This is a genomic window from Geothrix edaphica (assembly GCF_030268045.1).
In the GTDB taxonomy this organism is placed as follows: Bacteria; Acidobacteriota; Holophagae; order Holophagales; family Holophagaceae; genus Geothrix; species Geothrix edaphica.
In genome coordinates, this window is sequence record NZ_BSDC01000001.1 from 792,178 (window position 1) to 901,579 (window position 109,402).

Annotated in this window: 106 protein-coding genes, 1 tRNA gene and 1 pseudogene (2 of these 108 running past the window's edge); 56 read left to right on the plus strand and 52 right to left on the minus strand. The window is 69.2% G+C overall.

Translation table 11 applies throughout. From position 1 onward, the window contains the following. The 4 genes from QSJ30_RS03475 to QSJ30_RS03490 form a co-directional block, all read left to right on the plus strand. Positions 1-1,711, plus strand: partial view of a C45 family autoproteolytic acyltransferase/hydrolase gene (locus QSJ30_RS03475; RefSeq protein WP_285606390.1) — the 3' portion only. The gene continues 1,409 nt to the left of window position 1, outside the view; the window shows 1,711 of its 3,120 coding nt (coding positions 1,410-3,120); the start codon falls outside the window, past its left edge; it ends in the stop codon at positions 1,709-1,711. Between the two features lie 242 nt (positions 1,712-1,953). Continuing rightward, complete coding sequence (locus QSJ30_RS03480; RefSeq protein WP_285606392.1) at positions 1,954-2,514, plus strand: hypothetical protein; 561 nt, start codon at positions 1,954-1,956, stop codon at positions 2,512-2,514. Next, positions 2,511-3,998, plus strand: coding sequence for an ATPase domain-containing protein (locus QSJ30_RS03485; RefSeq protein ID WP_285606394.1), 1,488 nt, complete (start codon positions 2,511-2,513; stop codon positions 3,996-3,998). The genes QSJ30_RS03480 and QSJ30_RS03485 overlap by 4 nt, the downstream gene beginning before the upstream one ends. Beyond that, on the plus strand, positions 3,995-5,467 hold the full coding sequence (locus QSJ30_RS03490) for a hybrid sensor histidine kinase/response regulator (RefSeq protein WP_285606396.1): 1,473 nt from the start codon (positions 3,995-3,997) through the stop codon (positions 5,465-5,467). Before QSJ30_RS03485 ends, QSJ30_RS03490 begins: the two co-directional genes overlap by 4 nt. A gap of 13 nt (positions 5,468-5,480) precedes the next feature. On the opposite strand, the gene QSJ30_RS03495 is transcribed toward QSJ30_RS03490, so the two are convergent. Beyond that, the gene (locus QSJ30_RS03495) at positions 5,481-5,912 is read right to left on the minus strand and encodes an RrF2 family transcriptional regulator (RefSeq protein ID WP_285606398.1); all 432 of its coding nucleotides are present in this window, start codon (positions 5,910-5,912) and stop codon (positions 5,481-5,483) included. Positions 5,913-6,034: 122 nt separating this feature from the next. Here QSJ30_RS03495 and cysK point away from each other — a divergent pair, with 122 nt between their 5' ends. From cysK to QSJ30_RS03530, 7 genes are all read left to right on the plus strand, one after another. Then, positions 6,035-7,000: a cysteine synthase A gene (gene cysK, locus QSJ30_RS03500; protein WP_285606400.1), complete on the plus strand. Its 966-nt coding sequence runs from the start codon at positions 6,035-6,037 to the stop codon at positions 6,998-7,000. A 1-nt stretch (position 7,001) separates the two neighbouring features. After that, positions 7,002-7,517: a DUF4395 domain-containing protein gene (locus QSJ30_RS03505; protein ID WP_285606402.1), complete on the plus strand. Its 516-nt coding sequence runs from the start codon at positions 7,002-7,004 to the stop codon at positions 7,515-7,517. Between the two features lie 52 nt (positions 7,518-7,569). Next, positions 7,570-8,196 (plus strand): CAP domain-containing protein, encoded by a 627-nt coding sequence (locus QSJ30_RS03510; protein WP_285606404.1) that lies wholly within the window; start codon positions 7,570-7,572, stop codon positions 8,194-8,196. A gap of 44 nt (positions 8,197-8,240) precedes the next feature. Next, entirely contained in the window at positions 8,241-9,026 is a 786-nt protein-coding gene (locus QSJ30_RS03515; protein ID WP_285606406.1) for an MlaE family ABC transporter permease, read from the plus strand. Then, positions 9,026-9,691, plus strand: coding sequence for an ATP-binding cassette domain-containing protein (locus tag QSJ30_RS03520; RefSeq protein WP_285606408.1), 666 nt, complete (start codon positions 9,026-9,028; stop codon positions 9,689-9,691). Before QSJ30_RS03515 ends, QSJ30_RS03520 begins: the two co-directional genes overlap by 1 nt. Beyond that, complete coding sequence (locus QSJ30_RS03525; RefSeq protein WP_285606410.1) at positions 9,688-10,653, plus strand: MlaD family protein; 966 nt, start codon at positions 9,688-9,690, stop codon at positions 10,651-10,653. The genes QSJ30_RS03520 and QSJ30_RS03525 overlap by 4 nt, the downstream gene beginning before the upstream one ends. A gap of 200 nt (positions 10,654-10,853) precedes the next feature. Beyond that, the gene (locus QSJ30_RS03530) at positions 10,854-11,408 is read left to right on the plus strand and encodes an OsmC family protein (protein WP_285606411.1); all 555 of its coding nucleotides are present in this window, start codon (positions 10,854-10,856) and stop codon (positions 11,406-11,408) included. Between the two features lie 65 nt (positions 11,409-11,473). On the opposite strand, the gene QSJ30_RS03535 is transcribed toward QSJ30_RS03530, so the two are convergent. Continuing rightward, entirely contained in the window at positions 11,474-11,767 is a 294-nt protein-coding gene (locus tag QSJ30_RS03535; RefSeq protein WP_285606413.1) for a YciI family protein, read from the minus strand. 23 nt (positions 11,768-11,790) lie between these two features. Then, a complete protein-coding gene (locus QSJ30_RS03540) occupies positions 11,791-12,738 on the minus strand; it encodes a carbamate kinase (protein ID WP_285606415.1) in 948 nt (315 codons plus the stop codon). A gap of 133 nt (positions 12,739-12,871) precedes the next feature. On the opposite strand from QSJ30_RS03540, the gene QSJ30_RS03545 reads away from it, so the two are divergent. Continuing rightward, positions 12,872-14,662 carry an SEL1-like repeat protein gene (locus tag QSJ30_RS03545; protein ID WP_285606417.1) on the plus strand — a complete coding sequence of 597 codons (1,791 nt, stop codon included), beginning with the start codon at positions 12,872-12,874 and terminating at the stop codon, positions 14,660-14,662. A 44-nt stretch (positions 14,663-14,706) separates the two neighbouring features. On the opposite strand, the gene QSJ30_RS03550 is transcribed toward QSJ30_RS03545, so the two are convergent. Further along, positions 14,707-15,240 carry a GNAT family N-acetyltransferase gene (locus tag QSJ30_RS03550; protein ID WP_285606419.1) on the minus strand — a complete coding sequence of 178 codons (534 nt, stop codon included), beginning with the start codon at positions 15,238-15,240 and terminating at the stop codon, positions 14,707-14,709. Positions 15,241-15,298: 58 nt separating this feature from the next. Between QSJ30_RS03550 and QSJ30_RS03555 the strand changes: the two genes are divergently transcribed. Continuing rightward, positions 15,299-16,213 (plus strand): glycine--tRNA ligase subunit alpha, encoded by a 915-nt coding sequence (locus QSJ30_RS03555; RefSeq protein ID WP_285606421.1) that lies wholly within the window; start codon positions 15,299-15,301, stop codon positions 16,211-16,213. Further along, positions 16,210-18,282 carry a glycine--tRNA ligase subunit beta gene (gene glyS, locus QSJ30_RS03560; protein ID WP_285606424.1) on the plus strand — a complete coding sequence of 691 codons (2,073 nt, stop codon included), beginning with the start codon at positions 16,210-16,212 and terminating at the stop codon, positions 18,280-18,282. Before QSJ30_RS03555 ends, glyS begins: the two co-directional genes overlap by 4 nt. A 57-nt stretch (positions 18,283-18,339) precedes the next feature. Here the strand turns inward: glyS and QSJ30_RS03565 are convergent, their stop codons facing one another. The 3 genes from QSJ30_RS03565 to QSJ30_RS03575 are packed head-to-tail and all read right to left on the minus strand — an operon-like array spanning position 18,340 to position 21,362. Next, positions 18,340-19,092, minus strand: a complete 753-nt coding sequence (locus QSJ30_RS03565) for a LytR/AlgR family response regulator transcription factor (protein WP_285606426.1) — start codon at positions 19,090-19,092, stop codon at positions 18,340-18,342. Further along, entirely contained in the window at positions 19,089-20,198 is a 1,110-nt protein-coding gene (locus tag QSJ30_RS03570) for a sensor histidine kinase (RefSeq protein WP_285606428.1), read from the minus strand. The genes QSJ30_RS03565 and QSJ30_RS03570 overlap by 4 nt, the downstream gene beginning before the upstream one ends. Before the next feature lie 18 nt (positions 20,199-20,216). Beyond that, positions 20,217-21,362 (minus strand): acyltransferase family protein, encoded by a 1,146-nt coding sequence (locus QSJ30_RS03575; protein WP_285606430.1) that lies wholly within the window; start codon positions 21,360-21,362, stop codon positions 20,217-20,219. 196 nt (positions 21,363-21,558) lie between these two features. Between QSJ30_RS03575 and guaA the strand changes: the two genes are divergently transcribed. From guaA to QSJ30_RS03590, 3 genes are all read left to right on the plus strand, one after another. Then, entirely contained in the window at positions 21,559-23,088 is a 1,530-nt protein-coding gene (gene guaA, locus QSJ30_RS03580; RefSeq protein ID WP_285606432.1) for a glutamine-hydrolyzing GMP synthase, read from the plus strand. After that, a complete protein-coding gene (locus tag QSJ30_RS03585; protein ID WP_285606434.1) occupies positions 23,088-23,534 on the plus strand; it encodes a hypothetical protein in 447 nt (148 codons plus the stop codon). The genes guaA and QSJ30_RS03585 overlap by 1 nt, the downstream gene beginning before the upstream one ends. 121 nt (positions 23,535-23,655) lie before the next feature. Next, positions 23,656-24,738 (plus strand): HD domain-containing phosphohydrolase, encoded by a 1,083-nt coding sequence (locus QSJ30_RS03590; RefSeq protein ID WP_285606436.1) that lies wholly within the window; start codon positions 23,656-23,658, stop codon positions 24,736-24,738. Here QSJ30_RS03590 and dsrP read toward each other — a convergent pair. The 4 genes from dsrP to QSJ30_RS03610 all read right to left on the minus strand — a co-directional run bounded on the left by dsrP (position 24,735) and on the right by QSJ30_RS03610 (position 29,365). Beyond that, a complete protein-coding gene (gene dsrP / locus QSJ30_RS03595; RefSeq protein WP_285606438.1) occupies positions 24,735-25,988 on the minus strand; it encodes a sulfate reduction electron transfer complex DsrMKJOP subunit DsrP in 1,254 nt (417 codons plus the stop codon). The genes QSJ30_RS03590 and dsrP overlap by 4 nt on opposite strands. Before the next feature lie 4 nt (positions 25,989-25,992). Then, positions 25,993-26,925 (minus strand): 4Fe-4S dicluster domain-containing protein, encoded by a 933-nt coding sequence (locus QSJ30_RS03600; RefSeq protein WP_285606440.1) that lies wholly within the window; start codon positions 26,923-26,925, stop codon positions 25,993-25,995. Then, on the minus strand, positions 26,922-27,494 hold the full coding sequence (locus QSJ30_RS03605) for a cytochrome c3 family protein (protein WP_285606442.1): 573 nt from the start codon (positions 27,492-27,494) through the stop codon (positions 26,922-26,924). Before QSJ30_RS03605 ends, QSJ30_RS03600 begins: the two co-directional genes overlap by 4 nt. A gap of 77 nt (positions 27,495-27,571) precedes the next feature. Further along, on the minus strand, positions 27,572-29,365 hold the full coding sequence (locus QSJ30_RS03610) for a hypothetical protein (protein WP_285606443.1): 1,794 nt from the start codon (positions 29,363-29,365) through the stop codon (positions 27,572-27,574). Positions 29,366-29,652: 287 nt separating this feature from the next. Between QSJ30_RS03610 and QSJ30_RS03615 the strand changes: the two genes are divergently transcribed. Then, entirely contained in the window at positions 29,653-30,183 is a 531-nt protein-coding gene (locus tag QSJ30_RS03615) for a histidine phosphatase family protein (RefSeq protein ID WP_285606445.1), read from the plus strand. On the opposite strand, the gene QSJ30_RS03620 is transcribed toward QSJ30_RS03615, so the two are convergent. From QSJ30_RS03620 to QSJ30_RS03645, 6 genes are read right to left on the minus strand one after another with little or no spacing between them, the layout of a single operon-like run. Then, a complete protein-coding gene (locus QSJ30_RS03620; RefSeq protein ID WP_285606447.1) occupies positions 30,154-31,761 on the minus strand; it encodes a flavin monoamine oxidase family protein in 1,608 nt (535 codons plus the stop codon). The two genes, QSJ30_RS03615 and QSJ30_RS03620, sit on opposite strands and share 30 nt — an antisense overlap. A 10-nt stretch (positions 31,762-31,771) precedes the next feature. Beyond that, entirely contained in the window at positions 31,772-33,307 is a 1,536-nt protein-coding gene (locus tag QSJ30_RS03625) for a polyamine aminopropyltransferase (RefSeq protein ID WP_285606449.1), read from the minus strand. Next, on the minus strand, positions 33,300-33,518 hold the full coding sequence (locus QSJ30_RS03630; RefSeq protein WP_285606451.1) for a DUF350 domain-containing protein: 219 nt from the start codon (positions 33,516-33,518) through the stop codon (positions 33,300-33,302). The genes QSJ30_RS03625 and QSJ30_RS03630 overlap by 8 nt, the downstream gene beginning before the upstream one ends. Further along, on the minus strand, positions 33,518-33,697 hold the full coding sequence (locus tag QSJ30_RS03635) for a hypothetical protein (protein WP_243300654.1): 180 nt from the start codon (positions 33,695-33,697) through the stop codon (positions 33,518-33,520). Before QSJ30_RS03635 ends, QSJ30_RS03630 begins: the two co-directional genes overlap by 1 nt. Continuing rightward, entirely contained in the window at positions 33,697-35,727 is a 2,031-nt protein-coding gene (locus tag QSJ30_RS03640) for a DUF4178 domain-containing protein (protein ID WP_285606455.1), read from the minus strand. The genes QSJ30_RS03635 and QSJ30_RS03640 overlap by 1 nt, the downstream gene beginning before the upstream one ends. 26 nt (positions 35,728-35,753) lie before the next feature. Next, positions 35,754-36,911, minus strand: a complete 1,158-nt coding sequence (locus QSJ30_RS03645; protein ID WP_285606457.1) for a pyridoxal phosphate-dependent aminotransferase — start codon at positions 36,909-36,911, stop codon at positions 35,754-35,756. 75 nt (positions 36,912-36,986) lie between these two features. Here QSJ30_RS03645 and elbB point away from each other — a divergent pair, with 75 nt between their 5' ends. Then, on the plus strand, positions 36,987-37,664 hold the full coding sequence (gene elbB / locus QSJ30_RS03650; protein ID WP_285606460.1) for an isoprenoid biosynthesis glyoxalase ElbB: 678 nt from the start codon (positions 36,987-36,989) through the stop codon (positions 37,662-37,664). On the opposite strand, the gene QSJ30_RS03655 is transcribed toward elbB, so the two are convergent. Then, positions 37,661-38,365: a hypothetical protein gene (locus QSJ30_RS03655; RefSeq protein WP_285606461.1), complete on the minus strand. Its 705-nt coding sequence runs from the start codon at positions 38,363-38,365 to the stop codon at positions 37,661-37,663. The two genes, elbB and QSJ30_RS03655, sit on opposite strands and share 4 nt — an antisense overlap. Positions 38,366-38,448: 83 nt before the next feature. Here QSJ30_RS03655 and QSJ30_RS03660 point away from each other — a divergent pair, with 83 nt between their 5' ends. The 6 genes from QSJ30_RS03660 to QSJ30_RS03685 are packed head-to-tail and all read left to right on the plus strand — an operon-like array spanning position 38,449 to position 43,817. Beyond that, positions 38,449-39,102, plus strand: coding sequence for a DUF2520 domain-containing protein (locus tag QSJ30_RS03660; protein ID WP_285606463.1), 654 nt, complete (start codon positions 38,449-38,451; stop codon positions 39,100-39,102). Between the two features lie 24 nt (positions 39,103-39,126). Then, positions 39,127-39,975: an EamA family transporter gene (locus QSJ30_RS03665; protein WP_285606465.1), complete on the plus strand. Its 849-nt coding sequence runs from the start codon at positions 39,127-39,129 to the stop codon at positions 39,973-39,975. After that, entirely contained in the window at positions 39,972-40,568 is a 597-nt protein-coding gene (gene miaE / locus QSJ30_RS03670) for a tRNA isopentenyl-2-thiomethyl-A-37 hydroxylase MiaE (RefSeq protein ID WP_285606468.1), read from the plus strand. Before QSJ30_RS03665 ends, miaE begins: the two co-directional genes overlap by 4 nt. Before the next feature lie 59 nt (positions 40,569-40,627). Next, entirely contained in the window at positions 40,628-41,329 is a 702-nt protein-coding gene (locus tag QSJ30_RS03675) for a TetR/AcrR family transcriptional regulator (RefSeq protein ID WP_285606469.1), read from the plus strand. A 20-nt stretch (positions 41,330-41,349) separates the two neighbouring features. Continuing rightward, positions 41,350-43,149, plus strand: coding sequence for a M61 family metallopeptidase (locus tag QSJ30_RS03680; protein WP_285606471.1), 1,800 nt, complete (start codon positions 41,350-41,352; stop codon positions 43,147-43,149). Beyond that, the gene (locus tag QSJ30_RS03685) at positions 43,146-43,817 is read left to right on the plus strand and encodes a glycosyltransferase family 2 protein (RefSeq protein WP_285606473.1); all 672 of its coding nucleotides are present in this window, start codon (positions 43,146-43,148) and stop codon (positions 43,815-43,817) included. The genes QSJ30_RS03680 and QSJ30_RS03685 overlap by 4 nt, the downstream gene beginning before the upstream one ends. A 110-nt stretch (positions 43,818-43,927) precedes the next feature. On the opposite strand, the gene QSJ30_RS03690 is transcribed toward QSJ30_RS03685, so the two are convergent. Then, entirely contained in the window at positions 43,928-45,970 is a 2,043-nt protein-coding gene (locus QSJ30_RS03690) for a S1 family peptidase (RefSeq protein WP_285606475.1), read from the minus strand. Between the two features lie 207 nt (positions 45,971-46,177). On the opposite strand from QSJ30_RS03690, the gene QSJ30_RS03695 reads away from it, so the two are divergent. The 6 genes from QSJ30_RS03695 to QSJ30_RS03720 all read left to right on the plus strand — a co-directional run bounded on the left by QSJ30_RS03695 (position 46,178) and on the right by QSJ30_RS03720 (position 51,250). After that, on the plus strand, positions 46,178-46,987 hold the full coding sequence (locus QSJ30_RS03695) for a ribonuclease HII (RefSeq protein WP_285606477.1): 810 nt from the start codon (positions 46,178-46,180) through the stop codon (positions 46,985-46,987). After that, positions 46,984-47,367: an NUDIX domain-containing protein gene (locus QSJ30_RS03700; RefSeq protein WP_285606479.1), complete on the plus strand. Its 384-nt coding sequence runs from the start codon at positions 46,984-46,986 to the stop codon at positions 47,365-47,367. The genes QSJ30_RS03695 and QSJ30_RS03700 overlap by 4 nt, the downstream gene beginning before the upstream one ends. Before the next feature lie 33 nt (positions 47,368-47,400). Continuing rightward, complete coding sequence (locus QSJ30_RS03705; RefSeq protein WP_285606481.1) at positions 47,401-48,681, plus strand: hypothetical protein; 1,281 nt, start codon at positions 47,401-47,403, stop codon at positions 48,679-48,681. A gap of 66 nt (positions 48,682-48,747) precedes the next feature. Next, positions 48,748-49,473 carry a peptidoglycan-associated lipoprotein Pal gene (pal, locus tag QSJ30_RS03710; RefSeq protein WP_285606483.1) on the plus strand — a complete coding sequence of 242 codons (726 nt, stop codon included), beginning with the start codon at positions 48,748-48,750 and terminating at the stop codon, positions 49,471-49,473. A gap of 75 nt (positions 49,474-49,548) precedes the next feature. Further along, the gene (locus QSJ30_RS03715) at positions 49,549-50,262 is read left to right on the plus strand and encodes a tetratricopeptide repeat protein (protein WP_285606485.1); all 714 of its coding nucleotides are present in this window, start codon (positions 49,549-49,551) and stop codon (positions 50,260-50,262) included. Between the two features lie 4 nt (positions 50,263-50,266). Further along, on the plus strand, positions 50,267-51,250 hold the full coding sequence (locus QSJ30_RS03720; protein WP_285606487.1) for a GHMP family kinase ATP-binding protein: 984 nt from the start codon (positions 50,267-50,269) through the stop codon (positions 51,248-51,250). Here QSJ30_RS03720 and QSJ30_RS03725 read toward each other — a convergent pair. Beyond that, positions 51,219-52,310 carry an A/G-specific adenine glycosylase gene (locus tag QSJ30_RS03725; protein ID WP_285606489.1) on the minus strand — a complete coding sequence of 364 codons (1,092 nt, stop codon included), beginning with the start codon at positions 52,308-52,310 and terminating at the stop codon, positions 51,219-51,221. The genes QSJ30_RS03720 and QSJ30_RS03725 overlap by 32 nt on opposite strands. Positions 52,311-52,443: 133 nt before the next feature. Between QSJ30_RS03725 and QSJ30_RS03730 the strand changes: the two genes are divergently transcribed. Continuing rightward, a complete protein-coding gene (locus tag QSJ30_RS03730; protein WP_285606491.1) occupies positions 52,444-53,841 on the plus strand; it encodes a Kelch repeat-containing protein in 1,398 nt (465 codons plus the stop codon). A gap of 57 nt (positions 53,842-53,898) precedes the next feature. Here the strand turns inward: QSJ30_RS03730 and QSJ30_RS03735 are convergent. The 3 genes from QSJ30_RS03735 to aroF all read right to left on the minus strand — a co-directional run bounded on the left by QSJ30_RS03735 (position 53,899) and on the right by aroF (position 55,465). Then, positions 53,899-53,984, minus strand: a tRNA-Leu gene (locus tag QSJ30_RS03735). A 66-nt stretch (positions 53,985-54,050) separates the two neighbouring features. Beyond that, positions 54,051-54,395: a preprotein translocase subunit SecG gene (gene secG / locus QSJ30_RS03740; protein ID WP_285606493.1), complete on the minus strand. Its 345-nt coding sequence runs from the start codon at positions 54,393-54,395 to the stop codon at positions 54,051-54,053. A 38-nt stretch (positions 54,396-54,433) separates the two neighbouring features. After that, positions 54,434-55,465, minus strand: coding sequence for a 3-deoxy-7-phosphoheptulonate synthase (gene aroF / locus QSJ30_RS03745; RefSeq protein ID WP_285606495.1), 1,032 nt, complete (start codon positions 55,463-55,465; stop codon positions 54,434-54,436). A 96-nt stretch (positions 55,466-55,561) separates the two neighbouring features. Between aroF and QSJ30_RS03750 the strand changes: the two genes are divergently transcribed. Next, a complete protein-coding gene (locus tag QSJ30_RS03750; RefSeq protein ID WP_285606530.1) occupies positions 55,562-56,308 on the plus strand; it encodes a hypothetical protein in 747 nt (248 codons plus the stop codon). Next, a complete protein-coding gene (locus tag QSJ30_RS03755) occupies positions 56,308-57,048 on the plus strand; it encodes a zf-TFIIB domain-containing protein (RefSeq protein ID WP_285606532.1) in 741 nt (246 codons plus the stop codon). The genes QSJ30_RS03750 and QSJ30_RS03755 overlap by 1 nt, the downstream gene beginning before the upstream one ends. On the opposite strand, the gene tpiA is transcribed toward QSJ30_RS03755, so the two are convergent. After that, positions 57,049-57,783: a triose-phosphate isomerase gene (tpiA, locus tag QSJ30_RS03760; RefSeq protein ID WP_285606534.1), complete on the minus strand. Its 735-nt coding sequence runs from the start codon at positions 57,781-57,783 to the stop codon at positions 57,049-57,051. It lies immediately after the preceding gene. Between the two features lie 262 nt (positions 57,784-58,045). Between tpiA and QSJ30_RS03765 the strand changes: the two genes are divergently transcribed. Beyond that, complete coding sequence (locus tag QSJ30_RS03765) at positions 58,046-58,564, plus strand: DUF3224 domain-containing protein (protein ID WP_285606536.1); 519 nt, start codon at positions 58,046-58,048, stop codon at positions 58,562-58,564. A 19-nt stretch (positions 58,565-58,583) separates the two neighbouring features. On the opposite strand, the gene QSJ30_RS03770 is transcribed toward QSJ30_RS03765, so the two are convergent. Then, a complete protein-coding gene (locus QSJ30_RS03770; protein ID WP_285606538.1) occupies positions 58,584-59,780 on the minus strand; it encodes a phosphoglycerate kinase in 1,197 nt (398 codons plus the stop codon). A gap of 56 nt (positions 59,781-59,836) precedes the next feature. Beyond that, a complete protein-coding gene (locus tag QSJ30_RS03775; protein WP_285606540.1) occupies positions 59,837-60,574 on the minus strand; it encodes a class I SAM-dependent methyltransferase in 738 nt (245 codons plus the stop codon). Between the two features lie 105 nt (positions 60,575-60,679). Here QSJ30_RS03775 and rbfA point away from each other — a divergent pair, with 105 nt between their 5' ends. Beyond that, entirely contained in the window at positions 60,680-61,072 is a 393-nt protein-coding gene (gene rbfA / locus QSJ30_RS03780) for a 30S ribosome-binding factor RbfA (RefSeq protein ID WP_285606542.1), read from the plus strand. After that, a complete protein-coding gene (gene truB, locus QSJ30_RS03785) occupies positions 61,073-61,966 on the plus strand; it encodes a tRNA pseudouridine(55) synthase TruB (RefSeq protein WP_285606544.1) in 894 nt (297 codons plus the stop codon). Between the two features lie 128 nt (positions 61,967-62,094). On the opposite strand, the gene QSJ30_RS03790 is transcribed toward truB, so the two are convergent. The 4 genes from QSJ30_RS03790 to QSJ30_RS03805 all read right to left on the minus strand — a co-directional run bounded on the left by QSJ30_RS03790 (position 62,095) and on the right by QSJ30_RS03805 (position 66,251). Beyond that, positions 62,095-62,358: a hypothetical protein gene (locus tag QSJ30_RS03790; protein WP_285606546.1), complete on the minus strand. Its 264-nt coding sequence runs from the start codon at positions 62,356-62,358 to the stop codon at positions 62,095-62,097. A 31-nt stretch (positions 62,359-62,389) separates the two neighbouring features. Beyond that, the gene (locus QSJ30_RS03795) at positions 62,390-63,820 is read right to left on the minus strand and encodes a 2-oxoacid:acceptor oxidoreductase family protein (protein WP_285606548.1); all 1,431 of its coding nucleotides are present in this window, start codon (positions 63,818-63,820) and stop codon (positions 62,390-62,392) included. Next, the gene (gene vorB / locus QSJ30_RS03800; RefSeq protein ID WP_285606550.1) at positions 63,817-65,217 is read right to left on the minus strand and encodes a 3-methyl-2-oxobutanoate dehydrogenase subunit VorB; all 1,401 of its coding nucleotides are present in this window, start codon (positions 65,215-65,217) and stop codon (positions 63,817-63,819) included. Before vorB ends, QSJ30_RS03795 begins: the two co-directional genes overlap by 4 nt. A gap of 155 nt (positions 65,218-65,372) precedes the next feature. Beyond that, a complete protein-coding gene (locus tag QSJ30_RS03805; protein WP_285606553.1) occupies positions 65,373-66,251 on the minus strand; it encodes an NAD(+)/NADH kinase in 879 nt (292 codons plus the stop codon). Between the two features lie 28 nt (positions 66,252-66,279). On the opposite strand from QSJ30_RS03805, the gene QSJ30_RS03810 reads away from it, so the two are divergent. After that, the gene (locus QSJ30_RS03810; RefSeq protein ID WP_285606555.1) at positions 66,280-68,763 is read left to right on the plus strand and encodes a penicillin-binding protein 1A; all 2,484 of its coding nucleotides are present in this window, start codon (positions 66,280-66,282) and stop codon (positions 68,761-68,763) included. A gap of 93 nt (positions 68,764-68,856) precedes the next feature. On the opposite strand, the gene QSJ30_RS03815 is transcribed toward QSJ30_RS03810, so the two are convergent. Next, positions 68,857-70,467, minus strand: a complete 1,611-nt coding sequence (locus QSJ30_RS03815) for a DEAD/DEAH box helicase (protein WP_285606557.1) — start codon at positions 70,465-70,467, stop codon at positions 68,857-68,859. A 148-nt stretch (positions 70,468-70,615) separates the two neighbouring features. On the opposite strand from QSJ30_RS03815, the gene QSJ30_RS03820 reads away from it, so the two are divergent. The 6 genes from QSJ30_RS03820 to dusB all read left to right on the plus strand — a co-directional run bounded on the left by QSJ30_RS03820 (position 70,616) and on the right by dusB (position 76,113). Further along, complete coding sequence (locus QSJ30_RS03820) at positions 70,616-71,674, plus strand: acyl-CoA thioesterase (protein ID WP_285606559.1); 1,059 nt, start codon at positions 70,616-70,618, stop codon at positions 71,672-71,674. 24 nt (positions 71,675-71,698) lie between these two features. After that, positions 71,699-72,175, plus strand: coding sequence for a SixA phosphatase family protein (locus tag QSJ30_RS03825; protein ID WP_285606561.1), 477 nt, complete (start codon positions 71,699-71,701; stop codon positions 72,173-72,175). Further along, entirely contained in the window at positions 72,172-73,008 is an 837-nt protein-coding gene (locus QSJ30_RS03830) for an alpha/beta fold hydrolase (RefSeq protein WP_285606563.1), read from the plus strand. Before QSJ30_RS03825 ends, QSJ30_RS03830 begins: the two co-directional genes overlap by 4 nt. A 96-nt stretch (positions 73,009-73,104) precedes the next feature. Next, complete coding sequence (gene rho / locus QSJ30_RS03835) at positions 73,105-74,367, plus strand: transcription termination factor Rho (RefSeq protein WP_285608041.1); 1,263 nt, start codon at positions 73,105-73,107, stop codon at positions 74,365-74,367. A 2-nt stretch (positions 74,368-74,369) separates the two neighbouring features. Next, complete coding sequence (locus QSJ30_RS03840) at positions 74,370-74,981, plus strand: class I SAM-dependent methyltransferase (protein ID WP_285606565.1); 612 nt, start codon at positions 74,370-74,372, stop codon at positions 74,979-74,981. A 151-nt stretch (positions 74,982-75,132) separates the two neighbouring features. Further along, a complete protein-coding gene (dusB, locus tag QSJ30_RS03845; protein WP_285606567.1) occupies positions 75,133-76,113 on the plus strand; it encodes a tRNA dihydrouridine synthase DusB in 981 nt (326 codons plus the stop codon). On the opposite strand, the gene QSJ30_RS03850 is transcribed toward dusB, so the two are convergent. The 5 genes from QSJ30_RS03850 to QSJ30_RS03870 form a co-directional block, all read right to left on the minus strand. Then, positions 76,110-77,582: a helicase HerA-like domain-containing protein gene (locus QSJ30_RS03850; RefSeq protein WP_285606569.1), complete on the minus strand. Its 1,473-nt coding sequence runs from the start codon at positions 77,580-77,582 to the stop codon at positions 76,110-76,112. The two genes, dusB and QSJ30_RS03850, sit on opposite strands and share 4 nt — an antisense overlap. 36 nt (positions 77,583-77,618) lie before the next feature. Continuing rightward, a complete protein-coding gene (locus tag QSJ30_RS03855; RefSeq protein WP_285606571.1) occupies positions 77,619-78,608 on the minus strand; it encodes a cation diffusion facilitator family transporter in 990 nt (329 codons plus the stop codon). Positions 78,609-78,651: 43 nt separating this feature from the next. Next, positions 78,652-79,839 carry a hypothetical protein gene (locus QSJ30_RS03860; protein ID WP_285606573.1) on the minus strand — a complete coding sequence of 396 codons (1,188 nt, stop codon included), beginning with the start codon at positions 79,837-79,839 and terminating at the stop codon, positions 78,652-78,654. Beyond that, positions 79,836-80,684, minus strand: a complete 849-nt coding sequence (locus QSJ30_RS03865) for a bifunctional hydroxymethylpyrimidine kinase/phosphomethylpyrimidine kinase (protein ID WP_285606575.1) — start codon at positions 80,682-80,684, stop codon at positions 79,836-79,838. Before QSJ30_RS03865 ends, QSJ30_RS03860 begins: the two co-directional genes overlap by 4 nt. Before the next feature lie 240 nt (positions 80,685-80,924). Then, positions 80,925-81,272: an HU family DNA-binding protein gene (locus tag QSJ30_RS03870; RefSeq protein ID WP_476620517.1), complete on the minus strand. Its 348-nt coding sequence runs from the start codon at positions 81,270-81,272 to the stop codon at positions 80,925-80,927. 313 nt (positions 81,273-81,585) lie between these two features. Between QSJ30_RS03870 and truA the strand changes: the two genes are divergently transcribed. After that, positions 81,586-82,377 (plus strand): tRNA pseudouridine(38-40) synthase TruA, encoded by a 792-nt coding sequence (truA, locus tag QSJ30_RS03875; protein ID WP_285606579.1) that lies wholly within the window; start codon positions 81,586-81,588, stop codon positions 82,375-82,377. A 14-nt stretch (positions 82,378-82,391) separates the two neighbouring features. Here truA and QSJ30_RS03880 read toward each other — a convergent pair whose 3' ends face one another. From QSJ30_RS03880 to QSJ30_RS03920, 9 genes and pseudogenes are all read right to left on the minus strand, one after another. Continuing rightward, positions 82,392-83,099, minus strand: coding sequence for a hypothetical protein (locus QSJ30_RS03880; RefSeq protein ID WP_285606582.1), 708 nt, complete (start codon positions 83,097-83,099; stop codon positions 82,392-82,394). Between the two features lie 23 nt (positions 83,100-83,122). After that, on the minus strand, positions 83,123-84,247 hold the full coding sequence (locus QSJ30_RS03885) for a DUF4388 domain-containing protein (protein WP_285606584.1): 1,125 nt from the start codon (positions 84,245-84,247) through the stop codon (positions 83,123-83,125). A gap of 134 nt (positions 84,248-84,381) precedes the next feature. After that, the gene (locus QSJ30_RS03890) at positions 84,382-85,371 is read right to left on the minus strand and encodes a gluconeogenesis factor YvcK family protein (protein WP_285606591.1); all 990 of its coding nucleotides are present in this window, start codon (positions 85,369-85,371) and stop codon (positions 84,382-84,384) included. 18 nt (positions 85,372-85,389) lie between these two features. Beyond that, positions 85,390-85,920, minus strand: coding sequence for a TPR end-of-group domain-containing protein (locus QSJ30_RS03895; RefSeq protein ID WP_285606593.1), 531 nt, complete (start codon positions 85,918-85,920; stop codon positions 85,390-85,392). A gap of 85 nt (positions 85,921-86,005) precedes the next feature. Continuing rightward, positions 86,006-87,196, minus strand: a complete 1,191-nt coding sequence (locus tag QSJ30_RS03900) for an ABC transporter permease (protein ID WP_285606594.1) — start codon at positions 87,194-87,196, stop codon at positions 86,006-86,008. Then, positions 87,196-87,867 (minus strand): annotated as a pseudogene (locus QSJ30_RS03905) (ABC transporter ATP-binding protein); the annotation flags it as partial. The pseudogene QSJ30_RS03905 and the gene QSJ30_RS03900, both read right to left, overlap by 1 nt. Before the next feature lie 195 nt (positions 87,868-88,062). Beyond that, positions 88,063-88,944 (minus strand): undecaprenyl-diphosphate phosphatase, encoded by an 882-nt coding sequence (locus tag QSJ30_RS03910; RefSeq protein ID WP_285606597.1) that lies wholly within the window; start codon positions 88,942-88,944, stop codon positions 88,063-88,065. Positions 88,945-88,981: 37 nt separating this feature from the next. After that, positions 88,982-89,725 (minus strand): hypothetical protein, encoded by a 744-nt coding sequence (locus QSJ30_RS03915; protein ID WP_285606600.1) that lies wholly within the window; start codon positions 89,723-89,725, stop codon positions 88,982-88,984. After that, complete coding sequence (locus QSJ30_RS03920; RefSeq protein ID WP_285606602.1) at positions 89,722-90,045, minus strand: transcriptional regulator; 324 nt, start codon at positions 90,043-90,045, stop codon at positions 89,722-89,724. Before QSJ30_RS03920 ends, QSJ30_RS03915 begins: the two co-directional genes overlap by 4 nt. 66 nt (positions 90,046-90,111) lie before the next feature. Between QSJ30_RS03920 and QSJ30_RS03925 the strand changes: the two genes are divergently transcribed. Beyond that, positions 90,112-91,140, plus strand: a complete 1,029-nt coding sequence (locus QSJ30_RS03925; RefSeq protein ID WP_285606603.1) for a GntG family PLP-dependent aldolase — start codon at positions 90,112-90,114, stop codon at positions 91,138-91,140. A gap of 2 nt (positions 91,141-91,142) precedes the next feature. After that, positions 91,143-92,009: a periplasmic substrate-binding domain-containing protein gene (locus tag QSJ30_RS03930; RefSeq protein WP_285606605.1), complete on the plus strand. Its 867-nt coding sequence runs from the start codon at positions 91,143-91,145 to the stop codon at positions 92,007-92,009. Positions 92,010-92,012: 3 nt separating this feature from the next. Here the strand turns inward: QSJ30_RS03930 and QSJ30_RS03935 are convergent, their stop codons facing one another. From QSJ30_RS03935 to QSJ30_RS03950, 4 genes are read right to left on the minus strand one after another with little or no spacing between them, the layout of a single operon-like run. Continuing rightward, positions 92,013-92,888, minus strand: a complete 876-nt coding sequence (locus tag QSJ30_RS03935; protein WP_285606607.1) for a YicC family protein — start codon at positions 92,886-92,888, stop codon at positions 92,013-92,015. A gap of 36 nt (positions 92,889-92,924) precedes the next feature. Next, entirely contained in the window at positions 92,925-93,527 is a 603-nt protein-coding gene (leuD, locus tag QSJ30_RS03940; protein ID WP_285606609.1) for a 3-isopropylmalate dehydratase small subunit, read from the minus strand. Beyond that, on the minus strand, positions 93,527-94,936 hold the full coding sequence (gene leuC / locus QSJ30_RS03945; RefSeq protein ID WP_285606611.1) for a 3-isopropylmalate dehydratase large subunit: 1,410 nt from the start codon (positions 94,934-94,936) through the stop codon (positions 93,527-93,529). The genes leuD and leuC overlap by 1 nt, the downstream gene beginning before the upstream one ends. Beyond that, on the minus strand, positions 94,933-95,853 hold the full coding sequence (locus tag QSJ30_RS03950; RefSeq protein ID WP_285606613.1) for a LysR family transcriptional regulator: 921 nt from the start codon (positions 95,851-95,853) through the stop codon (positions 94,933-94,935). Before QSJ30_RS03950 ends, leuC begins: the two co-directional genes overlap by 4 nt. A gap of 133 nt (positions 95,854-95,986) precedes the next feature. On the opposite strand from QSJ30_RS03950, the gene QSJ30_RS03955 reads away from it, so the two are divergent. The 8 genes from QSJ30_RS03955 to QSJ30_RS03990 all read left to right on the plus strand — a co-directional run bounded on the left by QSJ30_RS03955 (position 95,987) and on the right by QSJ30_RS03990 (position 106,235). After that, positions 95,987-97,546, plus strand: a complete 1,560-nt coding sequence (locus tag QSJ30_RS03955; protein WP_285606615.1) for a 2-isopropylmalate synthase — start codon at positions 95,987-95,989, stop codon at positions 97,544-97,546. A 138-nt stretch (positions 97,547-97,684) separates the two neighbouring features. Then, complete coding sequence (gene leuB, locus QSJ30_RS03960) at positions 97,685-98,821, plus strand: 3-isopropylmalate dehydrogenase (RefSeq protein ID WP_285606617.1); 1,137 nt, start codon at positions 97,685-97,687, stop codon at positions 98,819-98,821. 291 nt (positions 98,822-99,112) lie between these two features. Next, positions 99,113-99,238, plus strand: coding sequence for a hypothetical protein (locus QSJ30_RS03965; protein WP_285606619.1), 126 nt, complete (start codon positions 99,113-99,115; stop codon positions 99,236-99,238). A 106-nt stretch (positions 99,239-99,344) separates the two neighbouring features. Continuing rightward, the gene (gene ilvD, locus QSJ30_RS03970; protein WP_285606621.1) at positions 99,345-101,033 is read left to right on the plus strand and encodes a dihydroxy-acid dehydratase; all 1,689 of its coding nucleotides are present in this window, start codon (positions 99,345-99,347) and stop codon (positions 101,031-101,033) included. A gap of 10 nt (positions 101,034-101,043) precedes the next feature. Beyond that, positions 101,044-102,774, plus strand: a complete 1,731-nt coding sequence (ilvB, locus tag QSJ30_RS03975) for a biosynthetic-type acetolactate synthase large subunit (RefSeq protein WP_285606623.1) — start codon at positions 101,044-101,046, stop codon at positions 102,772-102,774. 10 nt (positions 102,775-102,784) lie between these two features. Next, positions 102,785-103,324, plus strand: a complete 540-nt coding sequence (gene ilvN, locus QSJ30_RS03980; RefSeq protein WP_285606629.1) for an acetolactate synthase small subunit — start codon at positions 102,785-102,787, stop codon at positions 103,322-103,324. 36 nt (positions 103,325-103,360) lie between these two features. Then, complete coding sequence (gene ilvC, locus QSJ30_RS03985) at positions 103,361-104,383, plus strand: ketol-acid reductoisomerase (protein ID WP_285606631.1); 1,023 nt, start codon at positions 103,361-103,363, stop codon at positions 104,381-104,383. A gap of 124 nt (positions 104,384-104,507) precedes the next feature. Next, positions 104,508-106,235, plus strand: a complete 1,728-nt coding sequence (locus tag QSJ30_RS03990) for an NAD(P)H-dependent flavin oxidoreductase (RefSeq protein ID WP_285606633.1) — start codon at positions 104,508-104,510, stop codon at positions 106,233-106,235. Between the two features lie 145 nt (positions 106,236-106,380). Here the strand turns inward: QSJ30_RS03990 and QSJ30_RS03995 are convergent, their stop codons facing one another. Next, positions 106,381-107,205: a class I SAM-dependent methyltransferase gene (locus QSJ30_RS03995; RefSeq protein WP_285606635.1), complete on the minus strand. Its 825-nt coding sequence runs from the start codon at positions 107,203-107,205 to the stop codon at positions 106,381-106,383. 194 nt (positions 107,206-107,399) lie between these two features. Here QSJ30_RS03995 and QSJ30_RS04000 point away from each other — a divergent pair, with 194 nt between their 5' ends. Then, entirely contained in the window at positions 107,400-108,113 is a 714-nt protein-coding gene (locus QSJ30_RS04000; protein WP_285606637.1) for a hypothetical protein, read from the plus strand. 14 nt (positions 108,114-108,127) lie between these two features. On the opposite strand, the gene QSJ30_RS04005 is transcribed toward QSJ30_RS04000, so the two are convergent. After that, positions 108,128-109,087: a hypothetical protein gene (locus QSJ30_RS04005; protein WP_285606639.1), complete on the minus strand. Its 960-nt coding sequence runs from the start codon at positions 109,085-109,087 to the stop codon at positions 108,128-108,130. A gap of 61 nt (positions 109,088-109,148) precedes the next feature. Continuing rightward, on the minus strand, positions 109,149-109,402 hold the 3' end of the coding sequence (locus QSJ30_RS04010; RefSeq protein ID WP_285606641.1) for an alpha/beta hydrolase. Its footprint extends 625 nt past the window's final position; only the last 254 of its 879 coding nucleotides appear in the window; its start codon lies off the right edge, out of view; it ends in the stop codon at positions 109,149-109,151.

Sequence of the window (109,402 nt, forward strand, 5' to 3'; positions counted from 1 at the left end):
CCACAAGGACTTCATCTGGGCCAACAACAACAACCGCGACCTGGAGGTCCGCGGCGAGTACGCCGGGAACCCCGAGAACGCCCCGGCGGACCTGGCCTTCAACACCTGGAATCGCGACATCGCCTTCCAGGAGGCCTTCAAGGCGCACGGCAAGACCGGCTTCGACATCGACACCGCCACCCGCCTGATGGCCAGCAGCCCCATCAACCGGCCCCATGCCTGCGATGGCAAGCTCACCACCGCCGAGATGGCCGAGAAGCTCGTCTTCATCGCGCACCAGGGCAAGACCACCCAGCGCGAAAAGCTGGTGGGAGGGCGCTGGATCGCCGACCTGCCGGGCGCGACCCCGCACCTGACCCATGGGTACACGACGTTCAGTCCCATCTGGGTATCCGCGAAGCTCCAGGCCGTGAAAGCGGCCCGGAAGGATGAGCAGCCGGCCAAGGCCGTGCCTGCGCCGGACGTCGCCGGGGTAAAGGAAGCCTTCTCCTACGAGGCGAAGGGGCTCTGGACAGGAACTGTCAAGCCGGCTTCGGACGCGGAGAACTGGTTCATCAGCGCCTCCGCCGCCTACTGGCAGCAGCTGAAACAGCTGCCTCCCGCACCGGCCAAGGCCTTCGAGATCCAGAGCGCGGCCCTGGCAGACCTCGCCACGCGTCACCTCTGGCTGGAGGCCAAGGAGGGCGCGAAGGCGCCCCTGGCCACCACGACGGCCTACGACCGCTACGGCGCCTACCAGATCCCGCGCATCCGGGGAGTGTTCGCCCTCCACCAGCTGCGGCTGCACCTGGGGAACGCCACCTTCGCCAAGGCCATGCAGTCTGTCCACGGGCGCTACCAGGGCAGGACCGCCGCCACCGCCGAGATCCTGAAGGCCCTGTCCGAGGCCGCCGGCCAGGATGTCGCCCCCATCCTGAAACCCTGGCTGGAACGCGCCGACCTTCCGGCCCCCAAGATCCAGGCCCGCGTCGAGAAGACGGGCGATGCCTACGAGGTGAAGCTTGATGTGGAGCAGGCGGGCTTCGCGTATCCCTTCGTGGCGTTCGCAAGCGTGGAAACGGAAGCGGGCGCGAAGCTGGAGCGCATCGAGGTGAAGTCCGCCAAGGCGGCCTTCAGCTTCCGCAGCGAAGTCCGGCCCACGCGTTTGGCCTTCAATGCGGGGAACGACATTCCCATGCCCCGCGCCAACTTCTGGGTGCCGGGCAACGTACTGGACGACTGGAGCGCCACGCTCCTGGTCTTCGGCACGGCCCGCGAAGTGGAGGCCCAGCGCACCCTTGCGCTGAGCTACCGCGAAGCCCTGGCGGACAACATGACCGAGGTGCTGCTGCCCCTGAAGCCCGATGCCGACGTGAGCGATGCCGACCTGGCCGCCAACGACCTGCTGATCTTCGGCGGCCCGGCCGAGAACGGCCTGGCGGCGCGTCTCCAGGCCGAAGGGAAGCTGCCCTTCAAGGCGGGTCCTGGCTGGTTCCAGTGGCAGGGTCGGACCTATGGCCGCCCCGATGACGGCCTCCTGGCGGCCTTCCCCAACCCCTGGAACCCGAAGCGCATGCTGGTGTTCGTCCTCGCCAACAGCCGCGTCCAGCAGTGGGCCATGACGAAGACCGTGCCCCGCGGCCTGCCGGGCTGGACCCTCTACCGGGGCGGCGAGGTGAAGGAGAAGGGGCAGGCGATGGCCGCGATGACGGTTGTGGATCTCAAACCCTGAGGGCAGATGCCCCGCGGTGATTGCAAGAGGAGGCGCCCGGCTGATTCCCCATCAGGCGGGCGCTTCCCATTGGACTCGGCCTCCCGGCGCGCCCTGGGCTCATCGATCCTCAGGGGATGGTTCCGGCGGTTCAGTGCGACTGGTCGATCCTTCAAATTGAAGGGGTGGGCAGGCCATCCTGATGGAATGGTCTGTATTGATCGGTCAATAATTGAACTTTAATTATTAATTATATGGAAGATATGTTGTGGCGCAAATTGTGCTTAAAAGATCTGGTCAGGGACTCTGACTGGTTCTGGGCCGACTGGTTGCGCAAGGAGATCCGTGCATCGTCTGCTCCCTTCTCGGGATTTCAGATGTCAACAAGGGTTAAGGGTCAGGAAATCATGTGTCGCGAGTCGATACGAAGGACCTTGGCGCTGTCGGCTGGTATCGCCCCGGATTCGCGCGGCGTGGCTGAGGCCACCCTCCGCACTTGGGGCCAGATGGCGGCGCGGCTGGCCCCCGTCATCGGCGCGCGTGGAGTCGATGCCCTCTTCGGCCGCTCGCTACAGGTGACAAGCGCTACCTTCCCCTGGCTTTCAAAGGCCGGGGGGTCGGATGACAGCGCCAACCCCCTGACAAACCTCAGAGCGAGCCTCGAGGCCATTGATCCGGTGGTGGGCACCGAAGGGAGCTTCGCCCTGCTGGTGGCCTTCACCGAGCTGCTGGCAGCTCTGATCGGAGAGTCCTTGACTGAGCGTCTGCTGGATCCGGTATGGACGCCTCCGAAGCCCACGACCGAACAGGAGACCCATCCATGAGAAGAAAAGTGACCATCAGCCTACTTGCCACAGGCGTCCCCGGACTGGACTCCATCCTGGGCGGCGGCCTCCCGGAGTTCTCCTTCAATCTGATTGCGGGCCCCCCGGGATCCGGAAAGACCACGCTGGCGCATCAGATCATGTTCGCCCTGGCGACGCCGGAGCGCCGGGCGCTGTTCTTCACCGTGCTGGGGGAATCGCCGCTGAAGATGCTCCGCTACCAGCAGCAGTTCTCCTTCTTTGATCCAGGGAAGGTCAACCAATCCATCAAGTTCGTGAACCTGAGCCACGAGGTCACGACCGGTCATTTCGACCAGGTCCTGGCCCGCATCATGGAGGAGGTCAAAGCCTTTTCCCCGGGGCTGGTGTTCGTCGATTCCTTCCGCTCCCTCATGTTGGAGGCCAGCCACCAGGCCAATTCGACGATGAGCCCGCTGCAGTTCATGCAGGAACTCGGGATCAAGCTGAGCGGATGGCAGGCCACGGCCTTCCTGATCGGGGAATACATTTCCGACAACGACGCCCAGCCGGTCTCCTCGGTGGCCGATGGCCTCCTGTCACTGAATCAGAGCGTTTACCGGAACTCGATGGTGCGCAAGATCCAGGTCCTGAAAATGCGTGGCCAGCAGACCAGCCCGGGGATTCATACCTTCCGGATCACCGGCGATGGCCTTGAAGTCTTCCCGGCGGCCACCATTCCCAGTGATAGCGGGGCCATGGGGCCCCCCTCCCGGCGTCCGCACTCCCAACGGCGGCTGACCATGGGCGTACCCGGTCTTGATGACATGCTGGGCGGCGGCCTGCCAGCCGGCTATTCGCTGCTGGTTGCAGGGCCGTCCGGGTCCGGGAAGACGATCCTCGCCACGGCCTTCCTGTCTGAAGGCGTCCGCCTGGGCGAACCGGGCGTGATCGTCGCCTTCGAGCAGACGCCGAGCCAGTCGTGGACCCGCACGATCGACGAGCTGGTCCGGGCCGGGAAGATCGGCCTGATCAACACCAGGCTGCTGGATCTGTCGATCGACGAGATTGTCCAGCACCTGATCGACCTCATCCAGAAGATGAAGGCGACCCGGGTGGTGATCGACTCGCTGTCCGGGTTCGAACTGGCCGTGGCGCCAACCTTCCGGGAGGATTTCCGCGAATCGCTGTTCCGCATGATCACCGTCCTGTCCGGCCTCGGCGTGACGGTGCTGATGACTTCGGAACTCGAAGACCGGTACACGGACCTGCGATTCAGCTCCTATGGGTCGGCGTTCCTCACCGACGCGATCATCGTCCAGCGCTACATCGAGATGAACAGCCGCTTGAAGCGCGTCATGGCGGTCGTCAAGGTGCGCGGGAGCAACCACAGCGACCAGCTCCGGCAGTATGAGGTCACGGATGAAGGCATCGTGATCGGTGAGCCGGTGGTCGACTACGAGCGGCTCCTCGGCGGGCAGCCGACGCCGACGATCGCCCAGCCTGGCGTGGGCGAGCCGCGATGAGCGACCGTGAGCGCGCCCGCCAGACGGGCCCGGCCGGACCTCCGCCTGGGGCGGGCAAAAGCGCGCCTGGCCCGGGCTCGGTGGCGGTGGAGAGCAGAGGAATCAGCGAAGAGGTGCTGCGGGAAGCGAATGAGGGCCTCGTCCTTGCGACCGTCAACGCCCAGGCCATGACGGATGCGGCGGAGCAGGCCGCCGCGCAGCTGCGGGAAGCGAACGAAAGCCTTGTCATCGCGACGGTCAATGCCCAGACCCTGGCCCAGGCTGCCGAGCAGGCCGCCGCCCAGATCTCCTATACCGCCCACCTCGAAGCCCAGCTTCTGGAGGCCCAGAAGCTGGAGACCCTCGGCGTGCTCGCCGGTGGCGTCGCCCACGACTTCAACAACCTCCTCACCGCCATGCTGGGCAATGCGAACCTGGGCACCATGGCCGCGGAAGAGGGGCGCAGCGTGGCGCCCTATTTCGCGGCCATCGAGAAGGCGGCCATGCGGGCGGCCAGTCTCACGCGCCAGCTGCTGGCCTACGCGGGGACCGGGAAACCGGTCATGGCCGAGGTCGACCTCGGGATTGTCGTCAAGGAGGTCATCCAGGTCTTCACCGCCTCCCTTCCCAGGAACGTGACCCTCAGCTGCGATCTGGCGGAGCGGCTCCCGCTGGTGCATGGCGACGCCACCCAGATCTTCCAGGTCCTCATGAACCTGGTCACCAATGCTGCTGAAGCTTGCCAGACAGACAGGGAGGGCCGGATCAACATCCGGACCCGCGAGGAGTACATGGACGAGGCGGCCCTCGGGGTCGGCCACTGGGTACTGCCCTTGACGCCGGGCCGCTACGCCACGCTGGATGTAAGGGATACGGGGGAGGGGATGGAGCCCGAGGTGGTGAAGCGGGCCTTCGAGCCCTTCTTCACGACGAAATTCACGGGCCGCGGGCTGGGCCTGGCCGCGGTGATGGGAATCATCCGCAGCCACGGGGGCGGGCTCTGGGTGGGAAGCGAGCCCGATTGCGGCTCCTCCTTCAAGATCTTCATGCCCGCCATGGCGGACTCGGCGTTGATGCCTCCCCCGGAAGCTTTGCCGCAGGCCTGGCGTGGGCAGGGTCGCATCCTCGTGGTCGATGATGAGCTGGCCGTCGGCCAGGTGGCCCGGAGCATGGCGGAGCACTTCGGCTTCTCCGTCCTTGACGCCAGGGATGGCCTGGAGGCCGTGGAGCTCTTCCGCCTGCACCACGGGGAGCTGGCCATGGTGCTCATGGACCTCATCATGCCGGGCATGGGCGGGCAGGAGGCCTTCCGGGAAATGCGGAAAATCGACAGCACCGTCCCGGTGGTGCTCAGCAGCGGCTACAACGTTTCGGACACGGACCTCTTCGTCGAGGGGCTGGCCGGGCTCCTCAAGAAGCCCTATCGGCTGGCAGAGTTCCAGGAAGCCCTTCAGCGGGCCCTGGCGATGCGGCTGCTTCCGCCAGGCTAGGCTCCAGCAGACATCAGATCGAGTACCCCTGGCTGTCCACCTCCAGCGCCTGGTGGCGGTCGGCCAGGTCGGCGAGGGTGGTGCCGCGGAGGACGGCGCGGGCGGCCTCGGTGCTGCGGGACCAGAGCTCGCGTACCGCGCGGGCGCCGTGGGTGGCATCGGCGGGCAGCCTGCCGGCGGCGAAGCGGCCTTCCAGGGCCTCCAGCACCTCCAGGGCCGTGATGTGGCTGGGGTGCCGCGTCAGCTCGCAGCCGCCGCTGGGGCCCCGCTGCACCTTGATGAGGCCGGCGGCCTTGAGGTTGCCCAGCAGCACGCGGAGGAACTTGACGGGGAGGGCCTGGCGCTCGGCGATGTCCGCCACCAGCACCGGCCCACGCCCCGCCTGGAGCGCCAGCTCCACCATGAGCAGCAACCCGTAGCGTCCCTTGGCCGACCCCTTCACCATGCGACCTCCCAGGCCAGCTTAACTTAATATGTAACTAAATCAATTGACAAACTTGACAATAAAAATTTCCTTTCCATACTTCAGGATCCGGGCCGCGCCCGAAGCCTGAAGGAGCCCCGACCATGAGCCAGCCGACCCGCCCCACCGACCGCCCCAATCGCGTCGAGCACGCCTACGAACTGGTGGGCTACACGCCCGTCGTGCGGCTAAACCGCTTGGTGCCGAAGGGCTCGGCCAAGGTCTACGTGAAGCTGGAGAGCGCCAACCCCGGCGGCAGCGTCAAGGATCGCATCGCCCTGAGCATGATCCAGGACGCCGAGGCCCGCGGCGCGCTGATGCCGGGCATGACGCTGCTGGAGGCCACCAGCGGCAACACGGGCATCGGCCTCGCCTTCGTGGCGGCCGCGAAGGGCTACAAGATCACGCTGGTGATGCCCGACACCATGACCCAGGAGCGCCGCTCCCTCTTGAAGGCCTACGGCGCGGAGCTGCTGCTGACGCCGGGCTCCGGGGGCATGAAGGCCGCCGTGGACAAGGCCCAGGAGCTCGCGGATGGCGATCCTTCCTACTTCCTGGTGCGCCAGTTCGAGAATCCCGCCAACCCCGCGGTCCACCGCCGGACCACGGCCCTGGAGATCCTCGAGCAGGTGCCGGAGCTGGATGCCTTCGTGGCCGGCGTGGGCACGGGCGGCACCGTGACCGGCGTGGGCGAGGTGCTGGCCGAGAAGAAGCCCGGCACCCTCGTGGTCGCCGTGGAGCCCGAGACTTCGCCCCTGCTGAGCGAGGGGAAGGCCGGCCCGCACAAGCTCCAGGGCCTGGGGCCGAACTTCGTGCCGGGCATCCTCAACAGGAAGGCCTTCCAGCGCGTCCGCCCCGTGGGCTATGACGATGCCATCGCCATCACGCGCCGCCTGGCCAGGGAGGAGGGCCTGCTCACGGGCATCAGCACCGGCGCCATCGTCTTCGCGGCCCTGGAAGTGGCCAAGGAACTGGGCGAGGGCAAGACCGTGGTGGCCGTGCTCTGCGATACCGGCGAGCGCTACCTCACGCATCCCCTCTTCGCCGAGATTGATGGACCGGCGCTCTAGGATGGCGGAGCGCGCGGAACCGAACCCGAAGGAGGCCCGCCCGGGCCCGAGCTGCCCCATCGCCCCGGATCTGGTGGATGAGACAGCCGGGCGGATCGCGGCCTGCCTGTCCCTGGCGCTACTGGTGCTGGCGGTCTGGCGGGGGTGGGGCTGGGCCGTCCTGGCCCTGGCGGCCGACTTCGCCCTCCGCGCCTCGGGCCGCGCGACCCTCAGCCCCGTGGCCCGCGCCGCGGGTTTCCTCCGCCGGGTGAGCGGCCTTCCCGAGCGGAGGATCAATGCGGGTCCCAAGCGCTTCGCGGCGTCCGTGGGGTTCCTGTTCTCGCTGGGGATCGGGCTGGCCCTGCTGGCCGGCCTCCGGCCCCTGGGCCTCGGGCTGGCGCTCGTCCTGGGGGCCTGCGCCGGGCTGGAGGCCTTCTTCGGGTTCTGCCTGGCCTGCCAGATCCACCCCTGGTTGCCGTGGGTTCGTGCCGGCGCCGGCCCGCCGGGCCCCTTCGAGGCGGACGAACCGGCCCGGTGAGGGAACCGGGCCCCTGGGTGCGCTTATCCTTGGGGTCCTGTCCGAGGTGCCCATGAGGATCCTCCCGCTGCTGCTCCTGACGCTGTCCCTCCCGGCCCAGACGATACCGGCGGTTCCGGAGAAGGCCACGGCCTTCGAGCGGGCGGTGGTCCAGGAGATGAGCGACGCACGGGTGCAGCCGAAGGCCTACGCGAAGCACCTGCGAGAGCTGCGGCCGTACTTCGAGGGCACGCTCTGGAACCGGCCTGGCCGCGTGCCGCTGCGCACGGAGGAGGGCGTGGCCGCCCTGGACGAGGCCATCGCCTTCCTGGAATCGGCCCGGCCGGTGGGGCCCTTGCGCTTCAACGAAGGCCTGGCCCGGGCGGCCCGGCTGCATGCCCTGGACATCGGGCCCCGGGGCTCGCTCGAACACGTGGGGTCCGACGGCAGCCGCCTCTCGGATCGCCTGAACCGGCGCGGTCGCTGGGAAGGACTCATCGCCGAGAACATCAGCACCGGCGAGGAGGAGGCCCGCCAGGTGGTGCTCCAGCTGCTGATCGACGATGGCGTGGCCAGCCGCGGGCACCGGAGGAACCTCTTCAACCCCGGGCTGCACCAGGCCGGAGCCGGTGCCGCGCCGCACCGGGACTACCGCATCGTGATGGTGATCGACTACGCAGACGGGTTCGTGGCGCGCTAAGGGTCCCGATTTTCTGCTAGCCTGGGCCATTCCCCGGGTGAATGATGGCTTTCCTTGCGCGGCTGGGTGCGCCGGTGCGCGGCTTCCTGGAGTTCCTGGGCGACCAGGCGCACTTGGTGCTTCGGACGCTGCGCTCGGGCTTGGCCCTCCGCGCCGGTCAGCTGGCGGCGGTGGGCGGGCAGACCGGACTCCAGATCCGCTTCACGGGCCTCGATGCGGGAGTGCTCGTGGCGGGCACGGCCCTGCTGCTGGGCGCGGTGACGCTCATCCAGGCCTTCAGTCAGCTGTCCGGCCTGGGCGCGGAGAACTACATCGGCACGCTCATGGTGCTCATCGTCCTGCGGGAGCTGGGCCCGCTGCTGACGGCCGTGCTGGTCATCGGCCGCAGCTCCACGGCCATCGCGGCGGAGCTGGGTGCCATGCAGCTCAACGGCGAGGTGGACGCGCTGGCGGCCCACGGTGTGGACCCCTACCAGTACCTGCTGCTGCCCCGCTGGCTGGGGGTGCTCGTGTCGGTCTTCGCCCTGGTGGTGTTCTTCGACGCCGCGGCCCTGGGCGGCGGCTTCCTGGTGGCCCGGCTGAAGTACGGCATCACCTGGGCCTTCTTCATGGCCTCCGTGCGACAGGCGCTGTCGAACCTCGATTTCGCGGCGACCCTGCTGAAGGTCTTCTTCTTCTCCGGCGCCATCACCTTCCACGCCTGCCACTTCGGGCTCCGCGTCCAGCGCAGCCAGACCGAGATCCCGCAGGCCGTCACCCGCACCGTGGTGTCCGCCCTGGTGGCGGTGTTCATCCTCGACGGCCTCATCGCCGCGCTCTTCTACTTCTGATGCTCCAGGGCCGCGGCATCTCCTGCGCTTCACCGGACGGGCGGGCCCTGCTGGAGGGGCTGGACCTGCAGGTGCCGAAGGGCGGGAACCTGCTGGTCACGGGGCCCAGCGGCTCCGGCAAGAGCCGCCTGCTGAAGGTGGTCGCGGGCATGGAGCGCCCGAGGGGCGGAGAAGTCCGGATCGCGGGTCTCGCGGTCTGGCCGGGTGATGGGGCCCTGGCCCTGGTGGGGCGCGTCCGGATGGGCTTCGCCTTCGCCTCGGGCGGACTGCTGTCAAACCTCAGCCTGGCGGACAACGTGGCCCTCCCCCTGCGGTTCCAGGGACTGCCGAAACCCGAGGTCCTGCGCCGGACCTGGGGCGCGCTGGAGCGGCTGGGCCTCGAGGCGGTGGCCCGGCTCCGGCCCCATGCGGTGAGCGGCGCCGCGCGGAAGCACGCGAACCTGGCCCGCGTACTGGCCCTCGAACCGGACCTGATCCTGCTGGACGCTCCGCTGGAGGGCCTGGACGCCGCGGATCGCGCCGTGGCCCTGGACCTGATCCGCGCCTGGGCCGCGGATCCTGCCTGCACGCTCGTGATGGCCTCGGAGGAGGCCCAGGATTTTCAGGGACTGGAGGCGGAGAGTCTCCCGCTGCCCCAGGAGCCCATGCTCATGGAGTCGACGTGAACTTCGAGAAGCAGGATGCCCGGCTCGGGCTCTTCGTCCTCCTGGCCCTGGTCCTGTTCATCGGGCTGCTGGCCTACAAGAACGCGGGTGCCGTCACTGAGAAGACCTACCCGCTGGTGGTGCGGCTCGAGCAGATGGAAGGGCTGGTGCCCGGCACCGACGTGCAGCTGAGGGGCTACCGGGTGGGCGCCGTGGAGCGGCTCGACATGCGGCAGGAGGGAACGGACTACCACTTCCTGGCCACCCTGGCCGTGCGAACGGACATCCGCCTCTGGCGGGGCACCCGGGCCGTGGTGGCGCCCAAGGGGGTGGGGAGCGTGATGCTCGACCTGCGCCTGCCCCCGCCCGGGGAACGCACCGTGGTCCTGGTCGCGGGCGACCAGATCCCGGGGGAGGAGGGGGTGTCCCTGGGGGGCGTGCTGGAACGCGCCGACCGTCTGCTGGCGAACCTGAACATATCCTTGGACGCGGTGCGGGAGCGGGTCCGGCAGAAGGGGCTGGGCGACCTGCTGGAGCATCCCTCCGTGGCCCAGGCGCTCCGCTCGCTGGATGCCACTCTGCGGGAGTTCCAGGCCCTGGCCCGGGAGGGTCGCGGCCTGGCCTCCCACGCGGATCGCAGCATGGGAGAGGCCGACCGGGCCCTCGTCGACCTGGAGAAGAGCCTGGCCGTGACCCGGGCCCTGCTGGAGAAGCGGGCGCCGGAGCTGGATCGGATACTGGTCAGCCTGGCCTCGGTCCTCCAGCAGTCGGACACCCTGCTGGCCCGCTTCCAGGCCGAGGATCAGCCCGAGCTGGAGGCCAGCCTCAAGGCGCTGCGGCGCTCCCTGGATTCCGTGGAGGAACTGCTGCAGCTGCTGAAGCAGAAGCCCAGCCGAGTCGTCTGGGGCACTCCCAGCGAGGCTGAACGGGAGAAGGCCAGACAGGCCCTGGAGGCCGCCAAGGCCCCGGCATCCCCGAAGTAGCTGGACCTGCCTCAGATAGCGGATGGGGTCGGCCTGGATCAAATTTTGCGACCTTGTTTCAGATTCAACCCGTCCCATGTTGGGGGTCTGTTTCCAGGGGGCCCTGCGCCACGCGGGACCCTTGTGGGTGTCCTACACGCGCTTCCCGCCCGGAGGCTGGGCCTTCGCCCGGGACGGCGCCTGATCCAGGAGGAGGATCCATGGGCAGCATCGCAACCATCCACAACGGCGTGAATGTGGAGGCCCTCAACACCACCGTCTCGATGGTGAAGGCCAACCCCGCCCTCGCCAAGTTCACCTTCCGGTCCAAGGCCAAGTGGATCAACGGGGCCCATTCCCAGAGCACCTTCGATTCGCTCTACGGGGCGGGAATGGAGCACAAGCGGAGCACCCCGATGTTCCTCGAAGCCGACGAGCCCGAGGCCCTCCTGGGCACCGACCTGGCGCCCAACGCCGGAGAGGCGGCGCTCCACGCCCTCAGCGCCTGCCTGAGCGTGACCTACGCCTACAACGCCACGGCCATGGGCCTGGACATCAGCAGCCTGAGCTTCGATATGGAGACGGATTCCGATCTCCAGGGGTTCCTGGAACTGGACAAGAAGGTCCGGCCGGGATTGTCCCAGATCCGCGTGAAGGTGAACCTCGCCTGCAGCGGCACCCCGGCCCAGATCCAGGAACTCCACGAGAAGGTGATCCGCACCTCACCCCTGTATGACACCTTCAAGAACCCCGTAGACATCCAGATGAGCCACTGAGACGGGCCTGCGGCCCCTCCCTCGGGTGTCCGATCCCCGTCCCGGTTTCCGGCCGGTGGCGGGGATCACATCTTGTCGAAGCCATCCTTCCCCGCCATCACGTGCCAGGGCAGGAGTTCGTAGTTGGCGAGCCCGGCCTTGTGGAAGGGGTCGCCATCGCGGAGGGTGTCCAGGTCCGCCAGGGGATTCTCGTCCTGCACCCGCACGAGCCAGGCGCCGCCGAAGCGGGGATCCAGGGGTCCCGAGGCCAGGAGGATGCCCTGCGCCTTCAGCGTCCCGAGGTAGGCCCGGTGGGCCTCGGTGACCGCCTCCACTTCGGGCAGGGGGCGACGGTAGCGGACGAGGATGAGGGCGTACATCGGAAGCTTCCTCCGGAGAACCCTCAGTCTCGCACGATGCGCGTGCCCACCGTCGCCGGGTCCTCGGTGGCCAGGGCCTCGGCGGTGGTGATGAGCACTTCGTGACCGCCGCCCTCCAGGTAGGCCAGGGCGCTCTCGATCTTGGGGCCCATGCTGCCGGGCGGGAACTGGCCCTCGGCGAGATGCCTCCGGGCCTCGCTGGCGGTGATGCGGTCCATCCAGCGCTGGGTGGGCTTGCCGAAGTCGAGCGCCACCTTGGCCACGCCCGTGAGGATGATGAAGAGGTCCGCATCCAGCTGGGCCGCCAGCAGGGCGCTGAGGCGGTCCTTGTCGATGACGGCCTCCACACCCACCAGGAAGCCGCTGGCATCGCGGATCACAGGGATGCCGCCACCACCGCCGGCGATGACCGAGCTGCCGGACTGGAGCAGGGTCTTGATGGCGTCGAGCTGGACGATCTCGATGGGCTGGGGCGAGGGCACCACCTTGCGCCAGCCGCGGCCCGAGTCCTCCTTCATCTTCCAGCGCTTGGACCGCATCAGCTCCAGGGCGCGGAACTCGGGATAGAAGGGACCCACGGGCTTGGTCGGGTCCTGGAAGCCCTTGTCCTCCTTGTCCACCACCACTTCCGTGAGGACGGAGGTCACCGGCGCGTCCAGGCCCATGAAGCGCAGGCGGTTGATGAGCATGCGCTCCAGCATGTAGCCCATGGAACCCTGGGTCATGGCGCCGCAGATGTCGAGGCTGTAGGGCGGGATCTGGCCCGATCCGGCCTCCTGCTGGATGAGCAGGTTGCCCACCTGGGGCCCGTTGCCATGCACCACGCAGAGCGCGTAGCCCTCGGCCACCACCCGCGCCAGCATCTCCGCCGTCTCCCGGGCGTTCTCCAGCTGCTCCTCCTGGAGCCCGCGCTCCTTCTCTTTCAGAAGCGCGTTTCCACCAATGGCCAGGAGTGCGATCTTTCGGGTCATGCAGATCCCCGGGAAACGAGGATTCTACAGGGCCCGGGAGGTGGATCAAAGGACGGGCGTCACAGAGCAGGGCTCCATCCAGAGTTTCCTTGCCAAGGCCACATCGGCTTTTGCACACTGTCAAATGACTCCCATGCGCTCCCTGACCCCCCGGCTCATCCTCCTTCCCTGGCTGGCCCTGTCCGCAGCGGTCTTGTCGGCCCAGGTGCAGGTTGGCCCTGGGCAGGAAGCGAGCTGGCTGCTACAGGGGCACGGCTTCTGGTCCGGTTCGGAGGATGCCCCCAGAGATCGGGCCAGGGCCGCGGCCTGCTACCGGAAGGCCGCTGAAGCCGGAGATGCGGAGGCCATGGCCCACCTGGGGCGGATGCACTTCCGCGGGGAAGGCATCCCGAAAGATCCGGCCGAGGCTCTGAAGTGGCTCAAGGCCAGCGCGGGGAAGGGCAATGCCCGGGGGCTCTACCACCTGGCGGAGCTGTACCAGAGCGGCTTCGGCGTGCCGGTGAACCACACGCAGTATGCCGCCTTGCTTCGCGCTGCTGCGCTGAAGGGATGCCCCGATGCCATGGCGGAGCTGGGGCAGTGCCATTCCTTTGGTCTGGGGGTGGCCTGGAACCCCTCGGAGGCGGCGGCCTGGTTTGCCAAGGCCGCCGAGCAGCCCGTGACCCTCTTCTATCCGATGACCCTTGCGTGGATGCATGAGCGGGGCCTGGGATTCCCGAAGGACGCCAATGCCGCGTTCAGATATGGACAGCGGGCGGCGGCGGCGGGGTACGTGGATGCTCCGAGGTACATGGGGCACCTCTACCTCAACGGCATCGGCGTGCCCAGAGATCCGCAAGCGGCCCTGGGCTGGCTGACCCGAGCGGACGCCCTGGATGACTCCCATGCGCTCGTGGAGCTGGCGGGCATGCTGATGGAAGGTGCGGGCGTACCCAAGGACCCCAGGCGCGCGGTGGCCCTCTACCGCCAGGCGGCGGGCATGGGCTCCGCCACGGCCATGTTGCTTCTGGGGGACTGTCGCCAGCTGGGGCTGGGCGGTCCGGTGGATCCAGCCGAGGCCGTCCTGTGGTACGGGAAGGCCGCCGAGCGCGAAGTTCAGTCCGCCTTCCCCCGCCTCGCCTGGCTCTACCACAAAGGCGAGGGGGTGACCCAGGACGACAAGCGGGCCGTGGCCTGGCTGAGGCAGGGCGTCGAGAAGGGCTCGACCTATGCCATCTACCTGCTCGGCTGGTTTTCGCAGAACGGATGGGGCCTGGAGAAGGATGTCCCCAGAGCCCTGAGCTATTACCATCAGGCCGGCGAGCGGGGGTGGCCCCAGGCTTGGCTGCAGCTGGGCTTCTGCTACAAATTGAACGACGGCATCGAGAGGGATCTCTCCAAGTCGCTGGAGTTCTTCCGCAAGGCCGCGGATATGGGGAACATCACGGCCCTGCATCAAGTCGGCTGGGCTTATCAAAATGGTGAAGGCGTGGCCGTGAACCTGACGGAGGCCATCCGGTGCTACCAGGCGGCCGCGGACCAGGGCAGTGATGCCTCCATGAACCAGCTCGGATGGTTCCATGCCCATGGGCTCGTCGTTCCCAAGAGCCCTGAACTTGCCCTCAGCTGGTATCTCAAGGCTGGAGCCAAGGGGAGCACCAGCGGCTGGTGGAACGCTGGGCTGATCTATGAATCGGGGGAAGAGACGGTCCTTCGGGACCCCGCCAAGGCGAAGCACGCCTTCGCTGAAGGCGCGGCGCTTGGACATGCGGAGTGCATGCACAAGCTCGGCGAGTATGCGGAACGCGGACTCGGGGGGCCCCGCGATATCGATCAGGCCCTCGCCTGGTACCGGAAGGCCATGGACAAGGGCAATGCCGAAGCCCGGGCGGCCTATCTGCGCCTGACGATGCCCCCGCCGCCCGAGCCCGACGACGAGGAGTGACCAGCTCCCGTGCCGGGCGGCGGTGCGGGCGGGACGATGCCCGGTTACCGATTGCGGGTCATGAGGGCATGCACCAGCAGCCGGTCGCGGTCCACCTGTTCACCGACGCGGAAGGTGGCCTCCCCGGCATCGGCGAAACCGGCCTTGGCGTAGAACCGGATGGCGCGGGGGTTCTGCTCCCAGACCTGGAGCCACACCCCGTCGTGGCCCGCGGCGGCGGCATGAGCCAGAACGGCCGCCATCAATTCCTGGGCGGCACCTTGTCCGTGCAGTGAGGCATCCACATAGAACCGGGCCACTTCGAGCGGCTTGACGAAGTGGAAAGGCGGGTTTTCATGTTCGGGGTGGCAGGCCCGGAGCAGGGCGTAGCCCAGGAGGGCGCCAGCGCGCTCGATCACCAGCATGCGGCAAGCCGGGTCGGCCAGCTCAGCGGCCTGCCGGCTCGGGCCGAAGGTCGCGGCCAGGTGCAGCTCCAGGTTCGATCCGGGGATGAGCCCAGTATAGGTCTCGCGCCAGAGGCGTTCGCCCAGCGCGGCAAGGGCCCCGGCGTCATCGGGAAGGGCAGGGCGGATACGCATCCTGCCAGCTTATCAAGAGCCCGAGAACCCGCTAGAATACTCGTTTTGGCGAGCCTCCATGCACATCCAGGAACTGATCCTCCGCCTGCAGCGGTTCTGGGCTGACCGGGGCTGCCTCATCGGCCAGCCCTACGATCTGGAAAAGGGTGCGGGCACCATGAACCCGCTGACCTTCTTCGGGGCCCTCGGGAGCAAACCCTGGAACGTGGCGTACGTGGAGCCCTCGCGGCGCCCGGCCGATGGCCGCTACGGCGAGAATCCCTTCCGTGTCTACAAGCACCTCCAGTTCCAGGTGATCCTCAAGCCCAGCCCCGCCAAGGTGCAGGACCTCTACATCGAGAGCCTGGAAGCCCTCGGCATCGACCTCACCAAGCACGACCTCCGCTTCGAGGAGGACAACTGGGAGTCCCCGTCCCTGGGCGCCTGGGGCGTGGGCTGGCAGGTGGTGCTGGACGGCATGGAGATCAGCCAGTTCACCTACTTCCAGCAGGTGGGCGGCCTGGACTGCCGGCCCGTGAGCGCCGAGCTGACCTACGGCATCGAGCGCATCTGCATGTTCCTGGGCGGCTACGACAACATCTTCGACCTGGTGCACGGCGAGGTGAAGACGGACGACGGCGTGTTCCCCGTCACCTACGGCCAGATGCGCCAGCGCGAGGAGTTCGAGCTCAGCGCCTACAGCTTCGAGCATGCGGACATCGACCTGCACCGCTCCCTATTCGACGCCTTCGAGAAGGAGGGCTGGCGCCTGCTCAAGGACCATGGTCACTTCCTCAGCGCCTACGAGCAGGCCCTCAAGATGAGCCACACCTTCAACGTGCTGGACGCCCGCGGCGCCGTGAGCACCACCGAGCGCCCCGGCATCATCAAGCGCGTGCGCGACCTGGCCTGCGCCTGCGCCCGGGCCTACCTGGAGCACCAGGAGGGCACCGTCGCACCTGCGGAAGCCCCCGGGAAGGGAGGTGCGAAGTGAGCACCGCCAAGACCTTCCTGCTGGAGCTGCACTGCGAGGAGATCCCGGCGCGGTTCCTCACGCCGCTGACGGAGGAATTCGCGACGGCCTTCGTCGCCTGGTCCCAAAACCAAGGCTTGGCCTCCGCCGCGCTGAAAACCTTCTACTCCCCGCGCAAGCTTGCCTGGCGCGGGCCCGGCCTGCCCGCCTCCCAGCCTGACCAGACCGAAACCCAGGTGGGCCCGCCCCAGCGCATGTGCGTGGGGGAGGACGGCAAGCCCACGATCCAGGGCCTGAAGTTCGCGGAGAAGTGGGGCGTGGACTTCAGCGCCGTGCGCTTCGAGCAGCCCGCCGGGAAGAAGGAACCTTGCGCGGTGGTGACGATCACGAAGCAGGGCCGCCCGACCGTGGACCTGCTGGCGGAAGCCCTGCCGGGGCTCATCGCGGGACTGCATGTGCCCAAGGCCATGCGCTGGGGCAACTCCGAGTTCGAGTTCGTGCGGCCCATCCGCAACATCCTGTGCCTCTTCGGCGATCAGGTCGTGCCCATCACGGTGGATGGTGTCGCGGCCACCAACACCACCTGGGGCCACCGGCTCTACCACCGCGATCATCCGGCTCCAGTGACGGTCGCCACGCCCGAGGCCTATGAGTCAGCGCTGGAGACCGCAGGCGTCGTGGTCAGCGTGGAGGCCCGCCGCACCCGCATCGCCCAGCAACTGGAGACACTCGCTGCCGAGGTGAAGGGCCGCGTGGTGGCTGACGCGGAGCTGCTGGACACCCTCGCCGAGATCGTGGAGTTCCCCAAGATCGTGCGCGGCGAGTTCCCCGCCGACTTCCTGGAGCTGCCCAAGGAGGTGCTGGTCACCAGCCTGCGCGAGCACCAGAAGAGCTTCTGCATCGAGGGGCCGGATGGCGCGCTGCTACCCTGCTTCCTCACCGCCGCCAACCGCACGGACGATCCCGCGGGCTTCGTGAAGGCCGGCAACGAGTGGGTGCTGAAGGCGCGGCTCTACGACGCGCGGTTCTTCTTTGCGGAGGACCGGAAGCATCCCCTGTCCGACCGGTTGGAAAAGCTCATGGCGCTTACGTTCCAGCGGGAGCTGGGGAGCTACCACGACAAGACCGGCCGGGTGGTGGCGCTGGTGAAGAACCTGGCCTCCCGGATGTCGGACGATACCGACCACATCGACCGGGCCTTGGAGGCGGCCCGCATGGCCAAGTGCGACCTGCGCACGCTGATGGTGGGCGAGTTCCCCGAGCTGCAGGGCGTCATGGGCGGCGAGTACCTCCGGCACGAGGGCGCCCACGAGGAAGTGTGGATGGCCGTGAAGGAGCACTACCGGCCCGTCGGCGCCGACGATGCCCTCCCCGGCACGCCCATGGGCTGCCTGCTGTCGCTCTGCGACAAGCTGGACACGGTGGCGGGCTGCTTCGCCGTGGGGCTCATCCCCACCGGTTCCAAGGACCCCCTCGCCCTCCGCCGCGCCGGCCAGGGCATCGTGCGCATCCTGTGGGAGCGCGGCTGGGCCTTCACCCCCGCCGACCTGATCGAGGTTGCCCTCCGCGTCGTCGGGGCGAAAGCCACCAAGCCCGCTGCCGAAACCACCGAGGCCCTCCTGGCCTTCTTCAAGGACCGCGTGGCCTACCAGCTGGAACTGGCCGGGTACGCGGGCTCCGTGCGCCGTTCGGCCCTGGCCGCCGGCTGGGAGGATCTGGCGGACCTCAAGGCCCGCTGCGAGGCCCTGTCCGCCTTCGCCGAGGATGCCCGCTTCGCCAGCCTCGCCCAGAGCGCCAAGCGCATCGGGAACATCCTGAAGGACGAAACCGCCAGCGGCGATTTCGACAGCGCCCTGCTGACGCAGGACGAAGAGAAGGTGCTGGCCGAGCACTTGGGCAGGCTGGAAGCCACCGGCGACCAGAAGGCCCTGCTCGCGGCCCTGGCGGATCTCGCCGCGCCCCTGGAGGCTTTCTTCAATGCCGTCATGGTGAAGTGCGAGGACCCGGCCCTCCGCGCCGCGCGGCTCAGCCTGCTCCATCGCCTCCGCCTGGCTTTCCTGCGCGTGGCGGACTTCAGCCTCTGGCAATGAGGGTGGCCCCGACCGGACGGCCATTCGCAGGCTGAGCGTCCTCACCCGCGGTGGCCGTCAGGCCCGTCCCATCCATGCCGCGAGAAAGCGGTCCCGAAAGGTCCGGCTCAGCACCAGGGCGCTGCCGTCCTTCATCGTCAGCAGGCCGTCCCCATGGCCGTAGGGCTCCAGCCGGTCCACAAAGGCCAGGTTCACGAGGTCGCCACGGTGGACGCGCACGAACTGGGCAGGATCCAGCTGACCCTCCAAGGTTCCCAGGGACTGCCGGAGGGGGCGGGCGCCCTCGGGGCCGTGGGCGAACACCTGTTTCCCCGCCGCGCGCAGGCGGCTCACCTGGTCCAGAGGGAGGACGGTCCATCCCTCCCCATGTCGCACGAGGAGGCGCCGGAGGGGGGATCGCGTGCCCAGATCCGCCGCCAGGGCCCGTTGGCTTGGATCTCCGCCGCCTGCGGTCAGCAGGGCCGCGCAGCGATCCAGGGCGCGGGACAGCCGCCGGCCGTCGAAGGGCTTGAGGAGGTAGTCCACGGCGTGGGCCTCGAAGGCCTGGAGGGCGTACTGGTCAAAGGCCGTGGCGAACAGGGCCAGCGGGGCCGAGGCCCCCAGGGATTGGATCACCTCGAAACCCGTGAGCCCCGGCATCTGGATGTCCAGGCAGAGCAGATCGGGATGGTGGGTGGCCACCAGGGCCAAGGCCTGGACACCATCCCTGGCCTCGGCCACGAGGGCGAACCGGGGATCCGCCGCGAGAAGGCGGCGGAACTTGGCCCGGGCCGGGGCCTCGTCATCCGCCAGGACGACGCGCCAACTCACCGGCCCGCCTCGAGGGGGAAGCTCAGCAGGACGGTGGCCCCGCCCCCCGGACGGGGGGCCACGGCCAGGTGAGCCTGGTTGCCATGCAGGAGACGCAGGGCCTCCCGCAGACCGCGGAGGCCGTGCCCATTCCCGGAGAAGGCCTGCTCGGGCGCCTGGAAACCTTCGCCGTCATCGGACACGGAGAGCTCGAGCCGGCCCTGGTCCTCCCGCGCCCGGACGATCACGGAGAGGGGCTCCCGCCGGCCCTGGTTGTGCTTTACGGCGTTCTCGACCAGGCGTTGAAGGGTGAAGCGGGGCACCTGGGCCTGGGGCGGCGCGGGGGAGAGGTCCACATCCACTTTCAGGCGGTCCTGGAACCGGGCGAGCAGGAGGGCATCGTAACGCTGGAGGTGGTCGCCCTCCTCCGCCAGGGTCCAGGTGGGACCGCGCCGCTCAAGGCCCGCCCGGAGGAGCTGCCCCAGGTCGGTGAGGAGGGCGTCGGTCCGGCCCAGGTCCTCGTACATCACCGAGCTGACGGTGTTCAGGGCGTTGAAGAGGAAGTGGGGATCCAGCTGCCCCGTGAGCTGGCGGAGCTGGGCATCGTGAAGCTCCGCTTCGAGGCGGGCTTGCCGGACCTGCTCTTCCTGCCGTTCCCGCCACACCCGGAGGGTCTGGTAGCCGAGGGCGAGTAGGCCGTAGGCCAGGACATCCTTCATGGCCTCCATGGCGAGGTGGGTGGGCCAGTCCCCGTAGTGGTAGGGTCCCCATCCGAGCCGGGGGTAGAGGGCGAACCGGGGCGCCAGCATCAGGGCGTTTTTCAGGGTGGTGTAGATGGCCCAGCCGGTGAGGTGGAGCCCCAGGAAGCGCCTCCGGTTCCCGCCGGGGCGGGGGGCGTTCAACACCACGGAAACCGGGATCCAGAGGACCGCCCAGGTGGCCAGCGCCCCCGTCAGTTCCCAGAGCAGGGGCCGGGTCCAGGGGTCTGGATTCCCGCTTGCCCGCATCTCCAGCGCCACCGTGCTTCCGAGCCAGAACCCCAGGGCCAGGAAGCCGGCGAGCAGGCCCAGCACCGGGCGGAGCTTCAGGCGGGGCCACCGCCAGGGGGTCGCGGGAGAGGAGGACATGGGTGGCACGAGTATGGCCTAGACTTCGGAGGGTTGGGGAAGGGCCGACCCTGCCGGTGCCGCTCTGTGCACGGGGCCCATCCCGAAGAGGGGCCGGAGCCAGGGCACCCGCGAGAGCCCCTCGCAGAGCGCCCAGGTGGCGAGGAAGGAGAGGAGGGTCACCCACCCCAGGCGCGCCCAGGGGTTCATGGCCGGGCGCATGAGCGGATAGCCGACGGCCAGGATCACCGTCTGGTGCAGGATGTAGAACGGGTAGGCCAGGCTCTGGGCGTGCCGGAGCCGGGGTCCCTCCTGACGGATCCCCCGCCGCGCGAACCCGAGGATGGCGAGCAGGGTCGTCCAGCTGAACAGCCAGACGGCCACATGCTCCAGAGGGAAGGGGAACTCGCCGTCCGGAAGCAGGATGGCCAGCAGCAGGAGGCCCAGCCCGAGGAAGGTCCACCGGAGGGTCACCAGGCGCGCCCACACGGCGGAGCAGCGTGCCAGCAGATGCCCGGTCAGGAAGAGGTAGCCGTAGAACAGGAATCCCTTGGGATCGTGGAGCAGATCGTTCGTCTCGGGCCGGTGGCGCAGAAAAATCCGGATGGCCAGAATGGGGACGACGAGCCAGAGCAGGTTCCAGTTCCTGGCGAGGAAGGCCTCGGTTCGCCGGAGGAAGGCCCTCCCGGAGGGGCGGTCCAGCCAGGCGAAGATCGGAAGGGCGAGCAGGCAGTACACGAAGAGGTAGGCCACGAACCAGAGGTGGTGCCAGCTCAGGCTGCCCTTCGGGTAGGGGACGAGCTGGAAGACGCTGGTCCAGAAGCCCCAGTAGCTTCCCGAAATGCGGCCCCGATCCAGGTACTCCAGGTAGATCTGGGGGGGCACCACGACGAGCATGCCGAACAACAAGGGCAGCAGCAGCCGCTTCATCCGGTCCCAGGCGAAGCCCGGCAGGCCGCGCCGCTCGATGGCATAGGCGGCGACGGCGCCCGCGATGAGCATGAGCAGGGGCATCCGGAGGATGTGCAGGATGTCCATCGGCTGGTTGAGGACCGGCAGGAGCTGGGGGGCCTTCAGATGCCAGGGATCGTCGGCATTGAAGAAGCGGCCGCAGTGGTAGAGGTGCAGCAGCAGGATGGCGGCCACTCGCAGGAAGTCCAGGTCCGCCCGGCGTTCAATGATCATGGGGTCCTCCAGGGGCCATCCTGGCGTTCCGGAAGCTCCCAGGGCAGGCCCCCCGGGCGCAGGCCGGATTTCCCAGGGCACGAGTCGGACTTCCCCGCTGGCGGACTCCTAAAGCGGGAGGGGATCAGGCACACTGGTAGTCAGCCAGGCCTCCAGAACCGGTTTCCCCGGGGGGCGGCCGGGATCCAGAGGGCCCATGCACCACGAACGCATCGCGATCATCGACTACGGCAGCCAGTACACGCGGCTCATCACGCGGCGGCTGCGGGAGCTGGGGGCTTTCGGGCTGGTCTACAGCAGCGGGGCCACGGCGGCGGAGATCGCGGGGCCGGACCTCAAGGGCGTGATCCTCTCGGGGGGTCCCAACTCGGTGCTGGAGCCCGGGGCGCCGGACCTGGATCCAGCCATCCTCGGCCTCGGTGTCCCCATCCTCGGCATCTGCTACGGCCAGCAGCTCCTGGCCCGCAACCTCGGCGGGCAGCTGCACCGCTCCGCCAGTCGGGAATACGGCAAGGCGGAGATCCAGGCCATGCCCGAGCAGTCCATGCTCTTCGAGGGTCTGCCCCACGCCCAGCAGGTGTGGATGAGCCACGGCGACCATGTGGAGGTGGCCCCGGCGGGCTTCGCGGTCACCGCGAAGACCCCCAGCGTGCCCGTGGCGGCCATGGAGGATCCGAAGCGCGGCATCTACTGCCTCCAGTTCCACCCGGAGGTCACCCACAGCACCCAGGGCACGCCCCTGCTGCTGAACTTCCTCAAGCACTGCGGCATGGCCCTGGACTGGAACGCCGGCAACTTCATCGAGGAGAAGGTGAAGGTCATCCGGGAGCAGGTGGGGCAGGGCACGGTGGTGCTGGGCCTCAGCGGCGGCGTGGACTCCAGCGTGGCGGCGCTGCTGCTGCACAAGGCCATCGGCAAGCAGCTCACGTGCGTGTTCGTGGACCACGGCCTCATGCGCAAGGACGAGATGAAGCAGGTGCAGGCCTACTTCGCGCCCTTCGAGCTCAATGTGATCTGGGTGGACGCCTCAGACGAGTTCCTGGGGGCCCTGGCGGGCGTCACCGACCCCGAGCAGAAGCGGAAGATCATCGGCGGGAAGTTCATCGAGGTCTTCGAGCGTGAGGCGGGCAAGGTGAAGGCCGATTTCCTGGGCCAGGGCACCACCTATCCGGATGTCATCGAGTCGAGTGGCATTGGCGGCGCCATCCTGGTGAAGTCCCACCACAACGTGGGCGGGCTGCCGGAGCGCATGAAGCTCAAGCTGGTGGAGCCTCTCCGCGAGCTGTTCAAGGACGAGGTGCGCGCCACGGGCCTGGCGCTGGGCCTCCCCGAAGAAATGAACCAGCGGCACCCCTTCCCAGGGCCGGGCCTGGCCGTGCGCCTGCCGGGCGCCATCACCCGGGAGCGGGCCACCATCCTCCAGAACGCCGATGCCATCTTCATGCAGGAACTGAAGGACAGCGGCTGGTACCGCAAGACCAGCCAGGCCTTCGCCGTGCTGCTGCCCGTGCAGACCGTGGGCATCATGGGCGATGAGCGCACCTTCGAGTGGATGTGCGCCCTGCGGGCGGTCACCAGCGAGGACTTCATGACCGCCGACTGGGCGAGGCTCCCCCACGAGCTGCTGGAGAAGATCGCCCAGCGCATCGTCCGTGAGGTGAAGGGCATCAACCGCGTGGTCTACGACATCACCTCGAAGCCGCCCGCCACGATCGAGTACGAATAGTGGCCAAGCGACAGGAACCCGTCCGCAAGTCGGTGAAGGATGTGCTGGAGGATCTGCTGGCGGGGCACCGCGAGGCGGCCTTCAGCGGGCCGGAATCCGCCCTGAAGTACCTGCGCCGCACCTTCGAGGGGCAGGCCAGCCTGCCCAATGCCGTGAAGGGCGTCGCCTACGACCTGATGGCAGATGCCCAGGCCCAGTGTGGGGCGTGGGAGGACTGTGCCGCCTCCGTGGCTTCAACACTCGGGTATCTGGGGGACCTGGAAGCCGCCTTCCCCCACGAATACCGCCGAATGCTGGCGGGTCTGACCTGCTTCGAGCGGGGCATCCAGGCCCACAGCGAGCTGGGGGACTTCCATGCGGCGCTGGCCCTCTGCGAGCAGGCCGTCGCCCTGGACCTGGGGGCGCACTACATGGCCAAGCGCGATTCCCTCGAGTGGGCCCGGTAGATCGGGAACGCGTCACTCGGGTTCCCTGGAGGAGGCTTCATGGATTATTCTGCCCATGTGATGATCTGCTGAGACAATCGTCGAATACACATGCGGTTGAATATCGATCCGGGAACGGTCCATGGGCGAAGATATCCAGGTGGTGCCTCAGCAGGTCAGCATCCTGATCGTGGATGACCTGCCCATCATCCGTCTGTCGCTCGAGCGCATCCTCACCAAGGCCGGCTACCGCTGCCGTACCGCGGAGGATGTGCCGGGGGCCCTCAGGGCCCTGGAGGGGGAGGCCTCGGATCTGGTGCTCAGCGACATCCAGATGCCGGGCGCTTCGGGGCTGGATCTGGTGAAGGCCCTCAAGCCCCGGATTCCGGATGTCTCCGTGGTGATGGTCAGCTCCACGGAGGCGGCGGAGACCGCCATCGAGTGCCTGCAGCAGGGAGCCTTCGGCTACGTGCTGAAGCCCTTCCAGCCAAGGGAGATCCTGGTGCAGGTGAACGCCGCCTTGCGGCGGCGCATGCTGGAGATCGCCTTCCGGGATCGCGAGGCCCAGCTGGCCCGGAAGGTCCGGGAACAGACCGAGCAGATCCGGGCGTCACGGGAGGAGGTCGCGCTCCGGCTCATTTCCGCCAGCGAGCACCGGGACCACGAGACAGGCACCCACGTCCGGCGCATCGGCCTCTACGCCGCCGAGATGGGGCGGCTGCTGGGGTGGGACGAGGATGCCATCGAGACCATCCGGGCCGCCGCGCCCATGCATGACATCGGGAAGGTCGGTGTGCCGGACGCCATCCTCCAGAAGCCCGGCGCCCTCACGGATGAGGAGTGGGTCACCATGAAGCGGCACACCTCCATGGGCGCCACCATCCTCAAGGGGTCGAAGGTCCCTTTCATCCAGATGGGGGCCCGCATCGCCTTCGGCCATCACGAGAAGTGGGATGGCACGGGCTATCCGAGGGGCCTCAAGGGTGAGGCCATCCCCATCGAGGCCCGCATCACCACCCTGGTGGACGTCTTCGACGCGGCCAGCAGCCGGCGCCACTACAAGGACGCCTGGCCCGAAGACCAGGTGGTGGCCCTGCTCCAGAGAGGCAGGGGCGTCCACTTCGACCCCCGGCTGGTGGACCTCTTCCTGGCGAACCTGGGGTGCTTCGCGGAGATCCTCGTCGCGAACCCCGATGAGGATCGCGACGAGGATCCCGGGATCTAGATCTCCTGGGGCGGGGCTTCCACCGGGGTCCGCCCCTTGGTGATGGTGAACTCGCCCAGCATCATGGGGACCGCAGCCTTCAGCATGAGGGTGAAGGCCAGGAAGCCGATGGCGAAGATGCCCGCGGCCACGGCGATCTCCGTGAAGGAGGGACGGTAGACGTAGATGTCCCCCAGCACGTCGGGCGTGAGGCCCGGGATGATGAGGCCCATGCCCTTCTCGATGTAGACGCTGGCGTAGATCAGCACGCACCCGATGTTGAGCGTCACCCAGTTCGTGCGGGTGCGGGGCACCAGGAAGAGGATGAAGGCCACCAGGCCGCAGAGGATGGAGGCCCAGGCGTAGGGCACCAGCGTGGTGTGGCCCTTGAGGCCGAACAGCAGGTACTGGAAGTACACCATGTGCTCCGTGCCCGAGTACAGCTCCTTGAAGGCCTCGGCGGCGGTGAGGAAGAGGTTGAAGCCCATGGTGTAGGCCATCAGCTCGGCCACCTTGAAGATGGCCTCGTCCTTGATGGTGAGCTTGGTGGTCTTCCGCAGCACCTGGAGCAGGATGAGCAGGATGGCGGGACCCGAGCAGAAGGCCGAGGCGAGGAACCGCGGGGCGAGGATGGCGGAGTTCCAGAAGGGCCGCGCCGCCAGGCCGTTGTAGAGGTAGGCCGTGACGGTATGGATGCTCACCGCCATGGGGATGGAGAGCAGCACCAGGGGCAGCACCAGCTTCTTCACGTAGTGCCGCTCGGTGTAGGCGCAGAAGAGCAGATAGGTGACCACGAACCAGTTCAGCAGCAGGTAGAGGTTCAGCACGATCACATCCCAGGCCAGCATGGACTGGGGCCAGTTCAGGCGCCCCACCAGCGGGATGATGTGCCAGAACCGGTCGGGCCGGCCGATGTCCACCATGACGAAGCCCAGGCACATGATGAGGGCGCTGATGGCCAGCATCTCGCCCAGGATGGTGATCTCCTTGATGGGTTCCCAGTCGTAGATGTAGGCGGGGATGACCAGCATGATGGCGGCGGCGGCCACGCCCACCAGGAAGGTGAAGTTGCCGATGTAGAAGCCCCAGGAGACCTGGTCGCGCATCTTCGTGACGATGAGGCCGTCCTTGAGCTGGCCGATGTAGGCGCCGGCGCCGATGGCGATGAGGAGCAGAAGGAAGCCCACCCAGGCGTAGTAGAGGCGGCCGCCCTTGGTGATGAGGCGGAGGGTGCCGGAGAGGAATCCCGAGAAGTTTCTCAGCGTGAACATGGCCTCACACCCCGTAGAAGTAGAAGAAGTTGGGTTGGGTGTTCAGGTCTTCCTTGAACTTGAAGACGCGCTTGTTCTCGAGGATGTAGCGGATCTCGCTGTCCTTGTCGAGCAGGTTCCCGAACTTGCGGGAGCCCGTGGGGCAGATCTCCACGCAGGCGGGGTACTGGCCGTTGCGGGTGCGCTGGATGCAGAAGGTGCACTTCTCCACGACGCCCTTGGGCCGGGGCCGGTTGCCGAGGTAGTGCGTCTTCGGATTGACCTCGTCCGCAGGCAGGTGGGGCTCGCCCCAGTTGAAGTGGCGGGCGCCGTAGGGGCAGGCGGCCATGCAATAGCGGCAGCCGATGCACCAGTTGTAGTCCACCACCACGATGCCGTCCTTGTCCCGCCAGGTGGCGCCCACGGGGCAGACCTTCGTGCAGGGCGGCTTCTTGCACTGCTGGCACTGGACCGGCATGTAGAAGTGGCCCTCCTGGGGCACCTCCTCGGGGTTGTAGTAGGCGTCGGCATGCTGGACGTTGACGCCTTCCTCCTTGTCCATCTGGAGGACGCGGATCCACTGGATCTCGGGGTCTCGCGACTGGTTGTTCTCCTTCACGCAGGCATGCACGCACCGGCGGCAGCCGATGCAGCGGCTGAGATCCAGGGCGTAGCCGAAGATGACTCCGGGGATGGCGGGCGTGTTGGCGACCTTCACCTCTCGGCCGTACTTCGCCTGGTATTCCTTCTCCAGCCGGGCGATGACATCGAGCACCTCCTGCTTGGAGAGCTCGCGGAAGTTGTGCTGGAGGAACTCCTCTTTGCTGAGGGTGCCGCAGCCCGTGAGGGCGGTGGCCATGGCGGCCGTGGCCGCGCCGAGGAATTCCCGGCGGGTGCCGCCGATGGTGGCGGGGGGCTCACAGCCCCCGATGGGGCACTCGGGCTTGTGGTCCGTCATCGGGCACCCCCTTTCCGGGTCTGGATTTGTTCGGGCGGCGTCGGGGCCGGCATGGGTTTCAGCGCCTGGAATCTTGGTGTGTGCGGGTTGTGGCAGTTGACGCAGAGCAGGTACTGCTTGGGTCCGTTCCAGCTGCCGGTGCGCTTGCCGTGGACGCCCACGCGCCAGTCGCGCAGCTTGTCCCCATGGCACTGTCCGCAGAGCTGGTAAGAGGCGGTGAAGGGGACTTTCTCGCCGCTGGCCAGGTGGAGGCTGTCCCGGTTGTTGGCGTCGTGGCAGTCCAGGCACCAGCGGCTCGCCGGCCCGTGATGCAGGGCGATGTCCGTGTGCATGTCGGTGAGTTCGCGGCGCTTGAGGTTGGGCTTCATGCTCTTGCCGTCATGGCAGGAGGTGCAGGGGAAGATGCCCTCACTGAAGGGGGGCGAGGGCACCTGGAGGCCCTCCGGGGCCGCGGGTCCCTCCACCTTGGTTCCAGAGAGCGGCTTGGCGGCGGGCGGATCCGCGAAGACCGCCGGTCCCAGGAGGATCAGCAGGCCTGCCGCCAGCGTGGACAGAGTCGGGAGGCGCATGAGGGGGTCCTTTCGTGGAGCGGGGCCGCGGGGCGGCGGTGGAATCGGAGCGGGGGTCGCGGGCCGGAGGAGCTTCGTCATGGGGCATCCTCGCTGTCTTCGTCCACGTCCTGGGCCGCGGGATTCCTCAGGAGGCGCGGCGCGAGGATGAGCGTCGTCCCGAAGCCCATGAAGGCCAGGAAGAGGGTCAGGGGCCGCCCCACGGCCATGTCCTCGAACAGGAACTTGAGGGTGGTGACCGCCAGGAGCGGGTAGACCATCCACCGCAACTCCAGCACGGGCACGCGGCGGCCCAGCCAGGCCAGGGCGATGGCGAGGGCAGACAGCACCAGGGTGCGGGCCAGCGCAAGGCCGCCGGGTTCGGGCGTGCGGCCGCCACAGCAGGCCCAGATGGCCACGGCGCCGAGGCCCGCGGCGGCGAGGGCCCCCAGCACGAGGATGGCCGGTCGCATGGGGATGGTGACGGGATCCGGCGGCCGCCGGAGCAGGAAATACGCCAGGGTGGCGAACAGCGCGAGCAGGCTGGCCAGCCCCGCCGAAGTCGCCGGCGCGGTGGGCCCCACGGAATCCATGAACACATGGAGGGCCCAGGAACCCAGGCCGGAGGCCAGGGCGGAGGTGACGAGGTAGAGGCCACTCTGCAGGACAAGGACTTTCCGGCGCAGGCGCAGCGCCGCGACCATGGCGGCCAGGCCCAGGACCCCGCTGAGGGTGGCGAAGACGGGCAGCGGCAGGACGAAGGGGCCGCCCAGCAGGAGGAAGACCAGGGCCAGGAAAGTGAAGAAGTTGAAGTTCGCCCGGGTCTCATCCTGGTCGTCCGCGAAGGGGAGGGCGGCGGCGTAGCAGCCCACCCCGGCCAGGGAGATCCCCGCGCCCAGGAGGGCCGTGCCCGAACCGGAGGCCAGGGCGACGCGCACGGCGCCCCCGAAACCCACCAGGAGGACCAGGGCGGTCTGGATGATCTCGAAGGCGTTCACCACCCGGCGCCGCTGGAGCATCCTGACGGCGAAGCTGCCGATGTAGACCGCTGCGAGGGCCAGGGCCAGGAAGAGGGCGCGGTTCAGGGACAGCCCGCGGTAGAGGTCCCCGGGGCCTCCCGGCCAGGCGGCCAGGACGGTGAGGATCAGGATGCCGGCATCCGCCGCCAGAGCCGTGGGCCAGCGGAGCCCGTGCCAGCGCCGCCCGTAGGTGAGCCACAGGGCCCCGGCGCCCAGGGCGAGGAAGGCCGCCGCGAAGGGTTCGATGGACCGGCGGGCCATCATCACGAGGAAGCCGGAGCCCAGGGCCGCCAGGGTGGCGGTCCAGAGGGTGGCGTGGAGGTCCCGGCGCCAGGCCACGGCGGCGTGGAGGACCGCGACGGCCACCAGGAGGAGGGCGGCCAGTCCCGGCGCCAGGATGCCGAAGCGGGTGGAGGCCTCCACGAGCAGCGGGTAGGCGATGAGGATGGATGCGAGGGTGGGGAAGGCGGCATCCAGCGGGCGCCGAGCGCGGTGCCCCAAGATCGCCCAGGTGGCGGCGTAGGCGAGCCCGAGCGCGACCCCCACTCCGCGGGGCACCGTGCCGGCATCCACCAGGGCCCGGATGAGGTAGGCCCCGCCGAGGATGAGGCAGACCCGTCCGACGAGCCCTAGGATGCGCGTCGGGCTCGGAAGGGCGGCGTCGAGCAGGGGGGCCTCCTCCAGCAAGGGGCCGGGTGCGGGCGTGGGAGCGGGCGTGAGGGCGGACGCCGGCGGCCGGGCTGCCTCCAGGGTCCCGACCCGGGCCTCCAGGTCCCGGACCACCTCTGCCAGGGCGGCGAGGCGGGACTCCAGTCCCGCCGGCGGAGCTTCGCCGGGCGCGGCCTTCAGGGGTGGGACCTGGGCGGTGGACATCGACCTTCCTCCGGGGAGGTGGGACCGAATCTGGATAAGGGTTGTTTGGATCTCATGCTCACCCGGACCGCGGGTGCGTCAAGCCGGATGAAATCATTCCAAATGACGCATAAAGAAAACAATGAATGGTGTTATCACATAATCACGGCGGGTTGATGGCGCCATCACAGGAGGTCGTGGGAAGAAACAGATCGCGGCAGGTGTCGGGACCTTCCAGGCCACTGGGAGAGCATGTGCCCGCCATCACAGGAGAGCCGGGCCTCCGTTAACCTGGGGACGGAGTTCCCATGACCCCCGTCCGATCCGGCTTCCTCCTTGCCTGGCTACTCCTCTCCGGCCCTGGGCTCGCAGCCCAGGGCACGACGGTGGTTCTGCTCAGGCATGCCGAGCGCCAGTCGCTCTTCGACGGGGATTCGCCCCTGGCCGAAGCCGGCCGGCGCCGGGCGGAGGCCCTGGTGCCCCTGCTGGCGGGCTACCATCCCGCGGCGCTCTACACCTCGGATCTGAAGCGCACGCAGCAGACCATGGCCCCCACGGCAATCAAGCTCGGCCTGGTCCCCATCGTGCGGCCGAAGGCTGGCAGCGAGGCCCTGGCGGCGGAGATCCTCCGGGAGCAGCGCGGGCGCACCGTCGTTGTGTGCTGGCATCACGACCTGATGAAGAAAGTCGCGCGGGCGCTGGGCGTGAGGGGGCCTGTGCCCTACTGGTCGCTGGATACCTACGACCGGATCTGGATCGTGACCGTCCCCGCTCAGGGTGAGGCCCGATTGGTGGTGAAGGTGCAGGAGCTAGCGCCAGCTCTCGTCGCGGCGTCCTGAGGCAGCCAACACCTCTTCCGCGGCGCGGAGGCCATGATCCTGGGCCTCCTCAAAGAGGGCCAGGCCGCTGAGTTCCGTGTGGGCGAAGTGGATGCGGCCGAAGGGCCTGGAGAGCGCGAGGAAGGCGGGATCCCACAGGAGGCCCGGCGCCGGGCGGACCATGGCATGGCCCCAGCGCATCACGTCGAGCCGCGCCACCAGGCCTTCCAGATCCGGGTGGGCGGGGCGCAGGTCCTCCATCACCAGACGCGCGCAGGCGGGCCAGTCCAGGGTGCGCAAGCGCACCCGTTCGGCGTCGCAGTCGGGGCCCGCGAAAGGCCGGTACCAGGTCCAGACCGAGGGGCCGTGGTCGCGCAGGCTCTGGTGGGTGGCGGCCACGTAGCCCAGGGCCTCGCTGTCCCGCAGCACATTGTCCCAGGCCAGAGGGAAGGTGGATTCCTTGGGGCGCGCCCGCAACGTGAGGTTCGCCACCAGCCAGGGGGCGTTGCGGATGCGGGCCGCGGCAGGTCGCGCTCCGGCCAGGCCCTCAACGACATGTTTCGCCACATGCTGCGGGCCCGCGAAGATCACATGCTTCGCCTTCCATCCCACTCGCCTCTGGTTCAGGTTGTCCCAGGCCGTGACGAGGAGGCCATCCTTCTCCTCGCGGATGGCGGTGGCCATCACGCCACAGTGCAGGCGGTCGCCGCAGGCCCGGCGCAGATGGTTGACGAGGAAGCCGTTGCCCTCAGGCCAGGTGAGCAGGGGCCGCGAGTCCTCGCCGGGCCCCTGCTTGCGGGCCGCGAAGTAGAAGAGGCCCGCCCAGGCACTGGTGGTGTCCAGCCGGGAGCCGTAGTCATCCCGGCAGGCGTAGTCCAGGAGCCAGCGCAGGCGGGGTGAGGAGAAGCCGCGCTGATCCAGCCAGGCGGCGAAGGATTGGCCATCCAGGGCCACGGCCTCCGGCGCGTCCGAGCAGCGGGAGCGGGGGATGCTGAAGGCCGGGCGGCCCTTCGCATCGCGGAACATGGCCCAGCGGTCCACCTCGTGGAAGAAGGCGTGGTACTGGCGCTCGTCCTCGGCGCTGGCGCCGGCCCGCAGGTAGAGGCCCTCCCACCACTGGCCAAAGGCGAAGAGGCGCTCCTCCGGCGCCCGGACCGTGGCCTCTTCCGCGAAGACGGGATCGCCCTTGGCGTCGAAGCCCTCCAGCACGCCGCATTCCTTCAGCAGCCGGAGCACCGCGTGGTTGCCGCGGTCCGGAACGGGCAGGTAGTGGGCGGCCCAGGGGAAGGCGCTCACGTGGTTGCGGTCCGAGCGGGAGGTGCCGCCGGGCTCCCGCTCGAGCTCCAGCACCTGGAAGTCGTCCAGCCCGCCGCCCGCCAGCCGCCAGGCGGCGCTGAGCCCCGCCACGCCGCCGCCCACCACCAGTGTGGAAACCGGCGCGAAGCGCTCCGGCTCGGGGAAGTCGCCGCCGCGCAGCCAATGGCCCAGGGGCAGGTCCGGGCCCACCAGCTCGCCCGGGAAAGGGAACTCGGGCTTGCGGCGACAGGCCAGCGGAACCGCGGAAAGGGCGCCGGCGGCGAGGAAGTCGCGGCGCTTCATGGCCGTGGGCTCACGACCACCGCCGCCACTCCCGGGCGTACAGGTGGACGAGCACCTGGTTGTCCAGGCGGTTCACTTCGGTGGGCACGCGGTCCATGTCCTTGGGGAAGGCGAACATGGCGGCGGTGGCCTCGTCGGACAGGTGCCGCAGGCCGGGCAGCACGTGGGTGGGGATTTCGAAATCACGCTTTGAGGCCAGGGCGAAGCCCCAGACGCCGAAGGAGGGCACGGCCAGATGATAGGGATGCACCTTCAGGCCCGCGGCCTCCATGGTGGTGGCGATGCACCAGAAGGATTCCCGGGCCATCAGCGGAGAGGTGCTCTGCACGGCGATCATGGCGTCGTCGGCGAGGCGGCGCTGGAGCAGCCGGTAGAACCGCGAGGTGTAGAGCTTCCCCAGGGCATAGGTGTTGGGGTCGGGGAAGTCCACGAAGGCGAGATCGAAGGGCGCGCCCACCGGCTCCTGGAGCCAGATCATGGCGTCAGCATTGACCACCTTCACGCGGGGATCGTCCAGGGAGGCGCCGTTGAGCTGGCGCACCATGGGCTGCCGCCGCGCCATGTCGGTCATGGCGGGGTCCAGGTCCACCAGCACGACCTCCTGCACCGCGGGGTGCTTCAGCACCTCCCGCACCGCCAGGCCATCGCCGCCGCCGCAGATGAGCACGCGCCTGGCATCGGGCCTCAGGGCGAAGGCCGGATGCACCAGGGCCTCGTGGTAGCGGTACTCGTCCGCGGAGGAGAACTGCAGGTTGCCGTTGAGGAAGAGCTGGAAGCTGCCCCGGCCGCGGGTGAGGACGATCCGCTGGTAGGCGCTGTCCTTGGCGTAGACGATCTCGTCGGCGAAGATCTCCTCCTCCAGGGCCAAGGTGAACTTCCCGGCGAACCCCAGCCCCACGGCCAGCAGGGCCATGACCGCGAGGCAGCGCAGGCGGATCAGCCGGGTGGGGCCCAGCTGGGAGGCCAGCAGGTAGGTGGACCACAGGCCCACGGCGGCGTTCAGCAGGCCGAAGAGGAGGCTCGTCCGCACCAGGCCCAGCTTGGGCATGAGGAGCAGCGGGAAGAGCAGGGAGGCGAAGAGGGCGCCCACGTAGTCGAGGGTGAGCACGCCGGCGATCAGGTCCTTGAAGCGCACCTGGTCCTTGAGGATGCGCATGAGGATGGGGATCTCCAGCCCCACCAGGGTGCCTACCGCCATCACCACGCCGTAGAGCACGACCCGGAAGGCGTGGGTGTGGGCGAAGGCCTGGAAGAGGATGGGGGCCGAGAAGCCGCCCACCAGGGCCACCGCCAGCTCCAGGTCCACGAAGCGCCGCGCCAGGCCCCGCTGGAGGAACTTCGAGAGGTACGAGCCCAGCCCCATGGCGCTGAGGTAGACCCCGATCACCGTGGAGAACTGCGTGACCGAGTCCCCCAGCAGGTAGCTCGACAGGGTTCCGGCCACCAGCTCGTAGATCAGCCCGCAGCTGGCGATGAGCAGTACGCTGATGAACAGCAGCGGCGCCTTGAGGGTCGATGGCGGCGCCTCAGGGCCGGGCTCACCCATGGATCGCGGCGGCGATGATGAGGCTGATGCCCAGGATGAGGCTGCCGAGGACGATGCCGAGGGCGATGTTCTGGTCGTCCTCCATCTCCTTGCGGAGGGAGAAGGGCAGGATCTTCACGAGCACCAGCCAGACCACGCCGAGGATGACGAGGCCGAGAAGGGAGAAGACGGCGGCGACGAGGAGCTGGTGGAGCAGCTGGTTCGTGATCATCACTTGCCTCCGTGAAAGCCGTTGTTGTGCAGGAAGGTGCGGTAGGCGCCGGGGGTCTGGCGCACACTGGGCGGCAGGTCGGCGCGGCGCCGGTTCCCGAAGAACTCGCGGCCGAGGAAACCGTTGGCCACCATGAGGCTGAACCCGCCGCCGAGGAAGAGCAGATAGAGGATGCGCATCAGTCGTCACTCCCGGAGGCGCCCACGTTCGGCGCGTACATGCTCTCCTGCCAGCGTCGGCTTTCGAACGCCGCCATGCGGAACACCATGAGCAGGGGCACCACGAGGATGGCCAGGAGGGCCAGGCCCGGATACAGCCAGCGCATGACGCCCTGGCGCAGGCGCACGTCGATGACCCGGACGGGCGGCACCTTCCCGTCCCACTGGGGGGCGAGGCGCAGCACATAGCTGCCCGCCGGCACGGCGCTGAGGAACACGGTCTGGGCCTGGTCGCCCTCGGACCAGGACTCGCCGCCATCCACGCCGTGGTACCAGCTCGATTCCACGAGGAAGAGCTCCGCCACGCCGGTGGTCTCGCTCACCAGGGCCCCTTCCAGGCCCACCCAGCTGTTGTTCACGGGGGCGCTGAGGGTGACGGCCAGGTTCCGGTGGGCATCCCTGATCTCGATGGGATCGGAGAAGAACACGGGTTCCTGGGCTTCTGCAGGGGCCGGCGCGGTCGAGCCCACCGGGGCCGGCGGCCTCCGGGCCGGAATGCCCTGCCGGGCGGCGCCCGGGGCGTCGGCCTGGATCCGGGCCAGGTCGTACAGGTTCAGCTGCCGGTGGAACAGCTCGGTGTTGCGGTGGGTGATGGACTCCACCATCACGAGCAGCAGCAGGAGGCCCAGGGCTCCCACGAGCCAGAGGGCGGATTTCGCCAGTGCCGCCTTGTGGGGATTGGGCTGGAAGGAGGCGATGCCGGTGGGCTCGGGCGGCACGCCTTCGAGCCTGAAGGCGGCCCAGACCTCCCGGGGCTCCAGGTAGGTGGAGAGGCTCCAGTTCACCTCACCGCCCCCGCCCTTGTGCGCCTGGCGCTCGCGGGTGAGGCTGCGGGGCGGCGCCACGAACTCGGCCACCTCCACCCGCTCGCCCTGCTCCACGGTCCAGTAGAACTCGCCCCAGACGCCCTCTACGACGGCCTCCACATCCTGGAAGCGCCGCCAGTTGTGACCCTGGGTCCAGAGGTTCTTCTGCCCGTCGCGGACCTGGGGGACCTCGCCCGGCGCCACGGCCACGGCCAGGCTCCAGTGGCCGTCGCTCTGCACCAGCCACTGGAAGCCGTGGTGGCTGTCCAGCAGCAGGTACTCGTTCCACGGGTAGTCGGTGCCCTCGACGTGGCAGCTCCGCCGCAGCTGGCCGATGCAGATGACGGACTCGCCGCGCAGGGTGCCTTCCGCGCCCAGGGGGATCACCACATCCTGGTGCGGCTGCTTCAGGCTCTTGAGGAAGGCCAGCTTGCCGCCCTCGGCCGCCAGCAGGCTGCCGCAGCTGGGGCAGCCCACGCGCAGCGTCTGGTCCGGGGCGCGGAGGGCCAGGGCGCCGCCGCACTTGGGGCAGTTGAGACTCTGGGTGCCCACCTTGGGCGGTTTGCGGGTTCCGCCCTGGATGCCGAGCTCGGCCAGGGCGATCTCGCGGCCCAGGAAGAAGAGGGGCGGATCCTCGCCGTAGTCGAGGGTGGCGAAGGCGCCATTGCGGCCCGACAGGTCCGCGTAGCGGTAGCTGGCGCCGGGCTCCACGGCCCATGGGATCTCGCCCTCGGCGCTGTGGAAGGAGGCCTCGCTGACTTCCCCCACGGTCCAGAGGCCGTCGGGCCCCAGGTCCGCAAGCCCGCCGACCTGCAGGTCCGCCGGGGTGGGCAGCACGCCGTGGGGCGTCTGGGTGAAGGTCAGGTAGAAGCGGCCCTGCGCCTCCGCCAGCCAGCCCCAGCGGCCGTCGTCCAGGGCCAGGTACCACTCGTCCCAGATGCCACCCAGGGGATGCTTGAGCTGCACCCGGCCGGCGAGTGTGAAGGACCGTCCCGTGTAGCGTCCCGTGGCGCCCAGGCCCAGGGGTGAGCCCGTCTCCACCAGGTCGGCGACCTTGCCGATGAGCTCGGGATCCCGGTCGCGCCGGGCCGCCAGGGCCTTGCAGTACGAACAGACGGCCACCATGGTCCCGGGCCGGAAGCTCAGGGAGGCACCGCAGCTGGGGCAGGAGGCGAGGGGGCTCATGGGATCCCGGTGATTATGCAGGCCGGTCAGAGGGAGGGGAAGATGCGGGCCAGCCCATCCCGGAAGGTTTCTTCCGGAGTGAGGAGGCTCAGCACCAGGTGGCCGTCGCCGGGGAGGTCGAAGAAGGACCCGGGATGCACCAGGACGCCACTCTGTTCGAGCAGGCGCAGGGCGCAGGCCTCGTCCCCATCCACGGCGGGCCGGCGGAGCAGGACGGACCAGCCGCCCTCCACAGGCAGCCTGGACAGGTGGGGATGGGCGGTCAGCGCCGCGTCCAGGCTGGCGAGGTTGGCCCGCAGGCGGGCCAGCACCTGGCCGCGGATGCCGGGCGCGAGGGCCAACAGCGCCGGGGCTGCGGCCTGCGCGGGGGCGGACACGGACAGGTACTGGTCCGCCAGGAAGGCCAGGGCGTCCAGGCATTCCGCCGCGCCGGGCCCGCGGGCGGCGATCCAGCCGAGCTTGAGCTGGGGCAGGGCCGCCACCTTGCTGAGGCCCGAGAGCAGGAAGACCGGACAGGGCGGGTCCGGGTCCAGGAGGGCCGTGGCCAGGCGGTCGGCGGGCGGCTCCAGGGCATAGTCCGCAAAGACCTCGTCCACCAGGAGGGCCAGACCGAGCCTGCCGCAGAGTGCCGTGAGGGCGGACCATTCCGCCCTGGACAGGAAGTGGCCGGTGGGATTGTTGGGGTTCACCACCACGACGGCCCGGGTCCGGGGGCCCGCCGCCGCTTCGAGGGCGCCGAGATCCAGGTGCCAGCGATCGTGGAAGTACGAGGGGACCGGGCGGGCCTGGAGGCCCTCCAGCCGCGCCAGCCAGTCGAACAGCGGATAGCTGGGGCTGGGCACCAGCACCTCGTCGCCGGGATCGCCCAGCAGCTTGAAGAGCAGGCCGTAGCCCTCGCTGGTGGAGGCCGTGAGCAGCAGCTCTCCGGCCCGCAGGCCGTGGCCGTGGTGCGTCGCGATGGCCTCGCGGGCGATCCGCGATCCCTGCGGGTCGGGATCGTAGCCCAGCACCGCGGGGACCGACAGGGCCGCGCGGATGTCCGCCTCGGGGTAGGCGAATCCGCAGCGGGTGGGGTTGGAACCCGTCAGGTCGAGGACCGGCCGGCCCTCCGAGCGCAGCCGCGCCAGCAGAGCCGACAGGGCGTTCAGCTCGAAGCCGGGCGGAAGACGGGAGGAGAGGCGCATTCGACCAGGGTAGACGAATTGCCTGGGGCGCCTGTTCCCGGGGTGGATAATCGACCCATCCATCAGGAGGCTCCCATGGCGAAGACCCCGAAGGTCGCGGTGCTGCTGGCCGGTTGCGGCCATCTGGACGGGGCGGAGGTACGCGAGGCCGTACTCACCATGCTGGCCCTGGACCAGCATGGCGCCGCCTTCCAGTGCATCGCCCCCAACGCCGACCAGCACCATGTGATCAACCACGTCACGGGCCAGCCGGTGCCGGGCGCCCGGCGCAACATCCTGGAGGAGTCCAGCCGCATCGCGCGGGTGGGCCAGTGCCTGGACCTGGCGGAGGCGAAGGCTGCGGACTTCGATGCCTTGGTGATGCCCGGCGGGTACGGCGTGGCCAAGAATCACTGCACCTTTGCCTTCAAGGGCGCCGAGGGCGAGGTTCGGCCTGACGTGGCGGCTTTCGTGAGGGCCTTCTTCGACGCGAAGAAGCCGGTGGGTGCCATCTGCATTGCCCCGGCCCTGGTGGCCCTGGCCCTGGCGGGCAAGGCTTCCGCGGACCTCACCCTGGGCAACGACGCCGGCTGCGCCGCCGCCGTGAACAAGCTGGGCCAGCACCACAAGGACACGCCCAGCGCGAGGGAGATCGTCATCGACGAAGCCTGCAAGCTCGTCACCACGCCCGCCTACATGTTCGACGACGCGCGGCTGAGCGATGTGTTCGTGGGCATCGAGCGGTGCGTGGCGGAAGTGCTGAAGAGGGTCTAGCCTTCACTCTCTCTTCGCGGATGCACCATCCGCCGCAGGGCCGGCGTCAGGATCCGGCTGGCGGCGAGGATGCGGGCGTCTTCGTCCATGGCCTTGATCCAGGGCGCCGCATGGCCCAGGGCGAGGCCTGAGTCTGGCAGGGCCAGGCTGCGGTCCAGGGCGCGCAGCACCTGGTCCGCCACCGGCCCCGTGTCGCGCCAGCGGGAGGCGGCCAGGGCCTCGACCTGGGGGGGGCGCAGGGGCGGCTGGATGAGGGCCACCAGGGCTTCCATGCCCAGCTTCGGATTCTGGAGGAAGGCGGCCAGCACGCCGAGGTCCGGCGCCCGCCACACCAGGGCCCACAGCGGCCGGGGCGCGTGCAGGGCCAAGCTGCGGCGCTCCCCCGTGGTCATGACCGCCCAGAGCCGCTGGAGCTTTTCCGTGGCCTGCTGGCGCGCCTGGGGATGGGCCTCCGCATCCACCGCCACCGCCGCCAGGGCGCGCCAGGGCAGGCGGACCATGAGCGCGGAGCGCAGATGGGCCGGGGCCTTTGGGTGCTGGGCGATCCAGCGCAGCAGGAGGGGGCGCTTCCGCAGCTCCGGCAGCTCCGCCGCGGCTTCCAGCCACCCCCGGGGCGGCTCCGGATGCCGCAGCAGCCGGCAGAACCGCGGCCACGGCATCTCAGGTGGCAGGGCCCAGGGGGCGGGGGAAGTGCGGGGCATGGGGGAAGTCTAAGGGAATTGAGTCTGGAGTCCGGACTGAGGACTGAAGACTGAAGACTGAAGACTGAGGACTGCAGGCTGATTTGCGCCACACTGTCCCCATGGCTCCCGAGTTCACCATCCTGGGTCGTGGCCGCGCCGGCCGCGCGCTGGCGGCGGCCTGGGGGCCGCGGGTGGCGCTGCTGGACCACGACGCCCGGCCCGGGGGGCTGGTGCTTCTCGCGGTGCCGGATCGCGCAGTGGCCGAGCTGGCCGCGGCCTTCCCGGGCCGCTGCGTGCACCTGGCCGGCAGCCTGCACCTGCCGGGGATTCCCTGCGCCCACCCTCTCACCAGCTTCGATGGCGAGCCCCGGGACTGGACCGGCACGCCCGTGGCCGTCACCGGAGCCGTGCCGGACCTCCTGCGCCGGGCCTTCGGCGATCTGGGCTTTGCAGCCTTCGATCTGCCCGGGGAGCTGAAGCCGCTCTACCACGCGGCGGCGGTCCTCAGCTCGGGTCACGCGGCTTCGCTGTGGCTGGGGGCCGAGGCCCTGCTGCGCGCCCACGGTGTGGCGCTGCCGGGTCGGGGTCTGCTGCCGCTGGCGGAAGCCACCCTGCACAATGTGGCGGCCCTCGGGGCCGCCGGGCGCACGGGGCCCTTCGTCCGCGGCGACGAGGCCACCATCGCCCGGGACGCGGAGGCCCTGCCGGATCCCTGGCGCGAGATCTTCCTGAAGCTGGGGCGAAGCCTCGGCTGAATCCGCCACCTCCCACGGAGTGCCATGTCCCTGCTGCTCATCGTCTCGATCCTCTGGGCCCTGTCCTTCGGCCTCACGGCCCAGGTGAGCGGCCTGGGGGCCCCCTTCGTGACCGCGGCACGGACCCTCCTGGCGGCCCTGGTGTTCCTGCCCTTCCTGGATGTGAAGGGGCTGTCCCGGGGCCAGGTGCTGGCCTTCGCGGGCATCGGGGCGCTGCAGTTCGGCCTCATGTACCTGCTCTACATCGCCTCCTTTCGCTGGCTGCAGTCCTCCGAGGTGGCGCTGTTCACGATCTTCACGCCCCTGTTCGTGACGCTCACGGCGGATCTCCTGCGGGGGCGGTTCTCCTGGCTGTTCCTGCTCACGGCGGCCCTGGCGGTGCTGGGGACGGGCATCTGCGTCTGGTCCGGGCTGGGCCGGAAGGGGATCCTGGCGGGCTTCCTGCTGATGCAGGGGGCGAACCTGTGTTTCGCCCTGGGCCAGGTGCTCTACCGGCGCTTGGCCCCGGCCTCGGGCAAACGGGACCGCGACCTCATGGGCCTCCTGTACCTGGGCGCCTCTGCGGTGGCCGTGGCCATGGCGGCGCCCACCATCCCCTGGGCCAAGGTGGCCGCCATGGATAGTCGGCAGGTGGCCGTGCTCGTCTACCTGGGCGTGGTGGCCTCGGGGCTGGGATTCTTCCTCTTCAACGCCGGGGCGCGCCGGACGGACATCGGCACCCTGGCCGTCTTCAACAACATGAAGATCCCCCTGGCCATCCTGGCCTCGGGCCTGGTGTTCCGCGAAGCCGTCGACTGGCCGAGGCTGGCCGCTGGCGGGGCGGTCATCGCCTGCGCCCTGGGGCTGAACGGCCTCTCCGGAGCCCGCCCATGACCCCCTTCACACCGCCGCTGGCACTCCGGGCCGAGACCCCCGCCGCCTGGGCCGAGGCGGCCCTGGCGGATCCCGAGGCCCTGCTGTCAGACCATGCCCACTGCGAGAAGAAGGCGGCCCTCACGGCCATGAATCTGGCCCGGCACCTGGGCGACCAGGCCCACGCCTCCGGCCTGCTGAGCCGGCTGGCGGACGAGGAGCTGGACCACTACCGGCGGGTGCTGGAGGGAATCCAGGACTTTGGCTGGACCCTGCAGCCCGACCGGGGGAACCCCTACGCGCACGAACTCCACCGGCTGGCCTCGAAGGGCCTGCTGGACCAGCTCCTCATCGCCGCGATCATCGAGGCCCGCAGCTGCGAGCGGCTCTGGCTGCTGGAGCAGGCCACGGCCGGCCATCCGACCCTGGGGGCCGCTCCCTGGCTGGCCTTCCTGCTGGAGCTGGAGCGTTGCGAGGCCGGCCATGCCCACGCCTACCGGAGCCTGGCGGAGGAGCGGTTCGGCCGCGCGGTCGTCCAGCAGCGGTTGGACTGGTGGCTGGACCGGGAGGCGGAGACCATCCAGACACAGCCCTGGCGATCTGCGGTCCATTAGGTCTCTTGACCAGAGGTAAGCCCAACCGTGGCATCCTGGAGTGTCCTCCGAGGCAGCCTATGTCCACAGTTCCCGACCACGGTCTCAAAGAGATGGTGCCGGTCTTCGGGCCCGACGCGCTCGGGGCCCATGCCGGTGCGAGCTTCCACCAGGCGCTGGCACGGCTCAGCGAGGGCGGCGACCTCAAGGCCCGCCTCCTGCTGTCGGCCCTGTCCCACTTCGCAGCCAAGGGCTACGACGGTGTGCAGGTGAAGGAGGTGGCCGAGGAGGCGGGCGTCTCGAAGCCCACCCTCTACTACCACTTCGGCAGCAAGGAGGGGCTCTTCCGCCAGCTCTGCCTGGTTTCGCTCTCGGCCATGGCCGTGCGCATCCAGGCCCTGGTCGAGCCCTTCCTGGCGGCTCCCATCCGGGGCACCAAGGCCATCGACGAGGCCTGTGTGAAGCTGGTCCAGGCCTACCTGGATCTGCTCCTGGAGAGCCAGGAATTCACCGGTTTCATCCTGCGCTCCATCGCCGTGCCGTCGCCGGATTCAGGCTTCCGGGACCTCATGCCCCTCGTGGAGAAGGGCCTGAGTCCGCTGGGTCTCTTCATGAACCACGTGTTCGGCACGGGCCTGGAGCAGGCCCGCAAGGAAGTGCTGCTGTTCACCTCCCTGGTGGGTGCCCTCATCGAGGAGAAGCTCCGGGATCCGCAGTACCAGATCTCCGGGGACGAGGTGCGCTGGGTGGCCCGCCGCTGGCTGCACGGCGTCCAGGGCTGACAGATCCGAGGAAGGACATCATGGCCAAGCTCGCCCCGATCCGGGCCGTCCTCCGTCCGCTGGACCTGGCCCAGCACCTCTTCGAAGTGACGCTGACACTGCCCCCGGAGGCCCTGGCCTCCGGCGCTGTCGCGGCGATGCCCGCCTGGACGCCGGGTTCGTACCTGGTGCGGGACTACGCTCGCCTCGTGGATCGGGTGCGCCTCCTGGAGGGGCGGAAGGAACGTCCGCTGGACAAGCTCGACAAGCAGCGCTGGCAGCTGCCGCCCTCGAAGCGGGAACTCACGGTGAAGTACCGCGTGTACGGCAACGACCTCACCGTGCGCACCAACCACCTGGACGCCAGCCACGCCCAGATCATCCCCGCCGCCACCTTCCTCTACCTGGAGGGCCAGCTGGACCGGCCCGTGGAGGTGCGCTTCGAGGGCTTCCCCGCGGACTGGAAGGTGGCCTCGGCCCTGCCGCAGGAGCAGGGCGGGTACCTGGCGAAGGACTTCGACACGCTGGTGGATTCGCCCTTCGAGCTGGGCGCGTTCCGCACCCGCAGCTTCAGGGCCGGCGGCACAGTCTTCGAGCTGGTCTTCACAGGGCGGCACAACGGCGACGAGGGCCGCATGGTCGAGGCCACCCGCCAGATCGTCGAGGCCGCGGGTGCCATCTTCGGCGGGTTCCCCTTCAGGCGCTACGTCTTCTTCTTCACCTTCACGCCCAAGCTGCGCGGCGGGCTGGAGCACAAAGACTGTACCAGCCTCATCGCGGACAGCCACGCCTTCGACAAGCCGGAGGGCTACTACGCCTTGTTCCAGCTGGTGGCCCACGAGTTCTTCCATGCCTGGAACGTGAAGCGCCTCCACGACCCGGTGCTGGGCCCCTTCGACTACAGCCGGGAGAACCCCACGAAGATGCTCTGGTTCCACGAGGGGCTCACCTCGTACATGGAGCATGTGATCGTCCTGCGGGCCGGCGTGGTGCCCTGGAGCCATGCCTCTAAGGAACTGGCCAAGTGCTGGAGCGAGCAGGTGCAGCGCCCCGGCCGTCTGGAGCAGAGCCTGGAGGAGGCCAGCTGGGACGCGTGGATCCGCTTCTACAAGCAGCACGAGTTCAGTCCCAACAGCTCCGTCAGTTACTACGACAAGGGTGAGATGGTCGCCTGGCTCATGGACGCGGCCCTCCGCGAGGGGAGCCGGGGCAGGGCCGGCCTGGCGGACCTCTTCGCGCAGCTCTGGGCGCGGCATGGCGAGGACGGACTCACTGATGCGGATGTGCGCCGGGCCTTCCGGGAGCTCTCGGGAAAAGACCCTGCGCCCTTCTGGGATGCCTACATTTCCGGGCGCGCCGAACTGGATTCCGCCCAGCTGCGCCGGGCCTTCGGCCTGGTCATGGAAGCCAAGGCGCCCTGGGAAGGCCTCTCCATCGAGGAGGCGAGTGATCCCGCGGCGCAGCGACGCGCCCGTGCGTGGACGGGTCTCGTGCTGGCCTCCAACGGGCCCGTCATCCAGAACGTCATTCCCGGTAGCCCCGCAGCGGGAGCCGGCCTCAGCTTCGGCATGGAGATCCTCGCCGTAGAGGGGTGGCGCACCACGACCGCAGCAGAGGCCCAGCGGTGCCTGGCGGAGCCTGGGCCCGGCGGGAAGGTGGCGGTGCTGGTCGCGGATCGCGGGCGGGTCTTCCACGTGGAAGTGGCCTTGGCCGAGAATCCCGAACGCACCTACCGGCTGACGCCGGATCCCCGGGTCGGCGCCGCCCAGCGGGCGGCCTTCGCCGCCTCCTACGGCCAGCCCCATCCCGCCGCCCCGGTCAGGCGGGGCGTGCGCCGGTGAGGATCGCCGCGATCCTCGCCGCCCACAATGAGGCGGATCGCATCGGGCCGGTGCTGGAGGGGTTGCGGCCCTTCGGCCTCCACCGCGTGCTGGTGGTGGATGACGGGTCCGCGGACCGCACCGGCGCCGTGGCCGCCGGCCACGGCGCCGAGGTGCTGCGCCTGGGGCCCGGGCAGGGCGGGGGCAAAGGTCAGGCCCTGCGGGCGGGCATCGCCCGGCTGCGCCCCGATGCCTTCGACTTCTATCTGTTCCTGGATGCCGACGGCCAGCACGATCCGGCGGATCTCCAGCGGTTCCTGGAGCATCTCGCCGCCCATCCCAGGACCGACTTCCTCATCGGCTCCCGCTTCCTGGACCGGGCCAAGATCCCGCCCAAGCGCTGGCGCACCAATGCGCTGGGCACCTGGACGCTGGGCCGCATCGCGGGCGTGACCTGGGAGGACAGCCAGAGCGGCTTCCGCATGATCCGCAAGAAGGTGCTGGACCGGCTGGACCTCCGCTCCACAGGCTTCGCCATCGAGATGGAGATCTCGATGAAGGCCGCGGACTGGAACCTGCGCTGGGCGCACATCCCCATCCGGGCCATCTATCAGCCGGGGCCTGTGAGGAGTCATTTTCGAGGGGTGATGGATACTTGGCTGATCGCCTGGGAGTCCCTGAAGTGCTAGCTGGCTTCAACCCGGTCAGGCCTTGTCACTTGACGCTGCCCCGCAGCGCCAAGCTCGGGCCCGATCCGGGTTGACTTGGCTGATCGCCTGGGAGTCCCTGAAGTGCTGAGCTAGCGCGCCGCGGCGGGTGCGGCTGGGGCCTGCGTCCGCACCACCTGGATTCCGGACGCTCCGTTGACGGGAGTGATGGCCCGGAGCAGCGCCTGGATCCGGGTCTGCATCTCCTTGTCGTCCACCTTGCCCACACGGGCCAGGTAGAGGGTATACAGGTCCGGGCTCTCGGCCGGAGCGGCGCCGGGCTTGAGGAAGGCGGGATGCACCGCGGCGATCCGGCTGGCGCCGTCCTCCTCGAAGGTGCGCTGGGTGTAGGGATGCCGCTGCTTCGCGATCTCCTTCCAGTGCTTCTGGTCCCCCTCCGGCACGCCCGGCGTGGGATGGATGTGCTTGAGCACGACGAAGTAGTTGTCCTCCTCGTCCTCCGAGATGCTCACGCGGCGCAGGTCCCAGGCGACGTCCTCTCCTCGTCGGGAAAAGCCCATGTTCAGGATGAGGAAGGCCTTGGGCGACAGGTCCACGTGGGAGGCATCCAGGTCCAGCTTCGCCCAGAGGGCCTGGAGATGGAGGGAGCGGCCCTCCTTGAAGGTGAAGGCCATGTCCTTGAGCGCGGAAGGGACCTGTTCGCGGTGCTGAAGATACTCCACCCAGTCGCTGAGCTTGCCGCCGTAGGGCACGTAGGTGTAGTCCAGGAACTTCGACAGGTCGTAGAGCCAGGGCATCAGGGACGAGGAATCCACGAACTTGACGGCCATCACCACGCCCGAGGGCACGACGGTCGTGTAGGTGAGAACCGTGCCGTCGTCGTAGGGCGTGAACCAGATGGCCTGCTGCCAGGGGCGGCCGAAGCGGTCGATGTGGGGCTGGATCTGGTAGGGCTGGCCGAACGAGGTCACGCGGATGTCCTGCCCGCCGACGGTGCGCGTGACCTGGGCGCCCTTGAGCAGGAGGTCCATGGTGAGCTTCGGCTTCGCGAGGAGGTCGGCGAGGCTGACCCCGTCCGGGCGGTGGATCCTGAAGAGGTACACGCCGTTCGCCTGGGCGTAGCGGAGGCGGCCGTTCTTGGGGATCTCGTTGCTCTTGTACTCCAGGCCGGAGATGCTCCAGGTCTTGGTGGTCTTGTCCCGGAAGATGACCTCGGGATCCGTGCTGGTCGGGATGTCGCCGATGGCGGCCTCACTGGCCTCGCCCCCCGGAAACAACTCCGCGCCGAGGCTGCTGAAGAGATTGTCCATGGACTGGGTGTAGAACGCGGATTCCCGGGCCGCGAGCTCCTTCCGGAGGTCGGCGTAGCGGCGGGGCAGGGGCAGGTTGAACGTCCGGTCGAGGGCCTTGGAGTTTTCTGGGAACAGCGCGAAGGAGAAGCTGATCTTGTTGTCGAAGGCCGCGGTGTTGGCTTTCACGGCCTTCAGCTCGTCGGTGGGGAGCGAATAGCAGATGTTGTCCTTCTTCCCTTGCACCAGGCCCACCACGCGCCCCTGCGGGTCCACCAGCGGGCCGCCGGAGTTGCCGGGGTTCACGCCGGCGCTGCTCTTCAGGATGCTCCAGGCGCCGCGCATGGGCTCGGGCAGCGTGCCGATCACTTCGCCGGGGCGGATCACGAGGCCCTCGCCATAGGCATTGCCCACGGTGAACACAGTCTCGTTGACCTGGAATCCGGGTCGGAGGTCCAACCACCGGTCGAAGGTCCGCCCCTTGACCGTGAACCTGATCACGTCCCGCTGCTCGTCGAGCGCGAGGATCTGGTCCACCTCCCAGACGTTCTGCTTGGCGTCCCGGATGAAGCAGGTTTGGTAGCCCATGGAGGCATGGACCGGCTTGAAGACGTGGTGCGCGGTGACCAGCTCGGTCTTCGAGACGGCGAAGGCAGTGCCGATGGAGATGTAGCGGTCATTGCGGATGTTGAAAGGCACCAGGTCCCAGGGCAGCTCCTTCTCGTAGGAGACGGGATCCTTGTCCGGGTCGGGACGGAGGACCACCACCTCGAAGCTGGCTTCGGTGACCCGCGCCTTGACGGCCGGAGCCAGGGCCGTCTCCTGGGCCCGGAGGATGGGCCCGAGCAGAAGCGCGGGGAGGAGCAGGGCGGCGAGGAGTCTCATGGGATATCCGTGAATGATGGAGGGGCAAACCTTCATCCTGCCTATGGGGCGGGACACCGACGCTTACTGGTCTTGAAGGTCCCCAGTGTATCGCAGATGAGGTCCGCCGGATTCGCGGTACCTTGGGCGCATGGACAGGCCCGATTCTGGATTTCCGCAACCATCCCTCCCGCCGGGGGAAGTTCCCGTTCCTCTCCGGGTGATCCTGTGAATCCCCTGGACTGGGATCTCGGCAACGTGCCGCCGGGCGTGGCCTGGGGCGGCGTGGACGAGGCGGGCCGTGGCGCCTGGGCGGGCCCGGTGGTGGCGGCCTGCGCGGTGCTGGATGCGGACACCGTGCGGCGGTGGGGCCACGTGCTGAGGGGCGTCCGGGACAGCAAGCAGCTGACGCCGGAGAAGCGCGAGGTCCTGGCGGCCGAGCTGAAGGCCATCCTGCCGGCCTACGGCATCGCCGAGGTGGAGCCCATGGCCATCGACCGGGAGAACATCCTGGAAGCCACCCTGATGGCCATGCGGCAGAGTGTGAAGGACCTGTCCCTCCGCCCCCGCCTCCTGTTCATCGATGGCAACCGTGGGCCGAAGACGGGCCTGCCGGAGCGCCTGGTGGTGGACGGGGACGCCATCAGCTGCGCCATCGGGGCGGCCAGCATCCTGGCCAAGGCCCATCGGGATGCCTTCATGATCGCCTTGGAGGAGGCCTACCCGGGCTATGGCTTCGGCCAGCACAAGGGCTACGGCACGGCCCTCCACCGGGCCCGGATCGTCGCGCTGGGCGTGTCTCCCGTCCACCGCATCAGCTACGCGCCCGTGGCCGCCCTCCAGCGCGTGGACGAGGAACTGCGCGATGCGCTCCACCACAGCCTCGACCACTGCGCCAGCGTGGCGGAGCTGCAGGCCTGGGTGGGGACCGATCTGAGGCCCGCCTACGGCCGGCTGAAGCTGGTGTGGGTGGAGACCCTGCGCCGGCGCTATGCAGACCGCCTGGCCCAGTTCGCGAACCGGGAAGGCCTGGAATGACGGAGGTGGCCCTGGCTCTGATCGGCCGGGAGGGACGCTGGTTCCTCCAGCGCCGGGCGGGCTCGAATCCGGTGCTCCCGGGCCTGTGGGAATTCCCGGGCGGGAAGGTGGAGCCTGCGGAGACGCCGCTCGAGGCGCTGCGCCGGGAGCTCCTGGAGGAGATCGGGCTGGAACTCGAAGCGGCCACCGCGCTGCCGGTCCTGGAAGGGCCGGTGCGCCTCCACCCCTTCCTGGTCGAAGCGCCGGGCCGGCCGCGCACGGACCTGGCCTGGGGCTGGTTCTCGCCGGGAGAGATGGCGAACCTGCCCGTCCCGCCGGCCAATGAAAGCCTCATCCACCGGCTGGGAGACCCGCAGGCCGGGCGTCAAAACCCGATCTGATAGGCTGGACTCTTCCCCAGGCCCGGAGCTGTCATGCCGCGATTCCTCGTTCGGACCTTCCTGCTCGCCCTCACCGCGCTGGCCCTCCAGGCCCAGCAGACGGAGGTGGTGCTGAGCGCTTCCAGCAGCGCCAAGCTGGTGCTGGGCATGGCCCCCCCGAAGGTATCCGGGCTCGATGATGCGCAGGTGGCTTCGGAGTTCACCGCGGTGCTCAAGCGCGATCTGGACGAGACTGGAGTCTTCGCGGTGCTGCAGGAGAGGCTGCCCGCCGGCTCCGCGCCGGCGAAGGCCTGGAAGGAGGCCGGGGCCCAGTGGCTGTTGAACGTCGGGCTCACCAGGGCGGCCGCGGGCGATCTCCAGCTCGAAGCCTCCGCTCTCGACACCGCCGCGGAGAAGGCGGTCTTCACCAAGCCCTACAAGGCCGATCGGATGGTCCCCCTCCGCCGCCTGGCCCATGCCCTCGCCGATGATCTCGTGGCCCGGCTCACTGGAGAGCGCGGCGTGGCTTCCAGCCGGGTGGTCTTCGTCCGCCAGATCGCGCCGGGTGTGAAGGAACTGTTCCAGATCGACCGCGACGGCGCGAACCAGGTCCAGCTCACCCGGCACGGCAGCCTCACCCTGTCTCCCACCGTGGCGGCGGACGGCCGCCTGGCCTACGTCACCTACAAGGGCGGCGCGCCCGAGATCTGGGGCCAGCGCCGCCGGGATGGCGCCCACGAGAAGCTCTATCCGGCCACCGGTTCGGGAGCCATGGTCTCCACGCCGGTGTGGTCTCCGGACGGCCGCCGCCTGGCCTTCGTCCAGGGCGACCGGCGCGGCAACAGCGACATCATGGTGCTGGATCTGGACTCAGGACGCGCACGGCGTCTGACCGACGGTAATGGCATCAATACTGAACCAAGCTGGAACCCCAACGGAACCCAGATCGCATTCACCTCGGATCGGGAAGGGGGCCCCCAGGTGTTTCTCATGCAGGATGATGGCTCCAACCTCCGCCGGCTGACCGGCGAGGGCATGTACAACGCCAGTCCGGCCTGGAGCCCCAACGGCGCCATGATCGCCTATGTGTCGCGGTTCGAGGGCAAGTTCGATCTTTTTATCTATAAATTGGGAGAAGGAAAGGCCTATCAGATCACGACCGGCGTGAGCACCTCGGAGTCGCCGGCCTGGTCGCCGGATGAGCGCAGGCTTGTGTTTACGAGCAACCGGTTCGGCTCCATGCAGATCTTCACTACGGACCTCTCCGGACGGCAGGTGGTCCGGATGACCGAGCTTCCCGGCTGCCAAAGCCCCAAGTGGACGCGAGGGCGTTAAAAAATAAATGACAATTTCCTGAGTGTCATCCATCTATACTCAGGCTCATCCAGGAGGAACAATCCCATGAGATACGGAACCTACCTCGTCCCCGCTGCCATCGTGCTCACGCTCGGCAGCCTCGCTTGCAAGCCCCCCAAGACCGCCGAGCAGATCAAGCAGGAGACCCAGGCGGCCTTCAACGAGGGCTACCAGGCTTTCAAGGACGGTAAGGCCCGCGAGACCAATCCCTATCTGAGCGCCAAGGAAGCCAAGGAAAACCCGCACAAGATGCAGGGTTGGTACGATGGCTGGGACAAGGCCAAGGCCGACAAGGATGCCGCTGACAAGGCCGCCGCCGACAAGGCCGCCGCCGACAAGGCCGCCGCCGAGGAAGCCGCCCGCAAGGCCGCCGCCGAGGAAGCCGCCCGCAAGGCCGCCGCCGAGGCCGAGAAGGCCGCCGCCTACAAGAAGGCCGCCGAGGCTGCCCTCAAGACCATCCACTTCGACTACGACAAGTCCGACATCAAGGAAGCCGACCGCGCCCTCCTCCAGGGCATCGCCGACTTCATGAAGGCCTTCCCCGCCGCCAAGCTCGAGATCGAAGGCCACTGCGACGAGCGCGGCACCAACGAGTACAACCTGGCCCTCGGCAACCGCCGTGCCGCCGCCGCCCTGGCCTACCTGAAGACCCTGGGCGTCGACGAGGCTCGCTTCACCACCATCAGCTATGGCAAGGAGAAGCCCCTCTGCACCGAAGCCAAGGAGATCTGCTGGAGTCAGAACCGCCGCGGCGAGTTCAAGCTCAAGTAAGCGTTCCGCATCACGCGAAGCGGGGGCCTCGGCCCCCGCTTTTCGTTTAGGATGAACAGGCACCCCGGAGGCCCCATGACTGCCCGCACGCTGCTCCTTCCGGCCCTGACCGCCCTCCTCACCATCGGATGTAGTTCCGAGGATCAGCTCCGCCGCGTGGAGCAGGAAGTGGGCGACCTCAAGCTCGAAGTCTTCAAGCTGCGCCAGCAGGTCGAGGACGGCAACAAGCGCTCCGAGGCCGAGCAGAAGGCCGCCCAGGAGGCCCGCACCCAGGACCGCCGCTTCCAGGCCGACCTGCAGGAGAGCCTGCGCCAGGTGCAGGACACCACCCGGGTGCTGAACAATCGCCTGAACAGCCAGCCCAGGGCCGGGGCGCGGCCGCCCGCCGAGAGCCAGCCCGCGGCCCAGGCCTCCGAGGATGAGCGCGCCTTCAACGTCGCCGTGCTGGACTACAACCGCGGCAACTATCCTCTGGCCGCCGAAGGCCTCGACCACTTCCTGAAGAACTACCCCCAGAGCGCCAAGCGGCCGGACGCCCTGTTCTTCCTCGGCCTCTGCCACTACAACCTGCGGGCCTTCGACAAAGCCCAGCTGGCCTTCGATCGCATCATCAAGGACCACGCCGCCTCGCCCCAGTTCCTGCCCGCCAAGCTCAAGCGCGCCCAGTGCCTCCTCAAGCAGGGGCTGAAGCCCGCGGCTGTGAAGGCCTTCCGGGAGCTGGTGGATGGCTTCTCAGGCAGCGCCGAGGCCCGCACGGCCCAGCAGGAACTGAGCGACCTGGGGCTCTGAGCGCATGGAACCGGAAAGCTGGCGGGTTCCCGTCCGCATCGACTTCGCGGGCGGCACCCTCGATCTGTGGCCCATCTACGCCATGATGGGCGGCTGCCTCACGGTGAACGCCGCCGTGGATCTGTGGATCGAGCTGGAGGTGGTGCGCGGGGGCCCCGGCCACCGGCTCACCAGCCGGGACCTGGGGATCGACCTCGCCTTCGACGCCTGGCCCGCGGGCCCGCCCAGGGGGCTTTCCTGGGTGTGGCGGGTGCTGGACGGCTCGGGCGCACCGCCGGCGGCCCTGTCCATCCACAGCCCCGTGCCGCAGGGCTCGGGCCTGGGGGTGTCCTCCTGCCTCGGAGTGGGCCTGCTGGGCAGCGCCCTGGGCGAGGAGGCCGGTGAAGGTCTGGCCCGCAAAGTGCCGATTCTGCGTGACCTGGAAAGTCGAGAACTTCAGACTCCGGCGGGCTGGCAGGACTACTATCCGGCGGCCCTGGGCGGGGCCCTGGCGCTCCACTGGGACGGCCCCGCCCCGCGCTGGGAGCAGCTGGACCCCCACCCGACCCTGCTGGCGGATCTGGTGGTGTTCTACACGGGCAAGCCGCACCACTCGGGCATGACCAACTGGGAGGCCTACAAGCGCTTCATCGAGGGCGACGCCCAGACCCGGCAGGCCCTGTCCGACATCCGGGGAATCGCCGGGGAGATGGCCCGGGCCCTGCCGTCGGACCCTGCCGAAGTGGCCGTGCTGCTGGAGCGGGAAGGGCAGGCCCGGGTGCGGCTCTCACCGGCGGTGGAGACGGACGCCATGCGCGCCGTGCGGGAGCGCGGCCGCCGCGAGGGCTGGTATGCGGGCATGAAGCCCTGCGGGGCCGGCGGAGGTGGCTGCTGCCTGCTGGTGGTGAAGGACGGCCACCGGGAGACCGCCGAGGCCGCCTTGCGAGACATGAGCCTGCCCCCCCTGGATCTGCGGATCACGCCGAAGGGGCTGCACAGGCTCCGATGAGGGCGAAGGGATCCGGCGCCTCGAGGGGTCTCTGCCCCGGCGTGGCGAGGAGATCGCGCAGGCGCTGGTCCCGCTTGCCCAGGGGCAGGGCCGGGAGGTCGCCGATGGGAATCCAGCGCAGTCCCTCCGCCGCCTGGAAGCGCCTGTCCAGGCGCAGGTGCAGTGGGCTCACGCTCTCTCGGCGGTGGGTGTAGACCTGGATCCAGCCGGGCCAGGCGGTGAGGGACGCGGCGCCGCGGCCAGCGGGGACCGCCTCCGCATCCAGCGCCGGCCAGCGCCAGAGGCCGGCCAGCAGGCCCTTCGCCGCCGGGGCATGCAGCAGCACGTGGCCCTCGGCTTCCAGGGCCACCAGCCAGAGGGAGGAGGCCTTCGGCTTGGCCCGCTTCGCCACGGGCGGAATCTCCCCGGTACGGTCAGCCCGCCGCGCCCCGCAGCGATCCGCCAGAGGGCAGCCCCCGCAGGTGGGCGCCGGGGTGCAGACCGTGGCGCCCAGTTCCATAAGCGCCTGCGTCAGGCGGGAGGGACCGTGGGCTGCGAGGGCGGGGGCGAGCCAGACCCGCAAGTCCGTGGCCCGCGCCTTGGGATCGCCCTCGATCAGCAGCAGCCGGGCCAGCACGCGGAAGGCGTTGCCATCCAGGGCGGGGGCGGGCCACTGGAAGGCGATGGAACCCACGGCGGCGGCGGTATAGGGGCCGAGGCCCGGCAGCCGTGCGAGCCCCTCCAGATCGCCGGGCCAGCCTTCCGCGGCGATGGTGCCGGCGGCGGCCTTCAGGAACCGGGCGCGGCGGTAGTAGCCGAGGCCCTCCCAGGCCTTGTGGACAGTGTCCTCGCCGGCCTCAGCCAGGGCCTCGGGGTCGGGAAACTGTTCCATCCAGCGCGTGAAATACGGAATCACCGTGGCCACCTGGGTCTGCTGGAGCATCAGCTCCGACACCAGCACCGCGTAGGGATCCGGGTGGGGTGCGTCGAGGTCCCCGGCCCGCCAGGGCAGGTCCCGCCGCGCGACCTCGAACCAGGGAGCCAGGGGGGCGAGGAGGGTGGGAGCAGACGGCCAGAGCATACCCAGACCCTACCATTCCGGGGCCCGGCGACCCCTGGCGGGACGGGCTGTTTCCAGGTGCGAATTGGGGGGTTTTCGGAAAGCCGAGTCCGTTTTAGACTCATTCTTTTTTCACGGATGACGGATGAAAACCATGACCCACACATCCCGTTCAGCACTGCTGTTCCTTGGCTTGGGGCTGGCCTCCTTCTGGGCCTGCGGCGGCGGCTCCAGCTCCGGCACTGTCGGTTCCCCGGCCCCCTCCGCGCTGAAGCTCCTGCCCGCCACCGGCGACATCAAGGTCGGCGGCATCCTGCAGGTGTGGGCGGAGGACGTCCAGGGCCACACGATCCCGGCAACCTTCTCAGTGGTGGAGCCCCAGGGGGGCACGGTGGACGCCAGCGGCCGCTACCAGGCGCCGACCACAGCCGGGACCTACCACCTCCGGGCCACGAGCAGCCAGGTTCCCGGGGCGGTCGCGGAGGTGCCCGTGAAGGTCTCCGCCTACCTGGCTGCCCTCAGCCAGGCGGCCTCGACCCAGTTCTCCCGCTCCGACCACAGTGCCACCCTGCTGCCGGACGGCAGCGTGCTGCTGGCGGGCGGGATGGAATCCAGCCAGCTTGAGCGGTACCTGCCCGCAGCGGGCACCTTCGTGTCCGCTGGCGACCTCGGAACCAGGCGCTGGGCCCACCAGGCCTCGGTCCTCCCCGGTGGCGGCGTGCTGCTGACGGGAGGTGTCTACGGCGTGAGCGTCCTGGCCACTGCCCAGGTCTACGAGGCGGGGACCGGCTTGCGCACGGTCGGGCCCCTGACCGCCACGCGGATGCTCCACGCCGCGGCGGAGCTGGCGGACGGGCGCATCCTGCTGACCGGCGGGCTGCCCGCCACGGGCTCGGATGTCTACGCGACCTCGACCTCGGAGCTCTTCAACCCCGCCACCGGCGGGTTCACGGCGTCAGCGTCCATGGCTTCGCCCCGGACCGGCCACACGGCGACCCGCCTCCCGGACGGGAGGATCCTCATCGCCGGCGGACGGAACAGCACCTGCTGGTACGGCTGCCCGGAGCTGATCTGGGCCTCCGCCGAGCTCTATGACTCCGCCACGGGCACGTTCACGCCGACAGGGAGGATGGCCCAGGCCAGGTACGGGCACACGGCGACGCCGCTTCCAGATGGCCGCATCCTGATCACCGGAGGCACCACGCCGGACCTCCCGAACACGGATGTGTCCTCCTCCGTGGAGATCTACGACCCCGCCACCGGGGCCTTCACCGCGGCAGGGACCATGCTCCGGCCCCGGAGCCACCACACGGCCACCCTTCTCACCGATGGGCGGGTCCTCCTGGCCCACGGGCGGACCCAGGGCGAGGGCTCCCTCGCGTCGGCCACGCTGGAAGTGTTCGATCCGCTCCTGGCCAAGAGCATGCTGCTGACCTCCAACCTGACCACCCGCTACCGCCACACGGCGACGCGCCTCCTGTCGGGCGACGTGCTCCTGGCCGGCGGCACCGAGGGCGGCGGCGGCATCAAGCTGACCGAAGTGTTCCGGTAAGCCTGGAAGCCGGTCCCCGAAACGGTAAAACGAGCGCCCGAAGGCGCTCGTTTCGTTTGGTGCCCGCGAGCAGACTCGAACTGCTACGGCTTGTGGCCACCACCCCCTCAAGATGGCGTGTCTACCAATTTCACCACGCGGGCACGTGGAACAACCATCTTCACTCAAAGCGCTGACGCGGTCAATGCCCCGTTTCGCGCGAGGCGCGGCTACTTCTTCGCGGGCGCGGGCGCGTGGGCAGGCGCGGGAGCGGGCGCAGGCACGACTGGCGCCGGCACGGTGATCGCGGGCTTGTCGGAGATCTTCTCCAGCACCGAGCGGTTGCCGCGGATGATCAGGACTTCGATGAACAGCGTGGTGCCCAGGAAGCCCGCGGCCAGCCAGTAGGTGGCCTTGGAGAGGAACGGCGTGGCGCCCTGGGCGCCGAAGGCCGAGTTCGCGCCGCCGCCGCCGAAGGAGGCGCCGAGGCCGCCCTTCGTGCCGGGCTGCAGGAGGATCGTCCCGATGAGCAGGACACCGAAGAGGATCAGAAGCGCGAGGGCGAGGCCATTCATGGAAACTCCGAACCTCCTAGTCTTACACAGGGCGGGGCCTACATCCATAGCCCAGTGAGGCTGGGCGCCTGCAGGGCGCGATGCACGGCCTGGGCCCGTTCCACGAGGCGGATGAAGTCCGAGGGCAGGAGGGCCTGGGGGCCATCGCTCAGGGCCTTCTCGGGGTTGCAGTGGGTCTCCACCAGCAGGCCGTCCGCGCCCGCGGCCACGCCTGCCAGGCCGCAGGGGATCACCAGGTCCCGGCGCCCCGTGGCGTGGCTGGGGTCGACCATGACCGGCAGGTGGGTGAGGACCTTCGCCGCCGGGACCACGCTGACGTCCAGCGTGTTGCGGGCGTGATCGGACCAGGTCCGGATGCCCCGCTCGCAGAGCACCAGGTTGCGGTTGCCCTCGCCCAGCACGTACTCGGCGGCGTAGAGCCATTCCTCCAGGGTGGCCGAGGGGCCCCGCTTGAGGAGCACGGGCTTCTCGCAGCGTCCGGCCCGGCGCAGCAGGGCGAAGTTCTGCATGTTGCGGGCGCCGATCTGCACCATGTCGGCGCTGCGCTCCACATCGTCGAAGGTCTCGACTTCCGTGGCCTCGGTGACGATGCCCAGATCGAACTCGGCGCGGGCCTCCTCCAGCAGCCGCAGGCCCTCCAGGCCCAAACCCTGGAAGGCATAGGGGCTGGTGCGGGGCTTGAAGGCGCCGGCCCTCAGCAGCTTCACGCCGGCCTCGGCCACGTAGCGGGCCACGGTGAAGAGCTGCTCGCGGCTCTCCACGCCACAGGGCCCGCCCACCAGCGCCAGCTCGGGGCCGCCGATCCGCACCCCCCGCACGTCCACCACAGTGCGACCCGCCGCCGCGTCGGCACTGGCCAGCTTGTAGGGGCTGGTGATGGGCACCACGCGCCGGACGCCTGCCATGGGCTCGATGCGGTCCGGTTTCAGGGCCTTGGAGGCGTTCGGCGCCACGATGCTGAGCGCCCCGGGCGTCTCGTTCACCTGGCTGCGGATGCCGGCGGCTTCCAGCAGGGCCAGGACTTCACCCACCTGGTCACGGGTGGCGGCGGGTTCCATAAGAATGAGCATGCGGCCTCGCGAAGGAGCCTGATTCTACCGCCCGGAAAGATCGAGCCGCCTGGACAGGGAACGGACCCGCCCCCAGACTTGGGCCCGGAGGTCCCCATGCGGCGCGCTCCCATCCTGCTCCTCGCACCCCTGATGCTGGTACTGGCCTGCCAACGGCCCGAGGTGGAGGCCTTCCGGCAGCATCCCGGGCCCGTGAGCGTGTCGGTGAGCCTGCCCGAGGGCCTGGCCGACCGCGAAGGCTTCCAGAAGGAATACGCCTCGGCCCTGCGCGCCCGGCTGGCCACCCGGGTGGTGGTCGTTCCCGAGGGCGTGAAGCCGCCCATGGGGGCCGTGGAGCTCCAGGTGGACATCCGCGACATCTCCCCGGCCCCGGGCCAGGCCAGCCCCGCCACGGTCGGCGTGGCCGTGGGCGCAACGGTGGGGGCCCTGAGCGCCGCGTCGGGCAACCGGGGCTGGAGCGTGGTGGATGGTCTCTTCTGGGGCCTGTGGGCCGGTTCCCACGCCGCCATGGCGCAGGAGCACACCCGGGACCGCCTGGGCTACCGGCCCCAGGTGGTCCGGGCCCAGGTCCGGCTGGTGCAGCCCGGGAATCCCGAGCCCCTCTGGACCGAGGCCATCGAGCCCCAGGAGGTGGTGGAGGCCATGGATCCGCTGCCGCCCGGGGCCCGAGATGATGACGGCCGCATCCGCGAGGAGGAGGCCAAGGGCTTCGCCCGGGTGGTGGTGCAGAAGCTGTCCGCCGACTTCCGGTGGACGCGGCGCTCGGAACAGCGGTTCTACGAGGATCCGTCCGCGAAGCGGGACGAGGCGCCAGCGCCGGCACCCGAGCCGAAGAAGGACTGATGGAAGCCCAGACCCTCCGCTGCTCCGGTTGTGGCGCTCCGGTACCTCCGGATGCGCCCCAGTGCCCGTACTGCCAGGCCCAGCTGGCCACGGTGGCCTGCGCGGCCTGTTTCGCGCTGGTGCCGCTGTCAGCCAGCCACTGTCCGGCCTGTGGAGCGGCCCTGGCCCCGCGAGTGCCCCTCGTGGCCGAGGGAGCCCCCTGTCCGGCCTGCGCCAAGCCCCTGGCCGCCAGTCGCGTGGGGGACCTCGAGACCCGGGCCTGCCTGGCCTGCGGCGGCCTGTGGCTGGACCGGGCGGTGTTCGAGCAGCTGGGTGCCAGCCGGGAGCGCCAGGGCGCCGTGCTGGGGGCCCTTCCCACGCCCCCGGTCCCGCCGGTGGCGGCCCTGGAGCCGGTGCAGTACCGCCCCTGTCCCGCCTGCGGAGAGCGCATGAACCGGGTGAACTACGCGCGCCGGTCGGGCGTGGTGCTGGATGTCTGCAAGGCCCACGGCCTCTGGTTCGACCGGGACGAGCTGCGGCGGCTGCTGACCTTCATCGCGGGAGGCGGCCTGGACCGCGCTCGGGAGCGGGAACTGGAGGACCTGAAGGAGGCCAAGCGGGCCGCGGTCCAGCTCCCCGGGCACCCGGCGTCCTCGCATGAGTTCACCCAGCAGGCGGACGCCTCGGGGCACTGGCTCACGGCGGCGGGTTTGGTGGGGCTGGCCATCGAGGTGGCCGATCACTTGTTCGGCAGGGATTGATCAGCCCGCCTGCTTCACCAGAGTCGCGAACTTGGCGGGGTCCAGGCTGGCGCCGCCCACGAGGCCCCCGGCCACCTCGGGGATGTCCAGCAGCTCGGGGAAGTTCTCCGGCGTGATGCTGCCGCCGTAGAGGATGGGCACCGGGCCGAAGTTCAGGCTCATGAGCGTGACGATCCTCGATTTGATGAAGGCGTGGGCCTCCCGGATCTGCCCCACTTCGGCGCGCAGGCCGGTGCCGATGGCCCAGACGGGTTCGTAGGCCACCCAGAGGGGCGTGGGGCCGGTGCGGGCCAGGATGGAGAGCTGGCGGTCCAGAACCTCCAGCGTCCGGCCCTGTTGCCGCTCTTCAAGGGTCTCGCCCACGCAGAGCAGGGGGAGCAGGTTCCAGTCCCGGGCGGCCTTCACCTTGGCGACCAGGGCGTCGTCGGTCTCTCCGAAGAGCTGGCGCCGCTCGCTGTGGCCCAGGATCACGCCCGAGCACCCCACGTCCTGGAGCTGGGCCATGGAGATCTCGCCCGTGTAGGCGCCATTCGGCTCGGCGTGGCCGTTCTGGCCGAACACGCGCACCTGGCGGCTCCTGAGGCTGTCGGCCACCGGGCGGATGAGGTGGAAGGGGGGCGCGACGGCGGCCGTCACCGAGGGCGACGGGCTGTAGCCCGCCAGGAAGGCCTCGCAGAAGTCCCGGGCCTGGCCGGACAGGAAATTCATCTTCCAGTTGGCGACGACGAAGCGCATGGGGATCTCCTGTGTAACGGGGCCGGCAGCATGATCGGAGCATGACCTGCGGGGGGAGACGGAAAGGCTACCAGTGTGGCGGCAATCTGGCATGGCCGGGTGATGGCCGGGGATGGGTCATGCCGATGCGTACGGCTCGCCTCGCGGGTGATTTTTCGGATTTCATCATTCATCCTTTGTGCAGTATCTTTGGCGTCTTTCTACAATACCGTCATCTACTTCAAGACGAGTTCCAGTCCCGCCTGCCGATCAAGGAGGGTCCATGCCCGCACCACCCGTCCTGAGACCAGCCCTCGTCCTGCTGGCCTGCCTGCCGCTTGGTGCGGCGATGCCGGTCCCACCCGATTCCGCCACCCCCGGAAAGGAGGCCCGTGTCACTGCCCAGGCCAAGGGCTCCTTCGAGGTCAAGGTGGTGCCCCTCGCGGAAGGGGCCCAGGCGGGCGCCTGGTCCCCTGGGCGGATGTCCATCGACAAGCGGTTCAAGGGGGATCTGGACGGGGCCAGCCAGGGCCAGATGCTGACGGCCATGACGGAGGTGCAGGGCTCGGCGGGCTACACGGCGATCGAGCAGGTGCGCGGGACGCTCCTGGGTCGCAGCGGCAGCTTCCTGCTGCAGCACTTTGCCGTGATGACTCGCGGGGTGCCCGGCCAGTGGACCGTGATGGTGGTGCCGGACTCGGGTACCGGAGAACTGAAGGGGCTGGCCGGGACGATGACCATCGTCATCACCGGTGGCCGGCACACCTACACGCTGGACTACACGCTGCCCGCCAGGCCTTGACCGGCGGACCGACCGGCCATCAGCGCTGAAGCGCCGCCACGCCAGGCAGCTCGAGGCCGCTGAGGAACTCCAGGCTGGCGCCCCCGCCCGTGGAGACGTGGCTCATGCGGGAGGCCACACCGGCCTTGTTCACGGCGGCCACGCTGTCGCCGCCGCCCACCAGCACGAAGGCGCCCCTGTCCGCGGCTTCGGCCAGTTCCTCGGCCATGCTCAAGGTGCCGGCCGCATAGGACGCCATCTCGAAGACGCCCATGGGGCCGTTCCAGAGGAGGGTCTTCGCGGCGCGGATCTCAGCCACGTAGGCGGCCACGGTCTCGGGGCCGATGTCCAGGGCCATGCGATCGGCGGGGATGTTCTGGTCCACGGTGATGGCGCAGTCCGCGTCCTCCTTGAACTCGGGGGCCGCCACATGGTCCAGGGGCAGCAGCAGGCGCGTCCCCTTGGCCTCCGCCTGCTTCAGCAGCTCCAGAGCCAGGTCCAGCTTGTCCTCCTCGCAGAGGCTCTTGCCGATTTCGAAGCCCTGGGCCTTGAGGAAGGTGTAGCTCATGGCGCCGCCGATGAGGATGGCATCGGCCTTGCCGAGGAAGTTCTGGATGAGCTCGATCTTGTCGCTCACCTTGGCGCCGCCGAAGATCACCACGAGGGGCTTGTCCGGGTTGTCCGTGACCTTGCCCAGGGCCTTCAGCTCCTTCTCCATGAGGAAGCCCGCGGCCACGCGGTCCTTGGGGAAACGGCCGACCATGCCGCTGACCGAGGCGTGGGCCCGGTGCGCCGCGCCGAAGGCGTCATTCACGTAGGTGTCCGCCAGCTTCGCCAGGCTGGCGGCGAAGTCATCGTTGTTCTTGGTCTCGCCCTTCTCGAAGCGCAGGTTCTCCAGCAGGAGGATCTGGCCCGGCTGCAGGGCCGCGGCCTCGGCTTCCACGGCCGCGCCATTCACGTAGCTGGCCAGGCGGCAGTCGAAGCCCTGCTCCTTCAGCCAGGCTGCCACCGGCGCGGCGCTGAAGGCGGCCTCGAAGCCCTTGCCCTCGGGCCGGCCCAGGTGGGAGGCCAGCACCACGGAAGCGCCGCCGTCCAGCAGGCACTTCAGCGTGGGCAGCGTCTCCCGGATCCGCGTGGCGTCCGTGATGCGGCCCTCCTTGAGCGGCACGTTCAGATCCGCCCGGAGGAAGACGCGGTGGCCCTTGACGTCGAGATCCCGCACCGACTGGAAGCCCATGGCTGCTCCTTGCAAATGGAAGGCTCCATTCTGACGGAAGAGGGGGCTATCAGCTATCAGCTGTCGGCGGCCGGAGCCTTCCCGAAGATGCCGATCCATCGCGGGCTGTCCTCGGTGAAGGCATCGCCCGCGTAGGTGCCCATGACGCTGCGCAGGCGCAGGCCGGCGGGAGCCGCCATCTCCAGGAGGGCCGATGGGGGATAGAGACGGACGCTTTCCATGGCCTCGCGGGTCTCGCCGGTCGCCAGGCGCGTAAGCGTCATGCGCTTCACGATGCGGTCGCCTTCGATGGCGCGCCGGCTCAGGACCCGCATGCCCGCGCGTTCCAGCGTGTCCTCGGGCACCAGGGAGCGCGCCACCAGCCCGGCGTTGAGGTAGTCCATCACGAGCACGCCGCCGGGGCGCAGGAGGCGCCCCAGATCCAGCATCAGCGCGCGGTTCTGGGCATCGGGGAAATAGCCGAAGGGCGTGAACCAGAGGCAGATGCCGGACAGGGCCTCCGGCCGCACCGGGATTCGCCGCATGTCCCCTCTCAGCAGCCAGGGGCGCAGCCCCGCGGGAGCCAGCCTGAGGAGGGCAGGGGAGAGATCCATGCCGAAGGCCAGGGGGTTGGTCTGGCGCAGGATCTCCAGGTGGCGCCCCGCACCGCAGCCCAGATCCAGCACCGGGCCCTGGCCCAGCTCCGGGGCTTCACGCAGGGCCCGGCCCACGGCCAGGCGCGCCTCGTCCGCGTCGCGGTGGGCGTACAGCAGCGCGTAGTCGTCATCGAACCATGCTTCGAACCAGTCGGCCAAGGTGGCGCCCTCTGAATGATCCAGAGTATCCAACCGGCGGCCCGGGGGGCCCGCCGGCCGGGCGAAAACCCAGGTCGGCTACAATGGAGCCTGAAAAGGAATCGCATGCAACGCCCCGAACGCCTTGAAGACCAGGTCCACTTTCTCCTCTCCACCCTCGTGCAGCGTGAGCTCCGGGACCCGGAGCTGGGCTTCGTGACGCTCACCGCAGTCCGCCTCTCGCCGGATCGCAGCGTGGCGAAGGTGTATTTCACCGTGCTGCCCGCCAACGGCGGCGACCAGGAGGCCCAGGATCTCCTCACCCGCAAGGCCCTGGGCCGCGCTGCGGGGTTCCTGCGCAGCCAGCTGGCCAACCGCCTCAAGATGCGCCGGGTGCCCGAGCTGCGGTTCTTCCCGGATGGCACCCTGGAAGACGGCAACCACATGGAGACCCTCCTCGCCGAGATCGAGAAGGAGCGGGCCGCGCGCCCCGCAGACCCGGCCTCGGAAGAAGGCTGAATGGTCGAGTCCGGCATCCACCTCGTCCACAAGGCCGTGGGCCAGAGCAGCTTTGACGTGATCCGGGGCTTCAAGCGCCGGGCCTTCGAGGCGGGACAGAAGAAGCTGGCCCTGGGTCACGGCGGCACGCTGGATCCCTTCGCGGACGGGCTGCTGCTGGTGCTGGCGGGCCAGGCCACGCGGCTGATGGAGCTGCTGCACCCCCTGCCGAAGACCTACGTGGCCGAAGTGGCCTGGGGCGTGGAGACGGACACCTGCGACCTGCACGGGAAACCGGTGGCGGAGTCGGACGTGCCGCCTTCACAGGCGGCGCTGGACGCAGTCCTGGCGCCCTTCCTGGGCTGGACCGACCAGGTGCCGCCCGCCACCAGCGCCAAGAAGATCGATGGCGAGGCCGCCTACAGGAAGGCCCACCGGGGCGAGGACGTGGTGATGAAGCCCTGCCGCGTCTTCCTGCTGTCGGCGCGCTGGATCGCCCACGACTTGCCGGGACGCAGCACCCTGGAACTGACCTGCCGGGGCGGTTTCTACGTCCGCAGCCTGGCCCGGGATCTGGGCCGCGCCCTGGGCTGCGGGGCCCACCTGACGGCCCTCCGCCGCACGGCCATCGGCCCCTGGGCAGATCCCGGCGAAGGTCGGGAGCGGCTGCTCACCGGCGCCGAGCTGCTGCCCTGGTGCCCGTCGCGTCTGCTCTCCGACGAGGAGGCGGATCACCTGGGCCACGGCCGGAGCATCCCCGCGGGGGAGGCTCTGCCTGCCACCTGGGCCCTGCCCGAGGGTTTTCCCGACCCCGGCGCCCCGCTGCGGGCCCTGCATGACGGACGTCTCGTGGCCCTGCTGAAGCCCGCCGAAGCGGGACTGCGGACCTTCGCCAACCTGCGGGGCGGGTTGTAGTGAAGCGCATTTGCTGGGACAGGATTAACAGGATGAACTGAAGGGGTAACAGGATTTCAAAAGAATTGATCCTGTTAATCCGGCCTTCAATCCTGTTAATCCTGTCCCCGCATTATTGGAGTGTTGCCTCAGTCCTGAACAGGCACGCGCGCCGCCAGGTCGTCGAGGACCGCCAGCATGTGCTGGCACTCCTCGCAGCTGGTGTGCGGGCTCCCGCAGGGGAAGCCGTCGCTCTGCATGCCGAGGCAGCGGGGCTGCTGGATGAAGCGCGCCAGCTCGGCCATGAGGCCGGAGACCTTCGTGCGGAGCGGGCTGTCCGGGATCTCCCGGAGGGCCATGACGAGCTTCCATTCCTCGGCGCTGAGGGTGGTCTGGATGGCGGTGTCCGTCATGGCTGCCTCCTGGGGGATGGGGGATCCGGGCCTATCTGTCGAGCGCTTCCACGGACTTGATGCCCCAGGCGAAGGCTTCTTCGTTGAGGGGGATCAGGGCGCACTTGTCCTTCAGGGCCACACGGATGGCCGTGAGCATGGTGTCCTTGGGGAAGATGTTCGTGGCGGCCTGCAGGGCGCCCAGGGCCACGATGTTCTTCACCACGGCCTTGCCCAGGTCGGTGGCGATGCCCGTGAAGGGCACGGGGAACAGCTTGATGCTGGGATCGAGCACGGGCGCCTCGGTCACCACGGAGCTGTCGTAGATCACATAGCCGCCCTTGCGGACCGTGGGGCCGAACTTGACGAGGCTGGGGGTGTTGAAGGCGATGAGCACCTGTGGATCGGGGGAGCCGGGGTTCAGCACCTCCTCCTCGGCCACGTGGACATCGGCGTAGGACGTGCCGCCGCGGCTCTCAGGGCCGTAGCTGGGGATGTGGGTGGCGTCGAAGCCCTCGTTGATGGCGGCCCGGGCGATGAGCATGGCCGCGGTCTGGGCGCCGTCACCGCCGGAGCCGGCCAGCTTCAGCGAGATGTCATTCAGCGCCAGATGCGTGGGGAAGCCCTTGCAGAAGCGCTCGGGGTGCTCGGAAGTGGCACCGGCCAGGCTGAGGATCTTCTCGCCCTTGAAGCAGGGCGGGTTCCGCTTGAACCAGGGGTCGACGGTGACGTCCTTCTTCACGCCCAGCGGGTACACGGGCTCCATGCACTCCTTGACCCACTTCTCGGTGTCCTCGGGATTCATCTTCAGGTGCGTGGGGCACTCCGCCAGCACTTCGATGAAGGAGTAGCCGCGGCCTTCCACCTGGAGCTTGATGGCCTTCTGGATGGCCTTCTTGGCCTTGATGCGCTGCTTGGCGTCATAGAGGGCCACCCGCTCGACGTAGATGGGGCCGTCCAGACCGGCGATGAGCTCGGCCATCTTCATGGGCTGGCCGTTATACTCGTTGCGGCCGGAGGGGCTGGTGGTGCTGCTCTGGCCCATCAGCGTGGTGGGGGCCATCTGGCCGCCGGTCATGCCGTAGATGGCATTGTTGATGAAGATGACGGTGATGGGTGCGCCGAGCTGCGCTGTGGCCACGGTCTCGGCCAGGCCGATGGAGGCCAGGTCGCCGTCGCCCTGGTAGCTGATGACCACGCTCTCGGGGTTGGCGAACTTGTGGCCGAGGGCGACTACGGGTGCGCGGCCGTGGGCGGCCTGGCTGTTGCCCACATCGAAGTAGTAGTAGAGGAAGACCGAGCAGCCCACGGGACTGATGGCCACCGTGCGGTCCTGGATGCCCAGCTCGTCGATGGCTTCCGCCAGGTACTTGTGGGCCAGCCCGTGGCCGCAGCCGGGGCAGTAGTGGGTGGCGTGGCCCTTGAGGCCCTCGCCGTGGGAGTGGCGCTCGAACTTGTCGTAGAAGACGCTGGCCTTGCTCATGCGAGCACCTCCTTCCGGCCCAGGACCCGGGTCATGATTTCGCTCTGCTGGGGCAGGACTCCGCCCATGCGGCGGACGTTTTCGATGTCGGGGAACTGCCGGACGCCCGCCTTGCTGAGGGCGAGGCGCACCTCATCCTCCAGCTGCCCGGCGCTGGCTTCCACCACCACGATGCGCTGGGCGCCGCGGATGGCCGTCTTCAGCTCTTCCACCGGGAAGGGCCAGAGGGTGATGGGCCGGAAGAGGCCGGCCTTGATGCCCTGGTTCCTCAGGTCCTGCACGGCGCCCTTGGCCGTGCGGGCCGGAGTGTTGCAGGCGATGAGCACCACCTCGGCGTCGTCGCACAGGAAGGTCTCGGCGCGGGCCTCCACCGCCATGGCCTCGTACTTCGCGTTCAGGTGGACGTTGTGGGCCTCGAGGTCGCTCTCCGTGAGGAAGATCGAAGACACGAGGTTCTTGCGGTGCATGGCATCGCCGTAGACCGCCCACTTGGGGATGCCGGGCTTGATCATGGTCTCGGGCAGCTGCACCTTGCCGGTCATCTGGCCCAGGTAGCCGTCGCCGAGGAGGACCACGGGGTTGCGGTACTTGAAGCTCAGCTCGAAGGCCAGCATGGTGAGGTCGAGCATCTCCTGGGGCGTCGAGGGCGCCAGGGTGATGGCGTGCGTGTTCCCGTGGCCGAGGCCGTGGCAGGCCAGCTTGATGTCGGACTGCTCGGGGGCGATGTTGCCGAGGCCCGGCCCGCCGCGCATGACGTCCACGAAGACGCCCGGCAGCTCTGCGCCGATCATGTAGGACACGCCCTCCAGCATCAGGCTGAAGCCCGGCGAGGAGGTGAAAGTCATGGTGGGCAGCCCCGCGCCGGCGGTGCCGTACATCATGTTCACGGCGGCCACTTCACTGACGGCCTGGAGGAAGGTGCCATCGAGCTTGGGCAGGAACTTGGCCATCAGCTCGGCGCCCTCGGTGGAGGGGGTGATGGGGTAGCCGTAGACGTGGCGGCAGCCGGCCAGCAGGGCGCCCAGGGCCGAGGCGTAGGTGCCCTTGATGACCAGGGGCTCCGTGCGGGGCAGGGGCAGGGTCTCGTCGGGGATGTCCACCGGCACGGGCGCGTCGCTGGGCTTCACGCCGAAGAGCTTGGCCGGATCCTCCAGCTCGAACTCCTCGATCTCGCCCTCGTGGGCGGGCCGCAGGCCGTAGGGCTCGGGGCAGGCGTCCATGCAGAGGCCGCAGGCATTGCAGTTGCTCAGGTCCAGCTCCACGGGCACCAGGCCCGTCAGCGGGTTGATCTGATCGCTGAGGGTGATGCAGTCCTTGGCGCAGGCGTCGAGACACCGGCCGCAGCCCTTGCAATACTCCGGCAGCAGAAAGGGTTTGGGTCGTTCTTTGAGGGCCATGGGGACTCCATGCAGGGACGCAGGTCCTACTAGGGGGAAGTGTCAGGCCCACCCCATGTGCGCGCGGTCACAAGCGGGCCTGAGCGCAGACCAGCGCCGACCAGATGGTCAAGAATGGTGTGGGGACAGGGCGGTCTGTGGGGGACAGACCGGATCTATCGATCCCCCCAATGCAGCTTCTGCTGGAGCAGGGCGAAGAAGTCGAGGCCGGGGCGCTGGAGGAGGGTGATGCGCGTGCGGGCCTGGCGCAGGCGCACCTCGTCTCCGGGCAGCAGCTGGTGGCCGATCTGGCCGTCCAGGGTGAGGTGGGCATCCTCGGCTTCCTCCAGCGTGATGGAGATGGGCTGGGAGGCGGGCACCACGGAAGGCCGCAGGGTCAGGGTGTGCGGGCAGATGGGGGCAATGACGAAGGCCTCCAGGCTGGGATGCAGGATGGGGCCGCCCGCGGACAGCGCGTAGGCGGTCGAGCCCGTGGGCGTCGCCACGATGAGGCCATCGGCCTTGATGGGCCCGGCGTCCTGGTCGCCCACCCGCAGGTGCATGTCCATGATGCGGGCCAGGGCGCCCTTGGCCACCACCGCGTCGTTCAGCACCGTCTGCTGCGCCAGCAGGCGTTTGCCGCGCCAGAGTTCCACTTCCAGGGTGGGGCGCCGGTCCGCGACGAGGGTTCCCGCCAGGAAGGCCTGCACGGTGCTGGCGGCCTCGGAGACGGGATGGGCCGTGAGGAAGCCCAGGGAACCGAGGTTGATGCCCAGGATGGGCGTGCCCCGCATGCCCACGCGCCGGGCCGCGTGGAGCAGCGTCCCGTCGCCGCCGAGCACCAGGCACAGGTCCGCCACAGGATTCGAAGCGCCCAGGTCCTGGTCCAGGTCCAGCCGGGCGGGGGCCAGGCCGGCCAGGGCCCAGGCTTCGGCCATCGCCGGCTCGCCCGTCACGATCCAGCCCCGGTCGAGGAAGGGTGGCAGGGCCGCCCGCAGGGTGGAACCCAGGTGCGGGGATTTGACCTTGGCCACGAGGATCAGTCGCTGGGGCATGCGACCACTCTAACGCTATCCTTTCTGCATGGCTTCCACCCAGGCATCCTCCTCCTCCCCCACGCGCCGGTGGCTCGGCCGGGCGCTGTGGGCCTTCGTGGCCCTCGCGGTCGTCGGCGGCACCACCCTGGCGGTGTCCTGGTCCGTGCTCTCGCGGGACGCGGACAGCTTCCTCACGCTGTTCGCCCTGCGCGTGCCCAAGACCATCACCAAGGTGCTGGACCACGACGGCAACGTCATCGGGATCTTCGCGGAGGAACACCGTGTCGTGATCCCCTACGGCGACATCCCCAAGGCCTTCGTGAACGCGCTGGTGGCCACGGAGGACTCGGATTTCTGGGGGCACAGCGGTGTGTCGGGCCGGGGTCTCATGCGCTCCGGATGGAATTTCGTGACCAGCTTCGGCCGTCGCCGGGAGGGTGCCTCGACGCTCACCATGCAGCTCATCCGCACCGTCACCGCGAAACGCCAGAAGCGCCTGGACCGCAAGCTGAAGGAGATCATCCTGGCGCGCAAGCTGGAGAAGGCCTACTCCAAGAAGCAGATCATGGAGATGTACGCCAACGAGGTGTATTTCGGCGGCGGACGCTATGGCATCGAGGCCGCGGCTGAGTTCTATTTCGGAAAGAGCGCCCCCCAGCTCAACGTGGAGGAGTGCGCCCTGCTGGCGGGGCTGGTCCAGAATCCGAACTGGTACAACCCCTACAATCCGGACCCCAAGGCCCGGGCGGCGGCCAGATCCCGGCGCAACCACGTGCTGCTGCGCATGGTGAAGGAGGACTACCTGAAGGCGCAGGAGGCCAGCCTGCTGGTCGAGAAGCCGATCCGCCTGGCCCGCGAGAACGCCCGTGAAGAGGCCGTGGCCCCCTATGTGGTGGAGGAGGTCCGCAAGTACCTCTATGAGAAGTACGGCCGGGAGCAGGTCCTGAACGGCGGCCTGGAAGTGACCACCACTGTGGACAGCTTCTGGCAGGAGGCGGCCAATGGGGCCGTGCGCGCCGGGTTGAAGGTCGTGGACCGGCGCCGAGGGTTCCGGAAGGACGCGGTGCAGTTCGTGACCGATCCCGAGACGACGCAGCTCAACGGATGGAAGCGCTACTTCGAGACCGGCGACAGCATCCGGGGCGTCGTCCTCGGCTGGAAGGCGGGCAAGGCGCAGGTGCGGATCGGCAAGGCCGTCCTGGAGGTGCCGGAGAGCGCGTTTGCCTGGGCCGGCAAGGATCTCCAGAAGCTGCTGCCCCGCGGGGCCGCCCCGCTCTTCCTGGTGAAGTCCGCCGAGGACGGCACTCCGAAGACTCTGGAGCTGGACCAGGAACCCCAGGTGGAAGGCGCCCTGATGGCGCTCGACCCGAAGACCGGCGAGATCCGCGCCATGGTGGGCGGCTACGACTTCAACCGCTCCAAGTTCAACCGCGCGACCCAGGCCCAGCGTCAAGTGGGCTCCACCATGAAGGCCTATGTGTACGGCGCGGCCTTCACCGCGGGGAAGACGCCCGCCAGCATGGTGCTCGACGTGCCCACGCGCTTCCTGGACACCGTGGACTTCCTCACGGTCACGAACCCGGACGGCACATCGGAATACAAGCCGCTCCGCGGCGGCGTGAAGCCCTACGAGCCGAAGAACTACGAACGGGACTTCTGGGGGCCCATCCCCATCTGGGAGGCCCTGCGCGATTCCCGCAATGTGCCCGCGGTGCGCACGCTCGAGGAGACCGGAATCCTGAACGTCATCGACTTCGCCCGCAAGTGCGGCATCACGAGCAGCATCCCGCCCTATCCCAGCATGGCGCTCGGCTCCGCGGACCTGACCCTCAAGGAGATGGTGCGGGGCTACGCCACCATCGCCAACGACGGCCTCCAGGCCCCCTTGCCCTTCTTCATCAAGAAGGTGGTGGACCGCAACGGCCGCGTCCTCGAGAGCCACAGCGGCGCGGCCACGGAGCAGGTGCTGGATCCCCAGAGCACCTACCAGCTCATCCAGTGCCTCCAGGGCGTGGCCACCAGCGGCACCGGTGCGAAAAGCAACGAGCTGGGGTGGCCCGTGGCGGGCAAGACCGGCACCACGGACGACCACACGGACGGATGGTTCATCGGCTTCTCGACCCGGGTGGTGTGCGGCGTGTGGGTGGGCCTGGACGAGAAGAAGACCATCTTCCGGGGCGCCGATGGCGCCAAGGTGGCCCTGCCCATCTGGGTCGATTTCATGAAGGCGGCCCTGCCCACCACGCCCCGCGAGGAGTTCCAGGCTCCAGAAGGCCTGGAATGGGCGGACATCGACCGCTACACAGGGTTGCTGGCCACTTCCGCGACCGTGGACCGGGTGCTCCACCTGGCCTTCAAGCCTGGCACCGTCCCCAAGTCCGGCAGCGATGCCGAGGCCATCCAGAAGGTGAAGGAGGCCCGTGACAAGGCCAATGTGCAGCCCGTGGAGAACCGCATCTGGGGCCGCCCGAAGGTGGTCGAAGAGGCCCCCAAGCCGGTGGATCTCAACGCGACGGATCCGAACTCCTAGGGTGTGTCCCACCCCATCTTTGCCGCATAGGCACAAAACGAGGGCGCCTTCGCGCCCTCGTTTTGTGCCTTGGGTTGACGCCAGCCAGAGCTGCTACTTCTTCTTCCACGCCTTGGCCGGAGCGGCCTTCCAGGGGCGGGGCGTGTCCTTGGGAGCGGGGCGATCCTCCCAGGTCCGGCTCGGGCGCGCTGCGGTCTCCGGCTTGGGCTTCTGGTAGGGGCGGGGCTTCTCATCGAACTCGCGGCGGGGCTTGAAGCTGCCGTCGGGGCGGGTCTTGGAGAAGGCGGAATCGGGCCGGGGCGCCTCGCCGCGGGCAGCGCTGCGTTCCGCGTAGGTGCGCTGGGGGCGGGGGCCGCCCTCTTTGCGCTCGCGGGTGGAGTCGAAGCGGGGCTTGGCCTTCTTCTCCGGCTCATTCGGCAGGTCGAAACCGGCGGACTTCTCGGCCTGGACCAGGCCCAGCAGGCCCGCCACGAGGCGCACGGGATCAGCGTCCTTCAGCATCTGGGTGGCCTGGGCCAGGAGGGCGGCGCTCGCGGCACCCTGGATGCCATCCAGGAGCTTGGCGGCCTGGGCTTCGCGGATCTCCGCAGGGGTGGGAACGGCGCGCCAGTCCAGCTTGAGCCCGCCGCGGCGGCCCCAGGCCAGGAGGATGCGGCTTTCCTTCCAGCCCACGAGGGCCAGGCTGGTGCCCTTGGCGCCGGCGCGGCCGGTGCGGCCGCTGCGGTGGATGTAGTTCTCGAGCTGCGTGGGGATGCCCACGTGCACCACGAGCGGCAGGCCGGTGATGTCGAGCCCGCGCGCGGCCACGTCGGTGGCCACCAGGTAGCGCAGCTTGCCGTCCTTGAACTGGCCCAGGATGCGGGTGCGGGTGGCCTGGGCGAGATCGCCGTGCAGGAAGGCCGCGGGCAGGCCCGACACCGTCAGCTCTTCCGCGACCTCCTCGGTCTGGGCCTTGGTCTTGGTGAAGATCAGGGCGGCGCTGGGCTGGTCGCGGAGCAGCAGGTTCACGAGGGCCCGCACATGCTGGTGGTCGGGCACCAGCACGGGCGTGTGGGCGATGTCGGCATGCACGGCATGCTCGCCGGCATCGGCCAGCTGGATCTGCACGGGGTCTTTGAGGAAGCGCTTCGCGAGCTTGGCGATGGGGGCGGGCAGGGTGGCCGAGAACAGATAGGTCTGCGGACCTTCAGGCACCTTGGCGAGGATGGTCTCCACGTCCTCGAGGAAGCCCATGTTCAGCATCTCGTCGCACTCGTCGAGGACGATCATGCTCACGCGGCTCAGGTCGAGGGTACCGCGGTCCAGGTGATCCTTCACCCGGCCCGGCGTGCCCACGACCACGGGGGAGCCCATCTGCAGGGCCCGGAGCTGGGGCGGGTAGGCCACGCCGCCGACGAGGTTGGCGATGGGCAGCTTGGGCATGAGGCTGTGCAGCTCGGCACCCACCTGCTGGGCCAGCTCCCGCGTGGGCGCGAGGATGAGGGCCTGGGTGTGGCGCTCATCGGAGAGCCGGTGCAGCAGGGGCAGGCCGAAGGCCAAGGTCTTGCCCGAGCCGGTGCGGCTCTGCACGAGCAGGTCGCGACCTTCGAGGCCCGGCTTGAAGGTCTGGGCCTGGACGGGCATGGGGGTCTCGAAGCCGCGCTTGGCCAGGGCGGCCAAAAGCACTTCGTTGCAGCCGAGGGCTGCAAAGGTCGTCTCACTCACTGGTATCTCCCGGGGCTGTCCCTGCGCGAGTGTGCCGAATGGCAGTCTCTGTTGGCGGACAGCGCCAGCCGGGAGGGGCCCAAACAATCAGCATCCCATGAAATGCCTTGATATTCCAGGAAGAATCGCGAGTCGGGCATACTGGTCCATGGCCCTCCCCCCTGATCGCATCCTCACCCTTCCCCTCGGCTCCGACCCCTCCCTGCGCCGGCGCTACATGCTGCTCGACGAGGATCTCCCGGCCAACGTGCGCTTCGGGCTGATCCTGGAGGTGCTCGACAAGGTGGCCGAGGAGTGCGCCCTCGACTACGCGCGGCAGGCCCATCCCCAGGCCCGGGTGGTGACGGCGGCCATCGACAACATCTATGTGCGCAGTGCCGCCGACGTCCACCGCGATCTCGTGTTCCGCGCGCGGGTCAATTTCGTGGGCCGCACGAGCCTGGAGGTGGGCATCCGCGTCGAGCACGCTGCCGGCGCCGATGGCAGCCCACCCGCGCACATCGCCTCCTGCTACTTCACCATGGTGGCCCGCAGCACCACGGGAGCCGCTGCGGAGAGCCTCGTGCTGCCGGCCTTTGAACCCGACGACGCCCTGGCGGTGCGGCGCTGGGAGCGGGCCATCGCGCGGCGGGAAGGCTACCGGCACCAGCTGCATCAGGCCCAGGAACCCCCCAGCCGCGAGGAATACGCCCTGCTGACGTCCCTGCATGCGGCCCAGGAAGAGCCCGCGTTCCAGGGCCTCATGGCCGCGGACTGCGTCACCAGCGGCTGGGAGCGCACCTATCCGGAGCACGAGAACGTCCCCACCAAGATCTTCGGCGGGCACCTGATCCGCCAGGCGTTCGAGCTGTCTTCCATCTGCGCCGAGCAGGTGGCCCCGCACCGGCCTGTCATCGTGGCGGTGAACCGCATCAACTTCGTCCAGCCTGTGCGCATGGGCGACAAGCTCCAGTTCCTCAGCCGGGCGGTCTACTCCGGGAGCACCAGCGTCTGCGTGGAGACGGACATCATCCGCATCAGTCGCGACCGCACCCAGACGAACCTCTCCAACAGCTGCGTCTTCACGTTCGCGAACGTGGACGACGAACTGCGCCCCCAGCCGGTGCCGCCCATCTATCCCACCACCTACGCCGAGGATGCCCGCTACCTGGCCGCCCACCGGCGCCGCGCGGCACGGCTGGCCTGGAAGGCGTCCCGGGGACGGTGAGCCCGAGGGCGGTAAGATCGCCTCATGACCACGCTGCTCCTCATCCGCCATGGCATCGCCGAGGACCTCCGGTCCGGCCAGCGCGACGCGGACCGCGCGCTGACCCGCGAAGGCTGGACCAAAACCCGCGCGGCCATGCAGGGCCTGGTGGCCCAGGGCCACGTCCCCACCCGGGGCTTCAGCAGCCCCTACCGCCGCGCCATGGAGACCATGGCCTGCCTCCAGGAGGCCGCAGGGGCCTTCCCCATGGAGACTTCCCTGATGGTGCTGCCGGAGAGCCGCCCTCCCCAGGCTGACCTCTGGCTGCGGGGCCTGGCGGCGGAGGCGGAGGGCACCCTCGCGGTCATCAGCCACCAGCCCTTCCTCGGGGAGCTGATCTTCCACCTCACGGGCCGCAGCCTCGAGGTGAAGAAGGCCAGCTGCGCCGTCATCCGCTGGGAGGCCGGTGTCTGGCGCTTCGAGCGGCAGTACCAGCCGTCGGAACTGAGGCATGGATCATGAGGCCCCAGGCCACCTTCGTGACCCTGGCCTCAGGCGTGAAGCTCCACTACCGCGTGCAGGGGAATCCCCAGGGCCCCTGGCTGGTGCTGCTGAATGGCCTGCTGTCGGACACCACCATGTGGGCCGGGGTGCTGCCGGGCCTGGCGGACCGCTACCGCGTCCTCACCTTCGACAGCCGGGGGCAGGGGAAGTCCGACGCGCCCGAGGCGGGGCCCTATGCCACGGCCCTGCTGGCGCAGGAGGCCTGGGAGCTCTTCGGCGCCCTGGGTGTGGAACGTCCCTGGCTCGTGGGCCTGTCCAACGGCAGCGCCATGAGCCTGGAGCTGCTCACCACCCATCCCGGCGCCTTCGCCGGGGCGATCCTCACCAGCGCCATGTGCCGCATCGACTTCGCCATGGCCCTCAAGACCGAGCACTGGGCCCGCTGCCTGGAGGTGGGCGGCCCTCTGATGCAGTTCGACGCCGTGGCGCCTTTCCTCTGGGGCGACGCATTCCTGGAGGCCCGCCACGGCGTGCTGCGGGCCTACCACCAGGTGGTGACGGGTGGCGCCGGGAAGCCTCTGCACGGCAACCTGCACCAGATCCGGGGGATCCTCGGCTGGGACATCCGGGAGCGCCTGAGTCTCATCCAGGATCCGGTCCTGCTGCTCTCCGGCGCCGAAGATCTGCTGACGCCGCCCTGGAAATGCCTGGAGACCGCCCGGCGCATTCCCGGGAGCCGCTTTGAGATCATTCCGGGTATCGGGCATGCCTACCCCGTGGAGGATCCCAGGAAATTCGTGGCATTGATTCGGGCCTTCATGGATAAAGTCGACGCCGGGTTTGGCCGATAGGGGAATCTGGCCTACCATACATGCTTCCCCGAGCCACTTCCGACTCGCCCTGCCCCGAGGTGACCTATGGCCACCCCTTCTCAGTCTCCCGCCATCTTGAGCTTGCAAGAGCTCAAAGAGCTCTCCATCGGCAAGCTGGCCGAACTGGCGAAGGATCTGCAGATCGAGAGCCCGCTGTCCATGCGCAAGCAGGAGCTGGTGTTCCGGGTGCTCCAGGCCCAGGCCGAGCGCGAGGGCCAGTTCTTCGCCGAGGGCGTGCTGGAGGTGCTGCCGGAGGGCTTCGGCTTCCTGCGCAGCCCCGACCAGAACTACCTCGCCGGGCCCGAGGACATCTACATCTCGCCCAGCCAGATCCGCAAGTTCAACCTGCGCACCGGCGACACGCTCTCCGGCATGATCCGCGCCCCCAAGGAGGGCGAGAAGTTCTTCGCCATGCTGCGGGTGGACGCCGTGAACTTCGATCCGCCGACGCTGGCCAAGGAGCGCATCCACTTCGATGACCTGGTGCCGCTCTACCCCAAGCACCATCTGCGCATGGAGCGGGACGCCCAGGAGCTGAGCACCCGCGTCATGGACCTGATGACGCCCCTGGGCAAGGGCCAGCGCGCCCTCATCGTGGCCCCGCCGCGCACGGGCAAGACCGTGCTGCTGCAGAACATCGCCAACTCCATCACCGCCAACCACCCGGAAGTGTTCCTCATCGTGCTGCTCATCGACGAGCGGCCCGAGGAAGTCACCGACATGGAGCGCAGCGTGAAGGGCGAGGTGGTCTCCAGCACCTTCGACGAGCCCGCCACCCGCCACGTCCAGGTGGCCGAGATGGTCATCGAGAAGGCCAAGCGCCTCGTGGAGCACAAGAAGGACGTGGTGATCCTGCTGGACTCCATCACCCGCCTGGGCCGGGCCTACAACACCGTGGTGCCCCCCAGCGGCAAGGTGCTCTCCGGCGGCGTGGACTCCAACGCGCTGCAGCGGCCGAAGCGGTTCTTCGGCGCGGCACGCAACATCGAGACGGGCGGCAGCCTGACGATCATCGCCACGGCCCTCATCGAGACCGGCAGCCGCATGGACGACGTGATCTTCGAGGAGTTCAAGGGCACCGGCAACAGCGAGATCGTGCTGGACCGCAAGCTCAGCGACAAGCGCATCTTCCCGGCCATGGACATCCAGAAGTCCGGCACCCGCAAGGAGGACCTGCTCATCGACGCCGCCAAGCTCGCCAAGATCTGGGTGCTCCGCAAGATCCTCAGCGCCAGCGGCCCCAGCGAGAGCATGGAGCTGTTGGTGGATCGGCTCGGGAAGGCCAAGACCAACGATGAGTTCCTGGCCAATCTCCAGGAGCCGCCCCCGCGGCGCTAGCCATGACCGGCATGGCGCAGCATTGGGAGAAGATCCACGCCACGAAGGGCAATGCCGTGAGCTGGTACCAGCCCACCTCAACGGAATCCGCGCGGCTGATCCGGGCCTGCGGGTTGCCACCGGGGGCTTCGGTGCTGGATGTGGGCGCCGGAGCCTCGGTGCTGGTGGATGAGCTGCTAAAAGCGGGCTATCGGCCCACCTTGCTGGAGATCGCGGAAGCGGCCTTCGTCCGGGTGAAGGACCGGCTGGGGGCGAGGGCTGCGGAGGTACGCTTCATCCTGGGTGACATCACGGGGACGGAATTGCCCGAGGCCGCCTACGATCTGTGGCACGACCGGGCGGTCTTCCACTTCCTCACGGAGCCGGCCCAGCGCACGGCCTACGTGCAGGCCTTGCAGCGGGCTCTGAGACCTGGCGGCTTCGTGGTGCTCGCCGGATTCGCACCCGACGGCCCCGAGAAGTGCAGCGGCCTGCCGGTCTGCAGGTACGATGCGCAGGGCATCGCGGAACAGCTGGGGGCTGAGTTCGAGTTGCTGGAATCCGTGAGGGAGCTGCACCCCACGCCTTCCGGTGCCACCCAGGCCTTCCAATACACGCGGTTCCGGCGGCTCTGAATCCGGCTGCGCCGAATCCAGAGTTGGAAACGCTTCGCGTTTCAACAGAGCAATCGGTTATGCGGGAGGCGCCAGCCTCCCAGCTCTGAATTTGGCCGCAGGCCGAATTCAGAGCCCCGGCTAAACTGAAAGGTCGTTTGAAAGCCCAACCGTGACCTTCCCCCACAGCCCCTTCCACATCCGCGACATCGAGGTGCCCAACCGCCTCGTGATGGCGCCGCTCCACGAGATCACCGACCAGCCCTTCCGGAAGTTCATCCGGGAGATCGGCGGGGTGGGGCTCACGGTGTCGGAGATGATCAGCAGTGAGGCCCTGATCCGGCATGCGGTGAAGGCGGAGCGGATGATGGCGGCCACTGGCGAGCGGCCCCTGTCCATGCAGATCTCCGGGGGGCGCCCCGAAGCGCTGGCGGAGGGCGCGGCCCTGTGCGAAGCGGCGGGCGCCGACCTGGTGGACCTGAACATGGGCTGCCCGGCCAGCAATGTCACGAAGGGCGGCGCGGGCTCGGCGCTGCTGAAGGACATCCGCCTGGCGGAGCGCTGCGTCACGGCCATGGTGAAGGCGGTGAAGGTGCCTGTGACGGTGAAGATGCGGGCGGGCTGGGACGCGTCACAAAAGGAGCGGGGCGAGTTCCTGGACTTCCTGCGCATGTTCGAGGCCGTGGGCGTGCAGGCCCTGGCGATCCATCCCCGCACCCGGGCCCAGCAGTACGAGGGCCACGCGGACTGGGGCATCATCGCCCGCGCCGTGGAGGCCGGCACGTCCTATCCCATCATCGGCAACGGAGACGTGAACGCCCGGGAGGATGCCTACCGGATGGTGGAGGAGACGGGCTGCGCCGCCGTGATGATCGGCCGCGGGGCGCTCTACAACCCCTTCCTCTTCCGCCAGATCCTGGAGCCGGAGTTCGTGGTGACCACGGAGATGCGCATCGACGCCACCCTGCGGCTCTTCCAGATCCTGCTGGATCTGCTGGAGCCCCGCGAGGCCCTGCACAAGATCAAGAAGATCGGCGCCTGGTTCACCAAGGGCGTGCCCGGCGGCCACGGCTTCCGCCAGAACCTCCACGCCGCCAGCGACCCCCAGGCCCTCATGGCCGCCATCGACGCCCTGAGGCATCAGGCGGCCTAGCGCCTGCGCCCTCCGCCGCCGAAGATGGACCCCATGACGCCACGGATGATCTGGCGGCCGATGGAGCTGCCGGCGGCGCGGATGACGCTCTTGCCGAAGGCCTCGACCATGCTGTCGGAGCGGCGGGTGGGTTCCTTCGCGGCCTTGGCCTCCGCCTTGGCCTGGGCCTCGGCGGCCTCCTGCTGCATGGCCACCTCGGCGCGGGCCTTCAGCTTCTCAAAGGCGCTCTCCCGGTCCACAGCCTGCTCGTAGTGGCCGGCCAGCAGGGAGCTCTTGATGACCTGCTGCCGCTCCTCGGGCGTGATGGGCGCCAGCTGGCTTTCGGGCGGGCAGACGAAGGCGCGCTCCACCACGGTGGGGCGGCCCTTCTCATCCAGCAGGGAGACCAGGGCCTCGCCCACGGCCAGCTCGGTGATGGCCGTGGCCACGTCGAGCTCCGGGTTGGCGCGGAAGGTCTCGGCGGCGGCCTTCACGGCCTTCTGGTCGCGGGGCGTGAAGGCGCGCAGCGCGTGCTGCACCCGGTTGCCCAGCTGGCCCAGCACCTTCTCGGGGATGTCCAGCGGGTTCTGGCTCACGAAGTAGACGCCCACGCCCTTGGAGCGCACCAGGCGCACCACCTGCTCGATCTTGTCCAGCAGGGCGTCGGGCGCATCGTTGAAGAGCAGGTGCGCCTCGTCGAAGAAGAAGGCCAGCTTGGGCTTCTCGGGATCGCCCACCTCGGGCAGGCGCTCGAAGAGCTCCGACAGCAGCCAGAGCAGGAAGGTGGCGTAGAGCTTGGGGGCGTTGATGAGCTTGTCCGCCGCCAGGATGTTGATGACGCCGCGACCCTTGGCATCGGTCTGCAGGAGGTCGTCGAGGTCGAGGGCCGGCTCGCCGAAGAAGGCCTCGGCGCCCTGGCTCTCCAGCTCCAGCAGGCCGCGCTGGATGGCGCCGATGCTGGCGGCGGAGACATTGCCGTACTGGGTCTTGAACTCGGCGGCATGGTCGCCCACGAACTGGAGCATGCTGCGCAGGTCCTTGAGGTCCAGCAGCAGCAGGCCGTTGTCGTCGGCGATCTTGAACACCAGATTCAGCACGCCGCCCTGGGTGTCGTTCAGGTTCAGCAGCCGCGAGAAGAGCAGGGGCCCCATGTCGCTGATCGTGGTGCGGACCGGGTGGCCCTGCTGGCCGTAGAGGTCCCAGAAGGCCACCGGATAGCCCTTGTACTCGAAGCCCTCGAGCTTCAGCTGCCCGACGCGCTCGGTGACTTTCGGGTTGTCGCCGCCGGGCTTGCAGACGCCTGGCAGATCGCCCTTCACGTCCGCCAGGAAGACCGGCACGCCGATGGAGGAGAACCGCTCGGCCATGGTGCGCAGCGTCACCGTCTTGCCAGTGCCCGTCGCGCCCGCCACCAGCCCGTGGCGATTGGCCATGCGGGGCAGCAGGACGAGTTCTGAGGTGCCTTTGGCGATCAGCAGGGGCTCGGGCATGGGGGCCTCATGACAGTGGTACGAGTGTGGTGAAGCTCAGGCAGGGCCTGCGGCCGTGGCCTCTTCCAGGGCGAAGGCCACTGCCTCGGTCTGGGGAGAGCGCCGGATGGCGCAGGTCTCGGCGGGGCAGCGCTCGCAGTAGAGGCGGCCGCAGGGATCCACGTGGGTGTGGACTTCGCCCTCGATGTCGGCCTCTTCCAGCGTGCGCTTGCCGAAGCTTTCGCAGAGGTCATGGGCCTGGCGCACGGGGTAGTACTCGGGCACCACCATGTGCACGTCCACGTGGGTGTAGCGGCCCGAGCGGAAGGTGCGCATCTCGTGGACGGCGATGATGTCCCAGGTCCGAACGCGGTTCATGGCCGCGAGCACCTTGGCCAGCACCTCCGGATCCTCCATATCGAGCAGGGCCTGGGAAGACTCCTTCACCAGGCGGAAGCCCGTGCGGGCCAGCAGGAGGCCCACGATCATGGCCATGACCGGATCGAGCCACTTGATGCCCGTGAACTTCACGGCGAGCAGGCCGGTGACGATGCCCACGGTGGTCCAGAAGTCGGAAAGGATGTGGTGCCCGTCGGCCTCCAGGGCCCTCGAGCGGGTCTTGCGGCCCTGGGTGAGAAGGAACCAGCCCAGCAGGCCGTTGATAGCGCCGGCCAGCAGGTTGACGGCCAGGCCGCGGCCCAGATCCTTCAATACGACACCATGGATGAGCCCTTCGGTGGCCTCGAAGAGGATGAAGGCCGCGGCCAGGGAGATCAGGCCGCCTTCGAAGGCCGCGCTGAAGTGCTCGATCTTGCCGTGGCCATAGGGATGTTCCTTGTCTGCGGGCTTCCCGGCGAAGACCACGGCGCCCAGGGCGAACACAGCCGCCACCACGTTCACCACGCTCTCGATGGCGTCGGATTTCAGGGCCACGGAGCCCGAGAGAACGTAGGACAGGTACTTCAGCCCGAGGACGACGACGCCTGCCGTGATGGAGACGAGGGCGACGCGGACCCGGGATCGCTGTTCGAGGTGTTCGGCGGACATGGCTGCTCCGGCTTTCACGGTACCAGCGGCCGAGCTTGCAGGCTCACTCGAACCCATCGAACAACCCCCGCTGCACGCCGTTGCCTGGGTCCGCCGGGAAGGGGAAGGCCGCGGGCGGGAACCAGGGGCGCTCAGGGTCGAAGGGCGGTGGTGGTGGCAGGTCCGGCGGCAGCCAGCGGAGGGCCGGGGCGGGCTGGATCTGGGCGAGCATGGCCTGGGCGCCGGCTTCGGGAGGCACCGCGGGCACCCGGAGGAGGATGGCCGGGGGATGATCCAGGGTGTCGGGCCAGGCCGCAGGCTGGAGGGCGCGGGCCTCCAGCGGTGCGGGATCCCGCGGATCCGCGGCGAGGCCGGGCGTGAAGGCCCCGGGGGCAGGGGGGAGCGGCAGGCTCGCCCGCCAGGGCAGGCCCTCCCGCAGGGCCTGGCGTCCGAGCAGGGCCGCGAGCCGCGGATCGCCGCAGGCGCCCAGATGGATGGGCGTCCTCAGCCGCTCCTGGAGCAGGGCCTTCAGGGCCCGCAGCTGCCCGAAAGCCGCGGGCCAGGCTCCCCCGGCCCGCTGGAACTCGATGCCGCCCACCAGGGCCAGACGCCAGCCAGCGGCCCGGCGCAGGAAGGGGAGGTCCACCCAGGCGTTCGCCGACATGCGCTGGGCCAGGCCCCGCTCCGCCGCGCCCTGGGCTTCCGACATGGCGGCGGCCAGGGCCTCGCCCGAAGCCAGGGTGGAGAGGGCCCCGATGGGCAGGGTCACCTCGCCCCAGAGCCAGCCGGGAGGCACTTCATCGCCGGGCGCGGGGGTGCCCAGGTCAGGCAGGTGCCAGGCGATTCCGGTCCGTAGAACCCAGCCCACGACGCCCTGGCGCCAGGCCTCGCCGAGCGGGCCCTCGGGCATCTCCGGGGCATGGAGCCAGGCCCGGAAGGCGCCTCCGGGCAGCTGGGCCGCCGCATCCGGCCCCAGGTGCAGGGTCAGGCCGGGAATGGCCGAGATGGCCTCCCACCAGCCCTGTCGGGATTCCGCGGGGAGGGCCTCCATCCAGGCCGGGGGGTGGTCCCAAATCAGGCCGAAGCCGCCGGGGAGCAGGGCCGCCAGGTTCATGAGCCGGGCCAGGGCACGGCCCGGCGCCGCATGCACCGAGGCCAGCCCTTCTTCCAGGAACCGCGAGCCCGCCCAGCCCGCCCAGGGGCCGTCGGTCGCCGCGCGCAGCATGAAGCCCCGGCCTTCGTTCTCCGTCACCGGGCCCCCCTGGCAACGGATTCCGGTCTCCCCTGCAGGGGCGCGAACATGGGCCGGCCCGCGCCGCCGGGCGAGAAGGCCTGGTTCCAGCGTTCCCGCAGGCGCCGGGCAGATTCTACGGCGGCCGCGCGATCATCCAGCCCCCACAGGCGCAGGCCCAACCAGGTGGCGGACAGGAGACAGCCCGTGCCCCGGCGCTGGCCGGGCAGGCGCGGGGCGGCTTCCAGCGGCATGATGCCCTCCTGCGTGATCCACAGGTCCTGCACCAGGTCGCCCGGGGCGTGACCGCCCTTGAGCCATACGGCCGAGGCTCCCGCCACCAGCCAGGGGGCTGCCAGAACCTCGGGTGCCGCTCCGCGGATGGCTTCCGGTGGCAGGCCGGCGAAGGCGGCGGCTTCGCCACGGTTGGGGCTCACCACCCACCCGCCCATGGGCAGCAGGTCCGCGGCCATGCGGCGGAGATCGCCGCCGTCGTGCAGGCCCACGCCCGCGCTGGGGGCCAGGATGGGATCCCAGATCCGCAGGGGCGGCGCAAGATGGCGCAGGGTGACGCAGAGCCGCCGGAAGTCGCGGGGCTCAAGGGCGCAGAGGCTGAGCTTCACGCCCCAGCGACCCGCCAGATGGGGGGCGAGGGTTTCGAGGCGCTGGACCGGGTCCAGCCCCGGAGCTTCGATCCGGGTGCAGGCCAGGCCGTTCTGGAGGGTCTCCGCCAGGCTCACCGCCATGGGCTGGCAGCCCAGCTCCGCCAGCGCCAGGGCATCCCGCAGGAGGCCCGCCCCTGCGGACGGATCCATCCCGCCCAGGCACAGGGCGACCGGCGGGGCACTGGGGCGGGTGGCATCCATGGCGAAGCCCCAGGATGACACAGGATGGGCACCCGGCGCTGCCCCCGAGGTTTCCCCGGATCACAAAGAATGACGGGGTTTACAGCGCTCCGCCTTGGGGAAAACGAGGGGCCGGGCCCCTCGCGGGCTCCCAAGAGTCATCGGCCTTTAATATTTAAAAAAAGTGCTTTGACATGAAACAGGGCCCACCGAAGTGGGCCCTGCGATCCTGGTGTCCGGCCTGGGCCGGTCAGCCTGGTCCTACTTGCGCTTCTTGCCGCCCTTGCCGTTGACTTCGTCAGCGAGCTTCTTGCCGGGCTTGAACTTGGCGACCTTCTTGGCAGCGATCTTGATGGGCTTGTTGTCGCGGGGGTTGCGGCCGGTGCGGGCGCCGCGGTTGGCGACGGAGAAGGTGCCGAAGCCCACGAGGGTGACCTTGTCGCCGGAGCGCAGGGCGGAGGCGATGCCACCGAGGACCTGATCCAGGGCCGCAGCGGCCTGGGCCTTGGTGATACCGGCCTTGTCGGCGACGGCGCTGACCAGTTCAGCCTTGTTCATGGAAACCTCCGAATTTGGGGATCTGTGTCCCCGGGTTGAGGAAAACGAAATCGGCTCCACATGGAGACGACCGTGGCTGTTAGGTTTTCGAACATCATTGGCCCGGAAAGGCCCATGAATACTGTATTTCCTAAACTGCCAAGAAGCTACGCCGCAGATGCAGCATGGTCAAGGCTTTTCTTTCGAAAAAAAATGCAGATCCGCCGCCCTGGGGCCTCTGGGCCGGCATGGAACACACGGAAGGCCGAAAATACTACGGCCTAAGTTCCATGTATGTCGCAGATCGCCGTAGAACGGGCCATTGGGGGAGAGACCCCTCCTGGAAGGCCCGCAGAGGGGCGATTCGGGGCCTATGATGGGTCCTATGACACATCCCTACTTCCTCACCGTGGCCTACGCGGGCGGGGCCTTCCACGGCTGGCAGATCCAGACCAGCCTGCGGAGCGGCCAGGGGGACCTGTGGCAGGCCCTGCGGGCCTTCGATCCCGAGGCGCCCATGCCCCAGGGCACCGGCCGCACAGATGCGGGCGTGCATGCCCGGGCGCAGGGTGTGCTGATCCACACCGCGCGGGCCTGGGACCCCTACCGCCTCCTGGCGGCGCTGAACGCGCACCTGCCGAAGGACATCCGGGTGATGCAGGCGCAGCCCGCTCCGGAAGGCTTCTTTCCGCGCCAGCATGCGGTGGCCAAACGCTACATCTACCGGCTGGGCCTCGGACCGGCGGAGGATCCGCTGCTGGCGCCCTTCCGGTGGCACGTCCACCAGGCCGTGCCGCTGGATCTGGCGGCCATGGCGGATGCGGTGCCCCCCCTGCTCGGCACCCACGATTTCTCCAGTTTCCGCTGCGTCGAGTGCGCCGCGAAGACGCCGGTCCGAACGCTGCACGGCATCCGCATCGTTCCCGGCGAGGCCGGCGCGGAGCTCATCTTCGAAGGAAGCAGCTTCCTCATGCACCAGGTCCGCATCATGACGGGCACGCTGGTGGAGGTGGGGAAGGGGCGGCGGAGGCCGGATTCCCTTCCTGCCGTGCTGGCCGCCAAGGACCGCACGAGGGCGGGGCTCACCGCTCCGCCATGGGGGTTGTGCATGGAGAAGGTCTGGTACGAAGCCCGCTGGGGGATGGGCGACCCCAGCCCCTGGGGCGAGCGCGAGTAGACAGGCCTCGGTCTTCAGTCCAGATAGAACCCCACGCCCTGCCAGACCTTGAAGCGGGTCTTGCCGTCCTTCGAGGCGGCCGGGTCGAACACGAGCTTCTTCGCGGCTTCCACGCAGGCTTCCCCCGCCTCGTTCACCTCTGGCCCATCGCCCGGCAGGCCCTGGATCAGGCGCGACGCGACGACCTCGCCCTTCTCGTTGATCAGGACGTTCACCACGACCACGCCCTTGGGTCGGCCGGCGAACAGGCCCGAGGATTTCAGGCGCGGAACCACCCGGTTCAGGTTGATGGGCCGGGCGGGCTGGACCTCCTGGCTGAGCACCACCAGGTCCCCCTCGGCGGGGACGGCGCTCAGCTTGCCGCGGAGCTCCTCGTTCTCGGTCTTGGCCTTCGCGGCCGCGGCCTTGGCCTCCTCGGCCTCCTGTCGGGCGGCCTGGAGATCCTGCAGGATGGCGTCGCCGCCGCGGCCATTCTCCTGGAGCGTGGCGCGGACCTGGTCCGCCTCTTTACGGGCGGCTTCGGCCTCGGTGCGGGCCAGGTCACGGGCTTTCTGCGCCGCGGCCAGCTCCTGCTGGATATCCTCGGTGGCCGCCAGCCGCTGCTTGAGGTCGTCGCGCTCTTCCGTGAGCCGCTTGACCTGGGCCTGGAGCTGGGCGGGCGTGGGCTTCTTCGCCGCGGCGAGGGGCAGGGCGATCAGCAGCAGGGCGATGACGATACGCATGGCGCCTCCAAGTCCGGGAGAGGTCAGCGCATGGTGCCCGGCTGATCCCCTTCCCTGGTGAGTTTCGACGTCTTGAGAATCCCACGCTTGATGAGCCGGGAGAAGATGGCGAGGCACTCATCCTGCTCGAATGGGGCGATGGTGAGGATGTCGCGGATGGACCACAGGCCGTTCACGCGGCTGGCCAGGAAGGCCTCGTTCGGACCGAGGTCGGTGGTCATCAGCTCATCCAGGCTCACGGCCAGCACGGGGACCAATTCCTGATCCAGCTTCCGGTCATCGAGGAGATCCTGGACCACGGCCATCATCCGGCCAGCGTCCACATGGCGGGGCTGGTCCTTCAGGATGCGCCGCAGCTCCTCCTGGGCCTCCTGCAGCTTCTGCTTCTCCACCAGGGCCCGGGCGCGCTGGAGCTGGAGGCTCGGATTCTCACCCAGGTTGCCTCCGGCATGCACGAGGCGCACCAGGCCCTTCTCGTGGAGGTCGAAGAGCAGCTTGTTGATCTTGAACTCGGGCATGCGGATATCCAGCACCAGCTGGTCCACGCGGATATGCCCGTCCAGGCGGGCCAGGAGGTCGGCATCTTCGGTGGCCAGGGGCAGGCGCTCGGCGATGGCCTCGGGAACGGGCGCCAGCACGGCATCGCCGCCCCGGATGACCCTCCGGATGCGCTTCCAGTCGTCCATCCGGCGGGCGCCCTCCAGCACGATGCCGGTGACGTCGAGGCTGAGCAGCATGGACTTCTGGTGGGAGGCGACGCCATCGTGGAACTCGAAGCTGCCCACGCTCCACAGGAACGTGTCGTAGATGCTCTCCTCGACCTTCAGCTGGACGATGCGCCGGATCTCGGCTTCCGTGATCAGCTGGCGGTTGATGAGGATGCGCCCCAGCAGCTGCTGTTCGTCCTCCTGGGTGGCCAGGGCCTCCCTCAGCTGATCCTCGGTGATGCGGCGGAAGGCGAGGAGGTACTGGCCCAGGTACTCGCGAGGATCCGAGGACCAGACGCTGGTGATGCGGCCCTCGTGGAAGGCCACGCGCTTGGTGTGCAGGGGGCCGCGGAGTTCGAGGACACCGGATTTCTTGCCCACGGCGAGCCACTGGAAGAGATCCTCCAGGCCCATCGTCGCCAGATCACCGCTCAGGGCCAAGACCGTGCCTCCTGTCCTGACAAGGCTACCTGGATCCTGGTTGGAAACCCAGGCTGATCAGGATTCTACAAGCCTCCGGACCCAGCCCGTGCCTCGGCTGGGGTGGGTCCAGCGAGGAGGTCGACGCCAGCTCGTCAGAGCCGGGTGAGGGTCTCGCGGATGGCCTGGTTCAGGAGGTCCGGGTGGTGCCGCGCCATGGGGGCCTCGGGGTCCAGCAGGGGGAAGCGGTGCACGGGAATGCCCAGGACTTCGGCGGAAGGGGCGGCGATCGGCTCGCCGCCCTCCTCCCGGTAGCGGGCGAGCATCTCGGGCTGGAGCGGGGCCGAGTTGGCGATCACGGCGGAAATGCCCACGCGCCCGAAGGAGGCGATGGCGGCCACGTGGTTCTCCAGGTCCAGTCCGGAGGATTCGCCGGGCTCGGTCATGAGGTTCGCCACGTACACCACCGGTGCCCGGGAGATGGCCACAGCCTCCTGCAGCTCCGACAGCAGGAGGTTGGCGATGGTGGATGTATAGAGGCTGCCGGGGCTGAGGATGACCAGGTCCGCGCGCAGCAGGGCGAGGACGGCCTCGGGCAGGGGCTCGGCCTCGGCGGGCTCCATCCAGAGGCGGGCCAGGGGCGGGCGGCAGGAGCCCACGGCTGTCTCCCCCTCGTAGCGGCGCCCTGCCATGTCCTCGGCGCAGAGGGTGATGGGCACCACGGTGGAGGGGAACAGCCGACCCACCGTCACCAGCACGCCCGAGAGCTGCCGGATGGCCCGCACCCAGTCGCCCGTGAGGTCCGCCAGGGCCCAGAGCATGAGGTTCCCGAGAGAGTGCCCGGCCAGACTGCCGTCACCCTTGAACCGGTAGTTCAGGAGGTCGGAGAGGGCGGAATCCTCCAGGGTCAGGGCCGAGAGGCAGTTGCGGAGATCCCCCGGCGGGATGCCACCCAGCTCGTCGCGCAGCCGCCCAGAGGAGCCGCCGTTGTCGGACACGGTGACGATGCCCGTGAGCTTCCAGGGATCACGGCTGCGGCCGGCCTCGCGTTTCAGGGCCCGCAGCAGCGCGGCAAGGCCCGTGCCGCCGCCCAGGGCCACCACCTTCAGGGGCTGGTCGGCATGGAGACCCAGGGGGCCTGACACGGGGCGGGCCGGCGGAGCCTAGCGGCCTTCGGTGAAGGCGAAGAGGGGCGACTTCCGGACGGAGTTGAAGTCCGGCTCCATGTGCCACTGGAAGACCAGATCTGCGTCCAGTTCCACGGCCTTCTTCAGGCTCTCCGCGGAGGCCTCGGTGTTCTCCGCCTGGGCGAAGGCCACGGCGCGGAGGTAGTGGAGGTTGCCCTGGGCGGGGTGCGCCTTGATGGCCTTCTCGAGCTGCTTGAGGGCCCCATCCGTATCGCGCCGGTTGAGGCAGGCCTGGATCTCGGTGATGACATCGGGGGCGACGGCCTTGGGGGGATGCAGCTTCGCTTCGGCAAGGGTGCGGTAGACCTGGGCCCGGCGCTTGACGGCCCAGTCGCCGGTGGCCTGGGCCTCCGCCATCAGCGTGTCCAGGGCCTTCACGGCTTCGGCGTGCTTGCCCCCTTCCACGAGCTTCACGGCTTTCGCGTAGGCGTCCCCGAGCAGCGAAGGGTGGCCGGCCTGAGCGGGGGCGGACTTGGGAGCGTGTTCGGACTTGGCCTTCGTCGCCATGCGGGATCCTCTGGAAGCCTTGGAGAAACTATAGGATGACAGCTTTCCCCGGGCAAATGCCCCCGCCGGCCCCCGGAATCGGTCCTCAGGCTTTGAACAGGGCCTTCTCGCGGTTCAGGATCCGCGTGGAGACCCAGGTCATGATGGCCGCCAACCCCACGGTCATGGCGAAGGCCACGAGGTATTCCAGCTGGTTGAACTGCTGGCTGAACAGCTTGCGCAGGGCCAGGCAGACATTCACCACGGGCACGTAGGAGAGGAAGGCCATCTTGTCCACGCCCGGGGACATGGTGAAGATGCCGAGGAAGACCACCAGGAAGATGCCGGGCGTGATGGCGCTGCCGGCCTCGATGGTGTTCCGGGCCTGGATGCCCATGAGCAGGATGAAGTTCGAGAAGAAGAGGCCCAGGGGCACCATGATCATAAAGGTGAGGCCCAGGGTCATGGGGTTGGCCAGGGCCGCCATGGCCTGCATGGAATTCGTGGAGCCGCCGCTCATGAAGGGGATGGAGAGGCCCATGCTCAGAAGGTTCAGGAGGGCGGCGATCACGCCCATGCTGAAGATGTAGAGCAGCTTGCCGAGGATGATCTGATTCCTGGGCAGGCGCGTGGCCATGAGGCTCAGGAGCGTGTGGCGCTCCTTCTCCCCGGCCGTGGCGTAGATGCCGTGCTGCATGGAGCCGGTGTACATCATGATCATCAGCAGGTAGGGGAGGATCCGCCCCATGACCTTGCCCATCTCCAGGATCGGGTCCGCGGCATTCTTCACTTCCAGCTTCAGGGGTTCCGCCAGCTGGGGCGAAGCGCCGAGGATCTCCAGGCGCGCCTGGATCCAGGTCTTCTCCTGGCCCGCGAGGGCCTCCTTCAGGCGCTTGAGGGCCAACTCGGAGGTGCGCTCGCTCTCGTCGACGGTGGCGGCGATGGTGAAGGTCGCGTGTTTCCGGAGCGCTTCGGCCGCGCCGGCATCCACATCCAGGGCCAGGTCCAGCTTCTGGTCCCGCACCGCCTGCCGCAAATCGCCCTCGGGCCTCGGGGCCAGCTCGAAGCGCTTCGGATCAGCCTGCAGCATCCCGGTGATGGCGCCGGAGGGATCGGCGAGGAAGACGCGGCTGGCCTTGTTGCGGTTCTGCGCTTCATCCCGCTTCGCCATCTTGGCCATCATCCCGAAGATGGCCGGGTAGAGCAGGAAGGGCAGCACGAAGGCGAAGAAGAGGGTCTTGCGGTCCTTGGAGAGCTCCAGGAACTCCTTCTTGGCGATGAGCAGGGCGCCGCGCATCAGTTGCCTCCTTCGGACTCAGCCGCCAGCTGGAAGAAGACTTCATCAAGGCTCTTGGCGTGCCTGGATTGCAGGAGGTCCCGGGGCGGCGCGTCACCGTGCAGCTTGCCATCGAAGATGATGCCCACGCGGTCGCAGATGTCCTCGACCATGGGCATGACGTGGGTGGACACGATCACGGTGCGGCCCTCCTCGCGCATGATGCGGAGCAGATCCAGCACGGTCTTGGCGGTCAGCACATCCAGGCCGGTGGTCGGCTCGTCGAAGATCACCACCTTGGGATCGTGCAGCAGCGCCCGGGCGATGCTCACCTTCTGCTTCTGGCCCGAGGAGAAACCCTCCATCTTCACGTCCGCGAAATCGGCCAGCTGGAGCTTCTCCAGCAGGTGCAGGCCCCGGCGCTCCGCGACCTTGGGGTCCACGTCCTGGAACTCCCCGAAGATCCGCAGCAGCTCCCGCGGCGTGAAGCGGGCGTATACGCCCATGTCCGTGCTCAGGTAGCCCAGGCAGCCCCGGACCGCCTCGGGCTTCTGGCGGGTCTCGTGGCCGCAGACATGGATGGAGCCGGTGTCCGGCTCCATGAGCCCCGCGATCATGCGCAGGGTGGTGGACTTGCCGGCGCCGTTGGGCCCCAGCAGGCCGTAGATCTCCCCAGGCCGCACCTCGAGGGAGATCCCGCGCACGGCGTCGATGCGCTTGGTGAGGCGGGTTTTCCGGTCCTTCACGGTGAAGGATTTGTGGACCTCACTGAGCTGGATCACCGAACCTCCGGATGGGAGGTCCCAGTGTAGGGGCAGAGCCTGCGATCCAGCTACGGGGACCGGTGAACGGGGCTGGCGGGCCGGCGAACGGTGGCCCCCCGGACCTCAATGGTGGCCCAGGGCCCCGGTGGTGCCGAGGACCAGCATCACCACACCCAGGCCCAGGCAGTACACGGCGAAACCGTTGAGCCTCGGCTTCCGGGTGAAGCGGTCGAGGAGCCCGATGGCGAGATAGCCCGAGATGGCCGCGGCCAGGACGCCCACCCCGCAGAGCAGGGCCGGGGAGGCGGAGCCGGCGGGGAAGGTCAGGTCCGCCGGCAGGGGCTGATGCCTGAGCAGGGGCTTCACCAGACCGCGCAGCTCCACCACGGCGGCGGCGGCAATGGTCGGCACGCCCAGGAGGAAGCTGAACCGGGTCGAGGCTGGGAGCCTCAGGCCCTGGAACACGCCCATGGCGATGGTGGACCCGGAGCGGGACAGCCCGAAGCCGCCGCCGATGCCCTGGATGGCGCCCACGGCCAGTGCGTCCGAGGCCCGAAGGTCGCCGAGGCCCCGTCCCGCCTGATCCTCATGGCGCAGGTTGTTCCGCTGACAGCTGAGGCGGTTGGCGAGGTAGAGCAGGCCGGAGGTGCAGACCAGCCCAATGCCGTAGACCCAGAGGTGGTCCTTCGCGGCCTCCTTCACGCCCTTGGTGGCCAGCCCGAAGAGGCCCGTCGGGATCATGGCGAGGAACAGCCAGAGGGCCAGCTTCCGGCCCTCCGAGTCCCGGCCCAGGCAGCCCATGGCCACCTGGAACAGCTCCCGGCGGAAATAGATCGTCAGCGCGATCAGGGTGCCCCCGTGCAGCAGCACGTCGAAGGCCAGGGGCATGGGCCGCCCGCCGAACATCAGGTGCTCGGCCAGGGTGAGGTGCGCGGTGGAGGACACCGGCAGGAATTCCGTCAGGCCCTGGATCAGACCCAGGAGGATGGCGTGGAGCGGATTCATTCGTTCTCCGGCACAAAGAGACAGTGTGCCAGAGCCTTCAGGCTTCCCGGGGAAGTGCCCGCAGGAGGGCCAGGTACTCGCGGTGTTCCTTCCAGCCCCGAACCATGGCCAGGGCACCCCAGATCAGCACCAGGTAAATGAGGACGAGCAGGCCGATGCCGGTGACATCGCCGAAAAGTCCCCACCCAGTCTTCAGGGGAGGTGCCGGGGGGCCGAAGCTGAAAAGGAAGAGGGGGATGAGCCAGAGGATGCACTGGCCGACCAGGACGGCATAGGCCCGCGCCTCCTCGATGCCGCGAATGACCCAGGGCATGGGTAGGAGGTACAGGAACGGCATCAGCAGGATCCACATGGGAGGAGGGAAGAGGGCGGCCCGGGGCTGGTTCGCTTGCAGGAATCCAGACGTGAAGGCATAGAGGGCCGCCAACAGCACCGTGATGAGGAACAGTGCAAGGCCCAGGATCCAGAACCAGCGCTGGCGTTCGTAGGCGCCGTCGGGCGAGGCTTTCACAGTGCCGAGGCCCCGGTAAAGCGCACGGCCAAACACGCCTTTGAGTACCAGCCAGAGGAAGGGTACCCAGACGAGGTACTCAATGAAGAGGTGATCCAAGACCTGGGCCCCCATGAAATTCGGGCTCAGCGCGGCGATGACCAGGACGACGGCCAGCAGCCCTCCCAGGGCCGTGGCCAGGCCGCTCTTGCGGGACTGGAAGGTGGCATAGTCGCGGGTCAGGGCGGCCAGGGCTGCAAGGTCCGGCCCGTCGAGATCGGTCGTGGTCATGACTTTCCTTCCTTCGGGAGCAGGGCCCGGAGCTGCTGGTGATAGGTGCGGAGGGCGGCGCGTCCGTCCTCCGTGATGCGGAAGCTGGTGACGGGGATGCGGCCCTGGAAGGTCTTGACCGTTTCCAGATACCCGGCCGCTTCCAGCTTTTGCGTGTGGCTCGAGAGGTTGCCCTTGCTCAGGCCGGTGACCCGCTGGAGGAAGAGGAAGGCCACTTCCTCCGCCGCGGCCAGCACGGTGAGGATGGCCAGCCGGGCCGGCTCGTGGACCATCCGATCGAGGGCGAGAATGGCCTTGGGACTGGTTCCGCTTTTGTTCATGAAACAAGTTTGCGTTGCAAACCTGTTTCGTCAATCAAAAATGTCCGCCCATGTTTGAATCTCCCCATGCGATCCATCGACCTCCGCTCCGACACCGTGACCCAGCCCTCGAAGGAGATGCGCGCCGCCATGGCGGCCGCGGAAGTCGGGGACGACGTGCTGGAGCACGATCCCACCATGGTCCGGCTGGAGGGCCGGGTGGCCGACCTGCTGGGGCTTGAGGCGGCGCTGTGGGTGCCCTCCGGCTGCATGGGCAACCTCATCGGCCTGATGCTCCACCTGAAGCGGGGTGACCGCTTCCTCGCCCCGGCCCAGGCCCACGTGCTGGGCGCGGAGCTGGGCACGGGCGCCTGGCTGGCGGGCGGCATGCCCGAGGCCCTGGCCTGGGAGGGCGGCCCCGGCCGGCCCACCCCGGGGCAGGTGACCAGGGCCGCGGGGTCGCCCGGTCCCTACTACTCGCTGCGCACGACCCTGCTCTGCCTGGAGAACACCCACAACTTCGCGGGGGGGGCCGTGACGCCTCAGGCCGAGCATCGCGCCCTGGTGGCTGCCGCCAAGGCCGCGAAGCTGGCGGTGCACCTGGATGGCGCGCGGATCTGGCACGCCGCGACCGCGCTGGGGCTTGCGCCCTCCGCGCTCACCGAAGGCGTGGATACCGTGCAGGTTTGCCTCAGCAAGGGGCTGGGTGCGCCGATGGGATCGCTGCTGGCGGGTACGAAACCCGCCATGGCCGAGGCTCGCCGCCTGCGGAAGATGCTGGGCGGCGGGGTCCGCCAGGGCGGCGTCGTGGCCGCAGCGGGCCTGGTGGCCCTGGACTACCTGCCGCGGGTGGCCGAGGACCACGCCAAGACCCGGCGGCTCGCCGAGGGACTGCGGGGCTTCGGCATTGCCGCTCCCACTCCGGAGACCAACATCCTGCTGGTGCCCGTGCCCGATGCCGGCGCGGCCCTCGCGGCCCTGGAGGCCGTCGGCGTCCGGGCCCTGCCGGTGGGATCAGCGGTCCGCTTCATCCCGCACCGCGATCTGGAGATGGCCGACATCGAGGAGGCCCTGCGCCGCATCGAGCCCCTCGCCCACCTGCTGCGGGCTGCCTGACCATGAAAGCCCGTCTCATCCTTGCGGTTGTGGTGGTGCTCGCCCTGGCGGCGGGCGGTTACTGGTGGTACCAGGACACCCTGGTGCCGGTGCCCCTGGCTTCGGGCGACCAGCTGTTCGTGCCCGGCCAGCCCGAGTTCGGCGAGGACGAGGCGGTGGTCGAGGCGTTGCTGCCTCCGGGGCCGGGGGCCGAGGCCTTCCTCGTCGCCCAGTCCGATCTCGCGCTGCTGGAGAAGGCGCCCGAGGGCGGGTGGATGGGACAGCTGCTGTCCAGTCTGGATGGTTCCCGGCACGGCCGGCGGTGGCGCCTTGCAGTGCGTCCAGGCTGGCGGATGCAGGACGGGACCCTGCTGGATGCGGCCCGGGTCGCCAAGGCCGTCGCGCCCGAGGCGAGCCGTCTGGGCGGAACCGTCCGCGTGATCGACGGGGCCAGCCTCGAGCTGCGCTTCCAGTCCCGGCAGGGAGACCTGCCCGCCCGGCTCACCGGATGGCGGGTGCCCGGCAGCGGACCTTTCGTGCGCCAGGGCATGACCCTCACCCGCTTCGAGCGGTTCACCCCCGGCCGGCCGGGCCTGGCGGGGGTGAGAGTCGCCGTGGATCCGGCCCTGCTGGAAAGCCGCGCCTGGTCCGCAGGGCTGGCTTCCGGCCGCTGGGCCTGGGCCGTGTTCCCCGGCCAGATCGCCCCCGAGGACATGGCGAAGGTCCGCATCGCACCCTATGACGAGTACCGCCTGAAGAACGGCTCCGTGTGGTTCCTCTCCCGGCGCATGCGGCGCTTGCGGCCGGATCCTTCGGATTGGACCCGCACCCGGCTCTTCGGCGTATGGAAGAGTTCCACAGAGTTGCCGTACGACCCGCTGGGCTTCTAGCCGTCACTCCAGATTGGCCGACTGCTCGCGGATCTGATCCAGCGCGCCCTTGGCTTCCATGACCGCGCGGGTCATGGCGATGCGCTTGCACTTGCTGCCGGTGGTGTTCAGCTCGCGCAGGACCTCCTGGCACCACACATCGATGGCCTTGCCTTCGAGGCGACCGGTGGCGAGGCGTTCGGCGAAGTCGTCGAGGTGGGCGGCGAGGCGGGTCAGCTCTTCGCGCACATCCTGGCGCTCGGCCAGCACGCCCGCTTCCGCCAGCAGGCGCTCGGCGGGGAGCTGGCCGGCGAGGCGGGCGTCCTCCAGGAGCTGTTCGATGCGCTGGCGGTAGAGGCCGGGGAGCTCGGCGGCCTGGAGATCCGCCTCGGCCTGGAGGCGTTCGCACAGGGAGCAGAGCCGCGCCAGCCCATCCACGAAGAAGGGGCGCAGCCGCTCGGCCTCGCGGGCCCGGCCTTCATTCCAGGTTTCGAGCAGGGCCGCCAGGGCTTCGCGCACGGGCGCCTCCATGCGCTCACCCAGGTCCGAGGCGGGGGACTGGAAGGCGCCGGGCAGGCGGAAGAAGGCCTCGGCAGTGAGGGGCGGAAGATTCAGCCATTCCGCGTCCTCCTGCCAGCCTTTGGCCACGGTCCGGAGCAGGGCGCGGTTCATGCGGGGTTCCAGGGAAGGCTCGTCCTGGACCTCCACGGTGAGGTCCAGCTTGCCGCGCTGGGCCGCTTCGCGCACCTGGGCCCGGAGCCCGGCCTCCAGGGGGAACAGGGCGGGGGGCAGGCGCAGGCTGAGGTCCAGGGCCTTGCTGTTGACGCTGCGGAGGGACAGCCGCAGCTGCCCGGCGGCCAGGGGCCGGACGACCTCGGCGAAGGCGGTCATGGATCTCATCAGGAACCCCGGAGGTTGATCCTCCAGGGTAGCGCGTCACTGTCCGCCGATGGCCAGCCAGGGCGCTTCGGCGCGTCGCCGGACCTCATAGGCTTCAATGTCGGCCAGGTTCGCCTCGCTGCGCTTGATCTCATCCAGGCCTTCCAGCAGGGTGGCCTTCCGGGTGGGCTCGATCTCGAAGCGGAAGCCGCAGCTCGCGCCGCTCACGGTCTGGGCGGGCAGGTCCACCGTGAGGAGGCCTTCTTCAGCCGCGAGCCGGGTGATGGCCTCTGCGGGCAGGACCACCGGCAGGATCCCGTTGGCGAAGCAGTTGTTGAAGAAGATGTCGGCGAAGCTGGGCGCGACGACGCAGCGGATGCCGAAATCCAGCAGGGCCCAGGGGGCATGCTCGCGGCTGGAGCCGCAGCCGAAGTTCGGGCCCGAGAGCAGGATGGCGGCCTGCCGGTACGGCTCGCGGTTCAGCAGGAAGTCCGGCAGTTCCCGGCCCTCGGGGCTGTAGCGGAGCTCATGGAAGAGGTGGCGGCCCAGGCCCGAGCGTACGAGGGTGGTGAGGAACTGCTTGGGGATGATGAGGTCCGTGTCCACGTTGGCGCGGAGGAGCGGCGCGGCGATACCGGTGAGGGTGGTGAAGGGGACCATCAGCGCACCTCCATGCGGCGGACATCCGTGAAGTGGCCCGCCACGGCGGCGGCGGCGGCCATGGCCGGGCTCACGAGGTGGGTGCGGCTGCCGCGGCCCTGGCGGCCCTCGAAGTTGCGGTTGCTGGTGCTGGCGCAGCGCACCCCGGCCTCCAGGCGGTCCTCGTTCATGCCGAGGCACATGCTGCAGCCGGGCTGGCGCCACTCGAAGCCCGCCTCCAGGAAGATGCGGTCCAGGCCCTCGGCCTCGGCCTGGCGCTTCACCAGGCCCGAACCGGGAACCACCAGTGCCCGCACGCCCTGCGCCACCTTCCGGCCGCGGGCGATGCCTGCGGCTTCGCGCAGGTCCTCGATGCGGCCGTTGGTGCACGAGCCGATGAACACGGCCTGGATGCCGATGGCCTCCATGGGCGTGCCCGGCTCCAGACCCATGTAGGCCAAGGCCCGCAGGATGGCTTCGCGCTCATCTGCGTTGCGGCCCTGGGCAGGATCCGGCACGCGGCCCGTGATGTCCGTGACCCACTGGGGGCTGGTGCCCCAGGTGACCTGGGGCGCGAGGTCGTGGAGGTCGATCACCACCTCCTGGTCGAAGACCGCCTCAGAATCCGAGACGAGGGTGCGCCAGTGGGCCACCGCGGCGTCCCACAGGGCGCCCTTCGGCGCGAGGGGTCGCCCCGCCACGTAGGCGAAGGTGGTGTCGTCGGGGGCCACCAGGCCCGCCCGGGCGCCGCCCTCGATGCTCATGTTGCAGAGGGTCATGCGGCCCTCCATGGAGAGGGCGCGGACGGCGGGACCCGTGTACTCCATCACGCAGCCCGTGCCGCCCGCGGTGCCGATCTGGCCGATGAGGCGCAGGGCCATGTCCTTGGCGCCGGTGCCCGGGGGCAGGCCGCCCTCGAACCGCACCCGCAGGTTCTTCGAGCGGCGCTGGGGCAGGGTCTGGGTGGCCATGACGTGCTCCACCTCGCTGGTGCCGATGCCGAAGGCCAGGGCCCCGAAGGCGCCGTGGGTGCTGGTATGGCTGTCCCCGCAGACCACGGTGGCGCCGGGCAGGGTGAAGCCCTGCTCCGGGCCCACCACGTGGACGATGCCCTGGCGGTCGTCCAGGAGGGGGATGTAGGGCACGCCATGGGCCTTCACGTTCGCTTCGAGCGCCTCGACCTGGAGGCGGCAGGTCTCGTCGGCGATGCCCTTCTCCCGGTCCGCCGTGGGGACGTTGTGGTCCGCCACGGAGAGGATCTGCTCCGGCCGGCGCAGGGGGCGCCCCGCGAGGACCAAGCCCTCGAAGGCCTGCGGGCTGGTGACCTCGTGGACCAGGTGGCGGTCGATGTAGAGGAGGCTGGTGCCGTCGGCGCGGGTGGCCACCAGATGCTCGTCCCAGATCTTGTCGTAGAGGGTGCGCGGGCTCATGGGCTCTTCCTAGCTGGAACGGGGTCGGGGCGGTCGAGGTCGAGGGAGCGGATCAGGTCGAGGAAGGCCCGGGTGGCCGGGGAGAGGGCCGCCTCCCGGCGGGTGACGATGCGGATGAGCTTCTCCACCTGGAGCTCCCGCACGGGGATCTCCACCAGCCGGCCCTCGCGGACGGCGGTGGTGGTGGTCATCCGGGGCAGGATGGCCAGGCCGGCGCCCAGGCTCACGAACTCCAGGATGGTGGCGATGGAGGCCAGCTCCATGGTGAGGCGCAAGGGCGTGTTGCAGCGGGCGAACAGCTCGATGATGGCGGTCCGGGTGGGGGTGGGCGCGTTGTGGGCCACGAAGCGCTCGTCCCCCAGGTCGGTGATGCTGAGGTTCTTCTTCCGGGCGAACCGATGCCCCGGCGGCGCCACCAGGACCATGCGGTCCCGGTGGATGACCTGGCTCACCAGCTCGGGATGGAGGGCGTCGTAGGAGACGAAGCCCACATCCAGGCGCCGCTCCAGCACCTCCGTGGGGATGCGCTCCGAGGTCTGGCGGTAGGCCTGGATCTTGATGGCCGGCCAGGCCTGCTGGTAGGCCAGGAGGATCCGCGGGAGCAGGAACTCGGACACGCTCTCGTTGGCGCCCACGTTCAGGCGACCCTGCTGGAGGCCCTTCAGGGCCCCGAAGGTGTCGAGGATCTCCTGGCGCAGGTCGAACATGCGCTGGGCCAGGGGGAGCAGGGTGGCGCCGGCATCCGTGAGGGTGCCCCCCTTGGTGGTGCGGTCCACCAGGGTCTCGCCCAGCTCCTCCTCCAGGCGCTTCAGGGCGAGGCTCACGGCAGGCTGCGTCCGGAAGAGGCGCTCCGCCGCGCGGGAGAAGCTCTTCTCGCGCGCCAGCACCAGGAATGTTTCCAGCTGCCCGAGGTCCATGGACCCTCCGCCAGGAAGTGTAGGATTCCAAGTATTACTTATGTAATCATAAAAAAAATTAAATGTATTTATGGGTTGGATTGGGTGATCTTCGATTGATCCCACCGGCTCCGGCCGGTCCAGGAGCACCGTCATGGGCAGCGAGCGGATCGCCATCTTCGACACCACCCTCCGCGACGGAGAGCAGTCGCCCGGCTGCAGCATGAATCTGGACGAGAAGCTGCTGATGGCCCGCCAGCTGGAGGCCCTGGGCGTCGATGTCATCGAGGCCGGGTTCCCCGTGGCCTCGGAGGACGACTTCGCCGCCGTGCAGGCCGTGGCCCGAGAGTGCCGGAAGCCGGTCATCGCCGCCCTCTGCCGCGCCCTCCCCCGGGACATCGAGCGGGCCTGGCAGGCCGTGTCCGGGGCCGCCCGACCGCGCATCCACACCTTCCTGGCCACCTCGGACATCCACCTGGAATTCAAGCTCCAGAAGACGAGGGAAGAGGCTCTGGTGATGATCCGCGAGGGCGTGCGGACCGCCAAGAGCTTCACGCCAGATGTGGAATTCTCCGCCGAGGACGCCACCCGCAGCGACTGGGACTTTCTTGTGGCGGTGTTCACGGTGGCCATCGAGGAGGGCGCCACGGTCCTCAACGTGCCCGACACCGTGGGCTACACCGTCCCCGATGAGTACGGCCGCCTCATCCGGTACCTGAAGGACAAGGTGCCCGGCATCGACGGCGTCACCATCAGCGTCCACTGCCACAACGACCTGGGCCTGGCCGTGGCGAACTCCCTGGCGGCCGTGGCCGCCGGGGCCCGCCAGGTGGAGTGCACCGTGAACGGCATCGGCGAGCGGGCGGGCAACGCGGCCCTGGAAGAGGTGGTGATGGCCCTGTCCGTGCGCCGGGACGCGCTGCCCTTCGAGACGGGCATCCACAAAGAGGTCATCACCCGCGCCAGCCAGACCCTGGCCAACATCACGGGCGTCGAGGTGCAGCCCAACAAGGCCATCGTGGGCCGGAACGCCTTCGCCCACGAGAGCGGCATCCACCAGCACGGGATGCTGAGCCACCGGTCCACCTACGAGATCATGACCCCCGAATCCGTCGGGGCGAACCGCACGAGCCTGGTGCTGGGCAAGCACTCCGGCCGCCACGCCCTGGGCAAGCGCTTCGAGGAGCTGGGCTATCCCCTGGACAAGCCGGCCCTCGAGAAGGCCTACAAGCTCTTCACCAAGCTCAGTGACCAGAAGAAGGAGATCTTCGACGAGGATCTGCTGGCCATCGTGCGCGATGGCCTCACGCAGATCCCGGAAGCCTTCAAGCTACGCTCGGTACAGGCCACGGCCGGCACGGCCATGTTCGCCACGGCCCTCGTCACCCTGGGGGGCGAGGCGGGGGAGGCCACGGAGACCGCCATGGGGGACGGCCCGGTCAACGCGGTCTTCGCCGCCGTGGACAAGCTCACGGGCCTGAAGGGCCGGCTGGTGGATTTCCGCGTGCATTCCATCACGGGCGGCGCGGATGCGGTGGGGGAGGTGTTCGTCCAGGTCGAGTTCGGCGGCGTCATCCAAGGGGGGAAGGGCGCCAGCACGGACATTGTCGAGGCCAGCGCCCGGGCCTACCTGAACGCCTCCAACAAGGTGCTGTTCGCCCGTCGCTCTGCCGAGGCGCCCGCCGCCGGTCCGGCCCCGGCCGCCACGAGGTGATGCGATGAAAGAACCTTTGCCCGAGGGCCTTGAACTCACCGCCGCCAGGACGGACCTTCCCGTTCCGGCGACCGCACTGCCCGCCCCGCCCCTGGAAGATGGGGCGGATCCTGACCAGTACCTCTGGGGAGTCTGATCGTGGAAGCCCGCATCACCCTTCTTCCCGGCGACGGCGTGGGCCCCGAAGTGGTCCACGAGGCCGCCGCCTGCCTCACGGCCGTGGCCAAGGCCTATGGCCACCGGTTCCACCTGGAGGAGGCCCTCATCGGGGGTGCCGCAGTGGACGCCACCGGGGATCCGTTGCCGGCGGCCACCCTGGCCCGGTGCCAGGCGAGCCAGGCGGTCCTGCTGGGCGCCGTGGGCGGGCCCGCCTGGGACCGCCACCCCCGGGACCAGCGGCCCGAATCCGGCCTCCTGCGCCTGCGGCGGTCCCTGGGTCTCTACGCCAACCTCCGCCCCGTCAAGGTCCACCCGGCCCTGGAGGATGCCTCGCCCCTGCGCCCGGAGGTGACCCACGGCACGGACCTGATGATCGTCCGCGAGCTGGGCGGCGGCCTCTACTTCGGCGAGCCGCGCTCCTTCTCGGACGAGCGCGCCGTGAACACGCTGCCCTACACGCGCACCGAGATCGAGCAGGTGGCCCGCGTGGCCTTCGAGCTGGCCGCCTCCCGCCGGCGCCGGCTGGTCTCCGTGGACAAGGCCAACGTGCTGGAGACCTCCCGTCTCTGGCGCCAGATCGTGGACGAGTTGGCTCCCTCCTATCCGACGGTGCAGGTCACCCACGCCTATGTGGACAGCTTCGCCATGGCCCTCATCACCCGGCCCCGGGACTTCGATGTGGTGCTGACGGAAAACCTCTTCGGGGACATCCTCAGCGACGAGGCGGCGGTGCTGGCGGGCTCGCTGGGGCTGCTGCCCTCCGCCAGCCTGGGCGGCCCCGTGGGCCTCTACGAGCCCATCCACGGCTCGGCGCCGGACATCGCGGGCCGGGATGCGGCCAATCCCATCGGCACCATCCTCTCGGCGGCCATGCTGCTCCGCCACAGCCTCCGCCTCGAGACCGAGGCCCTGGCCCTCGAAGCCGCCGTGGACCGTGTGCTCAAGGGTGGCCACGGCACCTCGGACCTGGGAGGCCTCAAGCACCAGCACGGCACCCGGGCCCTCGGCGAGCGGATCCGCGAAGCCATCCGCCCGCCGCGCGCCAAAGGAGCCCGGCTTGCCGACTCCGCCTATGCCTGGTGCGGTTCGCCCGAAGGCGCCCGCTCCCACCTCTGATACCACCCCTCTGGAAACCGGCCCATGCTCCCTGCCTCCCCCAGCCCCGACGTGACCTCCGCCTTCGAGGCGGGGTCCATCGCCGTGATCAACCGGCTGCCCGGGCTGGTGCTGTGGCTGGCGGGCTAGGGGAGGGGACGACACCACACGGAACCCGGCCCCGCACCCCACCAGGCGGGGCCTTTCCACATCGGCCAGACCCTTTCCGCGACCTCCCGAGGGACCCCATGACCCGAACAGCACAGACTTCAGCCTTGACTTTTTCCACACGAACCCGGAAACTCGTCCGCCATGAGCCTCTCCCACCTCGACCACTCGGCAGCCGCGGCGACTTCGCCCGTGGTGCTGCGCCCCGTGGCCGGCCTGGTGGCCATTTCCGCCGTGCTGATTATTAGCGGCGAGGTGGGGGCCTCCTAGACGTTCTCGGAACCAACCGAAACCGGCCCCGCACCTCGAAGGATGCGGGGCCTTTTCACATCGGTCCTGCCATTCCGAGGTCGGCGGCCTTCCACAGAGGAAGACCATGACAGTCCCAGGACAGCCGCTCAACGCCCGCAGCCGGGCCATCACCCAGGGCCCCAACCGCGCTCCCGCCCGGGCCATGCTCAAGGCCATCGGCTTCACGGACGAGGATCTGGCCAAGCCCATCATCGGCATCGCGAACACCTGGACCGAGATCGGTCCCTGCAACTACCACCTGCGCGAGCTGGCGGAGCGCGTGAAGGCGGGCGTCCGCGCCGCCGGCGGCACGCCCATGGAGTTCTGCACCGTCTCCATCAGCGACGGCATCACCATGGGCACCGAAGGCATGAAGGCCTCCCTCGTGAGCCGCGAGGTCATCGCCGATTCCATCGAGCTGGTGGCCCGGGGCAACGCCTTCGACGGAATGGTCTGCCTCTCGGGCTGCGACAAGACCAACCCCGGCGTGGCCATGGCCCTGGCCCGCCTGGACATCCCCGGCCTGATCCTCTATGGCGGGTCCACGGCCTCGGGACACTGCGACGGGAAGGACCTCACCGTGCAGGATGTCTTCGAGGCCGTGGGCGCGCACAGTGCGGGCCGCCTGGATGACGCGGGCCTGAAGGAGGTGGAGGACGCTGCCTGTCCCGGCGCCGGGGCCTGCGGCGGGCAGTTCACGGCCAACACCATGTCCGCCAGCCTGGAGCTCCTCGGCCTCAGTCCCATGGGCCTCAATGGCATCCCCGCCGAGGATCCCCGCAAGGGCGAGGCCGCCGAGACCTGCGGGCGTCTGGTGATGGAACTGCTGAAGCGCGACCTGCGCCCCAGCGCCATCCTCACGCGGGAGGCCTTCGAGAATGCCGTGGCTGCCGTGGCCGCCACGGGCGGCTCCACCAACGCCGTCCTGCACTACCTGGCCCTGGCCCGGGAGGCGGGTGTGCCCTTCACCCTGGAGGACTTCGACCGGGTCAGCGCCCGCACGCCCCTGCTGGCGGACATGAAGCCCGGCGGGCGGTTCATGGCGCCGGACCTGCACGCCGCCGGCGGCATCCGCCTCGTGGCGAACCGCCTGCTGGAGGGCGGGCTCATCCACGGCGCGGCCCTCACCGTGACCGGCCGCACGCTGGCCGAAGAGTTGGCCGGCGCGCCGGAAACGCCCGGGCAGGAGGTGGTGCGCCCCTTCGACAAGCCCATCAAGCCCACGGGCGGCCTCGTGATCCTGCGCGGCAGTCTGGCGCCGGAGGGCTGCGTCATCAAGGTGGCGGGCCACGAGCGCCTGCATCACACCGGTCCCGCCCGGGTCTTCGAGCACGAGGAGGACGCCTTCGCCGCCGTGCAGGCAGGCCGCATCGAGCCCGGCGACGTGGTCGTCATCCGCTACGAGGGCCCCAAGGGCGGGCCCGGCATGCGCGAGATGCTGGGCGTCACCGCGGCCCTGGTGGGCGCCGGGCTCGGCGAATCCGTGGCGCTGCTCACCGATGGCCGCTTCTCGGGCGCCACCCGGGGCCTGATGGCCGGCCACGTGGCGCCGGAGGCGGCCGTGGGCGGCCCCATCGCCCTGGTGCGCGAGGGCGACACAGTGGTGATGGACATCCCCTCGCGGCGCCTGGACCTGAAGGTTCAGGAGGACGAGCTCGCGCGGCGCAAGGCCGAGTGGAAGGCCCCGGCCCCGCGATACAAGACCGGCGTCTTCGCCAAGTACGCCGCCACGGTCGCCAGCGCGGCCGAGGGCGCCATCACCCTGGCCCGGTGAAGGGGGAACCATGACTAGGACTGGATCGCATACCGGGGCCCAGCTCATCTGGGAATGCCTTATCCGGGAGGGCGTCACCACCGTCTTCGGCTATCCGGGCGGCGCCATCCTCCCGGCCTACGACGCCATGGTGGGCTTCGACATCCGGCACGTGCTGGTGCGCCACGAGCAGAGCGCCGTGCACATGGCGGACGGCTACGCCCGCGCCTCGGGCCGCGTGGGTGTGGTGGTGGCCACCTCCGGCCCCGGCGCCACGAACCTGGTGACGGGCCTGGCCACGGCCATGATGGATTCCACGCCCCTGGTGGCCATCACGGGGCAGGTGGGCTCCGGCGTGCTGGGCACGGACGCCTTCCAGGAAGTGGACATCACGGGCATCACCCTGCCCGTGACCAAGCACAACTACCTGGTCACCCGGGCCGCGGACATCGTGCCGGCCCTGCGGGAGGCCTTCGCCGTGGCGAAGAGCGGGCGCCCCGGCCCTGTGCTGGTGGACATCACCAAGGACGCCCAGCAGGGCCGGGCAGAGCTTGATTGGGAGGCGGCGGAGCCCATCCGCCACCTGCGCCACCTGCCGCCCCCCCTGGATCCCGAGGCCCTGGCCCGGGCCCTGGAGCTGATCCGCCATGCCAAGCGGCCCCTCATCCTGGCGGGCCACGGCATCCAGATGTCGGGCGCCCGGGCCGAGGTGCTGACCCTGGCGGAACGGGCGGACATCCCCTTCGCGTTGACCTTGCTGGGGCTGGGCGCGGTGCCCGCCACGCATCCCCTCAGCCTCGGCATGATGGGCATGCACGGCGAGTCCTGGGTCAACAAGGCCATCCAGGAGGCGGACCTCCTGCTGGCCCTGGGCATGCGGTTCGACGACCGCGTGACCGGCAAGCTCAAGGAGTACGCGCCCCACGCCAAGAAGATCCACATCGACATCGACGCCAGCGAGCTGGGGAAGAACGTGCCGGTGGACGTGGCCATCGCCGGGGACCTGCTCGCCGTCCTCCGCGCCCTGCTGCCGGGGGTAGAGGTGGCGGACCGCTCCAAGTGGCTGAAGCAGATCCGCGGCTGGCGGGGCGATTCCGCCGTCCGCGACATCAAGAACCTGCCCGACGACGGCCACCTCTATGCCGCCCATGTGATGCACGACCTCTGGCGGCTCACCGACGGCAAGGCGGTGGTGGTGACGGACGTGGGCCAGCACCAGATGTGGGAGGCCCAGTACTACCACCACGATGAGGAGCGCAGCCTCATCACCAGCGGCGGCGCGGGCACCATGGGCTTCGCCCTCCCCGCTGCCATCGGCGCGAAGGTGGCCCGGCCCGAGGCCGAGGTCTGGGTGGTGGCCGGCGACGGCGGCTTCCAGATGACCTTCGCGGAGCTGATGACCGCCGTGCAGGAGGGGGTGAAGGTCAACATCGCCATCATCAACAACGGCTTCCTCGGCATGGTCCGCCAGTGGCAGGAGCTGTTCTACGAGGGCCGCTACGCTGCCACGCCCATCCTGTCACCGGACTTCGTGAAGCTGGCTGGCGCCTTCGGCATCCACGGCCAGCGCGTGGACACGCGGGCGGATCTGGCAGGGGCCGTGGCCGCGGCCCGGGCCGCGGAGGGCACGGCCCTCGTCGAGTTCCGGGTGGAGCAGGAGGACAGCGTCTATCCCATGGTCCCCGCCGGGGCGGCGCTGCACGAGATGATCCGCCGGCCTTCTGCCAGCGCCATTGCCGAAACCGGGTCCGACCCTGTCTGAAAGGAACCCCATGCCCCATGTGCTCGTGGTCTATACCGATGATGAACCGGGCGTGCTGACCCGCGTGGCTTCCCTGTTCCGCCGCCGGGGCTTCAACATCCACTCCCTCACCGTGGGCCCCACGGAGCGTTCCCGGCAGGCCCGCATGACCATCGTGGTGGATGCGGAGGAAGCCACCGTGCGGCTGGCGGTGGAACATCTGCGGAAGCAGGTGAACGTCCTCGAGGTGCAGCAGCTGGGCGACCGCCCGAAGGTGGTGCGGGACCTGGCCCTCATCCGGGTGGCGGCGGGGCTGGATGTCCGCTCCGAGATCCTCCAGCTGGCCCAGGTCTTCCGCGCCAACGTGGTGGACATCGCCGGCGACAGCCTGGCCATCGAGTGCAGCGGTGGCCCCGACAAGATCGATGCCCTGGTGGATGCCCTGCGCCCCTTCGGGATCCTCGAGCTGGGCCGCACGGGCGCCGTCGCCATGGCCCGCGGCCCGCGCGCTTCGCCGGAGCGCCCCGCCGCAGCCCCCCCACCGGCCAGCAACCAGGCCATGTCTGTCTGACCTTCCACCTTCCGATCACCCCACAAGGAGCCTCCCATGGCCAAGATCCACTACGACGCCGACCTCGGCCTCATCCGCGCCCGCAAGGTCGCCATCCTGGGCTACGGCTCCCAGGGCCACGCCCATGCGCTCAACCTCAAGGACAGCGGCGTCCACGTCCGGGTGGGCCTGCCCGCCAGCTCCGCCTCCCGCGCCAAGGCCGAGGCCCAGGGCCTCACCGTCACCACGCCTGCCGAGGCCGCGGCCTGGGCGGACGTGATCATGGTGCTCACCCCGGACACGGGGCAGGCGGCCCTCTACCACGAGGCCATCGAGCCGCACCTGACGCCGGGGAAGACCCTGATGTTCGCCCACGGGTTCAACATCCGGTACGGCCTCATCAAGCCCCCCGCGGGTGTGGACGTGAGCCTGGTGGCCCCCAAGAGCCCGGGCCACCGCGTCCGCGAGGTCTTCGTGGAAGGCGGCGGCACGCCGGCCCTGGTGGCAGTCCACCAGGACGCCAGCGGCCAGGCCCAGGCCGTGGCCCTGTCCTATGCGGCGGCCCTTGGCCTGACCCGGGCAGGTGTTCTGGAAACCACGTTTACGGAAGAAACCGAAACCGATCTCTTCGGCGAGAAGGCCGTGCTCTGCGGCGGCACCAGCGCCCTGGTGAAGGCCGGCTTCGAGACGCTGGTGGAAGCCGGGTACCAGCCCGAGATCGCCTATTTCGAGTGCCTGCACGAGCTCAAGCTCATCGTGGACCTGATGCAGCGGGGCGGCCTCAGCTACATGCGCTACAGCATCAGCGACACGGCCGAATACGGCGACTACACCGGCGGCCCCCGCATCGTGACCGACCAGACCAAGGCGGAGATGAAGGAGATCCTCAAGGAGATCCAGGACGGGCGGTACGCCAATGCCTGGATCGAGGAGAACCGCACGGGCCGCAAGTGGTTCGAGGCCCAGCGGGCCGCCGATCACGATCATCCCCTTGAGCAGGTGGGTCGTGAGCTGCGCCGCATGATGCCCTTCCTTGACCCCGTCGAGGTCCCCGCGCCGGCGCAGGCCCCACGCAGCTAGGAGAATCCCGGGGGAGCGGTCGGGGCTTTTGACCCAAGGTAGGAAGGTTGAACTCCGTCACAGGGGTATTGGCCTCACAATAGTCCTTGGGAGATAAGCCATTTCCGCTCCCCCGGAGCCATGCATGTCCGAGTCCTTCTTCAACACCGCGTCCCTGCCCACCCTCCAGGGCTGGCAGGCTCCCGGGTCCCTTGATTTCCAGGCCGCCTTCCTCCGGGCTGGCGGCTGGGCTTTGCCCCGCACCGAAGCCTTCCCCGACACCGCCAAGCTCCGGGAACGGCTGCAGGAGCTGCGGGCCTCCATGCGCGAAGGGGGCAAGATCGGTCTGGACCTGCGCGGGCTCCGCGACAGCGCCGACAGCGTCATGGCCGCCGCCCGCGAGGCCGGTGTCGCCTTCCTGCTGCACACGGCGGAGCTGCCGCCCTCTCTCACCATGCTGCGCCACGCGAACCTGCCCCGCATCGTGGCAGTCCAGAATGCCGAGGAGGCCGCCCAGGCCAAGGCCGGCGGCGCCTCTGCCCTGCTGGCCCGGCCCGGGCTGGTGGCGGCCCTCCGCTCCCTGGGCCTGCCCGTGATGGCCACGGCCGATACCGAAGCCGAGGCCAAACAGGCCATGGCGGACGGCGCCTTCGGCCTCCAGCCCCGCACCCCCTCGATGCTGGACGCATCGCCCCTGGCGGCCTTCCGGTCGCGCCTCATGGCGGGCCTCGATTCCATGGCCCAGGCCCTGGTGCGCAAGGGCGCCTGCACGCTGCCGCGCCTGCGCATCCGCAACCTCGACCTGGCCTATCCCATCCAGCAGGGCGGCATGGGCGTGGGCATCTCCTGGGAAGGCCTCGCCGGCGCCGTCGCCCACGAGGGCTGCGTGGGCCTGGTCTCGGCCATCGGCACGGGCTACCACGGCTCGGCCAACCCCAAGATGCGCCTGGGCCGCCCGGACGGCTCCGACTCGCTGAACCCGCCCAAGGCCCTGGAATGGATCATCCGCGAGGCCCGGGAACGCGCGGCCGGCCGCGGCGCCGTAGGCGTGAACATCCTCTGCGCCATCGAGGGCTACGAGGCCGCCGTGAAGGCCTCCCTCGCGGGCGGCGCCCAGATGATCGTGTCCGGCGCGGGCCTGCCCCTGGGCCTGCCGGGCATGGTGGGCGACGCGGACGTGGCCCTGGTGCCCATCGTGTCCTCGGGCCGGGCGCTCCAGGTGATCTGCAAGCAGTGGCAGCGGAAGTACAACCGCCTGCCGGACGCCGTGGTGCTGGAAGGCCCCGAGAGCGGCGGCCACCAGGGCTTCAGCCACGAGGGCTGCGCCGATCCGGCCCACACCCTGGAGAACATCCTGCCCGAGGTCATCGAGGAGCGGGACAAGTGGGGCGACTTCCCCGTCCTGGTCGCGGGCGGCGTCTGGGACCACGCGGACATCCAGAAGTTCCTGGCCCTGGGCGCCTCCGGCGTGCAGATGGGCACCCGCTTCATCGGCACCTTCGAGTGCGACGCCTCGCCGATCTTCAAGGAGGTCATCCTCCGCGCCAAGGCCGAGGACATCGGCCTCATGAAGTCCCCCGTGGGCCTGCCCGCCCGCGGCGTGCGCACCTCCCTGCAGGCGCGCATCGAGGCCGGCACCGCGCCCCAGATCCGCTGCGTCAGCAACTGCCTCTCGCCCTGCGGCCACGGCAAGGGCGCCGCCGCGGTGGGCTACTGCATCGCCGACCGCCTGGCCGATGCCATGAAGGGCGACCAGGAGAATGGCCTCTTCTTCACCGGCAGCAACGGCGCCAAGCTCCGGGACCTCATCAGCGTCCGCGACCTCATCGAGGAACTGACCCAGGATCCAGGCTTGCAGCGGGTCTACGCCTGAAGTCCTGAACTGCTAACAAAACTACGCACGCGAAGGTCGCAGAGGATGCGGAGGTAGGCGGAGAAGAGAATCATCAGGCTGCTGTCTGATTTCCTCTGCGTCCCTCAGCCTTCTCCGCGACCTCCGCGAGTGTGGTTCCCTTCAGTCAGTCCCGCCGCTCGGCCACGATCTCCAAGACCATGGGCGTGATCATCAGCGTCCGGGGGTCGGCGGCGGCGTCGCGCAGGGCGGTGCGGACGGCGTTCGTCCAGGCCTGGTCCACACGGCCCAGCTCCAGGAGGCGCTGGAGGTTGATCTCCACGAATTCGGAGGGCCACTTCCAGATGAAGTCGCTGGGGGGGATGACGAAGACTTTCGGCTCGAGGTGTTTCACCGTGAGGCCGGCCGCCTCGAGCAGGGTGGGCAGCGCGAGGGCCACGTCCGGCTCGCCGCCGGAGGCGCGCCAGCTGGCCATGACCTCCGAGACGAAGGCTTCCAGGGGCGGGCAGGGCGGGGCCAGGCGCCAGGTGCGGTAGTCCAGGTACTCGTGGAAGATGGCCACGCCACCGGGCTTCAGGGCCCGGGCCACTGTGGTCACCAGCTTCGCCGGATCGGACACGAAGGAGGCCACCCAGCGGCACCAGGTGGCGTCCATGCCGCTCACCTCCAGGGGACCGGCCATGAGGTCCTGCTCATGGAAGCGCACGTTCGACAGCCCACGGGCCGCGCAGGTCTCCCGGGCATGCTGGACGAAGTTGCCCGAGCGCTCGGCGGCGTGGACCTCCCCGGTGGGGCCGACGATCTCCGCCAGGTCCACGGTGGCGTAGCCCGGTCCCGCGCCCACATCCAGCACGCGGGACCCCGTGGTGATCCCGGCCCGGCGCCAGCACTCCAGCACATGCGGCCGCCAGACCCGGTGCTGGAGCCCCAGCCGCTCGATCTCCTCCCGGTGGGTCCCGAGGACGTAGTCGCGCTCACCTGATCCGGCCACTCCTGCCTCCATGCCTGTCATGACGCCAGTCTAGCGGAGGGGGCGGGAGTCCCCGGGAAGCGGGCCTGCATGATTGATTCTGTGATAAAAAATAATGGCGTTAATTTACAATTGATTTTGCGTCTCATGGGCTTAGTTTGGATGGACCACTCCCGAAGTGCCTCACCCACTGGAGCTCATCCCGGAGGATGGACATGGCCACCGAATCGCGCTCCATCGCGCTCGCCCCCCCGCATCGCCTCTACACCTTCGGGGCCTGGGCGGTGGCGGGCGTCGTGGTCCTGGGCTTCGCGAAGACCTACTACCTCAAAGTGGTCTTCGGCACGCCCACCCTGTCGCCCATGCTGCACCTGCATGGGCTGGTGATGACTCTCTGGTTCGGCCTGTTCGTGGTGCAGACCCGGCTGGTGGCGGCTCGCCGGCTGGATCTCCACCGGCAGCTCGGGCTGCTCGGGGCCTTCCTCGCCGCGGCGGTGCTGGTGGTCGGCACGGTGACAGCCATCGCCGCGGCGCGGGCGGGGCGCTCCCCGGGGCCGCCGCCCCTCATCTTCCTGGTGGTGCCCCTGGGGGACATGGTGGTGTTCGGCAGCCTGGTGGGCGCGGGGCTGTGGCTTCGGGGCAAGGGGGACTTCCACAAGCGGCTCATGCTGCTCTCCTGCGTGGGCATCCTCGCGGCAGCCATCGCGCGGATCCCCCTGGACGCCATCGCCAAGGCGGGACCTCTGGCCTACTTCGGCCTGACGGACCTGGCGGTGATCGGCTGCGCGGCCTACGACCGCCTGCGGACCGGCCGCTTCCACCCGGCCTTCCTGTGGGGCGGGCTCTTCGTCATCCTGTCGCACTGGCTGCGCCTCGCCTTCTCCGGCACCGGAGCCTGGATGGCCATCGCCACCTGGCTGACGCGGTAGCGTCTCCGTCCTCTTCAGCTCGCGTTCGGATGCCGCTCCAGCAGCTGGCGCAGGGGCGCGTTCCGCTTCACGGCGTCCTGGCGCCGGAGGTGGGCGATGAGCTGGGGCGGGGCCGCGCTCCAGCGGGCGATGTTCTGGATGAGCAGCGTGGAGACGTAGGTGCGCCGGCAGAGCAGGGCGGTGGCGTGGCCGTCGAGGGTCAGGCCCACCAGGCTGGCGAGGCAGCGGCCCTCGGTGGTGAAGATGAGCTCGGCCTTCTCCTCGCCCGTGCGCTGGGTGAAGCTGGCGCGGAGCAGATCGCGGGCCATGGCGCGCACCTGCTCCGGCGCGTCGCGCGAGGTGGCCACCAGGTACTGCTCCAGCAGGCGCCGGGTGGACCAGAGCCGGCGGTAGAGGCCCACCGGCAGGAGGGGATTCTGGAGCAGGGAGCGGCGCACACCCCCGTCGTTCGTGAAGGCCGTCCGCCCGCCCAGGGCCTCCAGGCCCGCGCTGGTGCGGTGGTGGGCGGCGATGAGGCGCGCGTGGAGGGAGCCCACCCGCGGGTTCTCCAGCACGGCGCGGACCACCTCCGCCGTGGGATCGAAGCAGAAGGCGCTCAGCTCTGGCTCGACGGCGACCCGCGCCTGGGCCACGCGCTCATCCACAGGCTGCGGGTGCAGCCGCCGCTCGAAGAGCTGGCGGTGGGTCGCGGCCAGGGCCGCCGCCGTGGGAGCATCCTCCTCGCCTTCGGCATGCTCCACCGGAGGGTCCTGGATGGAGGCGCGCGGCCCCGCGTCCGGGCCTGGTTCCACCGCACCGAGGGCCACCAGATTCGTTAGCATCCCCTCCAGTTCTGGTTCCTCCAGGCCCATCAGCGAGGCGAGGGTCGGAATGTCCAAGGTCCCGTCCAGCCGGGACAGCAGGAAGCCCTGGCGGGCATCGAGGGGGAGGGAGGCGTGGCCCTCACCTTCCCGGGAGCGGGGTCTCCAGGTCATAAGACGAGCCTACGTGCATCCAGTGCCGGAGGCATCTGGAGAATCCCTCCTTCCACCGGATTCAGGAGGGCGAAGGCGCGGGGCTGGGCGCCGGGGCCGCCTCCTCCCGGCCCACCAGCCATGGCGCCCAGCGCTTGAAGGCGGGCGTCCAGTAGGACCAGTCGTGTCCGCCCGGGCTGAGCTCCAGGCGCATGGGCCGGTGTCGCTCCGTGCAGACCCGCGCGAATGTGCGGCAGGCCTCCGCCAGGCCATGGCCATCCTCGGTGCCGCAGCCGACGATGAGCTCCGCAGACCCTCCGAGGTGCTTCCAGGGAT

What these genes read in the sequence shown, in the direction of transcription:
- QSJ30_RS03625 (WP_285606449.1), bottom strand. Translation starts at nt 33,307, where the DNA reads ATGGGTGAGCCCGGCCCTGAGGCGCCGCCATCGACCCTCAAGGCGCCG.
- QSJ30_RS04000 (WP_285606637.1), top strand. Translation starts at nt 107,400, where the DNA reads ATGGCCACCGAATCGCGCTCCATCGCGCTCGCCCCCCCGCATCGCCTC.
- QSJ30_RS03700 (WP_285606479.1), top strand. Translation starts at nt 46,984, where the DNA reads ATGACGGAGGTGGCCCTGGCTCTGATCGGCCGGGAGGGACGCTGGTTC.
- leuC (WP_285606611.1), bottom strand. Translation starts at nt 94,936, where the DNA reads ATGAGCCCGCGCACCCTCTACGACAAGATCTGGGACGAGCATCTGGTG.
- QSJ30_RS03530 (WP_285606411.1), top strand. Translation starts at nt 10,854, where the DNA reads ATGGGCAGCATCGCAACCATCCACAACGGCGTGAATGTGGAGGCCCTC.
- QSJ30_RS04005 (WP_285606639.1), bottom strand. Translation starts at nt 109,087, where the DNA reads ATGACCTGGAGACCCCGCTCCCGGGAAGGTGAGGGCCACGCCTCCCTC.
- QSJ30_RS03540 (WP_285606415.1), bottom strand. Translation starts at nt 12,738, where the DNA reads ATGACCCGAAAGATCGCACTCCTGGCCATTGGTGGAAACGCGCTTCTG.
- QSJ30_RS03705 (WP_285606481.1), top strand. Translation starts at nt 47,401, where the DNA reads ATGCCGCGATTCCTCGTTCGGACCTTCCTGCTCGCCCTCACCGCGCTG.
- QSJ30_RS03535 (WP_285606413.1), bottom strand. Translation starts at nt 11,767, where the DNA reads ATGTACGCCCTCATCCTCGTCCGCTACCGTCGCCCCCTGCCCGAAGTG.
- QSJ30_RS03645 (WP_285606457.1), bottom strand. Translation starts at nt 36,911, where the DNA reads ATGCGCCTCTCCTCCCGTCTTCCGCCCGGCTTCGAGCTGAACGCCCTG.
- ilvC (WP_285606631.1), top strand. Translation starts at nt 103,361, where the DNA reads ATGGCCAAGATCCACTACGACGCCGACCTCGGCCTCATCCGCGCCCGC.
- QSJ30_RS03910 (WP_285606597.1), bottom strand. Translation starts at nt 88,944, where the DNA reads ATGAATCCGCTCCACGCCATCCTCCTGGGTCTGATCCAGGGCCTGACG.
- QSJ30_RS03510 (WP_285606404.1), top strand. Translation starts at nt 7,570, where the DNA reads ATGAGGATCCTCCCGCTGCTGCTCCTGACGCTGTCCCTCCCGGCCCAG.
- QSJ30_RS03480 (WP_285606392.1), top strand. Translation starts at nt 1,954, where the DNA reads ATGTTGTGGCGCAAATTGTGCTTAAAAGATCTGGTCAGGGACTCTGAC.
- QSJ30_RS03680 (WP_285606471.1), top strand. Translation starts at nt 41,350, where the DNA reads ATGGCCAAGCTCGCCCCGATCCGGGCCGTCCTCCGTCCGCTGGACCTG.
- QSJ30_RS03490 (WP_285606396.1), top strand. Translation starts at nt 3,995, where the DNA reads ATGAGCGACCGTGAGCGCGCCCGCCAGACGGGCCCGGCCGGACCTCCG.
- QSJ30_RS03770 (WP_285606538.1), bottom strand. Translation starts at nt 59,780, where the DNA reads ATGGGCTTCCAGTCGGTGCGGGATCTCGACGTCAAGGGCCACCGCGTC.
- miaE (WP_285606468.1), top strand. Translation starts at nt 39,972, where the DNA reads ATGACCCCCTTCACACCGCCGCTGGCACTCCGGGCCGAGACCCCCGCC.
- truA (WP_285606579.1), top strand. Translation starts at nt 81,586, where the DNA reads ATGACACATCCCTACTTCCTCACCGTGGCCTACGCGGGCGGGGCCTTC.
- ilvD (WP_285606621.1), top strand. Translation starts at nt 99,345, where the DNA reads ATGACAGTCCCAGGACAGCCGCTCAACGCCCGCAGCCGGGCCATCACC.
- leuD (WP_285606609.1), bottom strand. Translation starts at nt 93,527, where the DNA reads ATGGTCCCCTTCACCACCCTCACCGGTATCGCCGCGCCGCTCCTCCGC.
- QSJ30_RS03515 (WP_285606406.1), top strand. Translation starts at nt 8,241, where the DNA reads ATGGCTTTCCTTGCGCGGCTGGGTGCGCCGGTGCGCGGCTTCCTGGAG.
- QSJ30_RS03955 (WP_285606615.1), top strand. Translation starts at nt 95,987, where the DNA reads ATGGGCAGCGAGCGGATCGCCATCTTCGACACCACCCTCCGCGACGGA.
- pal (WP_285606483.1), top strand. Translation starts at nt 48,748, where the DNA reads ATGAGATACGGAACCTACCTCGTCCCCGCTGCCATCGTGCTCACGCTC.
- QSJ30_RS03825 (WP_285606561.1), top strand. Translation starts at nt 71,699, where the DNA reads ATGACCACGCTGCTCCTCATCCGCCATGGCATCGCCGAGGACCTCCGG.
- QSJ30_RS03505 (WP_285606402.1), top strand. Translation starts at nt 7,002, where the DNA reads ATGGCGGAGCGCGCGGAACCGAACCCGAAGGAGGCCCGCCCGGGCCCG.
- QSJ30_RS03730 (WP_285606491.1), top strand. Translation starts at nt 52,444, where the DNA reads ATGACCCACACATCCCGTTCAGCACTGCTGTTCCTTGGCTTGGGGCTG.
- QSJ30_RS03610 (WP_285606443.1), bottom strand. Translation starts at nt 29,365, where the DNA reads ATGTCCACCGCCCAGGTCCCACCCCTGAAGGCCGCGCCCGGCGAAGCT.
- QSJ30_RS03545 (WP_285606417.1), top strand. Translation starts at nt 12,872, where the DNA reads ATGCGCTCCCTGACCCCCCGGCTCATCCTCCTTCCCTGGCTGGCCCTG.
- QSJ30_RS03915 (WP_285606600.1), bottom strand. Translation starts at nt 89,725, where the DNA reads ATGACCACGACCGATCTCGACGGGCCGGACCTTGCAGCCCTGGCCGCC.
- QSJ30_RS03900 (WP_285606594.1), bottom strand. Translation starts at nt 87,196, where the DNA reads ATGCGCGGCGCCCTGCTCATCGCCAAGAAGGAGTTCCTGGAGCTCTCC.
- QSJ30_RS03965 (WP_285606619.1), top strand. Translation starts at nt 99,113, where the DNA reads ATGAGCCTCTCCCACCTCGACCACTCGGCAGCCGCGGCGACTTCGCCC.
- QSJ30_RS03555 (WP_285606421.1), top strand. Translation starts at nt 15,299, where the DNA reads ATGCACATCCAGGAACTGATCCTCCGCCTGCAGCGGTTCTGGGCTGAC.
- QSJ30_RS03790 (WP_285606546.1), bottom strand. Translation starts at nt 62,358, where the DNA reads ATGACGGACACCGCCATCCAGACCACCCTCAGCGCCGAGGAATGGAAG.
- QSJ30_RS03920 (WP_285606602.1), bottom strand. Translation starts at nt 90,045, where the DNA reads ATGAACAAAAGCGGAACCAGTCCCAAGGCCATTCTCGCCCTCGATCGG.
- QSJ30_RS03720 (WP_285606487.1), top strand. Translation starts at nt 50,267, where the DNA reads ATGGAACCGGAAAGCTGGCGGGTTCCCGTCCGCATCGACTTCGCGGGC.
- tpiA (WP_285606534.1), bottom strand. Translation starts at nt 57,783, where the DNA reads ATGCGCTTCGTCGTCGCCAACTGGAAGATGAATTTCCTGTCCGGCCAG.
- QSJ30_RS03795 (WP_285606548.1), bottom strand. Translation starts at nt 63,820, where the DNA reads ATGAGCAAGGCCAGCGTCTTCTACGACAAGTTCGAGCGCCACTCCCAC.
- rbfA (WP_285606542.1), top strand. Translation starts at nt 60,680, where the DNA reads ATGCAACGCCCCGAACGCCTTGAAGACCAGGTCCACTTTCTCCTCTCC.
- QSJ30_RS03570 (WP_285606428.1), bottom strand. Translation starts at nt 20,198, where the DNA reads ATGTCCTCCTCTCCCGCGACCCCCTGGCGGTGGCCCCGCCTGAAGCTC.
- QSJ30_RS03880 (WP_285606582.1), bottom strand. Translation starts at nt 83,099, where the DNA reads ATGCGTATCGTCATCGCCCTGCTGCTGATCGCCCTGCCCCTCGCCGCG.
- QSJ30_RS03925 (WP_285606603.1), top strand. Translation starts at nt 90,112, where the DNA reads ATGCGATCCATCGACCTCCGCTCCGACACCGTGACCCAGCCCTCGAAG.
- QSJ30_RS03630 (WP_285606451.1), bottom strand. Translation starts at nt 33,518, where the DNA reads ATGATCACGAACCAGCTGCTCCACCAGCTCCTCGTCGCCGCCGTCTTC.
- secG (WP_285606493.1), bottom strand. Translation starts at nt 54,395, where the DNA reads ATGAATGGCCTCGCCCTCGCGCTTCTGATCCTCTTCGGTGTCCTGCTC.
- QSJ30_RS03820 (WP_285606559.1), top strand. Translation starts at nt 70,616, where the DNA reads ATGGCCCTCCCCCCTGATCGCATCCTCACCCTTCCCCTCGGCTCCGAC.
- QSJ30_RS03715 (WP_285606485.1), top strand. Translation starts at nt 49,549, where the DNA reads ATGACTGCCCGCACGCTGCTCCTTCCGGCCCTGACCGCCCTCCTCACC.
- QSJ30_RS03850 (WP_285606569.1), bottom strand. Translation starts at nt 77,582, where the DNA reads ATGCCCGAGCCCCTGCTGATCGCCAAAGGCACCTCAGAACTCGTCCTG.
- QSJ30_RS03605 (WP_285606442.1), bottom strand. Translation starts at nt 27,494, where the DNA reads ATGCGCCTCCCGACTCTGTCCACGCTGGCGGCAGGCCTGCTGATCCTC.
- QSJ30_RS03810 (WP_285606555.1), top strand. Translation starts at nt 66,280, where the DNA reads ATGGCTTCCACCCAGGCATCCTCCTCCTCCCCCACGCGCCGGTGGCTC.
- QSJ30_RS03485 (WP_285606394.1), top strand. Translation starts at nt 2,511, where the DNA reads ATGAGAAGAAAAGTGACCATCAGCCTACTTGCCACAGGCGTCCCCGGA.
- QSJ30_RS03615 (WP_285606445.1), top strand. Translation starts at nt 29,653, where the DNA reads ATGACCCCCGTCCGATCCGGCTTCCTCCTTGCCTGGCTACTCCTCTCC.
- elbB (WP_285606460.1), top strand. Translation starts at nt 36,987, where the DNA reads ATGGCGAAGACCCCGAAGGTCGCGGTGCTGCTGGCCGGTTGCGGCCAT.
- QSJ30_RS03755 (WP_285606532.1), top strand. Translation starts at nt 56,308, where the DNA reads ATGGAAGCCCAGACCCTCCGCTGCTCCGGTTGTGGCGCTCCGGTACCT.
- QSJ30_RS03675 (WP_285606469.1), top strand. Translation starts at nt 40,628, where the DNA reads ATGTCCACAGTTCCCGACCACGGTCTCAAAGAGATGGTGCCGGTCTTC.
- guaA (WP_285606432.1), top strand. Translation starts at nt 21,559, where the DNA reads ATGCACCACGAACGCATCGCGATCATCGACTACGGCAGCCAGTACACG.
- QSJ30_RS03575 (WP_285606430.1), bottom strand. Translation starts at nt 21,362, where the DNA reads ATGATCATTGAACGCCGGGCGGACCTGGACTTCCTGCGAGTGGCCGCC.
- QSJ30_RS03765 (WP_285606536.1), top strand. Translation starts at nt 58,046, where the DNA reads ATGCCCGCACCACCCGTCCTGAGACCAGCCCTCGTCCTGCTGGCCTGC.
- truB (WP_285606544.1), top strand. Translation starts at nt 61,073, where the DNA reads ATGGTCGAGTCCGGCATCCACCTCGTCCACAAGGCCGTGGGCCAGAGC.
- QSJ30_RS03590 (WP_285606436.1), top strand. Translation starts at nt 23,656, where the DNA reads ATGGGCGAAGATATCCAGGTGGTGCCTCAGCAGGTCAGCATCCTGATC.
- QSJ30_RS03495 (WP_285606398.1), bottom strand. Translation starts at nt 5,912, where the DNA reads ATGGTGAAGGGGTCGGCCAAGGGACGCTACGGGTTGCTGCTCATGGTG.
- aroF (WP_285606495.1), bottom strand. Translation starts at nt 55,465, where the DNA reads ATGCTCATTCTTATGGAACCCGCCGCCACCCGTGACCAGGTGGGTGAA.
- QSJ30_RS03840 (WP_285606565.1), top strand. Translation starts at nt 74,370, where the DNA reads ATGACCGGCATGGCGCAGCATTGGGAGAAGATCCACGCCACGAAGGGC.
- QSJ30_RS03690 (WP_285606475.1), bottom strand. Translation starts at nt 45,970, where the DNA reads ATGAGACTCCTCGCCGCCCTGCTCCTCCCCGCGCTTCTGCTCGGGCCC.
- QSJ30_RS03640 (WP_285606455.1), bottom strand. Translation starts at nt 35,727, where the DNA reads ATGAGCCCCCTCGCCTCCTGCCCCAGCTGCGGTGCCTCCCTGAGCTTC.
- QSJ30_RS03895 (WP_285606593.1), bottom strand. Translation starts at nt 85,920, where the DNA reads ATGGCGACGAAGGCCAAGTCCGAACACGCTCCCAAGTCCGCCCCCGCT.
- QSJ30_RS03520 (WP_285606408.1), top strand. Translation starts at nt 9,026, where the DNA reads ATGCTCCAGGGCCGCGGCATCTCCTGCGCTTCACCGGACGGGCGGGCC.
- QSJ30_RS03805 (WP_285606553.1), bottom strand. Translation starts at nt 66,251, where the DNA reads ATGCCCCAGCGACTGATCCTCGTGGCCAAGGTCAAATCCCCGCACCTG.
- QSJ30_RS03865 (WP_285606575.1), bottom strand. Translation starts at nt 80,684, where the DNA reads ATGGATGCCACCCGCCCCAGTGCCCCGCCGGTCGCCCTGTGCCTGGGC.
- ilvN (WP_285606629.1), top strand. Translation starts at nt 102,785, where the DNA reads ATGCCCCATGTGCTCGTGGTCTATACCGATGATGAACCGGGCGTGCTG.
- QSJ30_RS03855 (WP_285606571.1), bottom strand. Translation starts at nt 78,608, where the DNA reads ATGTCCGCCGAACACCTCGAACAGCGATCCCGGGTCCGCGTCGCCCTC.
- QSJ30_RS03550 (WP_285606419.1), bottom strand. Translation starts at nt 15,240, where the DNA reads ATGCGTATCCGCCCTGCCCTTCCCGATGACGCCGGGGCCCTTGCCGCG.
- QSJ30_RS03750 (WP_285606530.1), top strand. Translation starts at nt 55,562, where the DNA reads ATGCGGCGCGCTCCCATCCTGCTCCTCGCACCCCTGATGCTGGTACTG.
- QSJ30_RS03635 (WP_243300654.1), bottom strand. Translation starts at nt 33,697, where the DNA reads ATGCGCATCCTCTATCTGCTCTTCCTCGGCGGCGGGTTCAGCCTCATG.
- QSJ30_RS03830 (WP_285606563.1), top strand. Translation starts at nt 72,172, where the DNA reads ATGAGGCCCCAGGCCACCTTCGTGACCCTGGCCTCAGGCGTGAAGCTC.
- QSJ30_RS03935 (WP_285606607.1), bottom strand. Translation starts at nt 92,888, where the DNA reads ATGAGATCCATGACCGCCTTCGCCGAGGTCGTCCGGCCCCTGGCCGCC.
- cysK (WP_285606400.1), top strand. Translation starts at nt 6,035, where the DNA reads ATGAGCCAGCCGACCCGCCCCACCGACCGCCCCAATCGCGTCGAGCAC.
- QSJ30_RS03655 (WP_285606461.1), bottom strand. Translation starts at nt 38,365, where the DNA reads ATGCCCCGCACTTCCCCCGCCCCCTGGGCCCTGCCACCTGAGATGCCG.
- ilvB (WP_285606623.1), top strand. Translation starts at nt 101,044, where the DNA reads ATGACTAGGACTGGATCGCATACCGGGGCCCAGCTCATCTGGGAATGC.
- QSJ30_RS03725 (WP_285606489.1), bottom strand. Translation starts at nt 52,310, where the DNA reads ATGCTCTGGCCGTCTGCTCCCACCCTCCTCGCCCCCCTGGCTCCCTGG.
- QSJ30_RS03990 (WP_285606633.1), top strand. Translation starts at nt 104,508, where the DNA reads ATGTCCGAGTCCTTCTTCAACACCGCGTCCCTGCCCACCCTCCAGGGC.
- QSJ30_RS03600 (WP_285606440.1), bottom strand. Translation starts at nt 26,925, where the DNA reads ATGACGGACCACAAGCCCGAGTGCCCCATCGGGGGCTGTGAGCCCCCC.
- QSJ30_RS03930 (WP_285606605.1), top strand. Translation starts at nt 91,143, where the DNA reads ATGAAAGCCCGTCTCATCCTTGCGGTTGTGGTGGTGCTCGCCCTGGCG.
- QSJ30_RS03620 (WP_285606447.1), bottom strand. Translation starts at nt 31,761, where the DNA reads ATGAAGCGCCGCGACTTCCTCGCCGCCGGCGCCCTTTCCGCGGTTCCG.
- dsrP (WP_285606438.1), bottom strand. Translation starts at nt 25,988, where the DNA reads ATGTTCACGCTGAGAAACTTCTCGGGATTCCTCTCCGGCACCCTCCGC.
- vorB (WP_285606550.1), bottom strand. Translation starts at nt 65,217, where the DNA reads ATGGCCCTCAAAGAACGACCCAAACCCTTTCTGCTGCCGGAGTATTGC.
- QSJ30_RS03665 (WP_285606465.1), top strand. Translation starts at nt 39,127, where the DNA reads ATGTCCCTGCTGCTCATCGTCTCGATCCTCTGGGCCCTGTCCTTCGGC.
- QSJ30_RS03950 (WP_285606613.1), bottom strand. Translation starts at nt 95,853, where the DNA reads ATGGACCTCGGGCAGCTGGAAACATTCCTGGTGCTGGCGCGCGAGAAG.